Annotated in this window: 110 protein-coding genes and 1 riboswitch (2 of these 111 running past the window's edge); of the genes, 58 read left to right on the top strand and 52 right to left on the bottom strand. The window is 72.4% G+C overall.

Features of this window, described 5'->3' with window-relative positions; genetic code table 11:
* On the top strand, nucleotides 1-711 hold the 3' portion of the coding sequence (locus IE295_RS08410) for a hypothetical protein (protein ID WP_190062876.1). It extends 177 nt beyond the left edge of the window; only the last 711 of its 888 coding nucleotides appear in the window; the start codon falls outside the window, past its left edge; the stop codon is at nucleotides 709-711.
* A gap of 58 nt (nucleotides 712-769) precedes the next feature.
* Here IE295_RS08410 and IE295_RS08405 read toward each other — a convergent pair whose 3' ends face one another.
* Complete coding sequence (locus IE295_RS08405) at nucleotides 770-4,912, bottom strand: tetratricopeptide repeat protein (protein WP_190062875.1); 4,143 nt, start codon at nucleotides 4,910-4,912, stop codon at nucleotides 770-772.
* Nucleotides 4,913-5,067: 155 nt separating this feature from the next.
* On the opposite strand from IE295_RS08405, the gene IE295_RS08400 reads away from it, so the two are divergent.
* The 5 genes from IE295_RS08400 to IE295_RS08380 all read left to right on the top strand — a co-directional run bounded on the left by IE295_RS08400 (nucleotide 5,068) and on the right by IE295_RS08380 (nucleotide 10,224).
* Nucleotides 5,068-5,229, top strand: coding sequence for a hypothetical protein (locus IE295_RS08400; protein ID WP_190062874.1), 162 nt, complete (start codon nucleotides 5,068-5,070; stop codon nucleotides 5,227-5,229).
* Nucleotides 5,226-5,879, top strand: a complete 654-nt coding sequence (locus IE295_RS08395; RefSeq protein ID WP_190062873.1) for a hypothetical protein — start codon at nucleotides 5,226-5,228, stop codon at nucleotides 5,877-5,879. The genes IE295_RS08400 and IE295_RS08395 overlap by 4 nt, the downstream gene beginning before the upstream one ends.
* A 208-nt stretch (nucleotides 5,880-6,087) precedes the next feature.
* Entirely contained in the window at nucleotides 6,088-7,326 is a 1,239-nt protein-coding gene (hemA, locus tag IE295_RS08390; protein WP_190062872.1) for a 5-aminolevulinate synthase, read from the top strand.
* Complete coding sequence (locus IE295_RS08385; RefSeq protein ID WP_190062871.1) at nucleotides 7,323-8,564, top strand: MFS transporter; 1,242 nt, start codon at nucleotides 7,323-7,325, stop codon at nucleotides 8,562-8,564. Before hemA ends, IE295_RS08385 begins: the two co-directional genes overlap by 4 nt.
* 154 nt (nucleotides 8,565-8,718) lie before the next feature.
* Complete coding sequence (locus IE295_RS08380; RefSeq protein ID WP_190062870.1) at nucleotides 8,719-10,224, top strand: flavin-containing monooxygenase; 1,506 nt, start codon at nucleotides 8,719-8,721, stop codon at nucleotides 10,222-10,224.
* A 33-nt stretch (nucleotides 10,225-10,257) separates the two neighbouring features.
* On the opposite strand, the gene IE295_RS08375 is transcribed toward IE295_RS08380, so the two are convergent.
* Both IE295_RS08375 and IE295_RS08370 read right to left on the bottom strand, forming a co-directional pair.
* Nucleotides 10,258-11,049: a maleylpyruvate isomerase family mycothiol-dependent enzyme gene (locus IE295_RS08375; RefSeq protein ID WP_190062869.1), complete on the bottom strand. Its 792-nt coding sequence runs from the start codon at nucleotides 11,047-11,049 to the stop codon at nucleotides 10,258-10,260.
* Nucleotides 11,050-11,156: 107 nt separating this feature from the next.
* A complete protein-coding gene (locus IE295_RS08370; RefSeq protein WP_190062868.1) occupies nucleotides 11,157-12,479 on the bottom strand; it encodes an aldehyde dehydrogenase family protein in 1,323 nt (440 codons plus the stop codon).
* Between the two features lie 277 nt (nucleotides 12,480-12,756).
* Here IE295_RS08370 and IE295_RS08365 point away from each other — a divergent pair, with 277 nt between their 5' ends.
* The 7 genes from IE295_RS08365 to IE295_RS08335 all read left to right on the top strand — a co-directional run bounded on the left by IE295_RS08365 (nucleotide 12,757) and on the right by IE295_RS08335 (nucleotide 19,388).
* Nucleotides 12,757-14,025: an aspartate aminotransferase type Ic gene (locus IE295_RS08365; protein ID WP_190062867.1), complete on the top strand. Its 1,269-nt coding sequence runs from the start codon at nucleotides 12,757-12,759 to the stop codon at nucleotides 14,023-14,025.
* A 209-nt stretch (nucleotides 14,026-14,234) separates the two neighbouring features.
* Nucleotides 14,235-14,666: an ester cyclase gene (locus IE295_RS08360; RefSeq protein WP_190062866.1), complete on the top strand. Its 432-nt coding sequence runs from the start codon at nucleotides 14,235-14,237 to the stop codon at nucleotides 14,664-14,666.
* 34 nt (nucleotides 14,667-14,700) lie between these two features.
* The gene (locus IE295_RS08355) at nucleotides 14,701-15,420 is read left to right on the top strand and encodes a hypothetical protein (protein WP_190062865.1); all 720 of its coding nucleotides are present in this window, start codon (nucleotides 14,701-14,703) and stop codon (nucleotides 15,418-15,420) included.
* A gap of 198 nt (nucleotides 15,421-15,618) precedes the next feature.
* Nucleotides 15,619-16,401, top strand: a complete 783-nt coding sequence (locus tag IE295_RS08350) for an ATP nucleotide 3'-pyrophosphokinase (protein WP_372479936.1) — start codon at nucleotides 15,619-15,621, stop codon at nucleotides 16,399-16,401.
* Between the two features lie 157 nt (nucleotides 16,402-16,558).
* Nucleotides 16,559-16,768, top strand: coding sequence for a ferredoxin (locus tag IE295_RS08345; RefSeq protein ID WP_190062864.1), 210 nt, complete (start codon nucleotides 16,559-16,561; stop codon nucleotides 16,766-16,768).
* Nucleotides 16,758-18,128: an NAD(P)/FAD-dependent oxidoreductase gene (locus tag IE295_RS08340; RefSeq protein WP_190062863.1), complete on the top strand. Its 1,371-nt coding sequence runs from the start codon at nucleotides 16,758-16,760 to the stop codon at nucleotides 18,126-18,128. Before IE295_RS08345 ends, IE295_RS08340 begins: the two co-directional genes overlap by 11 nt.
* 45 nt (nucleotides 18,129-18,173) lie before the next feature.
* The gene (locus tag IE295_RS08335) at nucleotides 18,174-19,388 is read left to right on the top strand and encodes a cytochrome P450 (RefSeq protein WP_190062862.1); all 1,215 of its coding nucleotides are present in this window, start codon (nucleotides 18,174-18,176) and stop codon (nucleotides 19,386-19,388) included.
* A 20-nt stretch (nucleotides 19,389-19,408) separates the two neighbouring features.
* On the opposite strand, the gene IE295_RS08330 is transcribed toward IE295_RS08335, so the two are convergent.
* Nucleotides 19,409-20,473 carry a hypothetical protein gene (locus IE295_RS08330; RefSeq protein WP_190062861.1) on the bottom strand — a complete coding sequence of 355 codons (1,065 nt, stop codon included), beginning with the start codon at nucleotides 20,471-20,473 and terminating at the stop codon, nucleotides 19,409-19,411.
* Nucleotides 20,474-20,638: 165 nt separating this feature from the next.
* Between IE295_RS08330 and IE295_RS08325 the strand changes: the two genes are divergently transcribed.
* Nucleotides 20,639-21,310 carry an N-acetylmuramoyl-L-alanine amidase gene (locus IE295_RS08325; RefSeq protein ID WP_224323619.1) on the top strand — a complete coding sequence of 224 codons (672 nt, stop codon included), beginning with the start codon at nucleotides 20,639-20,641 and terminating at the stop codon, nucleotides 21,308-21,310.
* Nucleotides 21,311-21,415: 105 nt separating this feature from the next.
* Here the strand turns inward: IE295_RS08325 and IE295_RS08320 are convergent, their stop codons facing one another.
* Complete coding sequence (locus tag IE295_RS08320; RefSeq protein WP_190062859.1) at nucleotides 21,416-21,868, bottom strand: VOC family protein; 453 nt, start codon at nucleotides 21,866-21,868, stop codon at nucleotides 21,416-21,418.
* Nucleotides 21,869-22,087: 219 nt separating this feature from the next.
* Between IE295_RS08320 and IE295_RS08315 the strand changes: the two genes are divergently transcribed.
* Nucleotides 22,088-22,813 carry a chymotrypsin family serine protease gene (locus tag IE295_RS08315; protein WP_224323620.1) on the top strand — a complete coding sequence of 242 codons (726 nt, stop codon included), beginning with the start codon at nucleotides 22,088-22,090 and terminating at the stop codon, nucleotides 22,811-22,813.
* Nucleotides 22,814-22,851: 38 nt separating this feature from the next.
* On the opposite strand, the gene IE295_RS08310 is transcribed toward IE295_RS08315, so the two are convergent.
* The gene (locus IE295_RS08310; protein WP_190062858.1) at nucleotides 22,852-23,199 is read right to left on the bottom strand and encodes an ArsR/SmtB family transcription factor; all 348 of its coding nucleotides are present in this window, start codon (nucleotides 23,197-23,199) and stop codon (nucleotides 22,852-22,854) included.
* Between the two features lie 145 nt (nucleotides 23,200-23,344).
* Here IE295_RS08310 and IE295_RS08305 point away from each other — a divergent pair, with 145 nt between their 5' ends.
* From IE295_RS08305 to IE295_RS08290, 4 genes are all read left to right on the top strand, one after another.
* A complete protein-coding gene (locus IE295_RS08305) occupies nucleotides 23,345-24,343 on the top strand; it encodes a zinc-dependent alcohol dehydrogenase family protein (protein WP_190062857.1) in 999 nt (332 codons plus the stop codon).
* A 98-nt stretch (nucleotides 24,344-24,441) separates the two neighbouring features.
* Entirely contained in the window at nucleotides 24,442-26,025 is a 1,584-nt protein-coding gene (locus IE295_RS08300; RefSeq protein ID WP_224323621.1) for an MFS transporter, read from the top strand.
* Nucleotides 26,026-26,133: 108 nt separating this feature from the next.
* A complete protein-coding gene (locus IE295_RS08295; RefSeq protein ID WP_190062856.1) occupies nucleotides 26,134-27,222 on the top strand; it encodes a PASTA domain-containing protein in 1,089 nt (362 codons plus the stop codon).
* A gap of 52 nt (nucleotides 27,223-27,274) precedes the next feature.
* Nucleotides 27,275-27,607: a hypothetical protein gene (locus tag IE295_RS08290; protein WP_190062855.1), complete on the top strand. Its 333-nt coding sequence runs from the start codon at nucleotides 27,275-27,277 to the stop codon at nucleotides 27,605-27,607.
* 92 nt (nucleotides 27,608-27,699) lie between these two features.
* Here IE295_RS08290 and IE295_RS08285 read toward each other — a convergent pair whose 3' ends face one another.
* Complete coding sequence (locus IE295_RS08285) at nucleotides 27,700-28,515, bottom strand: hypothetical protein (protein WP_190062854.1); 816 nt, start codon at nucleotides 28,513-28,515, stop codon at nucleotides 27,700-27,702.
* A gap of 197 nt (nucleotides 28,516-28,712) precedes the next feature.
* On the opposite strand from IE295_RS08285, the gene IE295_RS08280 reads away from it, so the two are divergent.
* The 3 genes from IE295_RS08280 to IE295_RS34390 all read left to right on the top strand — a co-directional run bounded on the left by IE295_RS08280 (nucleotide 28,713) and on the right by IE295_RS34390 (nucleotide 30,382).
* A complete protein-coding gene (locus tag IE295_RS08280) occupies nucleotides 28,713-29,279 on the top strand; it encodes a YbaK/EbsC family protein (protein ID WP_190062853.1) in 567 nt (188 codons plus the stop codon).
* 240 nt (nucleotides 29,280-29,519) lie between these two features.
* Nucleotides 29,520-30,062: an RICIN domain-containing protein gene (locus IE295_RS08275; RefSeq protein ID WP_190062852.1), complete on the top strand. Its 543-nt coding sequence runs from the start codon at nucleotides 29,520-29,522 to the stop codon at nucleotides 30,060-30,062.
* A 245-nt stretch (nucleotides 30,063-30,307) separates the two neighbouring features.
* A complete protein-coding gene (locus IE295_RS34390; RefSeq protein ID WP_372460710.1) occupies nucleotides 30,308-30,382 on the top strand; it encodes a 50S ribosomal protein bL37 in 75 nt (24 codons plus the stop codon).
* 44 nt (nucleotides 30,383-30,426) lie between these two features.
* Here IE295_RS34390 and IE295_RS08270 read toward each other — a convergent pair whose 3' ends face one another.
* On the bottom strand, nucleotides 30,427-31,143 hold the full coding sequence (locus tag IE295_RS08270; RefSeq protein ID WP_190062851.1) for a TetR/AcrR family transcriptional regulator: 717 nt from the start codon (nucleotides 31,141-31,143) through the stop codon (nucleotides 30,427-30,429).
* A gap of 111 nt (nucleotides 31,144-31,254) precedes the next feature.
* On the opposite strand from IE295_RS08270, the gene IE295_RS08265 reads away from it, so the two are divergent.
* Entirely contained in the window at nucleotides 31,255-32,937 is a 1,683-nt protein-coding gene (locus IE295_RS08265) for a CocE/NonD family hydrolase (protein ID WP_190062850.1), read from the top strand.
* Here IE295_RS08265 and IE295_RS08260 read toward each other — a convergent pair.
* Complete coding sequence (locus tag IE295_RS08260) at nucleotides 32,922-33,332, bottom strand: DUF3224 domain-containing protein (RefSeq protein ID WP_190062849.1); 411 nt, start codon at nucleotides 33,330-33,332, stop codon at nucleotides 32,922-32,924. The two genes, IE295_RS08265 and IE295_RS08260, sit on opposite strands and share 16 nt — an antisense overlap.
* A 111-nt stretch (nucleotides 33,333-33,443) precedes the next feature.
* Between IE295_RS08260 and IE295_RS08255 the strand changes: the two genes are divergently transcribed.
* The gene (locus IE295_RS08255) at nucleotides 33,444-34,415 is read left to right on the top strand and encodes a helix-turn-helix transcriptional regulator (protein WP_190062848.1); all 972 of its coding nucleotides are present in this window, start codon (nucleotides 33,444-33,446) and stop codon (nucleotides 34,413-34,415) included.
* A 31-nt stretch (nucleotides 34,416-34,446) separates the two neighbouring features.
* Here the strand turns inward: IE295_RS08255 and IE295_RS08250 are convergent, their stop codons facing one another.
* The 4 genes from IE295_RS08250 to IE295_RS08240 form a co-directional block, all read right to left on the bottom strand.
* On the bottom strand, nucleotides 34,447-34,896 hold the full coding sequence (locus tag IE295_RS08250) for a hypothetical protein (protein WP_190062847.1): 450 nt from the start codon (nucleotides 34,894-34,896) through the stop codon (nucleotides 34,447-34,449).
* Between the two features lie 65 nt (nucleotides 34,897-34,961).
* Nucleotides 34,962-35,729, bottom strand: a complete 768-nt coding sequence (locus IE295_RS08245; protein ID WP_190062846.1) for an alpha/beta fold hydrolase — start codon at nucleotides 35,727-35,729, stop codon at nucleotides 34,962-34,964.
* Between the two features lie 24 nt (nucleotides 35,730-35,753).
* The gene (locus IE295_RS33365; protein ID WP_224323622.1) at nucleotides 35,754-36,086 is read right to left on the bottom strand and encodes a hypothetical protein; all 333 of its coding nucleotides are present in this window, start codon (nucleotides 36,084-36,086) and stop codon (nucleotides 35,754-35,756) included.
* A gap of 82 nt (nucleotides 36,087-36,168) precedes the next feature.
* Nucleotides 36,169-37,281: an FAD-dependent monooxygenase gene (locus IE295_RS08240; protein ID WP_190062845.1), complete on the bottom strand. Its 1,113-nt coding sequence runs from the start codon at nucleotides 37,279-37,281 to the stop codon at nucleotides 36,169-36,171.
* Between the two features lie 156 nt (nucleotides 37,282-37,437).
* Between IE295_RS08240 and IE295_RS08235 the strand changes: the two genes are divergently transcribed.
* Entirely contained in the window at nucleotides 37,438-38,388 is a 951-nt protein-coding gene (locus IE295_RS08235) for a TetR/AcrR family transcriptional regulator C-terminal domain-containing protein (RefSeq protein ID WP_190062844.1), read from the top strand.
* A 77-nt stretch (nucleotides 38,389-38,465) separates the two neighbouring features.
* Here IE295_RS08235 and IE295_RS08230 read toward each other — a convergent pair whose 3' ends face one another.
* From IE295_RS08230 to IE295_RS08190, 9 genes are all read right to left on the bottom strand, one after another.
* Nucleotides 38,466-40,187, bottom strand: a complete 1,722-nt coding sequence (locus IE295_RS08230) for an acyl-CoA dehydrogenase family protein (protein WP_190062843.1) — start codon at nucleotides 40,185-40,187, stop codon at nucleotides 38,466-38,468.
* A 52-nt stretch (nucleotides 40,188-40,239) separates the two neighbouring features.
* The gene (locus IE295_RS08225) at nucleotides 40,240-40,800 is read right to left on the bottom strand and encodes a PadR family transcriptional regulator (RefSeq protein WP_190062842.1); all 561 of its coding nucleotides are present in this window, start codon (nucleotides 40,798-40,800) and stop codon (nucleotides 40,240-40,242) included.
* A 110-nt stretch (nucleotides 40,801-40,910) separates the two neighbouring features.
* Nucleotides 40,911-41,288, bottom strand: a complete 378-nt coding sequence (locus IE295_RS08220; RefSeq protein WP_190062841.1) for a hypothetical protein — start codon at nucleotides 41,286-41,288, stop codon at nucleotides 40,911-40,913.
* Nucleotides 41,289-41,434: 146 nt separating this feature from the next.
* Nucleotides 41,435-42,148, bottom strand: coding sequence for a transglycosylase SLT domain-containing protein (locus IE295_RS08215; protein WP_190062840.1), 714 nt, complete (start codon nucleotides 42,146-42,148; stop codon nucleotides 41,435-41,437).
* Between the two features lie 340 nt (nucleotides 42,149-42,488).
* Nucleotides 42,489-43,514, bottom strand: a complete 1,026-nt coding sequence (locus tag IE295_RS08210; RefSeq protein WP_190062839.1) for a lytic polysaccharide monooxygenase — start codon at nucleotides 43,512-43,514, stop codon at nucleotides 42,489-42,491.
* A gap of 120 nt (nucleotides 43,515-43,634) precedes the next feature.
* Complete coding sequence (locus IE295_RS08205) at nucleotides 43,635-45,056, bottom strand: glycoside hydrolase family 18 protein (protein ID WP_190062838.1); 1,422 nt, start codon at nucleotides 45,054-45,056, stop codon at nucleotides 43,635-43,637.
* Between the two features lie 367 nt (nucleotides 45,057-45,423).
* Entirely contained in the window at nucleotides 45,424-45,924 is a 501-nt protein-coding gene (locus IE295_RS08200) for a hypothetical protein (protein WP_190062837.1), read from the bottom strand.
* 150 nt (nucleotides 45,925-46,074) lie between these two features.
* Nucleotides 46,075-47,484, bottom strand: coding sequence for a sensor histidine kinase (locus tag IE295_RS08195; RefSeq protein WP_190062836.1), 1,410 nt, complete (start codon nucleotides 47,482-47,484; stop codon nucleotides 46,075-46,077).
* Entirely contained in the window at nucleotides 47,481-48,221 is a 741-nt protein-coding gene (locus IE295_RS08190) for a response regulator transcription factor (RefSeq protein ID WP_190062835.1), read from the bottom strand. Before IE295_RS08190 ends, IE295_RS08195 begins: the two co-directional genes overlap by 4 nt.
* 33 nt (nucleotides 48,222-48,254) lie before the next feature.
* Here IE295_RS08190 and IE295_RS08185 point away from each other — a divergent pair, with 33 nt between their 5' ends.
* The gene (locus IE295_RS08185; RefSeq protein ID WP_263454052.1) at nucleotides 48,255-48,809 is read left to right on the top strand and encodes a hypothetical protein; all 555 of its coding nucleotides are present in this window, start codon (nucleotides 48,255-48,257) and stop codon (nucleotides 48,807-48,809) included.
* A 61-nt stretch (nucleotides 48,810-48,870) separates the two neighbouring features.
* Here the strand turns inward: IE295_RS08185 and IE295_RS08180 are convergent, their stop codons facing one another.
* Entirely contained in the window at nucleotides 48,871-52,248 is a 3,378-nt protein-coding gene (locus tag IE295_RS08180; RefSeq protein ID WP_190062833.1) for a hypothetical protein, read from the bottom strand.
* A gap of 86 nt (nucleotides 52,249-52,334) precedes the next feature.
* Between IE295_RS08180 and IE295_RS08175 the strand changes: the two genes are divergently transcribed.
* A complete protein-coding gene (locus tag IE295_RS08175) occupies nucleotides 52,335-52,946 on the top strand; it encodes a signal protein (protein ID WP_190062832.1) in 612 nt (203 codons plus the stop codon).
* 57 nt (nucleotides 52,947-53,003) lie between these two features.
* Here IE295_RS08175 and IE295_RS08170 read toward each other — a convergent pair whose 3' ends face one another.
* Entirely contained in the window at nucleotides 53,004-53,219 is a 216-nt protein-coding gene (locus tag IE295_RS08170) for a tautomerase family protein (protein WP_190062831.1), read from the bottom strand.
* A gap of 187 nt (nucleotides 53,220-53,406) precedes the next feature.
* Here IE295_RS08170 and IE295_RS08165 point away from each other — a divergent pair, with 187 nt between their 5' ends.
* From IE295_RS08165 to IE295_RS08105, 13 genes are all read left to right on the top strand, one after another.
* Nucleotides 53,407-54,324, top strand: coding sequence for a helix-turn-helix transcriptional regulator (locus IE295_RS08165; protein WP_190062830.1), 918 nt, complete (start codon nucleotides 53,407-53,409; stop codon nucleotides 54,322-54,324).
* Nucleotides 54,325-54,707: 383 nt separating this feature from the next.
* On the top strand, nucleotides 54,708-55,973 hold the full coding sequence (locus IE295_RS08160; RefSeq protein WP_190062829.1) for a hydroxymethylcytosylglucuronate/cytosylglucuronate synthase: 1,266 nt from the start codon (nucleotides 54,708-54,710) through the stop codon (nucleotides 55,971-55,973).
* A gap of 60 nt (nucleotides 55,974-56,033) precedes the next feature.
* On the top strand, nucleotides 56,034-57,026 hold the full coding sequence (gene blsE / locus IE295_RS08155; RefSeq protein WP_190062828.1) for a cytosylglucuronate decarboxylase: 993 nt from the start codon (nucleotides 56,034-56,036) through the stop codon (nucleotides 57,024-57,026).
* A 59-nt stretch (nucleotides 57,027-57,085) separates the two neighbouring features.
* Complete coding sequence (gene blsF / locus IE295_RS08150) at nucleotides 57,086-57,964, top strand: CGA synthase-related protein (protein ID WP_224323530.1); 879 nt, start codon at nucleotides 57,086-57,088, stop codon at nucleotides 57,962-57,964.
* An 84-nt stretch (nucleotides 57,965-58,048) separates the two neighbouring features.
* Nucleotides 58,049-59,212 (top strand): arginine 2,3-aminomutase, encoded by a 1,164-nt coding sequence (gene blsG / locus IE295_RS08145; RefSeq protein WP_190062827.1) that lies wholly within the window; start codon nucleotides 58,049-58,051, stop codon nucleotides 59,210-59,212.
* Complete coding sequence (locus IE295_RS08140) at nucleotides 59,209-60,387, top strand: DegT/DnrJ/EryC1/StrS family aminotransferase (protein WP_190062826.1); 1,179 nt, start codon at nucleotides 59,209-59,211, stop codon at nucleotides 60,385-60,387. The genes blsG and IE295_RS08140 overlap by 4 nt, the downstream gene beginning before the upstream one ends.
* Nucleotides 60,384-61,637: an ATP-grasp domain-containing protein gene (locus IE295_RS08135; RefSeq protein WP_224323529.1), complete on the top strand. Its 1,254-nt coding sequence runs from the start codon at nucleotides 60,384-60,386 to the stop codon at nucleotides 61,635-61,637. The genes IE295_RS08140 and IE295_RS08135 overlap by 4 nt, the downstream gene beginning before the upstream one ends.
* A 76-nt stretch (nucleotides 61,638-61,713) precedes the next feature.
* Nucleotides 61,714-62,943, top strand: a complete 1,230-nt coding sequence (locus IE295_RS08130; RefSeq protein ID WP_190062825.1) for an MFS transporter — start codon at nucleotides 61,714-61,716, stop codon at nucleotides 62,941-62,943.
* Nucleotides 62,944-63,044: 101 nt separating this feature from the next.
* A complete protein-coding gene (locus IE295_RS08125; protein ID WP_190062824.1) occupies nucleotides 63,045-64,931 on the top strand; it encodes a hypothetical protein in 1,887 nt (628 codons plus the stop codon).
* A gap of 64 nt (nucleotides 64,932-64,995) precedes the next feature.
* Nucleotides 64,996-65,613 carry a class I SAM-dependent methyltransferase gene (locus tag IE295_RS08120; RefSeq protein ID WP_190062823.1) on the top strand — a complete coding sequence of 206 codons (618 nt, stop codon included), beginning with the start codon at nucleotides 64,996-64,998 and terminating at the stop codon, nucleotides 65,611-65,613.
* Nucleotides 65,614-65,636: 23 nt separating this feature from the next.
* Entirely contained in the window at nucleotides 65,637-66,164 is a 528-nt protein-coding gene (locus IE295_RS08115) for a nucleoside 2-deoxyribosyltransferase (protein WP_190062822.1), read from the top strand.
* Nucleotides 66,165-66,267: 103 nt separating this feature from the next.
* A complete protein-coding gene (locus IE295_RS08110) occupies nucleotides 66,268-66,630 on the top strand; it encodes a hypothetical protein (RefSeq protein ID WP_190062821.1) in 363 nt (120 codons plus the stop codon).
* Nucleotides 66,631-66,660: 30 nt separating this feature from the next.
* The gene (locus IE295_RS08105; protein ID WP_190062820.1) at nucleotides 66,661-67,377 is read left to right on the top strand and encodes a ribonuclease H family protein; all 717 of its coding nucleotides are present in this window, start codon (nucleotides 66,661-66,663) and stop codon (nucleotides 67,375-67,377) included.
* 48 nt (nucleotides 67,378-67,425) lie between these two features.
* Here the strand turns inward: IE295_RS08105 and IE295_RS08100 are convergent, their stop codons facing one another.
* Nucleotides 67,426-68,265 carry an SDR family NAD(P)-dependent oxidoreductase gene (locus IE295_RS08100; protein WP_190062819.1) on the bottom strand — a complete coding sequence of 280 codons (840 nt, stop codon included), beginning with the start codon at nucleotides 68,263-68,265 and terminating at the stop codon, nucleotides 67,426-67,428.
* Nucleotides 68,266-68,467: 202 nt separating this feature from the next.
* Here IE295_RS08100 and IE295_RS08095 point away from each other — a divergent pair, with 202 nt between their 5' ends.
* From IE295_RS08095 to IE295_RS08080, 4 genes are all read left to right on the top strand, one after another.
* Entirely contained in the window at nucleotides 68,468-68,824 is a 357-nt protein-coding gene (locus IE295_RS08095) for a zinc ribbon domain-containing protein YjdM (RefSeq protein ID WP_190062818.1), read from the top strand.
* Between the two features lie 85 nt (nucleotides 68,825-68,909).
* Nucleotides 68,910-69,131 carry a hypothetical protein gene (locus IE295_RS08090; protein WP_190062817.1) on the top strand — a complete coding sequence of 74 codons (222 nt, stop codon included), beginning with the start codon at nucleotides 68,910-68,912 and terminating at the stop codon, nucleotides 69,129-69,131.
* Nucleotides 69,132-69,327: 196 nt separating this feature from the next.
* Nucleotides 69,328-69,597 (top strand): DUF6296 family protein, encoded by a 270-nt coding sequence (locus tag IE295_RS08085; protein ID WP_190062816.1) that lies wholly within the window; start codon nucleotides 69,328-69,330, stop codon nucleotides 69,595-69,597.
* A 323-nt stretch (nucleotides 69,598-69,920) separates the two neighbouring features.
* Nucleotides 69,921-71,966, top strand: a complete 2,046-nt coding sequence (locus tag IE295_RS08080) for a hypothetical protein (protein ID WP_190062815.1) — start codon at nucleotides 69,921-69,923, stop codon at nucleotides 71,964-71,966.
* A gap of 105 nt (nucleotides 71,967-72,071) precedes the next feature.
* Here the strand turns inward: IE295_RS08080 and IE295_RS33360 are convergent, their stop codons facing one another.
* Nucleotides 72,072-72,476 (bottom strand): hypothetical protein, encoded by a 405-nt coding sequence (locus IE295_RS33360; protein ID WP_224323528.1) that lies wholly within the window; start codon nucleotides 72,474-72,476, stop codon nucleotides 72,072-72,074.
* 139 nt (nucleotides 72,477-72,615) lie between these two features.
* On the opposite strand from IE295_RS33360, the gene IE295_RS08070 reads away from it, so the two are divergent.
* Nucleotides 72,616-73,110 (top strand): DUF4279 domain-containing protein, encoded by a 495-nt coding sequence (locus tag IE295_RS08070; protein ID WP_190062814.1) that lies wholly within the window; start codon nucleotides 72,616-72,618, stop codon nucleotides 73,108-73,110.
* A 16-nt stretch (nucleotides 73,111-73,126) separates the two neighbouring features.
* Here the strand turns inward: IE295_RS08070 and IE295_RS08065 are convergent, their stop codons facing one another.
* A complete protein-coding gene (locus IE295_RS08065; RefSeq protein WP_372479692.1) occupies nucleotides 73,127-74,386 on the bottom strand; it encodes an MFS transporter in 1,260 nt (419 codons plus the stop codon).
* A 53-nt stretch (nucleotides 74,387-74,439) separates the two neighbouring features.
* Here IE295_RS08065 and IE295_RS08060 point away from each other — a divergent pair, with 53 nt between their 5' ends.
* On the top strand, nucleotides 74,440-75,186 hold the full coding sequence (locus IE295_RS08060) for an AraC family transcriptional regulator (protein WP_190062813.1): 747 nt from the start codon (nucleotides 74,440-74,442) through the stop codon (nucleotides 75,184-75,186).
* A gap of 19 nt (nucleotides 75,187-75,205) precedes the next feature.
* Here IE295_RS08060 and IE295_RS08055 read toward each other — a convergent pair whose 3' ends face one another.
* Together IE295_RS08055 and IE295_RS08050 are read right to left on the bottom strand one after the other, a co-directional pair.
* Nucleotides 75,206-76,294: a glutamate--cysteine ligase gene (locus IE295_RS08055; protein ID WP_190062812.1), complete on the bottom strand. Its 1,089-nt coding sequence runs from the start codon at nucleotides 76,292-76,294 to the stop codon at nucleotides 75,206-75,208.
* A 38-nt stretch (nucleotides 76,295-76,332) separates the two neighbouring features.
* A complete protein-coding gene (locus IE295_RS08050) occupies nucleotides 76,333-77,163 on the bottom strand; it encodes a DUF1206 domain-containing protein (protein ID WP_190062811.1) in 831 nt (276 codons plus the stop codon).
* 260 nt (nucleotides 77,164-77,423) lie between these two features.
* Nucleotides 77,424-77,670, top strand: a riboswitch (cobalamin riboswitch).
* Nucleotides 77,671-77,791: 121 nt separating this feature from the next.
* Between IE295_RS08050 and IE295_RS08045 the strand changes: the two genes are divergently transcribed.
* Together IE295_RS08045 and IE295_RS08040 are read left to right on the top strand one after the other, a co-directional pair.
* Complete coding sequence (locus IE295_RS08045) at nucleotides 77,792-78,250, top strand: acyl-CoA thioesterase (RefSeq protein WP_308013177.1); 459 nt, start codon at nucleotides 77,792-77,794, stop codon at nucleotides 78,248-78,250.
* Between the two features lie 204 nt (nucleotides 78,251-78,454).
* Entirely contained in the window at nucleotides 78,455-79,699 is a 1,245-nt protein-coding gene (locus IE295_RS08040) for an MFS transporter (protein ID WP_190062977.1), read from the top strand.
* 30 nt (nucleotides 79,700-79,729) lie between these two features.
* Here the strand turns inward: IE295_RS08040 and IE295_RS08035 are convergent, their stop codons facing one another.
* Entirely contained in the window at nucleotides 79,730-79,933 is a 204-nt protein-coding gene (locus IE295_RS08035) for a hypothetical protein (RefSeq protein ID WP_190062810.1), read from the bottom strand.
* Between the two features lie 199 nt (nucleotides 79,934-80,132).
* Here IE295_RS08035 and IE295_RS08030 point away from each other — a divergent pair, with 199 nt between their 5' ends.
* Complete coding sequence (locus IE295_RS08030) at nucleotides 80,133-81,068, top strand: SMP-30/gluconolactonase/LRE family protein (RefSeq protein WP_190062809.1); 936 nt, start codon at nucleotides 80,133-80,135, stop codon at nucleotides 81,066-81,068.
* A gap of 99 nt (nucleotides 81,069-81,167) precedes the next feature.
* Here IE295_RS08030 and IE295_RS08025 read toward each other — a convergent pair whose 3' ends face one another.
* Nucleotides 81,168-81,443: a peptidoglycan-binding domain-containing protein gene (locus tag IE295_RS08025; protein ID WP_190062808.1), complete on the bottom strand. Its 276-nt coding sequence runs from the start codon at nucleotides 81,441-81,443 to the stop codon at nucleotides 81,168-81,170.
* Nucleotides 81,444-81,486: 43 nt separating this feature from the next.
* Nucleotides 81,487-81,912 carry a peptidoglycan-binding protein gene (locus IE295_RS08020; RefSeq protein ID WP_190062807.1) on the bottom strand — a complete coding sequence of 142 codons (426 nt, stop codon included), beginning with the start codon at nucleotides 81,910-81,912 and terminating at the stop codon, nucleotides 81,487-81,489.
* A 73-nt stretch (nucleotides 81,913-81,985) separates the two neighbouring features.
* On the opposite strand from IE295_RS08020, the gene IE295_RS08015 reads away from it, so the two are divergent.
* Nucleotides 81,986-82,345, top strand: a complete 360-nt coding sequence (locus IE295_RS08015; protein ID WP_190062806.1) for a hypothetical protein — start codon at nucleotides 81,986-81,988, stop codon at nucleotides 82,343-82,345.
* A gap of 17 nt (nucleotides 82,346-82,362) precedes the next feature.
* Here IE295_RS08015 and IE295_RS08010 read toward each other — a convergent pair whose 3' ends face one another.
* Nucleotides 82,363-84,852 (bottom strand): ABC transporter substrate-binding protein, encoded by a 2,490-nt coding sequence (locus IE295_RS08010; protein ID WP_190062805.1) that lies wholly within the window; start codon nucleotides 84,850-84,852, stop codon nucleotides 82,363-82,365.
* A 154-nt stretch (nucleotides 84,853-85,006) separates the two neighbouring features.
* Complete coding sequence (locus IE295_RS08005) at nucleotides 85,007-85,363, bottom strand: DUF805 domain-containing protein (protein ID WP_190062976.1); 357 nt, start codon at nucleotides 85,361-85,363, stop codon at nucleotides 85,007-85,009.
* Nucleotides 85,364-85,588: 225 nt separating this feature from the next.
* On the opposite strand from IE295_RS08005, the gene IE295_RS08000 reads away from it, so the two are divergent.
* The gene (locus IE295_RS08000; RefSeq protein WP_190062804.1) at nucleotides 85,589-86,533 is read left to right on the top strand and encodes a GNAT family N-acetyltransferase; all 945 of its coding nucleotides are present in this window, start codon (nucleotides 85,589-85,591) and stop codon (nucleotides 86,531-86,533) included.
* A 46-nt stretch (nucleotides 86,534-86,579) separates the two neighbouring features.
* Here the strand turns inward: IE295_RS08000 and IE295_RS07995 are convergent, their stop codons facing one another.
* The gene (locus IE295_RS07995; protein WP_190062803.1) at nucleotides 86,580-87,833 is read right to left on the bottom strand and encodes an alpha/beta hydrolase family protein; all 1,254 of its coding nucleotides are present in this window, start codon (nucleotides 87,831-87,833) and stop codon (nucleotides 86,580-86,582) included.
* 161 nt (nucleotides 87,834-87,994) lie between these two features.
* On the opposite strand from IE295_RS07995, the gene IE295_RS07990 reads away from it, so the two are divergent.
* Nucleotides 87,995-88,231: a hypothetical protein gene (locus IE295_RS07990; RefSeq protein WP_190062802.1), complete on the top strand. Its 237-nt coding sequence runs from the start codon at nucleotides 87,995-87,997 to the stop codon at nucleotides 88,229-88,231.
* A gap of 103 nt (nucleotides 88,232-88,334) precedes the next feature.
* Here IE295_RS07990 and IE295_RS07985 read toward each other — a convergent pair whose 3' ends face one another.
* Nucleotides 88,335-88,748, bottom strand: a complete 414-nt coding sequence (locus IE295_RS07985) for a VOC family protein (protein WP_190062801.1) — start codon at nucleotides 88,746-88,748, stop codon at nucleotides 88,335-88,337.
* Nucleotides 88,749-88,758: 10 nt separating this feature from the next.
* Nucleotides 88,759-89,178: a helix-turn-helix domain-containing protein gene (locus IE295_RS07980; RefSeq protein WP_190062800.1), complete on the bottom strand. Its 420-nt coding sequence runs from the start codon at nucleotides 89,176-89,178 to the stop codon at nucleotides 88,759-88,761.
* A 132-nt stretch (nucleotides 89,179-89,310) separates the two neighbouring features.
* On the opposite strand from IE295_RS07980, the gene IE295_RS07975 reads away from it, so the two are divergent.
* Entirely contained in the window at nucleotides 89,311-89,535 is a 225-nt protein-coding gene (locus IE295_RS07975; RefSeq protein ID WP_224323527.1) for a hypothetical protein, read from the top strand.
* 96 nt (nucleotides 89,536-89,631) lie between these two features.
* On the opposite strand, the gene IE295_RS07970 is transcribed toward IE295_RS07975, so the two are convergent.
* Nucleotides 89,632-89,787: a DUF6131 family protein gene (locus IE295_RS07970; RefSeq protein WP_190062799.1), complete on the bottom strand. Its 156-nt coding sequence runs from the start codon at nucleotides 89,785-89,787 to the stop codon at nucleotides 89,632-89,634.
* 333 nt (nucleotides 89,788-90,120) lie between these two features.
* Here IE295_RS07970 and IE295_RS07965 point away from each other — a divergent pair, with 333 nt between their 5' ends.
* The gene (locus tag IE295_RS07965) at nucleotides 90,121-91,740 is read left to right on the top strand and encodes an alkaline phosphatase D family protein (RefSeq protein ID WP_190062798.1); all 1,620 of its coding nucleotides are present in this window, start codon (nucleotides 90,121-90,123) and stop codon (nucleotides 91,738-91,740) included.
* A 43-nt stretch (nucleotides 91,741-91,783) separates the two neighbouring features.
* Here the strand turns inward: IE295_RS07965 and IE295_RS07960 are convergent, their stop codons facing one another.
* Entirely contained in the window at nucleotides 91,784-92,557 is a 774-nt protein-coding gene (locus IE295_RS07960; protein WP_190062797.1) for an alpha/beta fold hydrolase, read from the bottom strand.
* A 98-nt stretch (nucleotides 92,558-92,655) separates the two neighbouring features.
* On the bottom strand, nucleotides 92,656-93,945 hold the full coding sequence (locus tag IE295_RS07955; protein WP_190062796.1) for a nucleotidyl transferase AbiEii/AbiGii toxin family protein: 1,290 nt from the start codon (nucleotides 93,943-93,945) through the stop codon (nucleotides 92,656-92,658).
* A 158-nt stretch (nucleotides 93,946-94,103) separates the two neighbouring features.
* On the opposite strand from IE295_RS07955, the gene IE295_RS07950 reads away from it, so the two are divergent.
* Nucleotides 94,104-95,555 (top strand): HEAT repeat domain-containing protein, encoded by a 1,452-nt coding sequence (locus IE295_RS07950; RefSeq protein ID WP_190062795.1) that lies wholly within the window; start codon nucleotides 94,104-94,106, stop codon nucleotides 95,553-95,555.
* Nucleotides 95,556-95,582: 27 nt separating this feature from the next.
* Here IE295_RS07950 and IE295_RS07945 read toward each other — a convergent pair whose 3' ends face one another.
* From IE295_RS07945 to IE295_RS07925, 5 genes are all read right to left on the bottom strand, one after another.
* Nucleotides 95,583-96,920 carry a CAP domain-containing protein gene (locus IE295_RS07945; protein ID WP_190062794.1) on the bottom strand — a complete coding sequence of 446 codons (1,338 nt, stop codon included), beginning with the start codon at nucleotides 96,918-96,920 and terminating at the stop codon, nucleotides 95,583-95,585.
* Between the two features lie 495 nt (nucleotides 96,921-97,415).
* The gene (locus IE295_RS07940; RefSeq protein ID WP_190062793.1) at nucleotides 97,416-98,198 is read right to left on the bottom strand and encodes a ferritin-like domain-containing protein; all 783 of its coding nucleotides are present in this window, start codon (nucleotides 98,196-98,198) and stop codon (nucleotides 97,416-97,418) included.
* A 113-nt stretch (nucleotides 98,199-98,311) separates the two neighbouring features.
* Nucleotides 98,312-99,040, bottom strand: a complete 729-nt coding sequence (locus tag IE295_RS07935; RefSeq protein ID WP_190062792.1) for an SDR family oxidoreductase — start codon at nucleotides 99,038-99,040, stop codon at nucleotides 98,312-98,314.
* 168 nt (nucleotides 99,041-99,208) lie between these two features.
* Complete coding sequence (locus IE295_RS07930) at nucleotides 99,209-99,448, bottom strand: hypothetical protein (protein ID WP_190062791.1); 240 nt, start codon at nucleotides 99,446-99,448, stop codon at nucleotides 99,209-99,211.
* A 112-nt stretch (nucleotides 99,449-99,560) separates the two neighbouring features.
* Nucleotides 99,561-100,691 carry an amidase domain-containing protein gene (locus IE295_RS07925; RefSeq protein WP_224323526.1) on the bottom strand — a complete coding sequence of 377 codons (1,131 nt, stop codon included), beginning with the start codon at nucleotides 100,689-100,691 and terminating at the stop codon, nucleotides 99,561-99,563.
* Between the two features lie 258 nt (nucleotides 100,692-100,949).
* Here IE295_RS07925 and IE295_RS07920 point away from each other — a divergent pair, with 258 nt between their 5' ends.
* Nucleotides 100,950-101,408 (top strand): hypothetical protein, encoded by a 459-nt coding sequence (locus IE295_RS07920; protein ID WP_190062790.1) that lies wholly within the window; start codon nucleotides 100,950-100,952, stop codon nucleotides 101,406-101,408.
* Between the two features lie 5 nt (nucleotides 101,409-101,413).
* On the opposite strand, the gene IE295_RS07915 is transcribed toward IE295_RS07920, so the two are convergent.
* Entirely contained in the window at nucleotides 101,414-102,481 is a 1,068-nt protein-coding gene (locus IE295_RS07915) for an ABC transporter permease (protein WP_190062789.1), read from the bottom strand.
* Nucleotides 102,482-102,557: 76 nt separating this feature from the next.
* On the opposite strand from IE295_RS07915, the gene IE295_RS07910 reads away from it, so the two are divergent.
* Nucleotides 102,558-103,004, top strand: a complete 447-nt coding sequence (locus tag IE295_RS07910; protein WP_190062788.1) for a MarR family winged helix-turn-helix transcriptional regulator — start codon at nucleotides 102,558-102,560, stop codon at nucleotides 103,002-103,004.
* 64 nt (nucleotides 103,005-103,068) lie between these two features.
* On the opposite strand, the gene IE295_RS07905 is transcribed toward IE295_RS07910, so the two are convergent.
* Together IE295_RS07905 and IE295_RS07900 are read right to left on the bottom strand one after the other, a co-directional pair.
* Entirely contained in the window at nucleotides 103,069-103,575 is a 507-nt protein-coding gene (locus IE295_RS07905) for an SRPBCC family protein (RefSeq protein ID WP_190062787.1), read from the bottom strand.
* Nucleotides 103,563-104,462, bottom strand: coding sequence for an RNA polymerase sigma-70 factor (locus IE295_RS07900; RefSeq protein ID WP_190062786.1), 900 nt, complete (start codon nucleotides 104,460-104,462; stop codon nucleotides 103,563-103,565). The genes IE295_RS07905 and IE295_RS07900 overlap by 13 nt, the downstream gene beginning before the upstream one ends.
* A 371-nt stretch (nucleotides 104,463-104,833) precedes the next feature.
* On the opposite strand from IE295_RS07900, the gene IE295_RS07895 reads away from it, so the two are divergent.
* On the top strand, nucleotides 104,834-105,709 hold the full coding sequence (locus tag IE295_RS07895; protein WP_190062785.1) for an NmrA family NAD(P)-binding protein: 876 nt from the start codon (nucleotides 104,834-104,836) through the stop codon (nucleotides 105,707-105,709).
* Between the two features lie 26 nt (nucleotides 105,710-105,735).
* On the opposite strand, the gene IE295_RS07890 is transcribed toward IE295_RS07895, so the two are convergent.
* The 4 genes from IE295_RS07890 to IE295_RS07875 form a co-directional block, all read right to left on the bottom strand.
* Nucleotides 105,736-106,794 (bottom strand): hypothetical protein, encoded by a 1,059-nt coding sequence (locus tag IE295_RS07890; RefSeq protein WP_190062784.1) that lies wholly within the window; start codon nucleotides 106,792-106,794, stop codon nucleotides 105,736-105,738.
* 124 nt (nucleotides 106,795-106,918) lie between these two features.
* A complete protein-coding gene (locus tag IE295_RS07885; protein WP_190062783.1) occupies nucleotides 106,919-107,374 on the bottom strand; it encodes an Lrp/AsnC family transcriptional regulator in 456 nt (151 codons plus the stop codon).
* A gap of 55 nt (nucleotides 107,375-107,429) precedes the next feature.
* Entirely contained in the window at nucleotides 107,430-109,280 is a 1,851-nt protein-coding gene (locus IE295_RS07880) for a peroxidase family protein (RefSeq protein ID WP_190062782.1), read from the bottom strand.
* A 26-nt stretch (nucleotides 109,281-109,306) separates the two neighbouring features.
* Nucleotides 109,307-110,530, bottom strand: the 3' portion of a protein-coding gene (locus tag IE295_RS07875; protein WP_190062781.1) for a GMC family oxidoreductase. The gene runs 714 nt beyond the window's last position; 1,224 of the gene's 1,938 nt are visible here — the last part of the coding sequence; its start codon lies off the right edge, out of view; it ends in the stop codon at nucleotides 109,307-109,309.

Here is a 110,530-nt window from a genome sequence, read left to right as displayed (position 1 = left end):
TTCGTCCTCGTGGGGGCGGTCGCGGCCGGCGGAGTCCTCCTCATCCAGGGAAAGGACCGGCGGGAGCCTTCGCGGGCCGCGGAGAACAGCCCGCCCGGGACGGCGGGCCTCGGCGGTCTCAAGGGCGCCGCCGCGCCCGGCGACGGCAAGCGCTACCGGCTCACCGCTCCCGAGACGATCCTGGGCGGCACGTACAAGAAGGACCCCGTCACGAGCCGGGATCCGTTCCACGACGTGGACAAGCAGACCCTCGCGATCGTCGGCATCACCGACGCGCAGAGCGTCGGGGCCGCGTACAAGTCCGGCACCACCGCCACCTCCCCCCTCAAGCTGGCCAACTTCGGCGGCCTGTGGGGCGGGGTGAAGGACCCCGAGGCGACGGTGGACAACATGTTCCGCACCCTGATCCTCGGCATCCAGGCCGATCCCACGGGCAAGCCGGAACTCGAGGGCAGTCCCCGGGCGTTCAAGCCGGACCGGCTGGACGGCAACGCGGTGATGAAGTGCCAGAAGATGAAGACCACCGACCCGTCCCTGGGCCCGCGGACCTTCACGGTGCCCGTGTGCATCTGGGCCGACAACAGCACCGTCGGCGTCGTCTCCTCAGCCGACGCCGAGACGATCCTGCTCCACCTGGACCCTTCACTGGACAAGGCGGCCGACGTCACGGCGAGGATCCGGCAGGACGTGCGCGTGGAGATCGCCAACTGAGGGAGGACGGGCTGCCGCGCATGTGGCCGGGGACCGCCCGGACGGCGGCCCGGCCTCGTCACTCCGGGGGCCGGGGGTCCTGTGCGGTGCGCGGCCGGAGTGCGGTGAGCTCAAGGATCCGCGACGTTCTCTCCTCGTCGAGGCTGTCGCGCAGAATGCGGGTGAAGGCGTCGTCGCCGAGTTTCGCGCGTTCCTTCCGCAGCGCACGGATATTGCGGATGGCATTGTCCGAGGTGATGCGCTCGTTGATGGACAGGGCTTCCACCATCAGCGGGACGGCCAGGTCCGAAAGGCCTTGCTCCGCACGCAGGTTGCCGATTTCGGCGTAGTCGAGCGCTATCCCCTTCCAGTCCCTCTGCTGTTCGTCGATCGCCAGGGATTCCAGGTAGCACCGCTCGGCGAGCGCGTAGTCGCCTCGCCGCTGGGCGATCGTGCCGAGATGGAAGGTGCTGTTGGAGACGCCGGACGGGTTCCCGAGCCGCTTCTTGATGGCGATGGAAGCGCGGAGGTGCTTCTCCGCTTCCGCGTAGTCGTGCCGGCTCTCGTGGACCCGTCCGAGCTGGTGACGGACGATGGCCACGTTCGTGTCGTCGCGCATCCGCTCGTAGATCTCGAGTGCCGCCAGATAGCGTGTCTCGGCCTCGTCCAGGTGCCAGGTCTCCAGGCCCACCAGGCCGAGGTCCTCGTGGCATTTGGCGACACCGCGCCGATATCCCGCCGCCTCGCAGATCGGCAGTGCCCGTACCAGGCACATCCGGGCCGTTCCGTAGTCCCCGTCCTTGAAGGAGTCGATCGCCCGCAGGATGTACGCGCTTCCCAGCGGGGTCGGGCCGTCCGGGACCCGGGACCGGGTCAACCTGACGTACGACTGGGTGAGTTCCAGCACGTCCACGGCCTGCCCGGGATCCATGTGCTGTCCGAGGACATCGCCGAAGGCCTGGGTTCCGAGCGCCATGCACTGGATGGCCAGCCAATCTGTGCAGCCCGACCGGACGGTCTTGCCGAGCCATGCCTCGAGCGTGCACGGCACCGCTTCGGCGACACGCCCCAGGACCGTTCGGACGGCGCCGAGCATGTCGTTGGCCTTGGCGAGGAACACCCGTTCGCCGAGGGCCGTGAAGAGGGTCCGGGCACGGGCGAAACAGGTCTCCGCCCAGGCCAGGTCGCCGAGGTCACGTGAGATCTCGCCGAGTTGCAGGCAGCATTCGGCGATGTGCCGGTTGCTGCCGATGTCCTCGAAGACTTCCAGGGCGGCCCTGATGTGCAGCTGAGCCGTCTCGTGGTTGAAGACGGCGGCCGCGATCCTCGAGAGCAGGATCCTGCCGCTGCCGATCCTGATCCGGTCGTTCAGCCGGGTGTAACCGTCCAGGGCGAGGTTCACGCACTGTTCGGCCTTGGCGTAGTCCTTCGCCCGGAGGGCCAGGAGGGCGATCTGGTGGTGGCTTGCCGAAACGCCCTCCAGATCACCCGCTTCCTCCGCCATGGCCAGCGCGTCGAGATACAGCTTCTCGGCCGCCCGGTCGTCTCCCCGGTCCAGCGCCAGCCCGGCGAGTTCGTGGTAGGCGAAGGACATGGCCCACCGGTCGCCGATCCGCTCCTTGAGCGACAGCGATTGCTTGAACAGCCGTTCCGCATCCGCCGCCTGCCCCCGGTGATCGGCGATGATTCCCAGATTGTGCAGCGCGGCCGCGACATGTTCGTCCGACTCCAGGCTCCGGAAGGTGGCCAGCGCCTTCCGGTACAGCGCTTCCGCCTGCGCGTAGTCTCCCCTGCGCTTCTTCAGCCCGGCCAGGTCCGCGGTGAATTCGGCCGCCTGGAGGGATCCCCGGGGCACCATCGTGAGAGCCTCACGGCGCAGCCGCTCCTCCCTGGACCACTGCCCCGCGGCCTCGAGTTCGCGGCAGGCCAGCCTGGTGCACTCGAGTGCCTCGTCCATACGGCCACCGGCCAGATGGTGGTACCTGGCTTCGATCACCTGCTGGATGTACTCGACGGGCTCGGAGGTCGCGCGGCCGCGCCAACCCCAGTAGTCCCCGGCTCTGCGGTGGACAGCGGTCAGCCGGCTCCGCCCGGCCCGCCGGGCCAAGGACTCCGCCGTCCAGCGATGCACCAAATAGCCGGAGTCGGCGGGTGCCAGCAGCCCGAGGTGCAGCAGCCTGCCCATCGCGTGCTCCATGCCCTCCGGGGCCGGCGGCGGCTGCTCGCGTTCCGCCACGGGTGCCGCCTGCCAGGCCAGTCCGGCGGTGTCCACGGGCAGCCGGTACACCGACGCTCCCAGCAGCAGCTCCCCGGCCAGGGGCACCGTGTCGAGCCGGGCCAGCAGCTGGGGCAGCAGCACGTCCTCGGCGATCAGCGCCCCCGTCTCGGCCAGCACGTCGCCCAACCGGCCGGGCGCGCCGGTCTCGACGGTCGCGACGGACCCGCCGGTGCGCTCCGCCGTGGCCGCTCTCAGGCGGGCGGTGACATCGTCGAAGCGCCCGACGCCGTCGCGCAGCAGCGCGTCGAGGTACTCCAGGGACCGCGGATGGCCGCCGAGGCGGGTCCACACCTGCCGCTTCTCCTGTGGCGTCAGCCGGTCGATGCCGGGCAGCCGCCACATCAGCTTCCGTGTCTCCTGCCAGGACAGCGGGCCGAGGTGGTGGGACTCCAGGCCGGGCACGTCGAAGGGGAACCTGCTGGTGATGATCAGTGCCTGGCGTTCCGCCCAGGCGGCCAGGAAGTCCGCGAGGTCCTCGTCGGCCGAGTGGAAGCCGGTGTCCAGGTTGTCCGTGTCCAGGTTGTCCTCGGCGTTGTCCAGCACGAGCAGGACCGGCAGCGAGGCGTCGCCGACCGGTACGAGACGCTCCCGCCAGTCCCGGGTCTGCTCGGTCAGCACCAGGACCAGCTGCCGCAGCGGGTGGGTCCCGGTGATGTTCCGCGCGGCGCAGTGGGCCACCAGCCGGCGCCGGAGCTCTTCCAGGACCGCCTCGGCGCCCGTCTCACCGCTGACCGTCACCACCAGCCCGCCGGCCGTCTCGTAGCGCCGCGCGAGCTCGGCGGCGAGGCTGGTCTTGCCGATGCCGCCGATGCCGTGCAGCAGCATGCGCGGGGCCACCCGCGACAGGCGGCGCAGCGTGCGTCTGCGGCCGATGAAGTCGCCGGGGCCGCGCGTCACGCGGTCCCGTACGGTCGCCGTCGCGGGCGGGCGGCCGCTGCGGTCCGTGGCGTCGGCGTCGGCGTTGGCGTTGGCGTTGGCGTCTGTGCCGGCGTCGTCCGGTCCGGTCAGCCGCAGTCCGGGATCGCCGAGGAACAGCACCGGTGTCGCCCATTCCGGCAAGGGCCGGGGCGCGTCCTCCATCGCCCGCCGGACCCGGGAGAAGACGGTCAGCAGGTCGGATTCGCGGTCGCGGGCGAGGCCTTCGTAGAGGCGGGCGCACAGGTCGGTGGCGTAGTCGTCGCTGACGGCGCCGTTCATCGCCAGTACGGCCGGCGCTCCGTGCTCGAGCAGGCTTCTGGCCAGCCCGGGGCGCCCGCCGTGCTCGTCCCGGGCCGTGGAGCACCCCGCCAGCACGATCAGCGGCACCGGGCGTCCGGGCGGCAGGACCTCGGCCAGGAAGCGGGCGGCGTCCACCGGGTCCTCGTCGCCCGTGTCGGTCTCCAGCAGCAGGGCGCCGGGGCGGGCGTGGCAGGAGACGTGCAGGATGCCGACGGGTTCCTCGGCGAGTGCCATGCCGATCGCCGAGGTGCTGCCCCATTCCAGGACGCGGACCCCCACGCCGCCGCGGTGGCAGGATTCCACCGCGTCCAGGATCCTTCCCAGTTCCCTTTCGTAGTCGAGCAATTCGCGGCTGCTCCCGTCCGGGCTGCCGATCGCCGCGAGGATGCGCAGCGGGCCGCCGACGGCGTCCGCCCGTGGTGTCGCCCGTGGTGTCGTCCGCGCGGTCCGGTAGAGGTCGACGCCCTCGTCCAGGGCCAAGGGGGTGGGGCGGCCGGGCGGTACGAGCGCTTCCCAGGGCAGGTCGGCCAGGGTGGGGTCGGTCACCTCGATGCCCAGCCGGTGTCGGCCGGGCCGCCGTAACTCCCCCGCCAGCGCCTCGCCGAGGGCACCCCCCAGGAAGCGGTGTCCGAGGGCGACGCCCGCCTCCCGCAGCAGCTCGGCCGACGGCTGCCGTCGCAGCCGCCACAGCAGGTCGGCCGTGCGCTGATCTGCGGCCCTCGGCACATGACCGACCCGATGGCCTCGGATGTCACCGGTTACTCGCGTACTGCCGACAACCAACCGGATCACTTGCGAACCCCCTTTGCTGCCATGATGGGTAGGCGGCCGACGACAGCGCAACGGCCGGGACGAAGGGGCGGGGCGAAGGGCGGGGGAGCATGGCCGGAGAGCCGGAGGAACCCACGGAGATCAACGCGGTGCGCGTCGGCGATTCCGGCGAGCTGGAGTTCTTCGACGGGCAGAAGTGGCTGCCGTACGTCGATCTCCCGGACGACGACCCCGGTCCGCTGGGTGTCGCCTTCCGCGGGGACACCTCGTGAGTGAGGAGCCTCAGGCCGACCGTCCCGGCACCGCGACGCTCGACGCGCTGCCCTCGCCCCTGGACTCCGTCGCCGACAGCCGGGCCACCGCACGCTGGCTCATCGCCTCGACCGGCGCGGTGGGCGCGCTGCTGCTCGGGGGCGGGCCGCTGCTCGCGGTCGGCAGGATCACCGACTGGGAGCACGCGGCGTGGGCGGGCGGCGGCATGCTGGTGGCGCTGTCCGGTGTCGCCTGGGCGATCTGGCAGATCAGTGAGGTCCTGGTGCCGCCCATGACCACGCCGGCCTCCCTCGGCGAACCGGCCGTGCGCGGGCTCCGTGAGCAGCTCGACGCCGCTCCTTGGTACTACTTCGGCTCCGTGGCCACGAGCGTGGAGGACCTGCTGCGGCACCGGCGGATCGCGGCCAACATCGCCCGGCGGCTGGCGTCGGCGGAGCCCGGCGAGCGCGCCGTGCTGAGGCAGGGCCTGCTGACCGCGCACCGCAACATCGCGAGGACCGACCCCTGTCTGCGGTGGCTGCTCGCCACCGCGCACGCGTGGCAGGTGCGGGAGAGGCTGCGCAGGGCCCGTCGGCACACCTTCCTCGGTGGCGTGCTGGTCATCGCCGGTGCCGTCACCTTCCTCTGCTCGACGGCCACCGCACGCTGACCTCTCGCATCGCGGTGCGGCCTCCTCCTCAAGTAGGGCTTCGGGGCGCGTCCGTACTCCCTGGGAGTATGTCCACCAGAGTGCTGAATGCCACGTTTGATGGATCTGCCCCCGTCCTTGTCGGCGATGCGAAGGATATCCCTCTCGCCCCATGCTTACAGTGCGAGGGCGCGGGGGGACGCGCCCCACCACGGGGGGATTTCCACCGATGTTCGATTACTCAGGCTTCTTCGCCGATCGCATGGACACTCTTCGGAAGACCGGGCAGTACCGCACGTTCGTCGAGATCGAACGGCTCGCCGGGCGCTTCCCGCGCGCCCTGCACCACCGGCCCGAGGGGCCCCGGGAGGTCACCGTCTGGTGCAGCAACGACCACCTCGGCATGGGGCAGCACCCCGCCGTCCTGGCCGCGATGCGCGCCACGCTGGACGCCTCGGGCGCCGCGGCCGGCGGGTCGCGCAACATCTCCGGCACCACGCCGCACCACGTCGCGCTGGAACGTGAGATGGCCGACCTGCACGGCAAGGAGAGCGCGCTCACCTTCATCACCGGCTACGCCGCCAACGACGCCGCCCTGTACGTCCTGGGCAGGACGCTGCCGGACTGCGCGTTCTTCTCGGACCGGCTCAACCACGCCTCGATGATCCTGGCGATGCGCGCGAGCGGCGCCGAGCGGCACGTCTTCGCCCACAACGACCCCGCCGACCTCGACCGGCTGCTGAGCGCCGTCCGTCCCGGCCGGCCGAAGGTGGTCGCCTTCGAGTCCGTCTACTCCATGGACGGCGACATGGCCCCCATGGCCGACCTGTGCGCGGTCGCCGAGCGGCACAACGCCCTGGTGTACGTCGACGAGGCGCACACCGTCGGCATGTACGGACCCCAGGGCGCGGGGCTCGCCGCGCAGCTCGGCATCGCCGACGGGGTCACCGTCCTGATGGGCACGTTCGCCAAGGGCTACGGCACGGCGGGCGGTTACCTGGCCGGTCCCGGCCCGGTGGTCGACGCGGTCCGCAGCCTGGCGCCGGCGTTCATCTTCACCCTCTCCATGCCGCCGGCCCTGGCCGCCGGCGCGCTGGCCGGCGTGCGGCACCTGCGGGCCAGTGACACCGAGCGCAAGCAGCTGCACGAGCGCGCCGCGCTGCTGAAGTTCCTGCTGCGTCGTTCGGGAATCCCGCTGGTGAGCGAGCAGAGCCACATCGTGCCGGTTCTGGTGGGCGACGTGGACCGGTGCCGGCGGCTGGCCGGCATCCTGCTGGAGCGCCACGCGCTGTACGCGCAGCCCATCAACTTCCCCAGCGTCGCCCGGGGCAGCGAGCGGCTGCGCATCAACCCCTCGCCCGTCCACCGGCCGGACGACGTCCACCACTTCGCCGACGTCCTGGACCGCACCTGGCACGAGCTCGGCCTGCCCCGCACCCCCGCGCCCGCCTACGCGGAGCCGGTGTGACCGGGCCCGGCCCCCGGCCGCTGGTCGTCCCCCGCCGGGAGGCGGCGGAGGACGACCGGCGGGCCACGCCGTGGGGCCGCTGCGCCGTGCTGTACGCCTTCCTCTTCCTCATGGGGTGCGAGACCTTCCTGGTCTCGCCGCTGCTGCCGACCATCGCCGCGGACCTGGAGGTCGGCACCGGTGCCGCGGCCCAGGTCGTGACGGCCTACGTGCTGACGTACGCCGTCGCCGCTCCCCTGCTCGGCGGCGTCTCCGACCGCTTTCCGCGCCGGGTGTTCGTCGCCGGGGGTGGGCTGCTGTTCCTGTGCGGCAACCTGCTGTGCGCCACGGCCGGCAGCCTGGGCGCGCTGACCGCCGCCCGCGCGCTGACCGGGCTGGGCGGGGCCATGGCCGCACCGGCCATGTGGGCCTACTTCGCCGAGGCCGCGGCGCCGCGCCAACGTGGCCGCGCGGTGGCGGGCGGGGTCGCTTGCTACGCCCTCGGCCAGGTCCTGGGCGTGCCGCTGGGCGGGCTGCTCGCGCAGACCGCCGACTGGTCCTGGGCGTTCGCCGCCCTGGCCGCCGGGCTGGCGCCGGTGGTGATCCTCGTCCTCTGGCTGCTGCGCGGTCCCCATCCGGCCCGCCGCGGTTCGGTGCTGGGCGGGTTCGGGATCTGGCGGGAGAAGCGGCTGGCGCTGCCGCTGCTGTCGACGGGGTTCCTGCAGGCGGGACGGCTGGGGGCGTATACGTTCGTCGGCGCGCTGTTCGCCGAGCGCTACGCGTTCGACGCGGGACGGCTGGGGCTGATCGGGCTGCTGGTGGGCGCGGGATCCCTGGCCGGGTCGGTGCTGGCCGGCCGGGTGATCGACCGGGTGCGCGATCGCGGCCGCGACGAGAACGGGCTGTCGGCCGTCCTGGCCCTGGTGTTCGTGGCAGCGGCCGTCGTCGCCCTGTCCGTCACCCAGCTCGCGGTCACCCTGCCTGCGCTGTTCGTGTGGTTCGCGGCCGGGGGCGCCTTCTACACCACGCAGCAGACCTACCTCGGCAGCGCCAGCCCTCGCCGGCGGGCGAGCGTGGTCTCGTGGAACGGCACGCTGGACCACCTGGGCGTCGCCGTGGGCACCACCGTGCTGAGCCCCTGGCAGCCGGCGGGCCCGGCGTTCGTCGCCGTCACCGCGGGGCTGGGCGTCACGGCGGCCGCCCTGTCGGCCGTGACCGCCCGCTTGAACTCCCGGCCGGGCTCCCGGCCGACGGCATGACCGAGCGGCGGCCGCACCTCCGGTCGTGACGGTCGTGACGGCTCCCGTCCGGTCGCGGAGAGCCCGGCTCACGCCCCCGGCGGTCGCGCCGCGGGGATCACACGCCCGGCGCGCGCCCTGACGGGCGCCGGGCGGGTCCCCCCAGACTGGGCGGATGACCGGAGCACAGGACGCCCGACCGGGCCGAGACGTCCGGGTGGTGGTCGTCGGAGCGGGGTTCTCCGGTATCGGGGCGGCCGTCCGGCTGCGCCAGGAGGGCTTCGACGACCTCGTCGTCCTGGAGAAGGCCCGGGACGTGGGCGGCACCTGGCGGGACAACACCTACCCGGGCTGCGCCTGCGACGTGCCCGCCACCCTGTACAGCTATTCCTTCGCTCCCGGTCCCGGCTGGAGCCGGCTCTTCGCCGGACAGCGGGAGATCCACGGCTATCTCAGGGCGACGGCCGAGCGGTACGGCGTCGGCGAGGTCCTGCGCTGCGGGGTGCGGGTGCTGCGGGCCCGGTGGGACCGGGCCTCCGCCCGCTGGCAGCTGGACACCACCGACGGGCCGTACAGAGCCGCGGTCCTGGTCCTGGCCACCGGACCGTGGCACCGGCCGCGCCTGCCCGACCTGCCCGGGCTCGGGGGGTTCGCCGGGCCGGTCTTCCACACGGCCCGGTGGGACCACGGCGTCGACCTGACCGGGCGCCGTGTCGCCGTCGTGGGCACCGGCGCCTCCGCCGTTCAGGTCGTTCCCGAGATCCAGGAGCGGACGGCGGCTCTCCACATATTTCAGCGCACGGCCCACTGGATACTGCCCAAGCCCGACCTCCCCCTCCCCCGGCCCCTCGACCGCCTGCGCCGCACGCCCGGCGGACACCGCGCCCTGCGCGCCGCGCAGTACGGGCTGCAGGAGGCCTTCGGGTTCGCCTTCCGGCACCCCTGGCTCGTCCGGCCCGTGCAGGCCGGCGCCCGGGCCCACCTGCGGCTGGCCGTCCGCGACCGGGGACTGCGCCGCGCGCTCACCCCGGACTACGCCCTGGGCTGCAGACGGCTGTTGACCTCGAGTACGTACTACGCCGCCCTGGCCCGCCCCCATGTCCACCTGCACCCCACCGCGGTGACCGCCGTGCGCGCGGACCGGCTCGTCGGCGCCGACGGCAGCCAGGTCCGTGCCGACGTCATCGTGCTGGCCACCGGCTTCCACATCGGCGACCTCCCGCTCGCCCGCCAGGTGCGGGGCGCGGACGGCCGTACGCTGCACCAGGTCTGGAACGACGGCCCCGAGGCATACCTCGGTACGAGCGTCAGCGGATTCCCCAACCTCTTCCTGCTACTGGGCCCCAACGTGCACACCGGCAACACTTCCGCGATCACCGTCGTCGAGGCCCAGCTCGCCCACCTCACCGCCGCGCTGACCCATCTGGGCCGCTCCGGCCGTGCCGTCCTCGACGTCCGCCCCGCCGTGCAGGCCGCGTACAACGCGGCGGTGCAGAAGGCGTTGCGGACCACCGTCTACAACTCCGGTGGCTGCTCGAGCTACTACTTCAGCCCCAGCGGCCGCAACGCCTTCATCTGGCCCTGGTCCACCGGGCGGCTCGTGCGCCGGCTGAACCGCTTCGATCCCGCCGCCTACACCTGGTACGGACGTGCCGGCGAACTCCGGGCGCCCGTCAGGTGACACCGCCCGAGGACCGCGTCTGCGGGCCCGCGCTCAGAACGCCGAGTTGGCGAACCAGTGGGCGAGCAGGTCCCGGTCGCCCCGGAGCCGGAAGGCGTCGCTCTCGCGGTCGAGGCGGCCGTAGAGCAGCAGGAGCAGATCCGCTGCCGTGCCCTGGACCGTCGCGTCCGCCGTTCGCGGCTCCGCGTCGCCGGCCACGAGGCCGAAGCCGTCGGGGCGCAGGAGGATCAGCCAGTCGCCGCCACCGTCTCCCTCGCCGCTCCCGTCGCCGTCGCCGTCCGTACAGCTGAAGCGGATGGTCCGGTCGGGGGCGCGCAGTTCGGCCGTCCGGGGCGCGAAGGGGGTGGCGAAGGGCAGGTTGGTCAGGAACTCGTCGATGCCGTCCACCGCCAGTTCGCGGTCGATGTGCGGGGTGAGTCCGAGGGCGCGTTCGGCGTCGGCCCGGTGCACGAGCGTCTCGCAGAGCATGCGGCGGACCCAGAAGCGGGCGTGCTGGTCGACGCCCCAGGCCCACATCGGGGCGTCGAGGTCCGTCGCCGCGAAGACGTCGGCGGCCTCGGCGGCGCTCCCGGCCAGCCAGTCCGGGTAGTCCTCGGGCCGCTCCGGCAGGCGCAGGTCCACATCACGGCTTGCCGGCGGCTGCTGGACGCGCTGTCGCATCAGGGCCGTGAACCAGCGGTGGACGCTGCCGACGTGCCGGGTCAGGTCGGCGAGGGTCCAGCCCGGGCAGGACGGCACCGGGGTGGAGAGGTCGGCGCCCTTGACGAGGGCGACGAACGCCGCCGTCTCCGTCGCGACGGCCGAGGCGTGGGCGTCTGGATTCATGTCCGGTGTCCTTGTCGTAGGCGCCCCCCGGCCGGCTGCGGTGCCGGGCCGGGGAGCGCGGGTGGGGTGGTGTCCGCCGGGGTGCGGGGCGGTGGGGGGCGGGCCGGTCAGCCGAGGGGCTTGTCGAGGACGGCCTTGGTGTGGCTGAACGTGTCGATGGAGTACGGGCCGTGGTAGCGGCCCATGCCGCTCTCGCCGACGCCGCCGAACGGCAGCTCGGGCACGGCCAGGTGGGAGACGGGCAGGCCGAAGGTGAGCGCGCCGGAGGACGTCTCCTCGGCCAGCCGCTGCTTGGTCCGCGGGGAGTCGGTGAAGGCGTACAGGGCGAGCGGCTTGTCGCGCTCGTTGACGAACGCGATCGCCGCGTCCAGGTCGGGCACGCCGATGACCGGCAGGATCGGCCCGAATATCTCCTCGCGCATCACCGGCGCGTCCGGGGAGACGTCGGCGAGCACGGTCGGGGCGAGGTAGCGGGTCGCCCGGTCGTGCTCGCCGCCGGTGACGACGCGCCCCTCGCCCAGAAGGCCGGTGAGCCGGTCGAAGTGCCGGTCGTTGACGATCCGCCCGTACTCCTCGTCGGCCGACGGGTCCTCGCCGTACGTCGCCCGGACGGCGGCGGCCAGGTGCTCCTCGAGCGCGGCGGCGGTGTCGCCGATGGCGAGCACGTAGTCCGGTGCGACGCAGGTCTGGCCGGCGTTGAGGAACTTGCCGCGTACGATCCGCTCCGCCGTGACGGCCAGGTCGGCGCCGGGCTCGACCAGCACGGGGCTCTTGCCGCCGAGCTCCAGCGTGACGGGGGTCAGGTGCCGGGCGGCGGCGGCCATGACGATGCGCGCGACCGTGCCGTTGCCGGTGTAGAAGATGTGGTCGAACCGCTGCTCCAGCAGCGCGGTGGTCTCCGGTACGGCTCCCTCCACGACCGCGACGGCCTGCGGGTCGAGGTAGCGCGGCAGGAGCCGGGCCAGCGCCGCCGACGTGGCCGGTGCCAGCTCGCTGGGCTTGACCACGGCCGCGTTGCCCGCCGCCAGCGCTCCCACCAGCGGGGTCAGGGCGAGCTGGAGCGGGTAGTTCCACGGCGCGATGACCAGCACCACGCCCAGCGGGTCGCGCACCACGCGGGCCTCGGCCGGCCGGAAGGCGTCCGGGACGGTGACCGGCCGCGGGCTCAGCCACTCGGCCAGGTGCGCGACGGTGTGGTCCAGCTCGTTCAGGGTGAAGCCGATCTCGGTGCGGTAGGCCTCCTTCGGCCCCTTGCCCAGGTCGGCGTGCAGGGCGGCCAGGAGCTCCTCGGACCGTTCGGTGAGCAGCGTGCGCAGGGCGCGCAGCTGGCCGAGCCGCCAGTCGAGCGGCTTGGTGCGGCCGGTCGCGAACCCGGCCCGCAGTCGCGCGACGACGGCGGCCGGGGCGGTGTCGGTGGTTTCGGAGGTCATGGCGGTGCTCCAGAGGACGGGCCGGTAGGTGCCGGTGGATGACGGCCGAGAGGCGGCCAGAGGTAGTTAAAGGCTTAGATGATTCATATCCTTAAGCAATAGAGTGAAGGTAAACCTCAATGATTGAGCTAGTCAACTTTCCTCCCGGGCGTTCGCCCGCCCGCGCGCGCAGCCGGCAGGGGCCCTTGCCAGGGCGAGGTCAAGGCCCCCTCGCCCCGCTTTGTATTCTCGGCAGGCGCCACCCCCCGCCGATGCCGCACCCGCGAGAGGACACACCATGACCACCGAGCTGAGCCCCGATGCCCTGACCGGGCTCCTCGAGCGGGCCCGCCAGGACTACCGGGACCTCGCGGCACGCGGGCTCGCGCTCGACCTCACCCGGGGCAAGCCGGCACCGGAGCAGCTCGACCTGTCCGAGGAGCTGCTGAGCCTGCCCGGCGGCCGGCACACCTCCGCCGACGGCACGGACGTGCGCAACTACGGCGGGCTGCAGGGGCTGCCCGAGCTCCGGGAGATCTTCGCCGAGGCGCTCCAGGTGCCGGCCGGCCAGCTGCTCGCGGCCGGGAACTCCAGCCTCGAGCTGATGCACGACTGCCTGGTGCACGCCCTGCTGAGCGTGCTGCCGGGCGCCGGCTCGCGCTGGGTGGAGCAGGAGCGGATCGCGTTCCTGTGCCCGGTGCCCGGCTACGACCGGCACTTCGCGCTCTGCGAGCGGTTCGGCATCGACATGATCCCGGTGCCGATGACCGCCGAGGGCCCCGACATGGAGGTCGTGGAGCGCCTCGTCGCCGAGGACCCGGCGATCAAGGGCATCTGGTGCGTGCCGAAGTACAGCAACCCGGACGGCGCCGTCTACAGCGACGCGACCGTGGCGCGGCTCGCCACGATGAGCACCGCCGCGCCCGACTTCCGGATCTTCTGGGACAACGCCTACGCCGTCCACCACCTCACCGACGAGCCCGTCGGGATCGCCGACCTGCTCGCCGCCTGCGCCGAGGCCGGGAACCCGGACCGGGTGTTCGTGTTCGGCTCCACCTCGAAGATCACCGCGGCGGGCGCGGGCGTCGCCTTCTTCGGCTCCTCTCCCGCGAACGTGCAGTGGCTGCTCGGCAACAACGCCAAGCGGTCGATCGGCCCCGACAAGGTCAACCAGCTGCGGCACGTCCTCTTCCTGCGGGACGCCGACGGCCTGCGGGCCCACATGGAGCGTCAGCGCGCCCTGCTGCAGCCCAAGTTCGAGGCGGTCGCGCGGATCCTGGACGCCGAACTCGGCGGGACCGGGCTCGCGACCTGGACCTCGCCCAAGGGCGGCTACTTCGTGACCCTCGAGGTGCCGGACGGCTGCGCCAAGGAGGTCGTACGCCGAGCCGCCGAGGCGGGCATCGTGCTCACCCCGGCCGGCGCCACGCACCCGTACGGCGACGACCCGCGCGACGCGGTCATCCGGATCGCCCCCAGCTACCCGAAGCTCGCGGAGCTGGAGCAGGCGATCGAGGGACTCGCCGTCTGCGTCCGGCTCGTGGGGTACGAGCAGCAGGCCCGCTAGGACACGCCCTAGGAGCTGCCACGGGCCGTGGGCCCGCGGCGGGGTCGCCCGGCCGGCCGGTGGTCGCGCCGGGCGGGTGATCTCGCCGCCCGCCCGCGCGCGTCGCCGACCGCCGGCCCGCCCACCGGGCAGACTTCGCCTCGTCCCGGCACGTTTCGCAGGTGCCCGGGCGGGTCGCGGAAGCGCGGAGAAGGGTCGGTGTCCTGCCCATGTCCATCGAGGAGAACAAGAAGCTCGTCCGCCGCTTCTACGAGGAGATCGACAAGGGCAACGTGGACGCCCTCGACGAGCTCGTCGCCGAGGACTACCTCGACCACTCCCCGCCGCCGTTCCCGGGCTTCGCGTCCGGCCTCGAGGGCCTGCGGCAGGTCTTCCGGCTCTTCTGGGAGGCGACTCCCGGCACCCACGAGATCCAGGACCAGGTCGCGGAAGGCGACAAGGTGGTCACGAGACTGCTCTGCCGCGGCGTCCACGAGGGCGATCTGCCCGGCATTCCCGCCACGGGACACCAGCTGGAGATGACGGCGACGGTGATCCACCGCATCGAGAACGGCAAGCTCGCGGAGAAGTGGTCCGACAAGGACCTCCTGTCCTTCCTCCAGCAGCTCGACGTCGTCCCGCCGCTCGGACCGGACGCGTAGGGAGACCGCCGGAGCGCGGAGGACGGGTGCGCGCGTGAGCGGTACGAAGGGCCCTCCCCCCTCGACGGGACCGGCCGCGCCCGGCCTCGACGAGATCCAGGCCGCCGTGGGCAAGCGCCTGGACGACGTGGCCAAGATCCTGGCGGGCGCGCTGGTGGCGGTGGCCGGCATCATGACGACCCTGGGCCTCAACAGCAAGTTCGTCTTCGTCGCCCTCAACAACCGCTCGTGGCCCATCTACGTGGCGTCCCTCTGCGCCATCATCGCCATCGTCTGCAGCATCGCCGCCCTGCTCATCCGTCCCACCGGGCGCGGAGTCCTCTGGGAGACCGGCGTCCTCGTCCTCGGGGTGGTCTTCTACATGGCCTCCCTGAGCATCGCCGTGGTCGGGGCCGCCCAGGCCGCGGGAGGGAACGGACGCCCGACGATCACCGATCTCAGGCTCGAGGGTCCTCGCCCCAACCAGCGGCTGCACTTCGAAGTGCACGCCGACGGAGTCCAGAAGTGGTCACACATCGTCGTGTCCGTGACACCGGAGGACGCCCCCTCCGGCAAGAACACGGACCTCTACTGGAGCATCCTCAGGCCTGACGAACAGGGCGAGATCGCTCAGCGGGTCGACATTCCGTTCGCCCCTCCGGCAGGCACCTCGGTGGTCGCCCTGTCGGCCGTCAATCCGGACCAGTCCACTGATCTGAAGTGCGAGATCAAGTCGCAGCACGGCCCGGCGTGCACGGAGCTCCACCTCTCCTGAGGGCCTCGGACCCGGGATGGGGACATCCGGCCATCCACCGATGTGATCCGGACAAAACCCGCCGCCCGAAGACTCCCATGATCACAGAGCCACGTCCTCCTCGTTGGTGGAGTGCGTCGTTGCCGGCAGCCGGCACCGACGGCACCCCGAGACCGCCTTCCGAGAGAGGAACCACGAACGCCCATGAACATCCTCACCATGACGTCCCGCACCGTGGCCGCGGCCGCGCTGGCCGTGGCACTCGGCCTGGGAGCGGCTCCCGGCGTCCAGGCCGCGCCCATGGCCGGCACGACGGCCCAGGCCGCCAGGGCGGGGGACGGGGACGGGGGTGGGTGGCAGGGCGAAGGCGGCCTGACGCTCAACGCCGCGGACAACGCGCGCGTGGACGCGTTCGCCGATCAGGCGAGGAGGGCCGAGCGCTCCATCAGCCCGCGGGTACGGGCCGCGGCGCGGCTGAGCTCGGCGGAGCTGGTCGGCTTCGATCACCGGCTGAAGTCACCGGACTCGCTCAAGCGCAAGGTCGCCACGGCCATGAAGGAACACCCCGGCCAGAACGTGAACGAGGCGCTGGCCGACATCAAGGACTCCGTGCGCTACACCCTGCAATGGCCCGACGCCCGCTACACCGCCGGCGTCACCATCGCCTCGCACCTGCTGTCCGCGTGGGGCGTCGAGAACGCCAAGTGGTCCAACACCTGGGCCCGCGCCAAGGGCTACCGGGCCATCAACTCCGCCTGGCGGGCGCCGGGCAGCGGGCACCTCTTCGAGGTCCAGTTCCACACCCCGGCGAGCAAGAACGCGCAGGAGGTCACGCACAAGCTGTACGAGGAGCAGCGACTGCCGAGCACCACCCCGGAACGGGCCCGGGAGCTCCAGGAGCAGCAGGACGCGATCTTCGCCGCCGTCCCCGTCCCGCAGGGCGCCGACCGCCTCTCCGCCCCGGCCCCCGCGCGCTCCGCCCCGGCCGCCCCGGTCGGATGAGCAGGGCGGCCGGGGCGCGGACACGCGCGTGAAGCGCCCCGGCTCCCCCTCCCGTCACCCCGCCGGAGCAACCCCGCTCGCGCCCTCCCCCGGTACGTCATAGGACGGGGATGACGAGTGGTGCGGGTGGTGCGGAGCGAGGAGCGGACGGGCCGGGATGCAGATCGTTGTCGACCTCAATCGCTGCCAGGGCTACGCCCAGTGCGCGTTCCTCGCCCCCCAGGTGTTCGCGCTGCACGGTGAGGAGGCGCTGGCGTACTCACCGGCCGTTCCCGACGATCAGCTCGACCGTGTCCGCAAGGCCGCGACGGCATGCCCCGTCCAGGCCATCCTCGTCGGCGAGCAGGCAGGCGCCGATGCCGGCTGAACCGCGCTCCGACGGCCGGATCGTCATCGTCGGCGCGTCGCTGGCCGGGCTCCGCGCGGCGGAGACGCTGCGCGACGAGGGGTTCCGCGGCGAGCTGACGCTGGTCGGGGAGGAACCCCACCCTCCGTACGACAGGCCGCCCTTGACCAAGCAGGTGCTCCTGGGCCGGGTACGGGCGGACGACGTCGGGCTGCCGCGGCGGCGGGCCGTGGAGGCGCACTGGAAGCTCGGCGTACGGGCCAGCGGCCTGGACCCGGACGGCAAGAAGGTGCTGCTGGCGAACGGCGAGCACCTGCCGTTCGACCGGCTGCTGATCGCCACCGGGACGCGGGCCCGGCCCTGGCCGGACGCCGATGCGGCGCGCCTGGACGGGGTGTTCACGGTGCGGACGCGCGACGACGCGAGCCGCCTCGCCGAACGGTTCGACGCCGGGCCGCGGCGGGTCCTGGTGATCGGAGCCGGGTTCACCGGCTCGGAGATCGCCTCGGTCTGCCGGGAGCGCGGCATCGAGGTGACCGTCGCCGAGCGCGGTCCGGCACCTCTCGTCGGCGCTCTGGGCGGCGCGCTCGGCACCTTCGCGGCGAGGCTGCAACGGGCCCACGGCGTCGACCTGCGCTGTGGGGTGACGGTCACCGCACTGAAGGGGGACGGCGGCCGGCTCACCGGTGCCGAGTTCTCCGACGGCAGCCGGATCGACGCCGATGTCGCCGTGATCGCACTGGGCGCGGTCCGCAACACCGAGTGGCTGGCGGATTCGGGGCTCGCCGCGGGGCCGCGGGGTGTGGCGTGCGACGCGGGATGCCGGGCCTTCGACATGTACGGGATCGTCACCGACGACATCTTCGTCGCCGGTGACGTGGCCCGTTTCCCGCATCCGCTGTTCGAGTACCAGATGCTGTCCCTGGAGCACTGGGGCAACGCGGTCGCACAGGCCGAGGTGGCGGCCCACAACATGATCAGCGCCGGCCCGCACCGGCGCCCGCACCTGGCGGTGCCCGTCTTCTGGTCCAGCCAGTTCGGCCTCAACATCAAGTCGGTCGGCGTGCCGACCTTCTCCGACCAGGTGGTCCTCGCCCAGGGGTCGCCGGAGGAAGGACGACTGGTCGCGGTCTACGGCTACCGGGGACGCGTCACCGCCGCCGTCAGCGTGAACCGGGCCAAGTGGCTGGAGCACTACCGGCGCATGATCGAGACGGCGGCGCCGTTCCCGCCCGGCCCCGGGGCCGCCGACGGGCCCGAGCCGGCCGCGCCCGTCCCCTCCGACGTACCGGATCCGAAGGTCCTCTCGCACGGCCCCACCGTCGCCCTCACCGGACACCTGCCGGACCGGCGCCTCACCCTGGTGCGCCCGGGCGGCTGACAGCAGCACCACCGACGCAGCACCACCGACGAGGAGCTCGCGCACATGTCCACGGAGACGCTGTTCCGGCGGATCGCCGACTACGCCAGTCGCGCCGACCCCTACCCCCTCTACGCCGAACTGCGCGAACACGGCGCCGTGCGCCAGGACGACGGCAGCTACCTGGTCGGCACGTACGACGAGATCGCCGCGCTGCTCCACGACCCGCGGATCAGCTCGGACCGTCGTCGCCGCACCGTCCCGGACGCCCTGGGCCCCGGGCAGGACGACGTACCGCCGGCGTTCATCGGGCTCGACGACCCCGAACACGACCGGCTGCGCCGGCTGGCGATGCGGCCCTTCGGCCCGCCGCACTCCCCCGGCCGCGTCGACGCCCTGCGGGGCGAGATCACCCGGATCGCCGGTGAACTGGCCGACGGCTTCGCCGACGGGAAGCGGATCGACGTCGTCGACGACTTCGCCTACCCGCTTCCCGTCACCGTCATCTGCCGCCTGCTGGGCGTGCCGTCCGAGGACGAACCACGGTTCCGCACCTGGTCGGACAGCATCGTCGCCGGCTTCGACGCCACACCGGACGAAGACCCCGAGCAGCGCCTGCGCTCCGCGACGGAGGCCCGCCGGGCGATGGCGCTGTACCTGGGAGAACTCGCCGAGAGCAGGCGCGGCCACCCCACCGGCGACATGCTCTCCGCCCTCGTCAACGACGAGGGTCCCGAGGGCTCCCTGAACCCGATCGAGCTGATGACCACGTCGGTTCTCCTGCTCATCGCCGGACACGAGACGACGGTCAACCTCATCACCAACGGCGTCCTCACCCTGCTGCGCCACCCCGACGCGCTCGCCCGGCTGCGCGACGATCCGGCGCTGATGCCCCAGGCCGTCGAGGAACTGCTGCGCTACGAACCACCCGTCCAGATGCTGCCCCAGCGCACCCCACTGGCCGACATCGAGGTCTCCGGCGTGACCATCCCCCAGGGTGCCCCGCTGATCCTCGTCCTCGCCTCCGGCAACCGCGACCCCCTGCGCTTCGCCGAGCCCGACCGCTTCGACATCACCCGCCCCGACAACCAGCACCTGGGCTTCGGCAGCGGCATCCACAGCTGCTTCGGCGCCCCGCTCGCCCGCCTCGAGACACAGATCGCCCTGACCACCCTGCTGCCCCGCCTCGGCGACCTCCGCCTGGTGGAAGACCCGCCCCCGTACCGGACCAACCAGGTACTGCGCGGCCCCCGCCATCTGCTCGTCGAAGCTGCCGGGTGACTCCGGCGCGGGGCCGGGTGCTACGGAATGGAGAGCTCCCACGTAGAGGGCGCGTGGAACTCGCCCGGGCCGTACGTGAGCTCCAGGCGGGACGGTTCGGTCTCCGCCGTGAACACGTACTCCAGGCGCGTCGTGCTGCCTTCCGACACCCGGTCCGGTCCGCCCGAGGAGAGCTCACTGGGGTAACTGGTGAGTCGTTGCACGCCCGGGTTCGCCCCCTCGTAGCTGCCCATGTCGTGGCTGCGCAGTTCCACCGGAGCGCCGCTGCGATTTTTCACCGTGACGGGCACGCGGTAGGCGTGCGCGGGCGGTGTGGCGTCACCCGTCAGTTCCGGGGTCGGGGTGACGGACTGGACGGGGCCGATGGTGACCTGGACGCCGTCGGCGTAGGTGACGGTGCCCTGGCGGCCCGGGTGCTTGCTGTCGGTGGCTCCCGTGCGCTTGCGCGCGGCGACCCGGTCGTCGAGGTCGTAGCGGATGCAGCCGCCGTCGGTCGACAGGGTGGGGCTGCCCGTGTAGCCGTCGATGCCGACGGCGATCGTGACGCCGTGGTCGTCGGTGGTGCGGATGCCCGGCCAGCGCGGGGTCTTGTCGTGGGAGTTGAGGGGCTCGGGCGGCGGCTTGTCGTGGGTCTTCCAGCCGCGGTGCTCCCAGGAGCTGCGGAGCTTGTCCAGGTCCGCCAGGTAGTCGGCCTTGCCGGCGTAGCGGAGCTTCCATTCGTAGCGGGGCTGCTTCCTGGTCACACTGCCGCTGTCGAACCCCAGGTCGTCGACGCAGGAGGTGCTGCCCTCTTCGTGTATCCAGCCGCGGTCGGTGGTGCCCGGCCGCAGGTCGCCGATGGTCTGCCGGCCGGCCTCCCGGGTCCTGATGTCCTGCTTGCGGAAGTCCGCCGCCGACCGTACGGGTCCGCCCCCGAGGTTCTCGAAGAATTCGAACACGACTGAGAACGTCCAGCAGAGGGCTCCGGCCGCGGTCACGCCGATGAGCCAGCGCCGCACGATCGTCTTGCGGCTCGTCGGGGCGGCCGGGGCGTCTTCGGTCTCTGCCGGTACGAGAGTCGACTTCTGGGGCGGGTGTTTCTCCATGAGGTGATTCCACCTCATCAAGCGGGATCGCCGGCAGCGACCAGGTGCTCAATCGGATCTGAGTAGGTGTACTCACGGGTCCTCACCGGCACGGCCGGAACCGTCATGACCACCTCACGCGTTGTCGGTCATGACGCGGGCACACCAGGATCCTGGGGGCATGAGGTGGAGCAGGACCCGGAACGCGAACGGGAACGGGAACGGCAGCGCGGCATCGGCCGGCGCGCGGTGCTGATCGGTGGCGGCGCCGTGGTGGCAGCGGGCGTGGCGGGATACGCGGGACGGGACGGGCTCCTGCGGTGGTGGTGGCGTACGTCCGGGCGGGAGAGACCGCGTACGGACGGCGAGCTCGATCACCCCGGTGCCACATGGGTCGCCGCGTCCTCGGCGAACTGGCGGCGGGCGGACCGGCCGCTCGACTACGCCGTCGACCGGGTGGTCGTCCACGTGGTCCAGGGCAGTTACGGCGATGCCCTCCAGGTCTTCCGCGACCCCCTGCACAAGGCGGCCGCCCATTACGTGGTGCGCAAGGACGGGGTCGTCGCACAGACCGTCCGCGAGCTGGACGTGGCCTTCCACTCCGGGAACCGCGCGTTCAACGAGCGCAGCGTCGGCATCGAGCACGAGGGGTACGTGGACCGGCCCGACGGCTTCACGGACGCGATGTACACGGCCTCGGCCCGGCTCACGGCCGGGATCTGCGCCCGCTACGCGATCCCGGTGGACCGCACCCACATCGTCGCCCATTCCGAGGTGCCGGGCACGGACCACACCGACCCCGGCCCGCACTGGGACTGGAACCGGTACCTCAGGCTCGTACGGGCGGCCGCCGGCTGAGGCCGGCGGCTAGATGGCGGCGGCCAACGGCACGCTCCTGGCCACGGAGACGAGGGCCTGGCGGGCACGGTCGCCCTGCTCGGGGGCGAGTGACGGCGGCCGCGCCTACGCCGCGCAGAATTCGTTGCCCTCCGGGTCCCGCATGACCCACCAGTGCCCGGCAGGTCCCCTGTCGACCTCGCGGACGCGGGTCGCCCCGAGCTCCTCCAGCCGGGCGACCAGCTTGTCGAGGCCGCCGGGCTCGCTGTGCACGTCGAGGTGCAGGCGGTTCTTGCCGGACTTCTGCTCGGGCACGTCCTGGAAGAGCAGCCGTCGGCCGTGGCCGATGCCGCTGGTCTTGTCGAACGGGTCGTCGGGGTGGCGGATCGCGGCGTAGCCGCGGAAGATCCTGCGGCCGCGATGTTCGGTGACCGCCTCCTCGCCGATGTGGCCTGCGGCCAGCAGCTGCTCGATGAGGGCCGTGGGGTCTTCCACCTCGTAGCCCAGGGCCTCGGCCCAGAAGTCCGCGAGGGCGGGTGCGTTCGTGCTGTCGATGACCAGCTTCCAGTGCAATGCCATGCAACCAGTCGTAGTGGTTGCATGGACTCCCCCGCAAGCAAGGGGTGACCGACGCCTCCTGGGGCGCGATTGCCCCTAGTGAGCAGAGAGCGTCTGTGTTCCTATGGTGCGCCAGAGCCGTAGCCCTCATCCGGGTTGCGGCTGCCCCCAGCGCACACAGGAAGTGATCGCGTGTTACGTGTGTTACGCGCCCTTGGCCTCGTCATGCTCCTGGCCGGTATGTCCCTCGTCGCAGCCCCGTCCGCGAGCGCGGAAACGCGCACGGCGGATGCGCGCACGGCCGTCGGCGGCGGGACCGGGATCGTCTTCCGGCTGAGTCCGAGCCCGGAGGCGCCCGCGAGCTACTACATCTGCACCCTCACCGCGGTCGGCCGCGACAGAGCCGGCAATCTGGTGGGCCTGACCAATGCCCACTGCTTCATCGACGACAAGGGAAACAAGCTGGTCGGCGAGAAGGTCTACCGGGACACCTCGCCCGCGGGGACGGCCGCCGCCCCGGCGCCGATCCCCGACAGCCGCCCCGACCTGGCGACCGGCGCCATCGGCACGGTGACGTACGTCAGTACGCCCAACAACCTGCTCAACACCGGGCCCAAGGGCCTGGACTACGCGGTGATCCTCCTGGACGAGACCAGGGTCGCTCCCACCAATACCGTGGACGGAGTGACCATCACGTCGATCGGAGCGCCGCCCGCCAACGGAACCCGCATGTGCAAGCAGGGCCACCGGACCGGCCTCACCTGCGGCATCAAGCTGGGCACCAACGGAATCTGGTTCACCCACCTCATCTGGACCAACGGCGGTGATTCCGGTTCCCCCGTCGTCGTCGGCCAGACCCTGGTCGGCAACGCCTGGGGCGCCCAGCACAGTTCGCCGATCCTGAGCATCATCGACGAGATGAACGCCAACGGCGGAGTCGGCGCGGGCTTCCACATCGCGGCCTGAGCCCCTCGGATCCGCGGCGATGAGCTGCCGCGCGACCGTCACGCGTCGCGTGCGGTGTCCGGCCGGCCCACCAGCGCGCGGAGCAGCCCCGGGAAGGCCTCGTCGACCTCCTCGAGGCGCAGCGCGTTCATGCGGGAGGTGCCGACGTAGTACTGGCGGATGAGGCCGGCCTCGCGCAGCACGTGGAAGTGGTGGGTGGCGGTGGACTTGCTGACCGGCAGGTCGATCGTGCCGCAGGCGAGGTCCTCGCCCGCGGCGTACAACTCGCCGATGATCCGGCGGCGTACGGGGTCGACCAGGGCCTCGAGCACCTGCTGAAGACCGATCGTCCGGATGTCCGGGTGGGGCGGGATGCGTCCCTGCCCCGTTCGTCGTGGTGCTGCCATCGCCTGGTGACCTCCTCGCACATCGTACGACACCTGTCGAAGTATGACACGCATCGAACTTTGACAGCTGTCGTACTTTCCGGTTGAGTGTGGCGCGGCGGCGCGGACTCCGCGCCGCCGTCACCGATCGGTAGGGGGATGAGTGATGGCCAGAACGGTGCGGTTCCACGAATACGGCGGGCCGGACGTGCTGCGGCTGGAGGACGTGGAGGCCGGCGAACCGGGCCCCGGCGAGCTGCTGATCCGGGTGGACGCGATCGGGATCAACCGTGCCGAGGTGCTCTTCCGCGGCGGCCAGTACATCGAGCCGGTCAAGGAGTTCCCCGCCCGGCTCGGCGCCGAGGCCGCGGGAGTGGTCGAGGCCGTCGGCGCGGACGTGACGGGCTTCGAGGCAGGCCAACCGGTCAGCGTGGTGCCGGCGTTCTCGATGAACGACCACGGCGTCTACGCCGAGCGCGCCGTCGTCCCCGCCACCGCGGTGGTCCACCGCCCCGACGGGCTCGACGCGGTAGCGGGCGCGGCGGTGTGGATGCCGTACCTGACGGCCTACGGGGCACTGGTGGAGGTCGGCGGGATGCGGGCCGGTGACACGGTCGTACTGACCGCCGCCTCCAGCAGCGTGGGCCTGGCCGCGATCCAGATCGCCCGGCGCGTCGGCGCCGTGCCCATCGCCACGACGCGCACGCGGGCCAAGAAGGACGCACTGCTCGAGGCGGGTGCCTCCGAAGTGATCGTCACCGGTGAGGAGAACGTCGCCGAACGCGTGCTGGGCCTGACCGGAGGGCGGGGCGCGGAGTTCGTCTTCGACGCCGTCGCCGGCCCGGGTGTGCTGGACCTGGCCAAGGTCGTCGCCCCCGGCGGCACGCTCTTTCTGTACGGCGCGGTGAGCGGCGAGCCGACCCCCTACCCGGGGTTCGAGCTCGGCATGCCCGCGCTGAACATGCGCACCTACACGGTCCACGAGATCACCGGCGATCCGCAGCGGATGCGCCGCGCCGAGGCGTTCGTCTCCTCAGGCCTGCGCTCCGGCGCCTTCCGGCCCACCGTGGACCGCACCTTCGGCCTGGACGAGATCGTCGAAGCGCACCGCTACATGGAGGCGGGCGCCCAGGTAGGCAAGATCGTCGTCACCGTCGACCACTAGACCGCCACCACTGGCCCACTGACGGCCTCACCGGCCCGGGCGCCGGCCCACGTACCGGCCGGCGCCCACTCCGTTTTCCCGGAATCGGCAACAAGGTTTTGCCGCCCTCGCCCGCCGGGTGCACGCTGCTCGCGCATGCCCGCAGTCGGTCGGGCCGGCAGCGTCCGGCTGCCCTGCCCCTGCCCGTCGTCACCTGGCGACAAGGCCTCAGGGGTCACCGGAGAACGGAGTTCACCTTGAAGCCAACCAGCGCGGGACAGGACGAGGCGGCAGCCGGAAGTGCGGAGCGGGCGCCCGCGGTTCGTTGGGCGCTCGCCGGCCTCTCGCTGTCCATGCTGTTGTCCTCTCTCGGCACCAGCATCGCCAATGTCGGCCTGCCGACGTTGGCGCAGGCGTTCACCGCCTCCTTCCAGGAGGTCCAGTGGATCGTCCTGGCCTATCTCCTCGCCATCACCACCCTGATCGTCGGCGTGGGACGACTCGGCGACATCGTCGGCCGCCGACGGCTGCTCCTGGCCGGGATCTCCCTGTTCACCGGCGCCTCGGTCCTGTGCGGTGTCGCGCCCACGCTCTGGCTGCTGATCGCCGCGCGGGCGGCGCAGGGCCTCGGAGCGGCCGTCATGACGGCCCTCACCATGGCGTTCGTCGGTGAGACGGTTCCGAAGGCGAAGACCGGCAGGGCCATGGGGCTGCTCGGAACGATGTCCGCGATCGGCACCGCTCTCGGTCCGTCGCTGGGCGGCGCGCTGATCTCCGGACTCGGCTGGCGGGCGATCTTCCTCGTCAACGCGCCACTGGGCATCCTGACCCTTCTCCTCGCCCGCCGCCATCTGCCCCTCGACCGGCAGGAGTCCAGGGCCGGTCGAGCGCGCTTCGACACGGTGGGCACATCGCTGCTCGCTCTCACGCTCGCCGCTTACGCACTCGCCATGACCCTGGGGCGCGGCAGTTTCGGTGCGCTCAACGTGGCGCTGCTGGTGGCTGCCGCCTTCGGGGTCGCTCTCTTCGTACGCACCCAGGCGAGAGCGGCATCGCCCTTGATCCGGTCGGCCATGTTCCGCGACCCGGTGCTGAGCGCGAGCCTCGCCATGAGCACCCTCGTCTCGACGGTGATGATGGCGACGCTGGTCGTCGGGCCGTTCTATCTCGCCCGTACGCTCGGGCTCGACGAGGCTCTCGTCGGGCTCGTCCTGTCGGTCGGTCCGCTTGTCGCCGCGCTGACCGGTGTGCCGGCCGGCCGCATCGCGGACCGCTTCGGCGCGCAACGCATGACCATCGCCGGGCTCGTCGCGACAGCGGCCGGTTCCTGCCTTCTGTCCCTGCTGCCGACGTCGCTCGGCGTCGTCGGCTACATCGCCCCCATCGTCGTCGTCACCGCCGGCTATGCGGTGTTCCAGACCGCCAACAACACCACCGTCATGGCGGACATACGCCCGGACCAGCGGGGCGTCACGTCCGGCATGCTCAACCTCTCGCGCAATCTCGGCCTTGTCACCGGCACATCCGTCATGGGCGCTGTGTTCGCCCTCGCATCGGCGACGACGGACGTGGCGACGGCGGGCTCCGAGGCCGTTGCCACCGGCATGCGGGTCACGTTCGCGGTCGCGGCGATCCTCATCGTCGTCGCACTCGCCATCGCGGTCGCAGGCCGCGCCCTTTCGCGACGCACCGCGGCCGTGTGACCGCGCGGGCGGAACGGCGATGAAGAGGGGTGGAGGCCGAGCGGGGTGCGGGGAAAAGGGCTGGGTACGATGCGCCCGCACAACCGAACGAACTCGAAGGGTGCCGCCATGCCCGGCCCGCACACCACCCCGGCACCGTCCGAACCGCCCCGCGCCCCGGGCGACATGCCCCGGCGACGCTGGTGGCGGACGAATCGCGCCCGTGTCGGGATTGCCGCCGCCATTCCGGCGCTCGGCCTGCTGGAGCCCCGGCTGGGCGGGCTCGCGCTGATCGCCGCGCTGATCGTGGTGTGGTGGGACACCCCCTGGCCGAAGGCCAAAAAGGTCGCGGCGACGGTCGCCGCCGCGGCCCTGCTGGGCGCGGTCCTGCCCGACCCGCCGAAGGAAGCCGCGCGGGACACCGTGGCGGACGCGAAGGCGGGCGGCACGAAGCGGTCCCGCGGCGTGATGCCCAACGCGTCGGCCGCCCCGTCCGCGTCGGGGACCCCGGAGGCGACGGAACCCGCGGCCCCCGACTACCGCGGCCAGAGCCTGGACGTGGCGTACGGAAGGGCCACGAAGGCCGGTTTCACCGTCACGTACCACGACGCGTCCGAGAAGACCGCGTTCGTCCGGGGCCGCTCACTGTGGACGGTCTGCTTCCAGAAGGCGGGCCGGAAGAACGGCGTGCGGCCGGCACTCGACTTCGCCGTCGGGAAAAAGGGAGCCCCGTGCCCGAAGGAGGACGGTCTGCCCGTCCCGTGGCCCACGATGCCCGAGCTCGTGTGGAAGACGTGGCGGACGGCTCGTACGGAGGTCGTCGCCCTGGGCGTGCGTTCCGACCACGTCCAGGCGCGCGCGGCGTACCGCAACGACACGCTGCCCGACGAGGGCGAGTACGACGACTGGCGGGTCTGCGCGCACGATCCGGCCGAAGGCGCGAAGCTCCCGGGCGACACGAGGGTGACGCTCTATCTGTCGACCCAGGACAACGGCTGCCCGGAACCGGACCGGGCGACCGGCACCTCCGTGAACCTGCCGGACCGGGACGACGACGGCGATCCGGACTACCGCGACCCCTTCCCCGGTGACCGCGACCGCAACACCGCCTTCCCCGACGGGATTCCCCACCTGGGTGATTCCGGCGGCTCCGGCGGCTCATCGGGCGGTTCGCACGGCGGCGGCTGGAGCGTCTGCCGCCACACCCGTTGGTGCTGACAGGCGGAGCCCGGCCACTGCCAAGTCCGGGCCGCTGTCCTACGATCGGCACATGGCCAAGCATTCTTCGGACTCACCGTTGTCCCTCTGGTCCCGGGACTCCGTGCTGTCGATCGGCTCGGTGGGGTCGGTGCTCTCGATCGGCTCGGTCGGATCCGTACTGTCCGTCGGCTCGGTCGGCAGCACCCTGTCGCTCGGCTCGATCGGCTCCGCGCTCTCGGTCATCTCGGCCGGCTCCTGGCTCAGCACCGGTTCGCTGCTGTCCGCCCAGTCGCGGTGGTCCGTACTCTCCTGGCGGTCGACCCGGAGCTTCCTGGCCGCCGGGGCCGTGGCGGCCGTCGCCTGCGCGGCCCTGGCGGGCGAAACCAGGCGCCGGGCCGCATAGGCCGTTCCTCGTAGGCCGTTACGCAGGCCGTTACTCGTAGGTCGTTCCTGCCTCATCCGCCCGGGCAGCTCAACTCACCGTGCCGGGCGTGGTCAGCGGCCCAGTGCCGACCTCATGGTCACGCCGTGCCGGACGCGCAGGCGCCGCATCTCCCACACGGACAGGGCCGTCACCGACAGCGGGCCGCCGAGCAGGAAGGAGTACAGCACCGCGGGCGGGGCCGCCACGTCGGGGTCGTCGAGGAGGCCGAGGACGAACAGTGACCAGACCAGCAGGGGCGAGAGGAGGGCCGGGAGCAGCTCGTGCACGTCGCCCGTGCGGAAGCATGAGTTCAGGCCCTTGATCGCGGCCACCAGGGTGAAGCACACCGCGAGGACCAGGACGACGGCGCAGGCGATGCCGGCCGCGATGAACAGCAGCGCGATGAGCAGGCCGGTGATGATCCTTCCCGCCGCCTCGCCCAGGAACCCGAACAGGAAGTCGTGCGAGCCGACGTCGGCGGTGGAGACGATGTCACCGCTCAGCGCGGCGACCATGAGCCAGCACACCGCCACCCCGAGGAGGATGGCACCCAGCGCGCGCAGCGGGCCGCCGAGACGGCGTGCGTACACGCGGCCCAGCGGGGAGCGTGCCGAGAGGATGAAGGCCGTGACGCCGACGGCCACCGCGACCAGCAGGATGGCGCAGCCCAGCACCAGGTCCTCGAGCTTGCCGAGGACGAATTCCTCCCGCCCCTTCTTCAGGGGATAGACCATGAGCAGCCCCGCGGTGGCCAGCAGGCCGAGCACCGTACGGCCGGCCTGAAGCCGGGAGACGACCGGGTCCTCGATGCGATCGGTCCGGGCCGGGTCGGTGAGAGCCGAGGCGGCGGCGATCGGACTCGGTACGGAACGGATCGACGCGATCAATCCTGGTCGACCTGTGGTCACGTGCGTTTTCCCCCGAGATGGCGTCACTCCCGTGCGCGTACCGCACGGCAACGCCCGACACCCTAACCGATCATGGCCACTTCAATTTTTGATGAGCGCCGTCCCATCGACGGCCACCGCCGGCCGCCTCGCCCCAAGTCGCCGGCCCGTCAGCCGCATTCGACTACCCTGCCCTCGTGATCAACTCTTCGGTTACCTCGCCCTTCGGTCGCTTCGAGGGCTCCTGGCCGGCCGTCGACCGCCCCGACCTCCTCGCCGGGCCCGTGGCCGCGGCCCTGGAGCGGTACAGCGGTACCGAGCCCGTCGAGTCCGTCCTGGTCGTCGACACCGACCCGGAGGTGGCCGACACCGCCGCCTTCAGCGCGGCCTACGACGTTCCCCTGGAGGTCTCCGCGAACTGCGTGGTCATCGCCGCCAAGCGCGGCCAGGACGTCACCTACGCCGCCTGCGTCGCCCTGGCGACGACCCGGGTCGATGTCAACAAGTCGGTGCGCAAGCACCTGGGCGCCCGCAAGGCGTCGTTCGCCCCGATGGAGACCGCGGTGGCGCGGACCGGCATGGAGTACGGCGGGATCTGCCCGGTCGGACTGCCGGACGGGTGGCCCCTCCTGATCGACGAGGCGGTCGCCTCCTCGCCGTACGTCCTCATCGGCAGCGGCAGGCGCCGGGGCAAGCTGATCCTCCCCGGCTCATTCCTGTCACAGCTGCCGAACGCCGAGGTCGTCGCCGGGCTGGCCGGCTGAGGACCTGGCGAGGGCCTGGCGAGCACCGGGGCCGGCAGCATCGCGTCGGCCCCGTGCGCATGCGGTGCCGGCAGCGTCTTCCCGCCAATGTGCGGGGGCTTCAGCCGATGCCTGTCGTTCCGCGACGCCCGCCGATAGCCTGCGGCCTGGCCGGGCCCCACCGCGGGCGCCGGGCCGAGATCCGCACGGCATGTACGACTCATGATCCACGCACTTCCCGTCGTTCGAGGAAGAGGAAACATGAAGTCGCGCTATCGCCTCCCGGGAGTTCTGGCGGCCGCCGCAGCGCTGCTGTTCACCTCCGGCATCGTCGAGGCCTCCGCCACGACCAAGGACAGCAAGCCCGGCCCGAGCGGCGCCTCCGCCTACGGCTGGATCCGCAACGCCAACAGCGCCCACTGCCTGGCCGTGCCCGGTGGCAGCACCGAGAACGGCATCGGGCTCATCCAATGGGGCTGCGGCAGCTGGCGGGACCACTACTGGCAGTTCGAATACGCCTTCAACAGCGGGGGCCGCAACTACTACCGAGTCAGAAACCTCAACAGCCAGCAGTGCCTGGCCGTACCGGGCGCCAGCACCACGCCGGGCACACAGGTCATCCAGTGGCCCTGCGGCACCTGGAAGGACCACTACTGGGGCATCGACTACACCAGCAACGGCAGACGCCTGGTGAACTGGAACAGCGGCCAGTGCCTCGCCATCCCCGGCGCCAGCCGCACGCAGGGCGAGAAGGCCATCCAGTGGCCCTGCGGCACGTGGGCGGACCACTACTGGAACTTCTGAACCGCCCGTACCGACGATCAGCAACGTGCCCGGTGGGTTCCCGACCCGCCGGGCACGTTCATGTCGGCGGAGGCCCCGCAGCGCGACGGGCCGTCGGGGGCGTCGGGGGCGTCGGGGGGGCATCGAGAGCCTTCGGCGAGCTGCCGATTCACCCGATACGACACGATATGAACTACTGCAAACAGGACATTCCGGCTATAGACTCTTCGGGACCGCACGACGCTGCGACCTAGGGAGTCGTCACCATGTCCAAGCGAGGCAACAAGCGACGCGCCCGCAAGAAGAAGGGCGCCAACCACGGCAAGCGGCCCAACACCTGAGCCCGATCCCGGGCGCGGACGCAGGAGCTCCCGGGCCGGGCGGATCAGCTGGTGTCGAGGCCGTCGATCAGGCGGTTGAGGAACCGGGTGAAGGTCGCTTCGGGAGTCAGGGGCCGCCCGGGCGCGGAGAGGGCTTCGGCGAGCTCCGGATGGTGTCCGTCGGCGGCGACAGCGGCGAGGTAGCGGGCTTCGGCAGCGGCCCGGTCGGGTGACTGGGTCGCTGCGGCCTGCGCGATCTCGTGGGCGACGTGCCCCGATACGAACGCCGTCAGCTGGGAGAAGACCTCCAGCTTCGCCGCGCCGTCCAGCCCGGTGGGCCGCAGGGCGGCGAGGGCGTGTTCCAGGAAGGCCAGGACGTTGGGGCCGAGGGGCCGGCGGGCGAACAGGGCGGCGGGCAGCCAGGGGTGCCGGAGCATGAGGGCGCGCTGGAGGTGGCCGATGACCTTGAAGTCGGTGCGCCAGTCGCCGGTGAGGGCGCCGTCGGCCGGCAGTTCGCCGCTGACGTGGTCGATCATCAGGTCCAGCAGCGTGTCCTTGTCGCGGGCGTAGCTGTAGAGCGACATGACGCCGGCTCCGACCTCCGAGGCGACCCGCCGCATGGTGACCGCCTCGAGCCCCTCGGCGTCCGCCAGGGCGACGGCCGCGGCGGTGATCGCCTCGCGACTGAAGGCGGGCTTGCGCCCCCGGCGGGGCCGGGCGCGGCTCAGCCAGAGCTCCTCGGGGTCGGCGCCAAGGGCGCCGGGCCCGCCGTCACGGGTCACGGTCTCCGGACTCCTCTCCTCGCCACCGCGGCTCTCGCACCACGGCCCTTGTGATCGTCATCCAAGCATCCATTATTCTCGTACGCAGTACGAGAATAATGGAGGGGCCCGATGTCATCACCCACGCACGACGCCCTGCGCACGCCCGTCTGGGCGCCGCCCGCCGGGAAACCGCCGCTGCCCTCACGCCTGATGAGGGCGACCTGGCGCAACCTCCCGGCCCGGCGCCACGACGTCGGCCTGGAGGCGGGAACGGTGGTTCCGGCCGCCGACGGCAGCCCGCTGATCACGGATCACTACTTCCCCCGCGCGGCGGGCGACTTCCCCACCCTCGTCGTGCGCTCGCCCTACGGCAGGGGCCTGCCGTGGTCGCCCATGTACGGCGTGCTCTTCGCCGAACAGGGCTTCCACGTGATCCTGCAGAGCTGCCGCGGCACCGGTGGCTCGGGCGGCCGGTTCGGCTCGTGGCGCAACGAGGCCGCCGACGGCCGGGCCACGGTGTCCTGGCTGCGGGAGCAGCCCTGGTTCAACGGGACACTGGGCACGATCGGCCCCAGCTACCTCGGCTATGTGCAGTGGGCGCTCGCCCTGGACCCGCCGCCGGAGCTGAAGGCGATGGTGGTGCAGGTGGGCCTCCACGATCCCCACGCGTTCTTCCACGCGGGCGGTGCGCTCAACCTCGAGAACGCGCTCGTCTCCGGCGTCGGCATGGCGTACCAGCACCAGGGACTGGCCCCCATGCTGAAGGCGACGCTGCGCCTGCAACGCCGCCTGCGCGAGATCACCACCGCGCGGCCGCTGCGCGGCGCCCACGCGGCCGTCTTCGGTGAAGTGCCCTGGCTGGACGACGCGATGACCAGCACGGACGCCGACGATCCGCACTGGCTCGGCACGTCCATGGCCGAGGCGGCCGAGCGGCCGGGCGTGCCCGTCGGCCTGGTCACCGGGTGGCACGACGCGCTGCTCGACCAGACCCTCGAGCAGTACGGGCGGCTGCGTCGGGCCGGCCGCGAGACCGCCCTGCTCGTCGGGCCCTGGACCCACACCTCCGCGTTCCAGCGGGGGTGGCCGGAGGTGTTCGCCGAGAGCCTCGCGTGGCTGCGCGCGCACCTGTGCGACGACCCCTCAGGCCTGCGCCCCACCAGCGTGCGCGTGCACGTCGGCGGCCACGACGCGTGGCGGGACCTCGACGACTGGCCGCTGTCCCCGGCCACCGCGTCATGGTTCCCCGCCCCGGACGGCCATCTCATCCGACAGGCACCCACCGACGCCGCGCCGCTGGCGAGCTTCCGCTACGACCCGGCCGACCCCACCCCGTCCGTCGGCGGCCCCCTCCTCTCCCGGGGCGCCGGCGCCCGCGACAACGGCGCCCTGGAGGCCCGGGAGGACGTCCTGACCTTCACCGGCCCGCCGCTGACCGAGCCCGTGGACGTCCTCGGCCCGGTCTCCGCGCGGCTGAGCGTCTCCACGGACACCGGACACGCCGACGTCTTCGCCCGGCTGTGCGACGTGGACGCCCAGGGCCGCTCCACCAACGTCTGCGACGGGCTGGTGCGGCTACGGACCACCGGCCAGGCGCCCACCCGGGTCACCGTGCCGATGAGCGCCACCGCCCACCGCTTCGCCGCCGGCCACCGCATCCGCTGGCAGATCAGCGGAGGCGCCCATCCGCGCTACGCCCGCAACCCCGGCACCGGCGAGTCGCCGGTCGACGCGACCGACTTCGTACCGGTGCGCATCACGCTCCACGCGGACTCGGAGCTGATGCTTCCCCGGCGTCAGCCCACTTCGTAGTCGAAGGTGTAGGGGACGGACGGTTCGCCGTGCCGGGCGACGAAGCTGCCGGTTCCGCGCAGCCCGGTCAGCTCTCCGGTGCCTGTTCCCGGAACGACCTCGAAGGCGCAGTGCACGGTGCCGTCGTCGTCGAAGGAGCCGCGCTCCTCGACGACGAAGGTGCCGTCGCGCCCGTCGACCCGGCCGGTCAGCACCTGCATGCCCGTGAACGTGCCGGTCTTGTCCGTGGCGTAGGCGATGGTGTACTCGCAGGTGGTGTCGGCGGCCTCGATGCCGCCGGAGAAGGTGTTGACGACGGAGGCGTGGGCGAGCCGCGGGCTCGTCTCCCTCGCTCCGACCGTGCGTTCTTCCCAGGTGGCGAAGGTGAAGTGGCCGGTGGTCGTCCGTACGGGCATGACTGTCCTCTCGATCGGCATGGAGACCGCACGGGCTTTCGCGTGCGGTGTGTGATCAGCCTGGCCCTCGTACCTGACATCTCCTGTCAGGTATGCGGAACAATGGCCGCCATGCGCGCCGACCGGCTTCTGTCCCTGCTGTTGCTGCTCCAGAACCGCGGGCGGATGACCGCTCCCGAGCTCGCCACGGAGCTGGAGGTGTCGGTCCGCACGGTCTACCGCGACATCGAGGCGCTCGGCGCGTCGGGGATCCCGGTCCGCGCCGACCGCGGCCCTGCCGGCGGCTACCGCCTGATGGAGGGCTACCGCACGCGGCTGACCGGCCTCACCGACGCCGAGGCGGGCGCGCTGTTCCTCGCCGGAGCGCCCGGGCCGGCGCGCGACCTGGGCCTGGGGGCGGTGCTGGCGACCGCTCAGCTGAAGCTGCTGGCCGCGCTGCCGGCCGAACTGGCGGAGCGCACGAGCCGCATTCGGGACCGCTTCCACCTGGACGCGCCGGCGTGGTTCCGGGACGCCGACCCGGTCACGCACCTGGCGGCGGTCGCGCGGGCGGTGTGGGAGCAGCGGGTGGTGCGTGCGCATTACCGGCGCTGGAGGGGCGAAGTGCACAGGGAACTGCACCCGCTCGGCATCGTGCTCAAGGCCGACATCTGGTACGTGGTGGCGCTCGCGGACGGGGCCGTGCGGACCTACCGGATATCGCGGCTCGTGACCGCGGAGGTGACGGACGAGACCTTCGAGCGGCCGGCCGGATTCGATGTGGCCGCCTATTGGGAGGAGTCCTCCCGGCGCCTGGAGAGCGCCCTCCATCAGGAGACGGCACGCCTGCGGATCTCGCCCGTGGCGCAGCGGCTGCTGCCCGTACAGTTCGGCACGGCGGGCACACGGGCCCTCGAGAGCGCCGGGCCGCCGGACGACGAGGGATGGGTGCGGGTGGACATGCCGGTCGAGGCCCGGCCCGTCGCGGTCGGCGACCTGCTCAGGCTCGGCGCGGAGGCGGAGGTACTGGGCCCGCCCGAGCTGCGGCAGGCCATGGCCGATGCCGTGGCCGTGCTGGCCCGTCGCTATGCGGCGGCGTCCTGAACCCGGCCATCGCGTGCGCATCGGGAGGGCGTCAGTCGAAGTACGCGACCAGACGGACGCCGTCGCCGCCGAAGCGCCCGGCAAGCGCCCTCATCACGGCGAATACGTGCTCCCACCCGGTCCCCGGCCCCACGGCGTCCCGAACGTCACGCCCGCCCGCCGGAGCGGCGTCCATGTCGAGCCGGTCCAGTTCCGCCCACGTCACCCAGGTCGGGCTGTGCACTGCCGGGTCGATGCCGCGAGCCTTGTCGAACTCTTCCTTCATCTCGGGCGACACATCCGCCGGCAGCCCCCGCCCGGCGGCGAGCGGATCCCAGCCGGCGCTGTTGCGGACACCGAAGAGACAGGCGAACGCCGCGTAGTTCTGGTCGGAGTACAGCGGATACAGATCCATGGCGTGATGCCACGGCGCCCACTCGTACCAGTCCTCGTCGGCGCATGGATTCCGAACCTCGATGCAGCCGTAGATGTCGGTGCTCATGGACGCAGGGTAGGAGGGCGGTCAATGCTCTGACCAGCCAATTCCCTTCCTGCCCTCCTTGCCGCTCAGGCCGCGAGGGCCGCCGCGGTGGCGCGGGCGAAGGCCTGGGGGTTGTCGAGCATGATGTTGTGCCCGCAGTCCGGGACGGGGACGACGGAGACTCCGGCTTCGGTGAGCGCGTCGGCGCCGGGGAGCGGGCCGTCGGCCTCGGGCAGCAGGTAGGTGCGGGGGATCGGCAGGGTCAGCAGGAGTTCGCGCATGGTGGGCACGGTCGCGCGGACGAGGTGGGTCGCGCTGCGGTGCAGGGCCTCCCGGCCGGCCAGGCGCATGGTGGACCACCAGTGGGAGCCGGCCCGGTCGCGGACCTCTTTCCAGCCGCCCTCCAGGAATTCCTGTTCCGAATACGCGGCGATGCCACTGCTGCCGCCCGCGCCGGGCACCCGCGGGAGCGGGTCGAGGTTGGCGTCGACCAGGACCAGGCGGGAGACCAGGTGGGGATGGCGGGCCGCCAGGACGACGGCCACGGAGCCGCCCATGCTGTGCGCGATGAGCTCGGCGCCGGTGACGCCGGCCGAGGCGAGGGCCTCGGCGAGGGCGTCGGCGTGCGATTCCAGGGTGTAGTCGAAGCCCGTCGGCCGGTCGCTGATGCCGTGTCCGAGCAGGTCGATCAGCAGCGAACGGCGGCCGGCCAGCAGGGGGTGCACAGCGGCAGCGGTGAAGTAAGCGGGCGAGGTCGCGCCCAGGCCGTGCACGTAGACACGGGCCGGTTCCTCGCCCGGCAGTTCCACCCAGCGGATCTGGTCACCGTCGGCCGTCACGGTGGCGGTACGCACAGCCTGTTCCCCCTGCGTTCAAGATCAATGGTGAGATGAGAGCGTAGTGGGAGACAGGTCCAGCCCGAAGGGCGGGCCCGGTCGCGTGGGGGTCCATCCCCGGGCGAGCGCGGTACGGATGTGCTGAGCGACGTCGGCGGGCAGGACCGGGGCGGCCGGTCTGCCGAGCCGGTTGCCGGGGTGCGGTCGGTCCGTGGTGACAACAAGCGTCGTCCCGTTCCGGTCGGCGCGCTCGACGGCGTAGGTGCAGGGGGACCAGCACAGCGCCTGGCTGTAGGTCGGCCTCCGGCGGAGTCGCCATCGGTAGGTCACCCCGTCCACGACGATGCGTCGTGAGCCCTTCCTCACCAGCGCCATTGTCTTCCCCCCTCCTCCGGTTCGGTGGGAGGGTAGCGCCCCGGGCAGGCCGGCTGCCGGGGGTTTTCCGCCCGGCGGTGCGTCAGGCGTCGAGTGTGATGCCGTTCTTGGCCTCCTCCAGCGCCTCGTCGGAGGGCATGCCGCCCTGGTTCGCCGTGGCGAGGGCCTGGTTGAGGTCGACGAACGGGCGCATGCGCGCCTCGTAGCGGTCGAAGGCCGCCGTGTGGTCACCGGCCGCCCTGCCGAGTTCGGCGGCCAGGACGTACGCGCCGACCAGGGCCAGGCTCGTTCCCTGGCCGGAGAGCGGCGACGCGCAGTAGCCCGCGTCGCCGGCCAGCGCCACCCTGCCGGTGGACCACCGCTCCATGTGGATCTGGGCCATCGAGTCGAAGTAGAAGTCGGGCGCCTGGCGCATGGCCTCCAGCAGTCGCGGGGTCTCCCAGCCCATGTGGGCCAGTCCGGCGGTCATGAGCGCCTTCTGCTGCTCCGTGTCGCGGCGGTCGTACGCGATCGGCTCGGACCGGAAGCCGAGCGTGGCCCTGAGCTCGCTGTTGTCGCGCACCGGGTAGAGGCAGTAGGTCGCCGAGTCGTCGTTGAGCCAGATCTGCCAGTTGTCGAGCTCGAGGAAGTTGCGGGTGCTGAAGACGGTCACGTAGGCGCCGAGGTGCCGGATGAACCGCTCCTCCGGGCCGAAGGCCAGCCGTCGGACCTTCGAGTGCAGGCCGTCCGCGCCCAGCACGAGGTCGAACGTACGGTCAGGGCCCTGCTCGAAGCCGGCCCGCACGCCGTCGGGCCCCTCGTCGAGGCGGTCGAGGGAGTCGCCGAAGAGGAACTCCACGCCCGCGTCGGATGCCTGGCGGTACAGCAGCATGGCGAGGTCCTCGCGCAGCAGCTCGATGTCCGCGCTCTCCAGCAGGCCGCTGCTGTACGTCATTTCGGTGGAGCGCCACAGCTCCTCGCCCCGGCCGTCGAGCATCGCCATGCCGCGCATCCGCGTGCGGACGCCGCGCGCCTCCTCCAGGACGCCGGTCCGGTCGAGGACGTCGAGGGCGACGCCGCGCACGTCGATGGCCTGGCCGCCGGGGCGCACGGCGGGGGCCCGCTCGACGACGGTGACGGCGAAGCCGTTGCGGCGCAGCCAGTAGGCGAGGGTGAGGCCCGCGACGCTGGCGCCGGACACGAGGACGTTCTGCATGAGGATCTCCTTCTGAGACGCTGTACGCCACTGAATGTACAGCGTACATACAGGCTTGCAAAGCGCCGTTTTAGCAGGCTGTAGCAGTACAGTTGCCGACCTCGAGCATGTTTTCGCTGCTAGTCTCTGTACTAGGACAGCAAGAAGGGACCGGCCGTGACCGAGAAAAACGCTCCGCCGTATCTGCGCATCGCCGCCGAGCTGCGGCGGCGCATCGCCGAGGGCGAGCTCGCTCCGGGTGAGCGCGTGCCGTCCACCCGGCAGATCGCCAAGGAGTGGAACGTCGCGCTCGCCACCGCCACCAAGGTGCTGACCACCCTGCGCCAGGAGGGCCTCGTACGGGCCCAGCCGCGGGTCGGCACGGTGGTCGCGGACGCCCCGGAGCGCGCGCCTCACCCGGCCCGGCCGCCCCGCGCGGCGGCGCCGCCGGCCGCGTCCGACGGCGAGCTGACGCGTGAACGCGTCGTCCGCGCGGCCGTCGGCATCGCCGACGCGGAAGGGCTCGCCGCGCTCTCCATGCGGGGGGTCGCCGCACGGCTGGGCGTCGCCGCCATGTCGCCCTACCGGTATGTGAACAGCAAGGACGACCTGGTCTTCCTCATGGCCGACGCCGTCCTGGCCGAGGCGCACTACCCCGCCGACGCTCCATCACACTGGCGCCCCCGCCTGGAGGCCGGCGCCCGCTCGCTCTGGGCGCTGCACCGCGCCCACCCCTGGCTCGCGCAGGTCACCCCCCTGACCCGCCCGCTGGCCCTGCCGCACCTGATCGCCTACTCCGAGTGGATGCTCGGCGCGCTCGACGGCCACGGCCTGGACCCGGCGACCATGCTCAACCTGAACGTACTGATCTACAGCTACGTCCAGGGCACCGCCGTCCACCTCGAACGGGAGGCCCAGGCGGCCGGCGCCACCGGGATGTCCGAGGACCAGTGGATGGAATCCCAGGCCGCCGCCTTCGACGCCCTCGTGGCCTCCGGCGCGTACCCGACGTTCGCCAAGGTGACCGGATCGTTCGACGACGGCGGCTACGAGCTGCGCCTCGACGAGGTGTTCGAGCTCGGCCTCACCTCGATGCTCGACGGACTGACCGCGCTGATCGACGGGTGAGCCCGTTCCTCGCCGAACAGAAAAGCCCGGGCCGGCCCCCGTCGTTCGCAGGGCCGGCCCGGGTGTCGCGGTGTTGGTTACGGGGCCATCTCGTACGCCCCGGACAGCGCCTCGACGCGCTCCCAGACGCGTGCCGAGCGGGCGTCGTCGACGACCGGGCGGCGGACCGCGCCGAGCGCCCAGCTCTGCTGGGCCTCGGTGGCGGAGTCCTTGCCGTGCAGCTCGACGGCGTGCGCGGAGAAGTCGCGGACGAGGACGGCGAACAGCTCGTCGAGCACGTCCTCCTCGAGGCCGGTCAGGCGCGCCTGCTCCAGGATCAGCTGGCCGTGCACGACGAGCGCGAACAGCTGACCGATGGCGAGGAGGAGGTCGAGGTCGCGGCTCTGCTCCTCGTCGGGGGCGGCGGTGGTGACGAACTCGCACAGCGCGTCGGCCTGCTCGCGGAAGCGGCCGACGTTGGGCACGTGGGCGTACGCGTCGTAGGCGCCGCGCCAGTCGTGGAAGCGGATGGAGCCGAGGCCCCGGGCCGGGCCCTGCCGGAAGAGGAACTCGTCGTCGGCCGCGTCGAGGCGGGTCGGCACGGGCGCGTACTCCGCGGGGTTCAGCAGGTGGTTGCCCATGAACTTGAGGATCAGCGCGAGGTTGACGTGGACCGTGCCCTCCAGCTTCGGCAGGCCGCGGATCTCGGTGGCGGCCTGGGCGAAGTAGGTGTCCTTCTCGAAGCCCTTGGCCGCGATGACGTCCCACATGAGGTCGATGACCTTCTCGCCCTCGGTGGTCACCTTCATCTTCGTCATGGGGTTGAAGAGGAGGTAGCGGCGGTCGTCGGGGCCGGCGGAGCGGAAGTAGTCGACGGCGCGGTCGCTGAAGAGCTTCATGCCGACGAGGCGCACGTACGCGTCGGTCAGCTCGCGGCGCACGTGCGGGAAGGCGGTGACGGGGCGGCCGTAGAGGATGCGGTTGTGCGCGTGGGTGACGGCCTCGTACATCGCGTGCTCGCAGATGCCGATCGCGCCGGTGCAGAGGTTGAACTTGCCGACGTTGACGGTGTTGAGCGCGGCGTCGAACGCGGCGCGGCCGGTGTGCAGGACGTCCTCGGCCGCGACCGGGTAGTTCTCGAGGCGGAACTCGCTGACGTACTTCGACGAGTCGACGACGTTCTTCACGAGGTGGTACGCCTCGTGGCGGCTGTCGGCGGCGAAGAAGACGTAGCCGTCGGGGCCCTCGACGTCGGTGCGGCGGCCGAAGACGGAGACGAGACCGGCGGCGTTGCCGTTGCCGATGTAGTACTTGGAACCGCTCGCCCGGAAGCCGCCGTCGCCGTCCGGCTCCAGCAGCATGTCGGTGGAGTAGATGTCGGCGCCGTGGGCCTTCTCGGACAGGCCGAAGGCGAACACCTCGCCCTGGGCGAGGAGTTCCGCGGCGCGGGCGCGGGCGGCGGCGTTGTCGCTCTGCCAGACCGGGCCGAGGCCGAGGATGGTGACCTGCCACGCGTACCAGTAGTCGAGACCGTAGAAGCCGAAGATCTCGTTGAGGGCGGCTATGCGGGCCGTGTCCCAGCGCTTGTCCTCGTGCCCGTCGGCGGCGGAGGCCGGCGTCAGGAAGGTGGCGAACAGGCCCTCCTTCGCCGAGAAGGCGAGGAAGTCCGCCAGCCAGGCGCGGGAACGGTAGTCCTCGATCAGCTTGCGCTTGCCGCGCTCCTCGAACCAGTCGACGGTGGCGCGCAGCAGCCTGCGGGTCTCGGGGTCGAAGTGCGCGGGGTCGTAGGTGCGGGGGTTGAACAGCAGCGGGTCGGCCATGGGAGTTCGCCTTTCCGGCTTGACGGTCGAAGGTGGCGGTTGACGATGGGGTTCAGCGCTCGGCACGAAGCCGGTGGAGGGTGGCGAGGACGTCATCGAGCCAGGCGAGCGTCATCCGCTCGTACGCGATGCCGCCGCGCAGCACGACGTGCTGGAGCTCCCGCCCGACGTCGTCGGGTAGTGCGGGAGCCTCGGGTCCGGTGAAGTCACGCCGCTCCCCGGCGAGGTAGTGCGCGAGCCGGTCGGTGTGCACCTGGTAGTGCCGCTCGACCTCGCGGATCAGCGCGGCCGGGTCGTCGAAGGCCGCGCCGCGGATCTTCACGGCGAGGTCGTGCCGCACGCTCTCGGGTTCGATCGGCTCGTGCAGCCACTGGGAGAGGGCGGCCCGGCCGAGGGCGGGAACGGAGTATTCCTTCTTGTCCGGCCTGCCCTGCTGCGGGACCTCGCGGACGGTGACCCAGCCGTCGCCCTCCATCCGCTTGAGGACGCGGTAAATCTGCTGGTGGGTGGCGGTCCAGAAGTAGCCGATGGACCGCTCGAAGCGCCGGGCCAGCTCATAGCCGGAGCCCGGCTTCTCCAGCAGAGAGACGAGGATCGCGTGCTCGAGCGCCATGACCCCGGATCTTTCTATGCAACTCGTTGCATAGACAAGAGGCACGGCCCGGGTGAGACACGGCTCACCCGGGCAGGCCTGCCGTGCCGCGGCCTCGAGGACCGGCCGGCCTAGGCCGCGTTCTCCAGGGCGCCGGCCTCCATGACACCGGCCTCGAGGGCGTCGGCCCGCTGACGGAGCTCGGCGGCGATCTCGTCCCAGTCGGGACCGTGCAGGTGAAGGCTGTCCGCCGCCTCGCGCATCAGCGCCGGCTCGTCGGGGCGCTGGAGGAGGAGCAGCCGGTAGGCGAGATTGCGGATCCACACGGGGAGGCGGCCCTCGACCACGTGCGGGCCAAGTCCACGCAGCATGGCGAGGATCGAGTCGGCGTCGGCGAAAGTCAGCTCTTCGACGAAGTTCTGCTCGTGGTGGGCGCGGCCGCAGGGAGGTACCGGCAGATACGCGTCGTCGTAGAGGCACCGGGCGTGCTCGGTCAACGTGATGTGCATGATCGAAAGCCTAAGGTTTCTTGATCCACAAGGCGGAATCCCGGGGCGCCGCTGTGCCTCAGCTCTCACGCCGGGCCATGCGCGAGGGGCGCAGCTCCCGTGCGGGTGCTGCGCCCCTGGCGCGTTCTGTGCGGGTCGCGTCCGGATCAGTACGCGGAGTTGACGTTGTCCATCGAGCCGTACTTGTCGGCCGCGTAGTTACAGGAAGCGGTGATGTTGGCGACCGGGTCGTAGATGTCCCAGGACGTGCCCTCGACGTGATACGCCTTGAACGTCGGGTCGATGATCTGCAGCAGACCCTTCGACGGCACACCGTTCACGGCATTGACGTCCCAGTCATTGATCGCACGCGGGTTACCGGTGGACTCACGCATGATGTTCCGCTTGATGCCCTCGTACGAGGCAGGAATGCCCTTGGCGCGCAGGACGTCCAGCGACTCGCTGATCCAGCCGTCCAGGTTGTCCGCATAGGCCTTCTTCACCGGAGCAGCCGGCTTGGCAGCGGGCTTGGCCGGGGCCGGCTTGGCGGCAGGCTTGAGGGCCTTGCGGGCCTCGGAACGGCTCGCACGCTCGGCGTCCGCCTTGGCCTTCGCCTCCTGCTTCACGGCGGCACCGGCCTTGACCTGCGCCTGCGCGGCAGCAGCATCCACGGCCTTCGCCAGCTCAGCGTCCTGCGTCACACCGAACTCCTGAGCGCTCAGCGCCACCGGCTTCACACCCGCACTGTGAGCATCCGCGGCCGAGGCCTGCGGAACCAGGGCGAACGTCAGAGCGGCGGCACCAGCAGCGGTCACCAGACCGGCAGCGGAGAACTTATGGGCCTTGGACAGAGCGGTATAACCGGAGACGGTGGAACGCATAACGAGCTGAACCCTTCCAATCGCTTACGTCGCAATGGCCGTCAATGGCGCAAAGAAAGAGCGCCGTTTCTCGGTCGACGGCGCCGTGCGACTCCGCAATTGTTAGCGGCGCGAAAACCCGCTGGCAAAGGTGTGACCTACGGCGAAACGCCGTATCCGGCACCCGACAAGCGAGCCGAAATGCCGGAATCAGGCCTGCGCGCCAACTACCCACATTCGTATGTGACCCAGGCCCCATGAGGGGCCTCACATCCGACGCCCTCTTTATTCACCCCGGGTGAGCACTCGTGTACGCGCACGGCTCGTCCTCACCGGGGGCTCGTCACCGGACCGCCAGGCGTCAGCCGCGGTGGCGGGCCGAGCGGCGGCGCATGGCCAGGAACAGGGTGGCGCAGCCGGCTGCCAGGACCCCGGCGCCGCCGATGGCCAGCGCCGTCGTGCGGCTGTCGCCGCCGGTCTCGGCGAGACGCCCGCCCTGGGCGGCCGGGGCATTGGCGGCCTTCACCGCGGAGTGGGGCTCGTGCCCGTCCTTGACGTGGCCGCCCTCACCGTGACCGCCCTCGCCATGTCCGGCCTGGCCGTGGCCGGCCTCACCGTGTCCGCCGTCGTCGGGCCCGTCGCCGCCGTGTCCGCCGTGGTCGACCGTCGACTTCGCGGCGTCCTCCGCGATCTGCTCGTCGCTGGGGGCGGACGCGGCGGGCGCCGGCGCCAGTGCCTTGGTCGCCGGGGTCTTCCCGCCGAAGTCCACGTCGGAGCAGGTGTAGAAGGCCTCGGGGCTGTCGGATCGCTGCCAGATGCTGTAGATCAGGTGTCGGCCGGACTTCTTGGGAACCGTGCCGCCGAAGACGTAGCTACCCGCGTTCAGGGTGGGGTTGGTGACCTTGGCGAACGGCTTGGCCTCCAGGTCCGACCACTTCAGCGGCTTCTTCGGGTCGTAGCCGTCCTTGGTGATGTACAGCTCGAACGTGCCGCGGTGCGGGGCGGTCGCCCGGTAGCGGAAGGTGTGCTTGCCCGAGGCGAGCTTCGACCCCGGCCAGTCGGCGCGCGGCAGGTCCAGGCCCTTGTACTTGGCGCGTCCGGCGCTGCACAGCTTGCCGTCCGGGATGATCTGGCGGTGGCGGCCGGCGGCGTCGCCGATGTTGACCTCGTTCCAGTCGTAGAGCGGCTGGGTGCCGCCGGCGGCGACCATCGCCTTGCAGGCCGCCGAGCGCGGATGCTCGGGCCCTTCGGCGAAACACGCGGACACCCGGCTGACCGGGTCCGTCATCGAGCCGTGGGCCCCGGCCGGTCCGGCGGCCAGCGCGGTGAGCGTGAGCGGGGCGAGGCCGAGCAGAGATATCCGCAGGGCGGTGTGACGCATGCGCATGAGGGGTCTCCTTGTGGGTGAGGGGGATGCCCCGCACGCCGGCCGTTCGGTGGGGGGTGCCGTGCGTGCGGGGCAGTGTGGGGGGGAGGGTGGGGATGGTGAGGGGGAAGGGGCCGCGTGTCAGCTCTGGCGGGCCGCGAACGCCTTGGTGAAGGCGAAGGGGTCCTGCCGGATCGAGCTGCAGGTGGCCGACGCGGAGTTCTGCGGGCCGCCCGGGCACGGCTTGTCGCGCGCCGCCGACCACATCGACAGCCACCCCATCCGCTTGGTCCGGGCGAAGCGCGCCAGCTGCGACGCGTCGTCGACCGTGAAGACCTCGGCGGCCACGTCGTTGACGCCGATCATCGGGGTGACCGCGACGGCCTTCCACGCAGCCGCGTCGCTCAGTCCGAGTACGCCCTTGACCTGCGCCTGCGTGGCGGTGGCCGCGTCGATGGCGTACTGCCCCATGTCGCCGTTGAAGGACGAGCCGTAGTCCATCGCCATGATGTTGACCGTGGAGACGGCGACGCCGTTCTTCTTGGCGTTCCCGACCAGGTCGACGCCGTCCTGGGTGAGCCCGCTGGGCATCACCGGCAGGGTGAAGGAGACGTCGAGGCCGGGGTGGCTCTTCTGGAGGCGGGCGATGGCCTGGGCGCGGCGCGTGTTGGCGGCGGTGTTGGGCAGCGCGGCGCCCTCGATGTCGAAGTCGACCTTGGTGAGCTTGTACGTGTCCACGACCTTGCCGTAGGCGGCGGCGAGTTGGTCGGCGGAGGAGCAGGCCAGGCCCAGTTCGGATCCGGCGGCTCCGCCGAAGGAGACCCGTACGTCGCCGCCCGCCTGGCGCAGCTTCCCGATCTGCTGGGCGACCGCGTCGCTGCCGAGGTCGGTGACGCCGCCCCACTTGGGGGTGCAGCCGCCGCCGGAGGTGATGAAGGCCAGGTTGAAGTGCTTCACGCCGGTCTTCTCGGCGGTGCCCAGCAGGTCGTAGGCGGGGTAGAGGGAGGTGTCGACGTACGGGGCGAAGCCGGCGTCCGCGCCACCGGGGGCCGGGGTGGTCGGGGTCGGGGTCGGCTGCGGCCGTGTCGGGGTGGGCGTGGGCTCGGTGGGCCGCGGCTCGGGGTCCTTGTCCGCGGAGCACTTCGCGCCGTTGATACGGCAGTTGGCCAAGGCGGTGGGCGCACTGCCGCCGGTCGCGACGAAGCCGACGGTCACGGACTTGCCGGGGGCTATGGTCGCGTTCCAGCTCTCCGGCTCGACGGTGACGCTCCGGCCGCTGACGGTGTGCTTGCCGTTCCACAGGGAGGTGATCTTCGTCCCGGCCGGGAGGTCGAACGTCAGCTTCCAGTACGGCAGTTCCTTGTTCGTCGTGTTGGTGAGGACGTACTGCCCGGTGAAGCCGCCCGACCAGGAGCCGGTCGTGGAGAAGGCCGCGCCGACCGAGGCGGCCTGGGCCGTGCCGGTGAGGGTGAACGCGGCGCCCGTCGCGATCGCCGCGGCGACGACGATGCCGGCCGCCTTCGCCTTGCGGCTCGGTCGTCGGCGGTGTGCGGAGGAACCCATGCGCGTGCCTGCCTGTTCTGACTGGGGGGTAGGTACGGGCGGCACGCTAGCGAGAGCGAATGGCGCAAATCGCCGAATCGCGGTTCCGGGGCGGGTTCTTATGGCGGGGTTAAGGAAGAGCTAATCGGGGCCTCAGGTAGGGCGGTTGTGACACCCCTCCTGCCTGGGGTCGGGCGGGTGAGTCATCCGTGGCCGTCCGGGTGCGTCCGCGATGTGACGCCCCGGTTGGCTCCCGGTTTGGCTCCCCGGGAGCCAAGGACGGTCACTTCCTCCGCTGCTTGGCCGGCTTCTCCTTGGCCTTCTTCAGCTCACGCTCAAGCCGCTTGACCTGGCCTGGGCGGTCCACCCGCCCTGACCCATCTCCTGGTCACTGCGACTGTTCCAGACGCACGGCAGTAACAAATTCGCCGATGGCTGACCAATAGTCATGGAGGTCCGTGAAAAAGACGCGGGGGTCTCGCGAGCCTGCTGCGATGGCCCCCAAGGTCTTGTAGATGCGTCCTGACGTCGCGAAGACCCTGTCGCTGGCCTCGATTGTCGCAGCGCTGCGCCCGTCGAGAGCCACGACTTGGTAGCTATGACGAAAGGGCCCGAAGGCCACCCGCAACTGTCCTCGGTGCTCTTCGAGGACGGTCCGGCGCCGCTCACGGTCGTTGATGTTCAGGATGGCCGGCGTCTGCCGGTACTCGACGCCCATCAGGTGAGCTTGCTCGATGAAGGCGAGGTACGAAGACCGTGTCAGTTCATGTCGTCGTGCTTCACGCTGAGCTGCTGCCGCTACCTCTGCCTGCAGTTGTGCAGCTCGCGTGTGCCCACGACTGGTGACCCAGCTTGCGAGTACGGCCGTGGCGCCGGTCAGGGCTGCCACCCACAGTCCGCTGTCCCCCACACTGTTGAAGTGTGGCCTGTTGCCTTCGCGACGGAAAGACCGTCGGCCGCGCCTTCCGGGAGGGATGAGTGCGGCCACGGCCCAAAGACGGTCCAGGCGAGCGAAAACCCGCCCTGACCTGCACAGTTCTTAAGGACGTGCCCGGCCGCGCCGTACCCGGCGGCGGCGCTCGCGGTGACGGGTGCCTCCCCCGTCCGGGGAGAGCCACACCCGTACCTCCGTGCCGCCGAGCACCGACCGCCCGATGCGTACGTCCCCGCCCGTGGACTCCGCGACCCGGCGCACGATGTCCAGGCCGAGGCCGGTTGATCCGGGGCCGCCGTCGCCGTGGCCGCGGCGCAGGGCGGCGTCGGGGTCCGCGATGCCGGGGCCCGCGTCGGAGACGAGCACGATGACGGCGTCCTCGCTGTGGTGCACGTCAACCGCGAAGGCCGTGCCCTCGGGGGTGTGCCGGAAGACGTTGCCGAGCATCGCGTCCAGTGCGGCGACGAGTTCGGGACGGGCGACGGGGACCCGTACGGTCTCCTCGACGCCTGCGAGCCGTACCGTGCGGCCCTCGTCCTCGGCGAGCGCGGACCAGAAGTCCATCCGGTCGCGGATCACTTCGCAGGCGTCGCAGCCGAGCGCGGGCCGCTCGGTGCGCTCGCCCTGTTCGCGGGCGGCGCGGATCAGCTGGTCGACCTCGCGTTCCAGCTGCTCGACGGCGGCGCGGGTCTGGTCGGCGGCGGGGCCCTCGCCGAGGGAGGCGGCGTTGAGGCGGAGGACGGTGAGCGGGGTGCGCAGCCGGTGCGAGAGGTCGGCGGCGAGCTCGCGTTCGTTGGACAGGAGCCGCACGATCTTGTCGGCCATGGAGTTGAACGCGACGGCCGCGGCGCGGAGTTCGGCGGGTCCGTCCTCGCGGACGCGTACGCCCAGCCTTCCCTCCCCGAGCTCGGCGGCGGCCTTGGCGAGCCGCTCGGCCGGGCGTACGAGGCGCAGGCCGAGGCGGTCGGCGGTGGCGAGGGAGCCGGCGATCAGGCCGAGGCCGACGCCGGCGAGGATCACCCAGGAGGTGGTGACGCCGTTGCCGACCGCGCGGTGCGGCACGTAGACCTCGACGACCGCGAACTCGCCGGTGCTCAGGGCCGTCGGCTGGAGCAGGGCGTAGCCGCCGGGCACGGAGGTGATGGCGGACCGGCCGCGGCGGGCGGTCTCCACGTCGCGCGCCCGGGCGCGGCATCGTCCGATGTCGAACGCCTCGTGGGCGTCGTCCGCGTCACGGGCGTCGGCGGGCGTCCCGTGGCGTGTGCCGTCGCTGCCCGGTACGTGGACGGCCATGCGTCCGTCGCCGCCGGCCTGGGAGCTGGCGACGGCCCTCTCCAGCTGGGCGCGGTCGGTGGTGATGGCGAGTGCGGGCCGTATCTGGGCCGCCTGCCGTTCGGCGTCGGCGAAGGCGCGGTCCCGGGCCAGTTCCTTGACCACGAGTCCGAGCGGCACGGCGAAGGCCAGCACCACCATGACCGTCACGGCCAGCGACACCCTGACGAGCGCCCATCTCACGCCTGCTCCATGAGTGCCTCCGGAGGCACCGGGGGCGGCCCCTGCGGCGGCTCGAGCTTCACCCCGACCCCGCGGACGGTGTGCAGGTAGCGCGGGCTGGCGGCGGTTTCGCCGAGCTTGCGGCGTAACCAGGACAGGTGCACGTCGATGGTCTGGTCGTCGCCGTAGGACTGCTGCCAGACCTCGGCGAGGAGTTCCCTGCGGGGTACGACGACGCCCGGGCGGGCGGCCAGGTAGGCGAGCAGGTCGAACTCACGGCGGGTCAGGTCCAGGGTGGTGCCGTCCAGTTCCGCCAGCCGGCGCAGCGGATCGACCGACAGGCCGCCGACGCGCAGCGCGCCGGACGGCGCCGGTTCGCCCGTCGTCGTGCCGCCCCGGCCCGCCCGGCGCATCACGGCGGCCATGCGCGCGGTCAGGTGCGCCACGGAGAACGGCTTGACCAGGTAGTCGTCGGCGCCGTCGGTGAGCAGCCGGATGATCTCCGCTTCGTCGTCCCGTGCGGTGGCCACGATGACCGGTACGTCGGTGATGCCGCGCAGCATCTTCAGCGCCTGCGCGCCGTCGAGGTCCGGCAGTCCCAGGTCGAGGATGACCAGGTCGAAGCCGACCTGCGCCACTTCGCGCAGCGCCTCGAGGGCGGTCCCGACGCTGCGTACCGTGTGCGAGGCCTCGGTCAGCTGACGGATGAGGGCCGAGCGCACGAACGGATCGTCCTCGACTACGAGCAGTCTTGCCATGGGCGGCACCGTACGCCATTCGAGTGAGGCACCATGAGCCAGGTGAGGCGAGGAATCATGCAGGCCCTGGCGTGGGCGCTGGCGACCGCGGCCGCCATGGCGGTGTCCTGGTACGGGGTGCGGACCGTGCTGGCGGGCACGGCCTACGAGCCGCCGCGCGCGCTGCCGATCTCCGGTGGCGCGGCGCCGGAGATCGGCGGGCCGGCCTCCTCGGCCCGTGCCCCGCAACCGCCGTCGCCGCCTCCGTCCGCGTCCCCGTCATCGGGCACCGCGGCGCCGTCCGCGCGGCGCGTGACGCCCACGCCCACGCCGGGGGGCGAGGCCGGGGCGGCGCCCCGCCCCGGCGACGGACCGTCGCCGGGTGCCGGGGAGGTGAAGAGCTATCCGGTCCGGGGCGGGCGGGTGGTCTTCGATCTCGGCGAGAGCTCGGCCACGCTGGTCTCGGCGACCCCGGACGAGGGCTGGCGGATGCGGGTGTGGAAGCAGAGCGCCTGGATCCGGGTGGACTTCGTGGCCGGCCCGCAGACCACCTCGGTTTTCGTCACCTGGAACGGCCATCCGCCGCAGGTCCAGACGGTGGAGGGCTGACGCCCCGCGCGTGCCGTGGGCCGGGGCACGCGCGGGGTCGCCGAGCGTTGTGCGCCGGCCGTTATTCCTCGGCGGTGGCCGGCGCGAGGGCGGCGTCGCGGACGTCCGGGTGCGGGTGGCGGCGCAGCGCGCGCAGCCGCTCGCGCCAGTGCTCCGCCCAGTCGGTGCGGCGGCCGCCGGCGACCGTGAGGCTCACGGCGAACAGCCCGGCGGTGTGGCCGCCTTCCTCGGACAGGACCCGTGCGGCGTGGGCGAACGCGTCGTCGGCGCCGCTGCGCTCGGTCCGCAGCCGCGCGTCGAGCGCTCCGGCGGTACGGACCGCGAGCACGGGCCTGCCCTCGTGGCGGCGGGCCAGGCGCGTCAGCTCCGCCGCCAGCCCGTCCGGGGCGGCGTCCAGGGCGAGGACCCGGGTCGCCAGCTCCACCGCGTCGGCGACGAAGCCGGATGAGGAACCGAGGAGTTCGACGACGTCGTGGGCCACGGGCAGGACGGCACGGTGGCTCCACCGGCCGCTCGCGACCAGGTCGGCGACGACGCACCGGACGCGCCGGCGGGCGGGGCGGTCGCGGTCGGCCTCCGCGTCGGGCGTCCCGCCGCCCTCGTCGGCGGCGATCAGCGCGGCGAGGGCGCGGTTCAGGGGGGCCGCGTCCGGGGTGCCGGACGGGCCGCCCGTGGTGACGACGCGGCACAGCGCGGCGGCCGCGGCCCGCCAGCCGGTGCGGTTGTCCAGGTCGGTGACGACGTCCACAAGGGTGTCGGCCGCCTCGGGCACCCAGCGCGACCACTGCGGGAGCACGCCGTACGCGGCCGCGGCGACCTCGGGGTCGTCGGTGCGGCACAGGGCGTGGATCAACTCGGCGTAGCGCGTGCGGTGCTGCTCCGGCAGCTGGTAGGGCGAGGTCCCGAGCACGGCCTGCCGCAGCTCGCGCCGCCCGGTCACGGCGTCCTCCAGCAGCGTCCAGGCCTCCGCGTGGTCGAGCAATCCTGTGGTGGCGGCCACGCAGGCGGCCCGGACGTCGTGGTGCTGCCCCGGGTGCGTGCAGGCCTCGGCGAGCAGGGCGGCCGCCTCGCGTACCGGCAGCGCGGAGGCGGCGAGGCGGGCCGCTTCCTTGCGGCTGGTCACCTTCACGCCGCTGTCGGCGAGCAGCAGGGCGCGCAGCGCCACGGCCAGGTGGGAGGGGGCGACGAACCGGCTCACGCGGGTCGCGGCGTAGACCGCCACCCTGGCCCGGTCCCCTCCGGCGTGGGCGAGCAGCGTCGGCAGGTGGTCTCCGGGGCGGTCGGCGTGCGCCAGCGCGGCGAGCGCGGCCTCGGCGAGCTGCACTTCCGTGCTGTCGGCGTGGCGTCGCAGGAGTTCGGTGCCGTGCCCGGGGATCCACACGGCCGAGCGGATCGCCGAGAGGCGCCAGTGGACGTGGAGCGAGGTGTCGTCCGCGGCGCGGGCCAGCAGACGTGCCGCGGCGGCCTGCTGGCGCGGCAGCCAGCGCCGCGCGGTGGGGCCGGTGCCCGGCACCCAGTGGCGGTTCTCGGCCAGCAGGCGTCCGTACGGAGGGGTGTCGCCCAGCACGGCGTCCAGCAGGTCCGTGCGGCGGCTCGTGATCGTCTGGGCGACGAGGGGGTGCGTGGCGAACGAGGGGTCCAGGTCGAGGAGTCGGGGCAGGCGGTCGTCACGGGTGGTGACGTCGTCCAGCCACAGCCACACGGCCTGGGTCGTCGTCATCTCGTCGCCGTCCCGGATGGCCCGCCACAGGATGTCCTGCAGCTCGGGCAGGGCGTGGGCGCGGCGGCCGAGCCTGCGGGCGAGGTCGAGCGCGGGGGCGTAGTCGGCCTTGGACACGGCCGCTTCGACGGAGGGGAGCAGCGCGTCGACGATCTCGCGCTCCTGCCCGCGCCGCAGCCCCTCGAAGCGCGGCCGGCTGGAGGCGAAGAGCCGGATGAGCGTGCGCAGCGCCCAGGCCGTCAGTTCCTTCGCTCCGGTGCCGGCGTGTTCGCGCAGGAGTGCCTCGGCCAGCTTGCCCAGGGCGGAGATGCCGTTCCAGGACAGGTCGCGGGCCTCGAGCGCGTCCGTCGCGATGCGCTCGAGGTGGGGTGCGGCCGCGTCGGTGAACAGTGCCGGGTGGATGCGGGCGAGTGTGGCGAGCGCCGGGGAGCGCACCGGGTCCTGTTCGTTGCGCAGCCGGCCCAGGTCTTCGGCGAGGAGCTCGGTGAGGACGGCCGGCTCGCGCGTGCGCGCGGCGTTGCGCAGCAGCAGCGGGTACGCGTACGCCCGGTCCTCGGCCTGGGAACGGCGGGTCGCGGCGAGCAGTTCCGGCCGTGCCTCGGCCACCGGCAGGAAGGAGACGGCGGCGAGGACGCGTTGCCAGGAGCCCCCGTACGTGCGGGCCTGCTCGGCCATGCGGCGTGCCTCGGCCTCGCGCCGCGCGCGGGGCAGCACCTCGAGGAGGTCGTCGGACAGTGCGGAGTGGCCGGTGGAGCGGCCGGTCATGGCGGCGTCGTAGCAGGCGGCGCGGCGGGAGGGGGCCATCGTGCGCAGCAGGCGCGTCAGCTGTCGCTCGTCGGGGGCCAGGGCGCGGGCCAGGTCGGCGAGTTCGGGCGGGTCGAGGCGCACGAGGGTGCGCAGCAGGGAGGTGCCGAGTTGCTGAAGGTGTGCCGTGCCGCGTTCGGGCGCGAGCAGCAGCCGGATGGTGCGGCCCGGGTCCGCGGCCGCGAGCATGCCGATCCGGTGCTGGATCCGCCAGGGCAGTTCCTCGTGGCACAGCCGCTCCAGCAGGTCGAGCACCCGCAGGGGTTCGGCGTGGGCCGCGGCCACCACGCTCGCCTCGTTCGCCTGCCACCAGGCGCGCCGTGCGGTCTCCGGGACCGCGGTGAGCTGGCGTTCGGCCTCCTCGAGGACGGCGGCGGCGTGGCGGCGGGCGAGGCCCGTCCAGCCGGTGACGGCGTGGAAGAGGCCGGGGAGCAGCTCCGCGACGGTGCTGCGGCCGCAGCCGGGCAGCAGCCTGACGGCCTCCGCGTCGCCCCAGCGTGCGCGGACGGGCCTGATGAGGGCGTCGGCGAGGCCGGTGCGCCGGCCGGTGACGACGGCGCGCGTGAGCTCGCGCCGTACGACGGCCGGGGCGTCGTCCATCGCGGCCGTCACGACGGCGTCGGATATGTGTCCCCGCCGGACGGCGGAGACGGCGTGGTGCCGGACGAGGGGGTCGGGGTCGGTCAGGCGGGTCTCCAGCCAGGCGATGTCGTGGCCGGCCTCGGCGGCCAGCGCCGCGAGCCCCCGCCCGTACGCCCCGCGCCCGGCCAGCTCGTCCACGACCGCGCGGAGCTCCCCGCTGCCGCGCAGTTCCCTGGCGCGGACGGCCGTGTGGGTCAGGCGTCGGGAAATCGGCAGCGGTTCGACGGCGGCGAGCAGCTCGTCGACGAGCGCGACCGCGGGCTTCTGGATCATGCGGGGGATTGTCGCCGACGCTTTCGCCTTCTGCCCAATTCTTATCGAATTCCTATCGAACGAGCGCTCCTGCCTATCATTCGCGCATGCAATTCAGACGATCCATAACCATCCTGCTCGGCGCCGGGGCGCTGGTCCTCACCAGCGCGTGCTCGTCGTCCTCGACGGACGCGGGCGGTTCGCCGGCGAAGGAGGCGAAGGCGGCCTCGCCGTCCGCCGGGGCGCGGGGCGGCACCGGTTCGGGCGAGTTGCAGGCCCGCTGGTGGCGCTGGACGGAGGCTGCCCCGGAGAACGCCAACCCCATCGACGACGAGGACGGTCACCTGTGCGGTGACAACCAGGCGTCCGACGTCTGGTTCCTGGCGGGCACTCACGGCGGGGCCGCCCGGCGCACCTGCCGGATGCCCTCCGGGATCCCCGTGGCGTTCCCGCTGGTGAACCGCATCACGTCGCCGAAGAGCGCCTGCGATGCGTTCCTGGCCGGCGCGAAGGGCAGCGCCACCCTCGACGGCAAGCCCGTCACGTCCCAGCGCCTCGACGCCGCGCCGGTGGAGGGCTGGGGCTCCGGTGCCATGGCGTGCGGCCTGTGGGTGCGGCTGGACCCCCTGTCCCCGGGGTCGCACACGCTGAGCTTCCAGGGCTCCTCCGGCGATTTCTCCACGTCCGTGGACTACCGCCTGGACGCCGGCACCCGCTGAGGGCCGCCTCGCCCGGGTGCGGTGGACCGTGCCCGGCGGCCGGGGCCGGTCCGGCCGTCAGGCCTGCGGCATCTCCCAGAGTTTGGCGAGGGTCAGGACGTCGCCGCCGATGCCCCAGCCGCCGTCGGTGACCTCCTCGATCAGCACCATGGTGGTGGCGCGGGCCCGTTCGCCGTAGAGCTCGGCGTACAGATCGGTGGTGCGAGCGACGATCTGCTGCTTCTGCTCCTCGCTGAGGGTGTACGCGGGGACCTTGAAGTTCGCGAACGGCATGCTCGTTCTCCTTGTGCGACGGTGAGTGGGCGACTGCCCGCCGTGAAGCCGTCGGGCAAGGGCGGCAGGGCGGCGTCGCCGTGCCCCGCCCACGATCGTCCGGCGCTCCGCCTCCAGCCAGGGCTGTGTCCACCCAGGGGATGCCACCCCCTGGATCGGCCCTCGCCGCCGGGTGACGATGGGGGGCGTGAACCTTCCCGAACTCGCCGCGTTCCTCAAATCCCGGCGCGCCCGCATCCGGCCGGCCGACGTCGGGCTGCCCACCGGCCCCCGGCGCCGGGTGCCCGGCCTGCGGCGCGAGGAGGTCGCGCAGCTGGCCGCCCTGTCGGCGGACTACTACACCGAGCTGGAACGCGGACGCGGCTCGCAGCCCTCGGAGCACGCCCTGACCGCCCTCGCCCGGGCGCTGCGCCTGGGCGGCGACGAACGCGACCACCTGTTCCACCTCGCCGGCCGCCCCCTGCCCCCGGCGGCGCACGGCCCGGCGGCGCACGTCCAGCCGGCCCTGCTCGGCCTGCTGGACCGGCTCACCACCACCCCCGCCCAGGTCATCACCGACCTGCACGAGACCCTCGTCCAGAACGACCTGGCCGCGGCCCTGGTCGGCCGGCATCCGACGGTACGCGGCCCTGCGGCGAGCTTCGTCTACCGCTGGTTCACCGACCCGGCCGCCCGCGCCCTCTACCCGGGCGACGAGCACCCGCACCACTCCCGGGTCTTCGTCGCCGACCTCCGGGCGGTCGCCGCCCGGCGCGGCTGCGACAGCGAGGTGACCGCCCTGGTGACCGCGCTGCGGCGGCGCAGCGCGGAGTTCACCGCCCTGTGGGAGACCCGCGACGTCGGCCTGCGCCGCGTCGACCGCAAGCGCATCGTCCATCCCTCGCTGGGCGTCATCGAGCTGGACTGCCACAGCCTGTTCAGCGAGGACGGGCACCAGCGCCTGCTGTGGTTCACCGCCCCGCCCGGCACCCGGGCGGCCGCCCAGCTGGAGCTGCTCTCCGTCATCGGCACCCAGGACATGTCGGCGGCCGAGAGCGCCCTCCGCGAGGAGGCGGAGGCACCGTCGTCCCGGAGCGAGGCGCCGGCCAGGAGGGGGCAGGCGTAGTCCACGGCCGCGGGTGTGCCCGGTCTCCGGCTCGTTAAGGCCACGCCGTCGGCTTCCACCGGGCCGCGCGCCTCGGGGCGTACGCCCCCTGCCGGTGCACCGGGCAGCGCCGTGTTCGCCTCAGGGGCCACTGGGGGCGTCCCCGGACGCCTCTTCGGCCCCAGAGACAATAAAAAGAGGATTTAACCTACTTATCGCCTGTCACCTGACTCCTCATCACCTGACCGAATTCAGGCGATGATGCCCTTGTGTCATCGGCGGCCATGCGTGAACGTTGACTCCGGCACCCCTCACCGCGGCGCGACCGCTCCACCGGCGGCCGCCGCTCCTCCCTGCTCGTCCGACGGGCCACGGCCCGCCCGAGGAAGCCGGAAAAGACACTGATGCGTCGAGCTCCCGATGTCCGTCCGCCCCACCTCTCCCCCAGCGCCTCCTCCGGCCCCGCACCGGGCCGGGAGGCCCTCACCGTCGCCCTCTCGGGGGCCGAGTTCGGCTGGGGCAGCTCGGGAAAGCTGAGCGCGGTGCTGTCCGCGCTGCGCGAGAGGTCACCGGTGCCGCTGCGGTTCGTCGGGCTCGCCTCCGGCATCGGCCGCCTCCTGCTGAGCCAGCACCCCGTCGAACGCTGGTACGACCTGCCGGAGTCCGGACCGGCCGTCCAGGACATGCTCGAGGAGCTCGTACGGACCGAAGGGGTCAAGGCGGCCGTGGTCGTGCTGGACGGGCCGGTCGCGGGGGCCCTGGAGGCCGCCGGCGTGCCGACCGTGTTCGTCGACAGCCTGCCGTTCCTGTGGACCGAGGGCGACCGCTCCGCGCTGCCGCTCGACGCGACGGTCTACTGCGCCCAGCGCTCCGTCGAACTCCCGCCCGAGTGCCAGGAGATCCTGGCGTCCATTCCCCGGCTGCGCTGGGTCGAGGCGATCGTCGGCACGCCCCCCGTGCCCCGCGCGGGCGGAGGCGCCGGACGGCCCTGCCGCAAGGTCGTCGTCAGCCTCGGCGGCCTGCGCGCGCCGAAGCTCGCCGACTGGACGAGCTACCCGCGCCTGGTCGTCCCCGCCGTCCTCGAGGCGCTCGCCGCCCACGGCGTGCGCGAGGTCCGGCTGGCGGGCAATCTCCCGGCCGGGCTGCTCGCCGAGTTCGTCGGCCGCGCCCCCCTTCCCCTGCGGGTGACGGCCGGGGCGCTCCCCCACGGCGCGTTCCTCGCCGAACTGGCCGGCTGCGACGCGCTCCTCGCCTCCCCGGGGCTCACCACGCTGCTGGAGGCCGGCAGCCTGGGCGTGCCCACGCTCTGCCTGCCCCCGCAGAACCTCAGCCAGATCTTCAACGGCCGGTTCCACAGCCGCGCGGTCGACGCCGACGTCCGGGTCACCTGGCCCGAGGACGTCCTGCGCGAGGACGAGGCCCTGGCGCTGCGCGCGAAGGGCGAGGACCACGCGCTGGAACTGATCTACGAAGCGATCGGCCAGGCGGCCGCGCGCACGGACGCCGACCGCGTGGTGGCGGCGCTGAGCGACCGCATCCTGGCCGCCCTGCGGCGCACCGCCGCGGCCGCCGACTGGGGGGCGCTCGCCACGGCCGTCGGCACCGGGGGCGCGGCTCAGGTGGCCGACGCCGTGCTGACGGCGGCGGGACAGTCGCCGCCGGACGCCTGAACCCGGGCCCTCGCCCCCCGCCCCCGCCTCCCGACCTCGCCACCGAAAGGCCTCGTCCCGATGCGTGAGCGTCAGCGCTATCTCTTCATCAGGATCCTGGAAGCCTGCAACGCCGACTGCTTCATGTGCGAGTTCGCGCTCTCCCGCGACGCCTACCGCTTCTCCCCCGCCGACTTCGACGACCTGCTGCCCAAGGCCCTCGCCGCCGGAGTGGGGTACGTACGCTTCACCGGCGGCGAGCCCCTGATGCACCAGGACGTCGTGGAACTGGTGCGCGCGGGCACGGCGGCCGGCATGCGGATGTCGCTCATCACCAACGGGATGATGCTGCCCAGGATGGCCGGCCGGCTCGCGGCGGCGGGCCTGGCGCAGGTGATCGTCAGCCTGGACGGCGGCTCGGGCGCGACCCACGACGTCTACCGCCGCTCCCCCGGCATGTTCGACAACGGTCTGCGCGGGCTGCGCGCCGCCGCCGAGCTCGGCGTGCTGACGCGGGTCAACACGGTCGTCGGGCCGCACAACTACACCGAGATGCCCCTGCTGCAGCAAGTCCTCACCGAGGCGGGCGTACGACAGTGGGAGCTGTCCGCGCTGAAGCTGGAACGCGCCATCACCTACCCCGACCCCGCCCACGTCCGCGAGGTGTGCGACCCGGTCTACGAGGCCGACCCGCGCTCGCTGCTGGTTCCGCTGGGCAAACGGTTCTACGGGGACACCGCGGAGGAGCAACAGCGGTACTTCACCCGGTCCCTGACCCCGCGCGCCTCCCTGCCGCTGTGCCACGTGGTGGACGACGTCATCTACGTCGACGGACGGTTCGGGCGGATGTACGCCTGCAGTTGCCTGCCGCACCGCGAGGACGGCGACGGCCCGGCCGGCGGCGCCCCCTTCCGGGAGAACGGCACGGTCCTGCTGGACACGCCCGTCTTCCGGGCGCACGCCGACTTCTTCCGCGAGAACGGCCCCGGCCTGTGCGGGGGCTGCTCCACGACGGCCGCCGGCTACAGCGACGACGTCGCCCGGCTCGGGTCGGTGCCGCCGTGGCGGTACTGAACCCCGGCGGGGGGAACGCGTCCACACGCCACCAGAGTTCACCACCGGGACCCGCCGCCGTGCCGCGCCACCGTGTGCTGCTGGTGTCGCGGGAGGAGGAACTCGACTCGGTGCTGGCGTGCCGGCGCGTCGCCGCGCACCTCGGCGGGCTCGCCACGACGACGGACGCCGACGGCGGCATTCCGCCGGACGCGGCGCTGGTCTGCGACGACCGGGCGGCCGCCCGCCGCCTGCTGGAGCTCGGCGTACCGGTGGTCCTCCTGCGCTCGGGCCATCCCGGGACGACCGCACCGTCTTCGCCGGCCGGGGCGCTGTCGCGGCTGCACCGGCCGGGGTGGCTGCCCGGTCCCTGGCCGCCCTCGGGGGGCGCCCGGCCCACGGGGAGCCTGGCTCCGGCCCGTACCGCCCGGGACCGGGTGCGGGCGGGGGCGATGCTCCTGCTGTCCCTCTGGGGCGTTCCGGACGGCGAGGCCGAGGCGTTCGCGGACGGGCCGCTGCGGGCGCTGGTCCGGACGGCGGCGGACGCCGGCGGGCGGTGCGAGGTGGTCTGCGACACCCGGCTGGGCCTGCTCCGTTCCGCGCTCGAGGGGACCGGGCGGGTGCGGGTGCGCCGCGCCGCCGAGGTGGACGTCGACGCGCTGCACGCCGCCGCCGGGGCCTTCGTGGCCTCGCCGACGCTGGGGGCGCTGGTGCTCGCGCACGCCCGGCGGGCGCCCCTGACCCTGCTGCCCCCGCTGGGGGACGCGCAGCGGGACCTGGCCGGGCGCGTGGCCCGCACGGTCCCCGTCCCCGTGGCCGACGACCCCGACGACCCCGCCCCGTGGGCGCCTTCCGCCGACGCGGTGCCGTGGAGCGCGCTCGATCCGGCCCTGGACGACCTGCGGGGAGCCCAGCGCGTGGCCCGCGACCTTCGCCAGCTCACCCTCGCACCCCCGTGAACACCGCTCAGTGAACACCGCTCCGCGGCGACGCGGGCGCCGCACCTGACGAATCACCGACCGCCCGTCGACACTGGAGCCGCCATGTCCGGCACGCCCGGCGAGCACGACGCGACAGCAGACCCCGGATTCCGGCCCCGCATCCCCGCCGCCGAGTGGGACGACTGGCGCTGGCACATGCGCAAGCGCATCAACACCACCGAGAAGGCGCGGCGGTGGCTGCGCCTGACGCCCGACGAGGAGAAGGCCATCGCCGACTCGGCGGGCACGTACCGCTGGAGCATCACCCCGTACTACGCGTCCCTGATGGACCCCGACGACCCCGCCTGCCCGGTCCGCCTGCAGGCCGTGCCCGCGCCGGGCGAGCTGGAGCGCTTCCCCGGCACGGACGTCGACCCGGTCGGTGACACGTACTACCGCAGGACCAACCGGGTGGTGCACAAGTACCCGGACCGGGTGATCCTGCTGGTCACCGAGGCGTGCCCGGTCTACTGCCGGCACTGCACCCGCAAGTTCCACACCACCGACCTCACCGGCACCTACTTCCGTGACGACGAGGGCGGCTCGTTCGACGAGGACCTGCGCTACATCGCCGACCACCCCGAGATCCGCGACGTGCTGCTGACGGGCGGCGACCCGCTGTCGTACCCGGACGGCAAGCTCGAGGAGATCGTCTCGGGGCTGCGGGCGATCCCCAGCGTGGAGATCATCCGCATCGGCAGCCGGTTCCCGGTGCTGCTGCCGCAGCGCATCACCGACGACCTGTGCGCGATGCTCGGCCGTCACCATCCGGTGTGGCTCAACACCCACTTCAACCACCCCAAGGAGATCACCGAGGAGTCGGCCGCCGCCGTCGACCGGCTGCTGCGCCACGGCGTTCCGGTGGGCAACCAGACCGTCCTGCTGCGCGGGATCAACGACGACGTCGCCACGATGCGCACGCTCATGACGGAGCTGCTGCGCATCCGCGTGCGCCCGTACTACCTCTACCACTGCGACAACGTCACCGGTGTCGCCCACTTCATGACCTCCGTGGAGAAGGGCTGGGAGATCATGGAGGGCCTGCAGGGCCACATCACCGGGTTCGGCGTGCCGCAGTACGTCCTGACCACCAGGATCGGCAAGGTCCCCCTCGCCCGGCCGTACTTCACCCGCACCCCCGACGGACTGAGCCTGCGCAATCACCGGGGCGAGGAGATGGCCGTCGACACCGCCGCGTACCCGATCACGGAGCGTGATGCGCGATGAGCCTCGACAAGCGACTCGGACAGCGTTTCCTGCCCTACGGGGCCAACTACCTCGACTGGTCGGACATGCGGGAGCTGCGCGAGGCGATCGAGCAGGGCGTGCTGTTCCGCTACCAGACAGAGGGCGAGAGCGTCGCCTCCCGCCTGGAGCGCCGCGTCGCCGAACGCCTGGGCGCACGGCACGTCCTGGCCGTGCACAACGGCACCGAGGCCCTGCGGCTGGCCCTGATCTCCACCCGCCCCCGCACCGGCGACCTCGTGCACATGCCGGCGGTCACGTTCGTGGCCGTCGCGGGCGCGGTGCTCTCCAGCGGGCTGATCCCCGTGCTCGTCGACGTCGACGACTCCCTGTCCCTGGACACGACCCTGCTGCCCGAGGGCACCGAGCGGGTGATCGTCGCCCACATGGAGGGCACGGTGGCCCCGCTGCCGCACGGGGTGCCGTACGTCGTCGAGGACTGCGCCCAAGCGCTCGGCGCGGTCTTCCCCGACGGCCGGCACGCCGGAACCGCCGGTTACGCGGGCACGTTCAGCTTCCACCACAACAAGGTGCTCACCTCCGGCGAGGGCGGGCTGGTCGCGACGGGCGACCCCGCCGCGTGGGCGACCATGCGCTGCTACCACGACCACGGCTCGGCCCGGGTGCCCGGCCGCTACCCGACGTGGAACCCCGACGCCCACTACGGCGAGAACTTCGTCACCAGCGAGGGCGTGGCCGCCATCCAGTTCCAGCAGTTCCGTCACCTCGACGAGGTGCTCGCCGGGCTCGAGCGCCACTACGCCATCGCCACGGACGCCCTGCCGGACCGCACGGACCTGCGCGTCCTGCCCCGGGCCACGGGCGATGTGAAGACCAGCCTGCGGTTCCGCTGGGAGAGCAGGGAGTTGCGCGACGCGGCCGTGGCCTCGCTCACCGGGCGCGGCATCGCCAGCTGGACGCTCGACAAGTACCTGCTGCCCGAGCACCCGGTGTTCACCGGCCGGCGGTCCCTCTACGCCGACGGCTTCCCCTGGAGCCTGGCCCCGGACCACCCTCTGCTGCTCAGCCGCGACGGCTTCGCCCGCACCCGCGACCTGCTGGACCGCACCCTGTGCGTGCCGCTGTCGCCGGAACTCTGCGAGCAGGACCACGTCCTCGCCGTCAAGGCCCTGCGCCAGGCCCTGGAGGCGGTGTGAGCGGGGACGGGCCGGTGCTGCTGATGGCGGACGACCGCGCCTGCACCTTCACCCGGTACGCCGCCCGGGCGCTGGCCGGGCGGCTGGTGCTCCTGCGCTTCGCGGAGGTCCGCCGCGACCTGTCGGACGACTACCTGCGCGAGACCGCGCACCTGCCGGCGTTCTGGGTGCGCGAAGGGGTGCCGCTGGAGGAGGAGGTCCGGCGCTACGAGGCGTGGGCCGGCAGTCTGCCCGTACGTCCCTCGCGCTTCTGCAACCCCTCGGAGCCCCGGCAGGCCGTCGCCCAGCGGTTCGCGGCGCTGGCGGGCCTGCCGCATCTGACGGAACGGCAGGTGGCGTGGGTGCGGGACAAGGCCGCCATGAAGGACCGGTTCCGGGAGCTGGGGCTGCGCACGGCGCGGTACGCGCGCGTGGCGCGCGCGGCCGACGCCGAGCGGTTCGCGACGGTGTGCGGCTGGCCGCTGGTGCTCAAGCCCACCGACTCCTTCGCCTGCGTGGACACCTTCCGGCTGACCGGGCCGTCCTCGCTCGCCGGCATCGACTTCGGCGCGCGGCAGTGGATGGTGGAGGAGCATCTCGGCGGCACCGAGTGGGAGGTGTGCGGCCTCGTCCACGACGGGGAGGTCCTGGACGCCTGGCCGAGCGCGATGCCGTGCCGCCCGCTGGACATCGTCGACGGTGCGATGAACGCCAACATCAGCGTCGCCACCGGCGAGGGCCCGCCGGTGGACCTGCGGGCCCTGCTGCAGCGCATCGCCACCGGCATGCACCTCGACCACGGCTACGTCCACATGGAGTTCTTCGCCGTCGACGGGGAGGTCTACGCCGGCGAGATCGGCGTGCGGCTGGCGGGCTGCGAGATCACCGCCAACCACGGCCACGCCTACGGCTTCGACGTCTTCGGCGCCACGCTGGACGTCTACCTCGGCCGGCGCCCCGCGCTGCGCTACGGCGAGCGGCGCTGCGCGGGCGACCTGCTGCTGCCCCTGCCGGGCTCGGGCGTCGTGCGGGCCGTCACTCCCCGGGAGGAGTTGTTGCGCATCCCCGGGGTGGTCGACGCCGTTCTCAGGGTGGCCGTCGGCGACGCGGTGGCGGCACGCCGCGCCTCGCACAACGCGTCGGGGTACGTCCATGTGACAGGCACATCGATCGGCGAGGTGGAGCAGCGCATGCGGGAGGTCCTGGACGTGTTCGCGATCGACGTCGTCCCCGCCGCGCGGACCCGGGAGGCCCCCGCCGCGCACCCCTGATCCCGGCCGGGCCCCGGCCCGTACGCGCCCGCACCGCCCGGCAGCACCGCACGGCCACCGAACGGAGAGCGAGACAGTGACGAACGGCTTGCCCCGCCGATTCCTCGACCTGCTGACGCGCCGCCACGTCGCGGGACCGGCCTGGTGGAGCGTGGTCTCCCGGATGCCCGTGTACCTGATGTCGCTGGCCATGGTGCTGGTGGTCCGGGAGCAGGGCGGCAGTTACGCGCAGGCCGGCATGGTGGCCGCCCTGTACACGGTGGGGATGGCGGCGGGCAGCCCGCTCGTCGCCCGGTACGTCGACCGCAGGGGGCGGCGCCCGGTGCTCGTCGCCACCGGCCTGGTCTATCCGTCCGCGCTCGCCGTGCTGGTGTGGGCCACCCGGCCGGGCGACTGGGCGCAGCCGCTCACGGCGGTCGTCGCCGGGGTGGCCCTGCCGCCCGCCAACGCCTGCATGCGCTCGCTGTGGGCGCGTCTGCCGCTGGGGGACGAGGAGCGGGAGATCGCCTATCTGTGGGAGGCGCTGCTGACGGAGGTGCTGGTGATCGGCGCGCCGCTGATGCTGGCGGCCCTGATGCTCCTGGGGTCCGCCGGGCTCGCGCTGACCACGGTGGCGACGGTCGGGGGCGTGGGCGCGCTGGGGCTCGCCCTGACCCCTCTCCCCGCGGGGACGGAGAGCGGGAAGGCCCGTCCGGACGGCGGTGCGCACAGCCTGCTGGGGCCGCTCAGGGAGCCGGCGCTGCTGGCGCTCACGGGCGTCATGGCCGTGTGCGCGGTGCCCATCGGGCTGATGACGCTGGCGATTCCGGCCTTCGTCGACGCGCACGGGTCGCCGGGCAGCACGGGCGTGGTGTACGCGTGCTGGGGCGTCGGCAGCGCGGTCGGCGCGCTGTGGCTGGGGCGTTCGCAGTCGGAGGTGGCGGTGCACCGGCGCTTCCCGCGCCTGGTGCTCGCGTACGCCGTCGGCACGGCCCTGCCGCTGCTGGCCGTCTCGGAGCTGACGCTGGGGGTGGCCCTGGCGGTGGGCAGCGCTCCCATCGCCCTGGTGTCGGCCTGCGAGATGACGCTGGTCAGCACGGTCGCGGACAGCAGGCTGCTGACGGAGGCGTTCACCTGGGCGTCGTTGGCGACGGTCGTGGGGGACGCCGTGGGCCAGCAGGCCGGCGGGCTGCTGGTGGAACCGGCCGGGCCGCACGGCGTGTTCGCGGTGGCATCGGGCGTGGCTCTGGCGGGGGCGGCCCTGGCGTTCGCCTGCCGGGGACTGCTCGGCCGCCGTACGACCGTGCCCGCGCGGTGCGCCGCGTGAAGGCGCCGGGCCCCTGCCGGCCGCCGCCCGCCCCGCCGCCCCCTTCTTCCAGCGTCCTTTCAGCTCGTCCAGGTCAGCCGAGAAACACGAGGTAACGTCCCATGAACCCTGCCGTCAACGGCCGGCGGCCCGAGCAGCCGTCCAACGCGCCGGACAGCGGCCCCTTCCGTACGGTCGCCCTCGACCGGTTCCCCGCGGCCGTCGGGGAATTCCTGGCGGCTCCCGGCCGGGCGCCCGTGCCCGTACCGGTCGACGGCCGTACCGACCTGGCGCGCGGCGTTGCGGCGGCGAACGGCCTGTACGGCACCGTCCGCACGCCGGCGCCCCAGGACTTCGGCGTGCTGCTCGGGGCCGGCGAACTGCCCTGCGGTGTGGCGGAGCTGGCCCGTCCGCTCGCCCGCGAGTGGCTCGACGAGAAGGAGCTCGACGACGACGGCTTCCACGACCGCCACCCGGGCACGCTGGTGGTGGTCGGCGCCTACGACCGCATGAACCTCTCCCCCGTCCGGGCCCTGCTCCTGGCCACCTACCGGGGGCCCGAGCGCGCGCTGACCCTGCTGAGCGGCCGCGACGGCGCGTCCGTGGCCTGGAACGTGGCCAAGCAGTACGCCCGCCCGGACGCGGACGTCGAGGCACTGGGCCTGTTCACCGACACCGACCGGCCTCCGCACCTGCCGGGCGTGCGGGTCTTCGACGACCGCGACTTCGAGCGGGCCGACATCCAGGCGGAGATCCTCGGCACCCGCTGGCGCCGGGTCGTCTTCCAGGGCCACGGCAAGGACGACAGCGTCAACCTCGGCGAGTTCACCATCTGCGGCCTGAATCCGGCCGTCGCGGCCGTGCCCGGCCTGCTGGGCCCCCGGTGCGCCTACGGACTGCCGTGCTACAAGCCGGAGGACAAGCTCGTCCCCCTCCACCACGTCGAGGCGGTGGAGCTGGTGCTCAGCGCCTGCAACAGCGGCCCGCTCGCGGACCTCGCGCTCTACGACCCCAAGTACCAGCTGCTGCTCAACGCCCTCGACGGCCCCGCCCGCACCGTGGTCTCCGCCGTTTCCGTGCACGACTCGGACCGGCCCGAGAACGTGGCGTGGATGCGCGCCGCGCTCTCCGGCGCGGACTCGGTCGACACCCTCAACGCCAGCCTGGCGGGCTCGCACCCGTACCCGGCGTTCATGCGCTTCGGCATGCCGGGCGAGCCGGACGAAGCGCCCGCCGCCCCGGAGCCCTCCGACCACCGCCCCGACCCCCTGGTCCTCACCGCGGGCCGCCGGCTCACCGCCCTGCTCGCCTCCGACCTGCTGCCGCACAACCACGCCCTGCGCCCCCGGCTGGCCAAGCTCGCCCGCAAGGTGGACCTGTGGGTGGCCCGCCCCACCCACTCCGCCGACCGGTCGCCGGAGGAGATCCGGTCCTCGCTCGCCGCGGACCTGCAGTCGCTCGACCACGCGATCGCCGAGCAGGTCGCCGGGAACCCCGAGAACGAGATCATGAACTACCCGGCGCACTTCGGCGACCGCAGCTCCCTCGACCCGCACGTGCGGGAGGTCACCTGCCACTGCGGGCGCCCCGCCCAGGAGTTCACCCGGCGCGGTCTGCTCCCGCACGTCCTGGACACCACCTGCGCGGTCTGCATGCGCTGCGGCGACGTCACCTTCCGGGTGCCCGACGCGCCCGCACTGCTGGCGTACGCGGACGACGAGGTCGAACAGGGCGGGGTGCTCCAGGTGCGCGCCACGCTCACCGCGTCCCGGCCCGGCCCCGTACGGCTGGGCCTCTTCGTGCCGACGTACCTGCGCGAGGACACCACGGTCGAGCCGGTCACCGTCAAGGTGCGGGGCTCGCACGAGGAGCCCCGGGACGTGCTCTTCCGGGTGCGGTTCGCCGAGGCCACCGCTCCCCAGGCCTACTACTTCACGGTCTTCGCCGTGCAGGACCTCGCCGTCTCCACCGCCCGGCGCCACTTCGGCGTCGTACCGCGCCGCGCGTGAGGCGGCCCGCCGCACCCAGCTGAGCCACCATCGGCCAGCCCCGACGGACGAATGGACGGTTGTCATGGAGAACCAGACCACGCCCGCGATCGAACTCGTCGAACGCGACGGCGAGGTGACCTTGAGCATCGACGGCGAACAGGCCATGCAGGCGTGGGAACGCGACCTCATGTGGGCGAGCGCCGACATGCTGTGCGAGTACGGCCACGACTTCTACGAAGTGGGCCTGGGCCTCGGCCTGTCCGCCCTGCGCATCGCCGGCAACCCCGCCACCCGCAGTCACACCGTCCTCGAGCTCTTCGACGAGGTCGAGGACCTCTTCCGCGCCCGGCACCCGCACCTGCCCGGCAACCTCTCCATCGAGCGCGGCGACTTCTTCCGGCGGGTCTTCGAGCTGCCGTCGGAGAGCGTCGACGGCATGTTCTTCGACCCGGCCCTCGACATGGACGTCTGGACGGACAAGGACCTGTGGGCCCGGACCATGCCGGAGGTCGTCCGCGTCCTGCGCCCCGGCGGGGTGTTCATCCCGTTCTTCAGCACCAGGCCCGAGCTCCGCTGGCAGTACCTGCCGCACTTCCGCACCATCCGGGTCGAGCGCCACCCGTACGTGGCGTACGACACGACCACGTACACCCACGGGACCAGCGGCGACGCCTACATCCAGTGCTTCCGCAAGGACTGACGACGCCCGCCTTGGAGGCTTCGATGACATCCGCGCCCCGCCCCGCCGCCGACGCCGTGACCCACCCCCCGGGCATCCGCTCGGTCTTCCTCGCCGGCCCCTTCCTCCAGCTCCTGGACCCGGCCACCGGAGAGATGCCCGAGAGCGCCCGCTCCCCCTTCGACACCCTGATCAAGCACTTCGAGGCGCAGGGCCTCTCCGTCCACAACGCGCACCGCCGCGAGGCGTGGGGAGCGGACCTGATGCGCCCGGAGGTGTGCACCCGCATCGACCAGGAGGAGATCCGCAAGGCCGACGCCTTCGTCGCCCTCCCGGGCTCCCCCGCCTCTCCCGGCACCCACATCGAGATCGGCTGGGCCAGTGCCTTCGGCAAACCGATCGTCCTGCTCCTGGAGCGGGGCCGGGACTACACCTTCCTCGTCCAGGGCCTGCACACGGTGGCCACGGTCGAGTACGTCCTCCACACCGACGTCGCCGGCGCCCTGACCGCCGTCGACAAGGCCCTGCACCAGGTGGTGGCCCGCCGCCGGGAGGAAAGGGGCGAACGCTGAACGGCCGGCCGCCGCACCCGGGCACCGCGGCGGCCATCGGCCTCTGTACGGTGATCGCGACCGGGGCCGATCACGGCCCCGAGAGCGTGAGGAACACCCGGCGATGCCCCCCGTACCCACCGAGCCCCAGAGGCCCGCGGACCTGCCTCCGCCCTACGGCCCGAACGACAGCGGCGAGCCGGGAGAGCTGGGCTGTCTCCGCATGGTGATCGGCGGGCCGCTGGTCCTCCTGCACCTGCTGTCGGCGTTCCTGGTCGGCTCCGCGTACATGGTCCACCCCGACGGCATCTGGGACGACAACGCCTATACCGGCATCTCGGCGGTCTGCTTCATCGCGCTGCACGTCAGCGGCCTCGCGCTGCTCCTCACCCTCACCCGTTCCGCGCGCCGCACGCTGGGGCCGTGGTGGCTCCTGCCGCCCGTGATCCTGATCCTCCTCGCCGTGCTGCGCGTGAAGACGGTCTGACCGCCCTTGGCGGGCTGGCACCATAGAGGGATGCACGAGAAGATCATCGCCGCGTGTGACGGCGCGTCGAAGGGGAATCCCGGGCCCGCCGCCTGGGCCTGGGTCATCGGGGACGCCACGGGCGAGGTCCGCCGCTGGGAGGCCGGGCCCCTGGGCACCGCGACGAACAACGTCGCCGAACTGACCGCGCTCCAGGAGCTGCTGGAGGCCACCGACCCGGCCGTGCCCCTGGAGGTGCGGATGGACTCCCAGTACGCGATGAAGGCCGTGACGACGTGGCTGCCGGGCTGGAAGCGGAAGGGCTGGAAGACCGCTTCGGGCACCCCGGTGGCCAACCAGCCGCTCGTGATGCGGATCGACGAGCTGCTGGCCGGCCGCACGGTCGACTTCGTCTACGTTCCGGCCCACCAGGTCGACGGCGACCCCCTCAACGCCGTCGCGGACGCGGCCGCCAGCCACACCGCCCGCACGCAGCTCGCCGCCGGCACCTCGCTCGGCTCCCCGCTGCCGGAGCCGGAGGCCGGGGCCATGACCGGTGCCGGTGCCGGTGCCGGCGGTCGTGCCCGTAAGCCGTCGGGCGCCTCGGGGGCGCGGCGGCCGCAGAGCAGCGGACGGACCCGGGGCTCGCTCAAGGCGAAGTTCCCCGGCCGTTGCCGGTGCGGGAAGTCGTACGACAAGGGCGAGACGATCGCGAAGAACCCCGACGGCTGGGGCCACCTCGCCTGCGCCACGGCGACGGCGGGCTGAGGGGTCCCGCTGCCCGCGGGCTCTTCCCGCGGGCCGGCGGTGGTCCGGTCAGGTGCCCGGCGGGGGCAACAGCGTGGGGGCGTCGCCGCTGAGGATCTGCGTCGTCCGGTGCCTGATGTGCTCCGCCCATTCCGGGTGCGTCAGGACGTAGAAGCGCTCCTCGCGCATCGCCTCGATCACCCGCTCGCCGATGGTTCGCGGGCTGGTCCCGAGCTTGAACGCCTTCCGGGCGGCTTCGGTCGACCAGCCGCCCGGAAAGGGGCCCGCATCCGGGAAGCGGGCCGGGCGGTTGCGCTGGGAATGGAAGATGTTCGTGTCGACCAGGCCGGGGCACAGCACGGATACCCGCGGCTTGTGACCGCCGCCGACCAGTTCGAGATGGATCGTCTCCGACAGGGCGACGACGGCCGACTTCGTCGCGCCGTACAGCGAGCCGCCCGTCATCAGACCCGCCACCGACGCGGTGTTGACGATGTGGGCGTCCTCGTCCTGCTCGATCATCGCGGGCAGGAAGGCCTGGATTCCGTGCACGACGCCCATCAGGTTCACCCCGAGGATCCAGGCCCAGTCGTCGGGCGTGCTCTCCCAGCTCGGCTTGCTGCCGGCGTAGACGCCCGCGTTGTTGCACAGCACGTGTACCGCGCCGTATTTCCCGAGCGTGGACGCGGCGAGCGAGGTGACGTCTGCCGCTTTCGACACATCGGTCACGACGGCGTGGACGTCCGCGCCCCTGTCGCGAAGACCGGCCGTCGTGGAAAGAAGCGCGGCCTCTTCCACGTCGCTCAGCACCACGCGCATTCCCGCGTCGACGAACGCCTCGGCCATTCCACGGCCGATACCGCTCGCCGCACCGGTGATGACGGCGACTTTGTTCTCCAGGTCGCGCATGCGTTTCCTCCGCATCGAGCCGGGGCCGCTTCAAAAACAAAGATTAGGGACCCGGCGGTCGCACAGACATCCATCTGCGAGCCGATGCATTCCGGGCCCTCATTCGGCTACGGTGAAAATGGCGGAGGAAGCGGATGCGCCGGCCAGGGGCGGGCCCCGGAGGGTGGGTCTTGCGGCTCCGCGGCTGAAATACACTCTTCGGATGACCGAGAACCTGCCGCCGTGCCCCGAATGCTCCAGTGCGTACACCTATGAGATGGGCGTGCTCCTGATTTGTCCGGAATGCGGACACGAGTGGTCGCCCGCGGGCGCGGAGCCCGCCGAGGGTGCGGGCGAGGACGGAGTGATCAGGGATTCGGTCGGCAACGTCCTCGCCGACGGTGACACCGTCACGGTGGTCAAGAGCCTGAAGGTCAAGGGCCACCCGACCGGAATCAAGGCGGGCACCAAGGTGCGCAACATCCGCCTCGTGCAGGGCGTGGCCGGCCACGACATCGACTGCAAGATCGAAGGTTTCGGCGCCATGCAGCTGAAGTCCAGCGTGGTCAGGAAGGCCTGACCCACGACGCGGGCGCCTGCCCGCGGTCATCGCGGTCACCGCGGGCCCGGGTGCGCGGAGCGCCGGCGGAACGCACTCTGGTGCCATGGCCGCGCCCGTGTCCGTACACAGGCTCGACGCCGGGGGCGGACGTCATGTGGTCGTCCGCCGGCAGGGCGTCGAGCACGCCCTCGGCGTGGCCTACAACGACGCCGACGTCGTGGAATTCCTCCGCCGGGCCGGCCTGCCCGATGCCGAGGAGCTGCTCGACGATCCCGAGGTGGTGGAGTGGGTGGGCGGCCGGCCCCACGAGTGGACGGCCGCCTGAGCGTCCGGGTGGCGCCTTCGGGGCGCGGCACAGCCCGGCGTGATCGAAGCGATCGAAGCGATCGGACACCCGGCTGCGGGATCACCGGGCCGTCACCCGCGCGGCGGACGGGGCGGCGGGGCCTTTCGCCCATTCGGACACGGCCCGGCCCGGTCGCCCCGGCCGTCGCCCCGCCGCGCGGATAGCCTGGCGGACCATGAGCGCCCAACCCGACCGCTACACCGTCGTCCTCAGGCCCCAGCTCACCGACGAGGACAACCGCCCCCGGCACGGTGCCCCGCTGCGTTCCGCGATCGTCGAGGCCACCGGCGAGGTGGGCGTCTCCGGCTCTCCGGTCTACGAGGGGGACGGCGTGCAGGCCGAGATCGATCCCGAGACGCGCGCGGTCGAAAAGGTGACGGTCGACGGGAACGAGCTGCCGTACGGCTGGGTGGCACAGGTCATGGGCCGTGGTCACAACCATTGAGGCCGGCCCGCGCGCGTCACACGACGCAGACACCTTTATTTGTATGACGATAATGGGCACAATCAAGCCAGGCGTCATCACGCCAGGCCGCCCGGAGGTGCGACGGCGGGGACGTCCTTCGGGGGGCGACATTGACGGACCGTGCCATAAACAGTGCCGTATCACTCTGGCCGGACCACGCCGAAGTGTGGGATCGGCTCCAGGAAACATCACTTCTCTACGGCATCGCTCTCAGTGCCCTGTCCCTTTGGTCCGTCGAGTTGTACCGGCGCGCCCAGGGCGTTCGCATATCACCGTTCACCTGGATCCTCAGTGCGGCCCACATGCCGTTGCTCATACAGCTGTGGGCATGGACCGGCCGGTCACGGCCCGACGGCGAGATCATCGCCTACGCACTCCTGGCCGCCCTGATATTCCCCAGATGGCTGCTGTACCGGGCCTCCCGGCGTGACGTCCGCAGGGAGCAGCGGCGGCGGAACGCCCAGGCCCGCCGGCTCACCATGGAGGCCATCCGCTTCCACCGGGCGCCGCGCGGTACGCGCCGGCCGGACGCGCGGCCCCGGTTCGCGGTCTACTTACGGCCGTTCGACACGACCCAACGGCTCATCAGCCAGCCGGCCGAGCCTTCGGAGGGCGGAGGCGGAGTCCCGGTCCACCAGGACCTGGAGACTCTTCTGCACGCCGCACTGCCACGCGATCTGCCGTTGATCGCGGCAGGGCGCGAGGGGGACATACAGATCGGTGCGGGGAGGGTCGTCCTGCGCGGCAGCCATTGGCAGGGGCCGGTCGCCTGCCTCGCCTCGTCGGCCTCGCTGATCGTGCTCATTCCCTCGGCGAACGCGGGAACGCTCTGGGAAATGAAATGGCTCCGCGATCACGGGGCGCTGGACCGCACGGTGTTCATCATGCCGGAATTCCCGATCACGCCGGTCATCCGCTATTCCGCCAGCCCCTATCTCGGCCATCCGCTCGTCAGCAGGTACGACGGCGCCGCTCACTACCGCGACCACGCGGCGGAATGGGACGCGGCGGTGCGCGCGGCGGCCCGGATCGGCCTGCGCCTTCCGCCCTACCGCTACGACGGGGCGCTCTTCACCGTCGACGACGCCGGCGGGCTCCGTTCGCTGAGCCCTCTCGGGCTCATTCCCACCCTCCGGCGGGCGCGCCGGGTCAGAGCGGCACTCCATGAGCTGGGGGTTGTCACGGGCCGGACGCGTCCCGCCCGCCGCCGCTCCTCCCACTCCGGCCACTCCGGTGAACAGCCGCTGGAGCACAGGCCGTCCCCGCGGGTCCGGTGCAGGCGGGCCTTCGAGCGGGCCATCGGCCCGGCCGTCGTGGTGGGCTTCTTCGCCATGGCGAGCGTGCCGCTCCCCTCGCCGTGGCACTGGGTCGCCCTGGGCTTCGCCGCGCTCGCCCTGCCGTTCTGGCTTCTCGCCTTCTGTGTTTCCGCGCTGACCGTGCCGAGCCTGCGGATCGACGAGCACGGCCTGCGCGTCGACACGCTGCTGCGGAGCGAAGGCCCTTGGAGCTGGCCATGGGCCTCCCTCTCCAGGGTGGAGGTCCAGTCGGCTCCCGGCACGAATGGCGCGGCTCTTGTCCTCACGGCCGTTCCGGCCGACGGAAGCGCCCCGGCGGAGGGGACGCACAAGCGGCCCTTCTGGCATCACGACCGCTACATCATCGCGGCACTGAACATGATCGGCGCCGAGGAGAAGGCGGTCACCGCCGCCCTGGACCGCTACGCGGGAGGGCGCTACCGCACGCCGTCGGCCCGCCTGCCCTTCCGCGACGAGCCCCCCGGCCCCCGGGACGGCGGCAAGGAGCGCTACGAGGTGAGCCCGGACCAGCCCTTCCCCGGGGAGGCCGAGGGCTGGGGGCTGGAGAGCGACACGTGGCTGCGGGAGACGCGGGCGGCCCGTGCCGGCCGCTGTCTGTGCTGGCTGGTGTCGGCCGCGGCGACGCTCGTGGGGTGGTACGCGTGGGTCTCGACCACGAGCGGGCCCCTGGAGCTCCTGGCGCTGCCTCTCCTGGCCTTCGGGCTCTACGCCCTCCTCAAGAAGTCCCTGCCCTCGCTGGACGGCAAACGCCTGCGGGTGAGCACGTCCGGCCTGACGTTCCTCGCCACCGACAGCGACGTCCCGGTCCACCTGAAGTGGGCCGACCTGCGATCGCTCCGCATCACGGCGCCTCCGTTCGGCGAACTCGTCGCCATCCCCGCGTACCGCGCGCACGTACCGGAATCCGGCCCGTCGGCCCGGCTGTGGTCGCCCGACGAAGGGGGCTACCGCATCGGGCTGACCGGAATCCCGGAGGACGATCTGATCACCGCGCTCGCCGCGCACTCCCGCATCCCCGTCCGCTTCGGGTAGCCGGCGGCCCGGGCGCGGCAGCCGGATCCCTGGTGTGATGGCGCGCGTCCGGCCCCGCTCCCGTGTCACCGGAGCGGGGCCGTTCACATGCCGATGACTAGCGCGTCACCAGCGGTCGATGCCCATCACCTTCGCCGCGCTGTGGATCGCGTTGTAGTGCGGGATGGACATGCCGGACTTCTTCTGCTTGGCCGGCAGTTTCCGGTCGGTGTGCCGGAACTCGTCCCGGGACGCGGCCAGCAGGCTGGTCCCGTAGCCGACCGGCACGTCGTCCTTCCCGTGAATGGGATGCGACTTGGCCGCCGTCTGGCTCCCGGCGTTGGCCAGGATGCTCCGCGCCTGGTTGTACGCGGCCGGCTTGATCGACTTCGGGTTCGGCACCACCGCGTGCGCACCCGCCGCCGCACGGGCGTCCCCGCCGCCGACGGCGGCGGAAGCCGGTGCGACAGCCACGGCGAGGGCTCCCACGGCGACCGCTGCGGCGATCCCGGTCCGGACGGTGAGCTTCATGACGTCTCTCCTCTTGACGGACGAAAGGATTTCCGATTGCTGCAGGAGCAAGCCTGCCCAGACCGCCACATGGATAACAAAGGGGTTTTAAGCCACAAGAGCGTACGTGCGGCAGAGGACGCTCGGGTAACCTCCACTGATGCCCCTGCAGCAATACGCCTACTTCGCGCTGACCAGCACACGTACCAGCGCGCGGGAGATGACCGCGGAACTGGGCCTCGAGCCCGACGAGACCCGGGTGCGCGGAAGCCGGTTCACCGATCCGGTCATACCGGTCTGCCACAGCTGGAAGGTCGTGTGCCGAGAGCCTGGCCTGCGGGTCGACGAACAGATCGCGCACGTTTTGGACCGGCTCCGGCCTCACACGGACCGCATCGCCGCGCTGGCGCGAAAACTGGACCGGGAAGGGCCGGACCCGTCGGCGGCCCTGCACGTCGTGCGCTGCTTCAACGACGTCGAGGACACGGACGAGGCGTGCGGGCCGGAAGGGCCGAACCTCTTCGGCTGGCATCTGGGCCGCGACGTACTGGACTTCCTCGCGGCGACCGGGGCGGTCGTCGACGTCGACGAGTACGACATGAGCCCGGACGCACCCGAAGGTGACGCCCGGACGCCGGCCACTCCGCGGCGCTGAGATCACTCCGCCCGGGTCACGTCCCCCCGTCCGCCTCCGCTCGTGCCGGGGCCGCGGCATCAGCAGGACCGGCGGGGGGATCTGATGGCGCGACGACGGGTTCGTGCAGGGTGCGCAGGAGGAGCCAGGCGAGGGCGGGCAGGGCGATCAGGGGGGTGAGGGCGGTCTGGAGGGAGGTGGCGTCGGCCATGGCGCCGATGGCGGGACCGGCGAGGCCGCCGACGCTGACGGCCAGGCCCATGGTGACGCCGGAGGCGGTGCCCATGCGCCGGGGCAGGTAGTCCTGGCCGAGGGTGATGTGCAGGGAGAAGGGCACGTACAGGCCGGCGGAGGTGAGCGCGACGAAGAGGTAGAGCGGCGGGCCCGGGACGTGGACGACGCCGGCGACGGCGAGGACGGTCAGGGCGTAGGACCACCGGACGACCCTGATGCGGCCGTAGCGGGTGGCGAGTTTCCCTCCGGCCACGGTGCCCACCGCGCCGCCGAGGTAGAGCACGAACAGGGCGGCCGTGCCGGAGAGGTCGCCGCCGCCGGTGCGCTGGCGGGCGTAGAGCGAGATGAACGTGCTCAGGCCGACGAAGACGATCGAGCGGCACACGATGGCCCCGGACAGCGTGACGAAGGACCGCCAGTCGTCCCTGGCCGCGGCCTCGCCCGCGCCGGCGGCCGCCGTGGCCGTCGCGGCCGGGGCCTTGACGGCCCGTAACGCGGCCATGCTCAGGGCCGCGCCGGCGAGGGCGGGGACGACCAGGAGCGGCGAGGCCCGCAGACCGCCGGTGGCGATGACGGCGGAGACCATCAGGGGGCCGGCGGCGAAGCCGAGGTTCCCGCCGAGCGAGAACCAGCCCATCGCGGTGTGACTGCCGCGGCCGGCGCCACGGGCCACCCGGGCGGCCTCGGGGTGGTAGGCGGCGATGCCGATGCCGGACACGGCGACCACGGTCAGGGTGAGGGCGTACGAGCCGCCGACGCCGCTCAGTGCGACGCCGGCGCCGCCCAGCAGCGTGCTGACCGGCAGCAGCCACGGCATGGACCACTTGTCGGTGAACGCCCCGAACAGCGGCTGCACCACCGACGAGAGCAGGGAGACGGCCAGGACGATGCCGGAGGCCGCGGCGTAGGTGTAGGCCCGCTCGGAGACGAGGTACGGCACCAGCGCGGCCACCGCCCCCTGGTAGATGTCGACGCAGGCATGGCCCAGGGACAGCAGGGTGATGGGCCGGGGCCTGTTCCGTAAGGCGGTTGGGACGGCTGAGGCGGTGCGGTTGGCTGACACCTCTTGATCGTGGCAACGCCGCGCGTGTCGTGCTTTCGATAAACTGCCAATCCGTGTCGACAATCCGCCACATGCCGCAGGCCCCGACGCGCGCCCGGACCCTGGCCGCCGGGGAACACATCGACGCGCACTGCCACGACGACCACCAGATCATCTACGCGGGCTCGGGCGTCCTGTCCGTCACCACCGACGCCGGCACGTGGTTCGCGCCCGGAACGCGCGCCATCTGGGTTCCTGCGGGGACCGTCCACGCCCCCCGCGCCCACGGCCACCTCGAGCTGCACCTGGTCGGGCTGCCCGCCGACGACAACCCGCTCGGCCTGGACGCGCCCACCGTCCTCGCCGTCAGCCCGCTGCTGCGCGAGCTGATCCTCGCCTACACGCGCGCCCCCGACGACACCGGCGCCGAACGCCGGCGCCTGCTCGCCGTGCTCCGCGACCAGTTGCGCGCCTCACCCCGGCAGCCCCTGCGGTTGCCCGCCCCGGCCGACCCCCGCCTGACGGCCGTCTGCGCGATCCTCCGCGACGACCCGGCGGACCCCCGTACCCTCGCCGCCCTGGGCGCCGCGGCGGGAGCCGGCGAGCGCACCCTCAGCCGCCTCTTCCGCTCCGAGCTCGGCATGACCTTTCCCCAGTGGCGCACCCAGGCCCGCCTCTACCACGCCCTGCGCATGCTGGCCGACGACGTGCCCGTCACCGCCGTCGCCCACCGCTGCGGATGGTCCTCCCCCAGCGCCTTCATCGACGTCTTCCGCCGCTCGTTCGGGTACACCCCCGGCGCCCACAACCGGCGTCCCTGAAGGGCCGGGCAGGGGGCGGTCAGGAGACGGTGCGCTCGACGGCCTCCGCGACGACGGACCGCAGCTCACCGGTGCGCTCGAGCGTCTCGCGCTGCCTGCCGGCGCCACCGCCCCGGCTCAGCAGCCGGTCCAGGGATGCGCGTACCAGGGCGAGGTCACCGGCGTCCGACAGCGCGTCATGGACGTGGTCCACCAGCGCGCCCAGCACCTCCGGGGCCGGGGCGGGCGTCCAGCGCAGTGGGTGGACGAGCCGGTCCGACACCCCGGACTTGCCCGCTCGCCAGGTGGCCAGCCGGAGCATGCCCACCGTGGCAGGCGCCGGCGCCTGCCCGGCGCGCCAGGCGCGGGCCGCCGTCTCCACCAGCCCCCTGGCGAGCGCCGCGACCAGCACCGTGTCCTCGGCCTCCAGGCAGACGTCGGCCACCCTGATCTCGACGGTGGGGTAATTGCGGGAGAGCCGGGCGTCGAAATAGATCATTCCCGTGTCGAGGAGGGTGTCCGTCTCCAGCATCGCCCGGACCTGGGCGTGGTATTCCTTGGCCGAACCGAACACCTCCACCGCGCCCGCGGACGGCCATCGGCCCCAGACCTGGCTCCGGTAACTGTTGTAGCCACTGTCCTGCCCCTGCCAGAAAGGGGAATTCGCGCTGAGTGCCAGCAGGGGAGCCAGCCACGGCCGGATCCGGTCCAGGACCGCCACCCCTTCCTCGTCCGAGGCGACGCTCACGTGCACATGGCAGCCACAGGTCAGCTGCTCCTGCGCGGTGAGACCGAATTCCGCGGCCACCCGCCGATAACGCCGCCCGCCGCTCAGGGAAGGATCGACGGGAAGCGGTGAGGTGGCCAGCGCCGCCACCGCGGCCCCGGCGGACCGGGCCTGTTCGGCGGCCGTGCCGCGGCGCTCGCGCACCTCGGCCGCGAGATCCGTCATCGCCGTCGTCGGCCGGGTCGCGATCTCGAGTTGTTCGCGCTGCAATTCCTTCTCCAGGCCCGCCCCGTCCTCGTCCGCCGCTTCCGCCCGGGCGAGAACCGTCCCGGCGACGGCACGCGGATTTCCGGTTTCCGGGTCCACCAGGAGCAGTTCCTCTTCCACGCCGACACTCCGCATGTGCTGCGCCCCTTTCGATGGGGGTCCGTACGACGACGTCATACCTTCCGCCAGCGCGCCATCGCGAAGGAGAACAGCCCGAACAGGATGAGCCCCACGGCCTCCACGGTCAGCAGCCACGGCCCGGCCGGCGTTCCGGCGAAGGTGCGCAGTGTGTCGTCCAGTCCCTTGGCCTGGCCGGGGTCGTAGGCGGCGGCCGCCTGGATGGCGAAGCCGCCCGCCGTGGCGAAGAGCAGCCCCCGGCAGACGCCGCCCGCCACCCCGAGGACGTCCACCGTCCGCTGCGTGCCCTCGGACATCTGCAGCAGGTTCAGCTTCCGGCGGTACGTGCGCATGGCGGCCCGTACCGCGATCCATACGCCGATGCCCGCCAGCACGGCCCCGGCGCAGATCACCAGCGCCTGGCCGGCCGGCCAGCCCAGCACCCGGGCGGTGATGTCCTTGGACTGTTCGTCGGTCGAGCCGGCACCGCTGCCGCGCTCGCCCGCGGCGAAGGCGATCACCGAGCCGGCGACGACGGAGTAGAACACGAAGCGCCCGGCCGACAGCAGCCGCTTGCCGACCTTGCGGCCGTCGGGGCCCGCCGCCCCGAAGACCGCCTCCGACAGCCGCCACAGGGCCATGCCGATCAGCCCGATGCCCACGGCCCACACCAGCGCCTGCCCGAACGGCTTCCCGGCCAGCTCCTGCACGGCTCCCCCGCGGTCGGCCTGCTCACCGCCGCCGCCACCGCTGTGCGCGATGCGCACCGCCAGTACCCCGACGAGGAGGTAGATCACGCCGCGTGCCGTCAGTCCGGCGCGCGCCGCCACCGCCGTCCCCGTGCCACGGGCCGCCCGCGCGCCGCTGCCGTTCGACCATTCACCCATCACGCCGCCTCTCGCGTCGCGCGCTTCGTCCCCGTGCCACGGGGAGGTTCGGCTGCCCCCGGACGCGGGTGCGAAACGGCCCGCGGAGCCCCGGCCAGGCGGCGGCTTTCAGCACACGCCTCCCCGTCCCGGCACGCCGATATCGCGGTGGCCGCACGAACCACCCGGCCAGCCGGACGTGTCCCCTTCGCGGGAGACCTTCGCGGGAGAGCTTCGAGCAAGACCTTCTCGGGGTATGAGGGGCCGCGCGGGCGGGGCCGTTAGGCTGATCACGCAGCTGGTTCGCCCCGTCCGCCAGGCGGGAGGCGTCGCAAGAGGGAACCCGGTGCGATTCCGGGACTGCCCCGCAGCGGTGAGCGGGAACGACCGCCGTCATACGCACTGGACCTCAGCGCCCCCCGGGGCCGCGGGTCAGGGAAGCGACGGCCAGTAGGAGCCCCTTGGTCCGGTCCCGCCGGACGAGGCGTGCCCGCGAGTCCGAAGACCTGCCGCTGCCCGCGTGCGGTGGTCGCACGCGGACCACTCGGTGACCTCGAGGGCGGGTCGACGACACGGGCCGATCGCGCCGTGTCCTTCGCGTCCTGGCGGGCCGCCGAGGCCGATCCTCGACTCGCGAAGGAGAGTTGACGTGACGATCAGCCCCCTGGACACCGACGCCGCCCCGGCCCGCGCGCCCAAGACCCCGGCGGACTCCCGGGTGACGCTCGCCCACATCATGAGCGAACACGACACCAACCTCTACGGCACCATCCACGGCGGGGTGGTCATGAAGCTGATCGACGACGCGGCCGCCGCGGCCGCCGGGCGTCATGCCGACGGCCCGGCCGTGACCGTCTCCGTGGACCGCATGTCCTTCCTCGCCCCGGTCCGCGCCGGCGACCTGCTGAGCGCCCACGCCGAACTGCGCCGGGCCGGCCGCACGTCGATGACCGTCGCGGTCCGCGTCACCGCCGAACGCTGGAACGCCTCCGGCCCCACGGCGGAAGTCGCCAACGCCGGCCTGACCTTCGTCGCCATCGACTCCGAGGGCCGCCCCCGCGCCGTACCGCCCCTGACCGTGCCGGACGGTCCGGCCGGCCGCGACTGACCACGGGCCCGGCCCGCTCCGGTACGCCGGGGCGGGCCCGGCACCCAGCTTCTTCCACGTCGCCGGCCGCACCGGAAATGGCCCACGTGGACGGGTCGTCATTGGACCTGCCGGGGCGGCCACTTGGGACCGTAGCGTGACGGGGCCAGCGAGGAGGACGCGGCCGCCGAGCCGCTCGTACCCAGGAGTGTCGTGCCGATACCGATGATGCCGCGCGCCGGAGCGCCGCGCGTGCTGACCGTCGCCCAGTTGAGCAATTCCGTCGGTGACGGTGCGTACTACACGTGCTCGGCGCTGTACTTCACCCAGGTCGTCGGCCTGTCACCGGCCCGGCTCGGGGTGGGGCTCACGCTGGCGTGGGCCATTGGTTCGCTGGCGGGAGTTCCGCTGGGCCATCTCGCCGACCGCCGCGGTCCTCGCGGCACGGCGGTGCTGCTCGCGCTGGCCACCGCGGTGGCCGTCGCCTCCTTCCTCGTCATCCGTTCCTTCGTGCCGTTCCTGATCGCCGTCTGCCTGTACGCCACCGCCCAGTCGGGACTCGCGGCGGCCCGTCAGGCGCTGCTCGCCGGCCTGATCGCGCCCGCCGAACGCACCGGCGTCCTCGCCCACGCGCAGTCGGCGCTCAACGCGGGACTGGCCGTCGGCGCGGGCCTGGGCGGCCTGGCCCTCGCCCACGGAAGCCGGGCCGGGTACCTCGTCGTCCTCGCCGTCGACGCGCTGAGCTTCGTGGTCTGCGCCGCGATCATGCTGCGGCTGCCCGCGGTGGCACCCGCCGCGCGACGCGTGGACGACGGCCCCACGATGGCGGTCCTGCGGGACCGGCCGTACGCCGTCGTCACGCTCCTCAACGCGGTCCTGCTGCTGCGGATGCCGCTGCTCAGCCTCGTCATTCCGCTGTGGATCGCCCTCCGGGCGCCCCAGCTCACCTGGCTGGCGTCGGCGCTGTTCGTCCTCAACACGCTCGGCGTCGCGTTCTTCCAGGTCCGTACGGCGCGTTCCGTCACCGGCCTGCGCTCCGCCTCGCGCGCCGTGCGCGTCGCCGGCGCCATTCTGCTCGCGTCCTGCGCGGTCTTCGCCCTGTCGGCCGCCGACCTGCCGCTGTGGGTCACGGCGACGGTTCTCGTCGCGGGCGCGACGCTGCAGGTCGTCGGCGAGATGAAGCAGTCCGCCGGCTCCTGGCAGATCGGCTTCGGCCTCGCGCCCGACGAGCGGATGGGCCAGTACCAGGGCTTCTTCGCCACGAGCGTGGCCGCGGCCCGTACCCTCGGGCCGCTGCTGCTCACCACGACGGTCGTGACCTGGGGAGTGCCGGGCTGGCTCCTGCTGGGCGGCGCCTTCCTCGCCGCCGGGCATGCGATGGGCCCGGCCGTACGGTGGGCGCGGAACAACCGCCCCTACGCGCTGCCGGAATCCGGGGCGGTCACGCCTCACGCGGCCGCGTCCGGGTGAGGCCCCGGGGGCGTGCTGGGCAGGGCCGGGTCACCCGGGGAGCGGCTCCTCCACGCGGCGCGGGCTTCCCTGTCCGCAACTCCGCTTCGCTGCCAGCCATTGCACCGTGAGCCGCTGGTACTCGAGGCTCTCGTCGCGGGTGAGCAGGCGCCCCTCGCGCGCGCTCAGGAAGGTACGGATCTTCGCGTTGATCACCTCGGGGCGTGCCTGATCGCAGGTATGGATGACGGACATGTGCAACAGGCTAAGGCCGGGCACTGACAAGGACCCGGCGACTGTGATCAAGTTCGGCAAACGCTCATCGAATCGTCATGAAAGGCGCCCCGCACATGTGAGGGGCACCGCCGGGCCCATCCGGTGCGAAGCGCGGCAGCGGTGACAGTTGGCAAGCGGGTGACTGGTGGGAGTGGTGGTGGGCCGGTACAACGGGGGCATGCGTATTCGATCAATGGCGGTTGTGGGAAGTCTGCTGGCGGCGCTGGCGGTTGGCGTGCCGGGGGTGTCGAGCGCGGCGTCCGGCCGGGCGGCCTCCCCGGCCCTGGATCCGTGCCCGGAGCCCGCGAGCGTGAAGGTGTTCCGCGAGGGCGGCATACCGGTGCTGGACTGGCGGGAGAACCTCGAGTTCGACGGGCGCGGCACGCTCTGGGTCGCGCACATCGTCAAGGGCCGGGTCGAGGGGTACGCCCCCGACGGGACGCTCAGGACCAGCTTTCCGGTGAGCGGGGCGGGTGGCATCCGGCGCGGCCCGGACGGGATGATGTACGTCAACTTCGGCGTGAATCCGCTGGCTACGGACGGCGGCATCATGCGGTTCGACCCGACCGCCGCCCATCCGAAGCCGGAGAAGGTCGTCAGCGGGATATCCGGCATCAACGGCCTCGCCATCGACTCCGAGGGCAACTTCTACCTCAGCCGCGAACTGTCCACCGGCATCGTGAAGATCCGGCCGGACGGCACCAAGGACGAGGAGTGGACGAGGAAGGCGAACGTCTTCGGCGCCAACGGCCTGGAGATCGTCGGCGATCAGCTGTACGCGAGCGTCATCACCGACACCTCGTCCCCGGTCGTACGCGTTCCCCTGAACGATCCGGCGCGGCACACCACGGTCGTCAGGCTCAGCCGGAGCGCGCTGGGCATCAAGCTCCTCGACGACCTCACGTTCTTCGGCGGCGACCTGGTGGTCGCGAGCTTCCGCGACGGGGAACTGATCCGGGTGAACCCGGAGACCGGCCGGTCCTGCGTCCTGGTGAAGGGCCTGCGGATGCCCAGCAGCGTCCGGGTCGCCCGGGCGTTCGGCGACCACGACCCACGGCGCGACCTCTTCGTCGTCGAGGCCTCCGGCCGCATCGTCAAGGTGACGGTCGGCTGATACAGGCTGATGCGAGGCTGGGCCGTGGGCTGGTTCGTGCGCTGGTTCGTGCGCTGATACGGGGCCGGCCGACGATCTCCGGGGCCCCGCGCGGCGCGTTCAGCAGGCGAAGCCCGGGCTGTTGGCGAAGAACGCCAGGTGCGACCAGGTCTGGGCTCCGATGACGCCGTCGATGACGATGTCGGCACAGCCCTGGAAACGCCGTGTCGCGGCCTCCGTGGCGGGGCCGAAGTCTCCGTCCAGGGTGAGGTCGGTGTTCGTCAGCGAATTGTTGAGGTAACACTGGGCCTGCTTGACGGCCGGCCCCTTCGAGCCCCGCTTGACAGTGGGCCGGGTGTTGGTGTGGTTGCAGATTTCCGTGAGTTCCGTGGCCATGGTGGACCTCCGTCTTCCTCCCCCGAGTTCGGATCTGCGGGCGCTACCCGAAGTGCGGGAAGGGAACCTTCAGTTTGTCCCAGGACTTCTCCCCGGGCCAGCCGTCCGCATCGGGCCCCTTGAAGCCGAGCTTCTTCTGCCACAGCGAGTAGGAGCTGCGGTCTTCGTCGTCCCACTGCGTCTGGCCGCCGTTCGGACCGTAGGCGGAGCAGTCCTCCTCGATCAGGCGAATTGCCATCAGACCGATGATGGGGTGGTTGGGCCTTTCCTTGAACCATTCGGGACCGGGGAACGGAACGAATCCGGAAGAGCCTTTCGCGACGAGCAGCCGCTGCCCCACCTCGATGTGATTGGGGTCGGGAATGTTATTCCACGCCTGGAGCTGCTCGACGGTGGTATTGAACCGGGCGGCGATTTCGGAGAGCGTGTCACCCGATACGACGACATAAAAGGTGTTCTGTGCGCTCATAATTATATGCTAGATGTCCTGGCCGAAGTCCGCATGTTCACGTACCGGACGCGGCGACGGCATGGAGGTTCGTATGGGTCGCCCACGGAACGCTTCCGACGTCGAATTGCAGAAAACCCGTGCCTGGGCCGGACTTCTGGTGGTGATCCTGGGCGACGCGGCGATCGCGATCGCCGCGGTCTGGGGCGTCGCCGGCGCCGACGGCGCCCAGTCCGCGGCCATCCTCACGAGCGCCTTCACCGCGGTCAGCACGATGACCACGGCCTACTTCGGCATCCGGGCCGCCACCAACACCGCCCAGGCGCACACGGCCGCCCAGGTCGACGAGGCGGTGGCGCGCGCGGGCGGGGCGGGAGCGGGACAGGACCGCAGGGACCCTCCGGCGGAGCGCCCGGCGGAGGGCCCGGCGGAAAGCGAGCCCTCCGGGCCGTGAGACCCGGCGGCGCGCGCTCAGCCGAGCGGCCTGCCGTCCGCCGCCTGGCAGGACGGGGCGGTGCCGGCCGCATGGGGGACGGTGCACAGGAACAGGGGGCGGGTGGCGAGGGAACGGTCGTCGGCGGGCAGGTGGAAGGGCCGGTCCTGGGCGACGGTGTCCTTCACGTCCACGCCGTTGCGCAGCTGCTGGAAGACGTTGGAGGCGCGCAGGGGGATCTTCGTGCCCGTCCAGGTCCGGTTGATGGCCGCCGCGGCGGCACGGAAGGAGTCGCTTCCGGCGGCGTGGTCGCTGTGGCGGTCGGCCGAGAAGGCGATGTAGGACATCTCGACCGCCGTATAGCGGTCGAGATGGGCGAACTCCGGAAGCTCCGGATACTCGATGAGGGTGTTGACGTCGGAGGCGAGCAGCGGGAACGGCGTCCCCTGCGCGGAGCCGCACTCGGCCTGCACCTCATTGAGGATCTTGGGGAGCTGGCCGCCCCGGGCGGCGAACACGATGATGGATTCGCTGTGTTTCTGGCCGCAGATCCTCTTGGCGAGCTCCGGCAGGGCGCTCGCCACACCGGGCTGTCCGAAGTCCGGCGTGCGCACGATCGCGGGTTCCATGACCTCGATGCCCTGTCCGGTCAGTTCGTCGCGGAGGTCCTCCCGCAGGTTGATGCTGTAGCGGTCCTTGTCGTCGTAGATGATCAGGGCCTTCTTGCGCTGCAGGGCGGTGATGCGCCGGGTCAGGGCCCGGGCGAGGTGACGGTTGGTGGGCTGGGTCTGGAAGTAGGTGTCGGTGTCGGTGGCCATGAAGTCGCCGGTGACCGCCGCCCCGATGACGGGCAGGTCCGGGGAGAGGTGCTGGATCGCCTTGACGGACGCGTCACGGCTCTGGGAGATGCCGATCACGGCGGAGATGCTCGTGCCGTCTCCGGCCAGGACGTTCAGCCGGTCCGCGACGTCCGTCCCCTGGGCGAAGGCGTAGCCGGAGTTGGCGATCAGCAGCCGCAGGTACGGCCGTTCGGCATCGCCCACCGCCTGCTTGTTGAACTCGCGCTGGGCGTCGGCGGCGCCCTCGAGCTGGAGGACGCCGGCGGGAGTGAGCTGTTCGCTCCGGCGCTGGGGGTCGGCGGTCAGCGGCGCGAAGAAGACCACCGTGCGGTACGCGCCGCGCTGGGCGACGTCGTTCTGGGCGCGGATGCGGTCCTGGAGCGTGCGCAGCAGCTGCTGGCTGCCGCCGTCCGTGAAGTAGCAGCCGTGCCGGGCGGTGTCGACGCCGACCCGGACGCCCTGCGCCGGCCAGGTGTCGTGGCAGGGGTCCTGGCGGAGCCAGTTCACCGCCGGCACGGCGCCGGCCAGCAGGACGACGGCGAGAATGCCGCCCAGGTAGGCGGACGGCCACGGCACCGCGAAGGGGCGTACGGCCACGTTGGTGTCCAGCCAGTCGATCACCTCCTGCCGCTCCTCCCCGGCCAGGCGGACGGGCAGTCGCCCCTTCTCGGCCCCGGTCCCGGCGGAGCGGGCGCGCCGCTCGAGCAGCGGCCGCAGGCAGGCGGCGGCCTGGGCCGGTGTGCGGGCGCCGCCGTCGGGTTCCTGTGCGTCATGGGGCGGGGCCGGGGCGGCGGGGGCGGCCAGGACCAGCAGCGGCAGGCCGCGCCGTTGCAGCTTCACCAGGCCGTCCAGCAGCCGCCGGGTGGCCGTGCGCGGGCCGTCGACACGTGGCAGGAGGACGACGAACGGCCAGACGCGGCGGCGTCGCCAGGGCAGGGCCACGCCCCTGCGGCAGGCCCGGAGCAGGTCCACCGCCAGCGCTTCGAGGAGCAGGGACTGGCGCAGTGCCGCGCGGTCGCGCAGCTCGCCGCGGCGGCTCAGCGATACGGCGGCGGGCAGGAAGCGGGTGGCGGCGGCGCCTCCGGCGCTGCTCACCTTGGGGGCGTACCAGCGCAGGCGCCTGGTGTGGTTCAGCCAGGTGCGGTAGCCCCATTCGAGCGGCCAGGCGATCAGAACCGTGGCCAGCGCGCCCAGGCGCGCGCTGATCTGACCCGCGCCGCCGGTGTCGATGAAGGAGCGCAGCGCCTTGAGGCCGGAGGTGTCCTGCTGCCAGGCCACGCAGAGCTTTTCGGCCAGGGTGCGGCGCTGCGCGCGCTCCGCCCCGGCGCCCGCGTCGATGTCCAGGACTCTCCGGCACGTCCAGTAGGTGGGCAGTGCCAGCCCGCCCGCGGATCCGGGCGTGGTGCGCTCCAGCTGCGCGGTGAGGCCGTCGAGCAGGACGACGTCGGGTTCGGCGGACTGCCGGGCCCGGTCGAGGAGGTCGTCGTCGAGGAGTGCGTGGGGGACGAGGGCGGGGCCGCCGATGGCGCGCAGCCGGTCGCGGTAGCCGGTGACGAACGCCGCCCCCTGCCCCTCCTGGCCCTCTAAGACGACTGCGGGGAGCTCCCGTCGGCCCACGGGCCGGCCCACCAGCTCGTCCAGTACGGTCACCAGGTCCTTCACGCCGTCCAGCGGAGGAATCCCGTTCATCCCGCCCCCCTTACGCAGTGTTACTTGAAGGGCAGAACTGTCCCACCCATGTGGGGTACGAACGGGGTCGTCGTCCTCAACTGGCCGCTAATGCCGGAAAACCGCTTGCCCGGGCGCGGCCGACGACCACCGCGTGACCGGAATTGATGTGACGTCAGTAGGCCGGAGCCAACTGGGGCTTCGGGCCGTAGGAATTCTCGCCCTGCGTACCGGGAAGGGCGAAGAACACCAGCAGGACGATGCTGCCCAGGAGCGGGATCAGGGCGAGCAGCAGCCACCAGCCCGACCGGTCGATGTCGTGCAGGCGGCGGACGCCGACGGCGAGGCCCGGGAGGAGCACGGCGAGGCTGTACACCAGGCCGATGACGGGGTCCGTGCCGAGCACGGCGTCGATGACGGCCAGCACGATGCTGATGACGAAACTGATCAGGCTGAACATCCAGAACTCGGGGCGGCCCGCGCGCCCGCTGAATGTCGCGTATTTCTTGAGCACATCCACGTACCAGTGCACCTGCGCCCCCAAGAGCCGCGGCTGGCCCCGTTCTCGTGGACGGGGCCTCATGCCGAACGTAGGTGGCGCGAAGGGGTCGGTCAACGGTCGTCCGGGCTCAGCCGGAGGCGCCCGGACGCGCGCCCGGCCGCCGGCGTGCGCGACCGCTCCCGATTCCGAATTCGGTGGCCGTTCCGGGCGGAGGATGTGATCATCGCGGGGTTGTTCACCAGCCCCGGAGGCCGCATGCTCATCCGTCCCACCACCGTCGCCGATCTCGACCGTGCGGCCGCCTTCGTCGTCGACGATCCGGTGAGCCGGATCACCGAGGACCGCTACCGCGCGGAGCTGGCGGAACGACAGTTCCGCCCCGAGTGGACCTGGGTCGCGGAGCAGGACGGCGAGATCCTGGCCCGCGCCGTGTGGTGGGGCCGAAGCGACAGCGACCATCCGGTGGCCCTGGACTGCCTGCACGTCAGCCGCTCGGCCGGTGACCGCGCCGGGACGGCCGCCGCGCTCCTCGCCGCCGGCCTGCGGGCCTTCCGGGAGGCGGGCGCGACGCGGGACCCGCAGTACAACCTCTCGCTGCCGGCCGGCTGGCGGACGGATCCCGCCGTCGCGGCCGCCGTGGCCTGGCGGAGGGCCGCTGCCGCCTCGGCCGGCCTCGGCGAGGAGATCGAGCGGCTCCGCTACGAATGGACCCCCGCCGCCGGGGTGCCGGCGCGCACCGGGCGGCTGGTCTTCTCCCCGGAGCCGGACGACGAGGCGTTCGTGGCGGTCTTCCGCCGCATCGCCGGCGGAAGTCTCGACATCGTCACGCGGCGGGACGTCGCCGCGCTGGGTGCCGACCGCCAGGCACGCGACGACCTGGACTTCTACCGGAACTGCCCGGGCAGGAGGGAGTGGTGGCGCCTGGCGCACACCCCCGACGGCACCCTGGTCGGCATGGCCCTGCCCTCGCGCACGCCGTACCACCCCAACGTCGGGTACCTGGGAGTGGTGCCGGAATTCCGGGGCCGGGGGTACATCGACGAGGTCCTCGCGGAGATCACGCGCTTCCACGCGGCCGAGGGCGCTCAGCGGATCACGGCCACCACCGACACGGTCAACGTCCCCATGGCGGCCGCCTTCGACCGCGCCGGCTATCAGGTCACCGAGATCCGTCTCGTCTTCGAGGCACCCGCCGGGTGACGACGCGCCGGGCAGCCCGGCCGGACGGGCGACCGGCCGGACCTCCCTAGTCGACGAACGACACGTCCGGGTGGGCGGGCGAAGGGCCGTCGAAGAGGCCGCGGTCCGGGTGGCGGCCGAGGTGGATGTCGAAGAACCCGTTCAGGTAGGCCCGTTGGGCCTGGAGGGAGCGGCGGGGGTCCACGGTGCCGACGAGCCCGGCCGGCTTGTCGGCGGGCATCGCCCCGGCGGCCGCGAGCCTCGGCACCTGCGCCTGGAGGTCGGTGTAGGCGTAGTGGCCCGCCGAGAGCATCTGCAGGTTGCGGTGCCAGCCGCGCAGGTTGCGCCACAGCGTCGCCAGCACGTCGTCCCGGTGGTTGCCGATCACGCTGTTCATCAGCAGGAACGGCCGGTCGAGGCCGTCCTCGACGACCGTCCCCAAGGCCTGTGGCCCGCTGCCGACCGCCCCGTCCAGGTCGGCGGCCGCGAGGATCCGGGAGTCGTCGTGCATCGCCTGGGCGGCCGTGGCGCCCCCGATCGAGTGCCCGAACATGCCGACCGTCGACAGGTCCGCGCATCCGGCGAGGCCGGGCGGCAGCGGCTGCGTCCGCAGGCCCCCGTCCGGGTCGTCCCCACGGTTCAGCGCCTCCAGCCGGTCGAGCACGAACCGCACGTCGGCGACGCGTACGTCCACCAACGCGCGCAGCGTGGCCGTCTCCGTCGCGTCCTTGACGGCCTCGACCCGGCCGTCCGGGAACTCCACGGCGATCGTCTCGTGGGTGTGGTCCACGGCCACCACCAGGTGACCGCGGCTCGCGAGCTCCTCCGCCAGGACGGTTCCGAACCCGCGCGGCATGTTCCTGCCCGGCGAGTACAGGACCACGGGGAGACCGCCGCGCCGCCGCAGGACCGGGGCGCGGGTGACGGCATGCGTCATGGTGGCCGCCCAGTCGGCTGCCCCGGGCCGGACCGAGAACTCCTCCTTCGTCTCCACGAGCCGCTGCCATGCGGCCGCCACGCCGGGCGGCAGCTGAGGGGCCGGCCGCCGTGCCGGTCCCGGCCGCGCGGGGTACCAGAGGGTCACCATGAGCTCCCGCGCGGTCCGGGCGGCGAGCCACGGGTCGGTGCGCGCCCGGTCCACCAGGCGCAGCGGCACGGTGCCGACCGGGTACGGCCCGGTGGGCGCCGGCAGGGTCATGGTCACCGGCCGGGTGCCGCCGCGCGGCGTCGCCCCGGCGGGGGCCGGGCCCGCCGCGGGAGCGAGGAGGGCGAGCCCGAGCGCGCCGGCAAACCGCCGGCGGGAAAGGTGCGTTGGCTTCATGGCCCCGACGCTACGGATCCTGCCTCGCCGGCCACGTCCTCCCGCGGGCGGGACCGCCTCCGCCGGAAGGGGGAGGCGACGGGCGACCTCGGTCTCACGCCGCCCGGGTGACACTGGTGACCAGTGCGCCGGGGCGTCGTTGTCACGGCATGACCAAGCGCATGACTCTCGCCGTGTCCCTCACCGGTGCCGCGCTCGCCCTGAGCGCGGGCATCGCCTCCGCCGCGCCCATGCCGGCGCCCGTCACCGCCCAGTCCGCCGTCGCGCCCCAGCAGGCCCCCGCCCCGGCGCCGGACGGCGAGATGCCGGAGCAGCAGCCGCCCTTCAATCCCCTGGCCCCCGTTCTGAACCTGCTCGCCCCGGTCACCAGCCTCCTGCCCTTCGGCGCTCAGCCGTAGGTCGTGAGGGTGCTGGTGGGGCCGGCGCGGAGACGGCCGCGGCCACCGGTGATCATCGTGTCGTGTGGACGCAGGATGATCACGCGGTGGCCGCGGCCGCTCGTCACGTGCGGGGCTGACTGAAGCGCAGCATGTTGCCGGAGGGGTCGCGGAAGGCGCAGTCGCGGACGCCGTAGGGCTGGTCGACCGGCTCCTGCAGCACCTCGCCACCCGCCGTGCTGATGCGCTCGAACGTCGCGTCGCAGTCGTCGGTCGAGAAGATGACGCCGCGCAGCATGCCCTTCGCCATGAGCTCCGCCATGGCCAGCCTGTCAGCCGGTGAGGCGTTCGGGTCCGCCAGGGGCGGTTCCAGGACGATGTTCACGTCCGGCTGCGACGGCGCACCGACGGTCACCCAGCGCATCCCCTCGAACCCGACGTCGTTGCGCACCTCCAGGCCGAGGACGTCCCGGTAGAAGGCGAGTGCCTTGTCGTGGTCGTCGACGGCGATGAAGCACTGTGAAAGCTTGATGTCCATGCGCTTCACGCTACGGGCCGGGGGCGGGTTTGGCTTCTCCGTTCCTGACCGGTCGCGTGTGGATCTTGGCGATGCAGGCCGGAATGGCGGCGCCGTCGTCATGACTGCGGGCCCGGTACGCGCTCGGGCTCTCGCCGACCAGCTCGGTGAACCGCGAGCTGAACGACCCCAGCGAGGTGGCGCCGACCGCGAAGCACACCTCCGTCACCGTCAGGTCGCCCCGTCGCAGCAGCGCCTTGGCCCGCTCGATCCGGCGCGTCATCAGGTAGCTGTACGGCGTCTCCCCGAAGGCGGCGCGAAAGCTGCGGGAGAAGTGGCCCGGCGACATGAGGGCGAAGCGAGCCAGCGCCGGGACGTCGAGCGGCTTGGCGTAGTCGCGGTCCATCAGGTCACGGGCCCGGCGCAGCCGGACGAGGTCTTCCAGTGTCACGCGACCACCATCCCACGGCGCCGGGCGCCGCCGCGGTGAAGGCCCGGCTGCTCGGATTCCATGGAGCGGAAACGTTTCCCTCATAGGGGTGCGGTAACGCGAAACGAGAACGGACCTTTCGAAGGAGTTCTCGTGGTCTTCGCCGCCCTGTCCGTGCCACCCCTGCTGCTGGGCCTGGTGCTCGCGCTCGCTCAGTACGAGGAACGCCTGCTCATCAGGCCTCACGCGCCCCGCCATGCCGCCGGGAAACGACACGTCCGAGCCGTGCCCGACCCGCCCGACGGCATCCGACGCCTTCCCGCTCACCGACGGTCGCGTACCCGCGACGGCGGTGAACGGGAAAAGCGCGCGGCATGACTCTCACCGGCCGACCGGAATGCACGGCGGCCGCGCCCGGTCACTCGGCACGGCATGACGGGAAACGGGCCCGCAAGGCGCTCTGAAGGCCGTTCCCTACCAATAGTGCTTTCGCCCGCCCACGGCATGCCCGACGGCGCCGAGGATCCAGAGGATCAGCCCGATCACCACGAGCACGATGCCGATGGTCCACAGGATCGAGATTCCGGTCAAGAAACCGATGATGAGCAGGATGACTCCGAGAATGATCACGGTGTCCTCCGATCTCGCTTTCTGAATGCTCAATATCCACTATCTCCCGCGGCGCCGGGTCGGGCAATCGGAACCGTTCCCGCACGTCAGACCGGCTTCGGCGGCGGCGCGGGACGGGTATGCGCGGCGCCACGATTACGCACGGTGAGGCCGCCCGGTGCTCGATGGCACGCGGGAGCCCGCCCCGCGCGCAGGCCATGGGCCGATCAGCGGCACGCCTCCCCCTCCGGAGTGAACTCCCGGTCAGAAAGTCACAGAAACGCCGCTCCCGGGCGGTCGGTTCACGTGGCGTTGTCCTGACGTGTACGGGAGCGCGGAGGGAGCAGAGGTTTCATGGCGAGAAATGCGGGGCCCGGATGGGCCGACCCGGCGGCGGTGTATGTCAGACGCCGGTTCCTCACTCTGACGGCCGCCGCCACGGCGCTGGCCTTCACCCGCACCTCCCCCCGTGCCCGCGCCGAGGAAAGGCGGCTCGGAAGGCTCACGGAGAACCCCTTCACCCTGGGGGTGGCCTCGGGGGACCCGCTGCCGGACGCGGTGGTGCTCTGGACGAGGCTGGCCCCGCGTCCGTATGAACCGGGCGGCGGGCTTCCGCCGTCGTCCGTGGTCCCGGTGAGCTGGGAGATCGCGGACGACGAACGCTTCGCGCGCATCCGGGGCCGCGGGGTGGCGTATGCCCGCGCCGAGCAGGACTACAGCGTCCACGTCGACGTGCGGGGGCTGGAACCGGGCCGGACGTACTGGTACCGCTTCCGGGCGGACCCCTGGCTCAGCCCCGCCGGCCGGACCCGCACCTGCCCCGCTCCCGGCTCGGCCGTCGACCGGGCGCGCCTCGCCGTGGTCTCCTGCCAGCAGTACGACGACGGCTACTACACCGCCCTGGCCCACGTGGCCCGCGAAGAACTCGACGCGGTCTTCTTCCTCGGCGACTACATCTACGAGAACGCCATCGACGCCTACGGCGGCGCCCGCCGGCTTCCCGCCGGCAGCAGGCTCCCGGACGTCTTCCGCCACGAGACGGTGACGCTGACGGATTACCGCCTGCGCTATTCCCTGGGAAAGACCGACCCCGATCTGCAGGCCGCCCACGCCGCCCACCCGTGGTACGTCACCTGGGACGACCACGAGGTCGAGAACAATTACGCGGCGGACGTATCGCAGAACCGCGACCCCACCGGGGAATTCCTGCTGCGCCGTGCCGCGGCCTACCGCGCGTACTGGGAGAACATGCCGCTGCGGGCGCCCTGGAGCCCGGCCGGACCGGAAATGCGCCTCTACCGGCGCTTCCAGCACGGCCGGCTGGCACAGTTCGACATTCTCGACACCCGGCAGTACCGCTCCGACCAGGCGTGCGGCGACGGCTGGCAGTACCCCGGGCCGGAGTCCGAAGACCCCGCCCGCTCGCTCATCGGCGCCGCGCAGGAAAGCTGGCTGCTCGACGGTTTCCGTACGTCCAAGGCCGTCTGGAACGTCATTCCCCAGCAGGTGGCCTTCTGCCGGCGCGGCCTCAATCCCGGCCGGTCCCGTCTGTCGATGGACGCCTGGGACGGCTATCCCGCGTCCCGCGGCCGGATCCTCGGCGGGGCCCGCGCGGCGGGGATCGCCAATCTCGTGGTGCTGTCGGGGGACTCCCACAGCCACCTGGCCATGGACATCAAGAAGGACTTCGACGATCCGCGCTCGCCCACCCTGGGCGTCGAGATCCTGGGGACGTCCGTCTCCAGCGACGCCGACGGCGTCGAGAAGCCCGCCGACCACGAGAGTCTCCTGCGCGCCAACCCGCACATGACCTACTACGCCAAGCGCCGCGGATATGTGATCGTCACGCTCACGCCGACGCACGCGCGGGCCGACTACCGCACCCTGCCCTACGTCACGCGCCCCGGCGCCCCCGTCTCCACGGCCAGCAGCCTGGTCTCGGAGGCGGGCCGCCCGGGGTTCGTCCCGGCATGACGGCGGGAACGGGCACATGGGGTCCGGGGCGGGCTGCCCCGCCTCAGCGGCCGTCCGCGCGCAGGAAGTCCTCCACGACCCGGATGAGCTCCAGGGGGGTCTCGTCCATGGCGTAGTGCCCCGCGGCCGGCAGTTCACGGATGTGGCCGTCCGCGAACCACCGCAGCCACGTGTCACGGGTCAACTCGGCCGTCAGCGCCGGGTCCAGGGCCCCGACGACCGCCAGCGCGGGGACGGACGAGCCCTCGACCTCGGCGTGGAAGTCCTCGCCGGCCCAGGAGTCCAGCCAGGCACGGAACGCCTTGGGATCGCTGCGCTCCAGCGACCGCCGCACCATCCGGTCCAGCCAGCGGGCGGGGCGCTGTCCGCCGGTGGTGAGGTCGATGATGACCCGCCGGTTGTCCGGTTCCCGGTCCGCCGCCGCGAACAGCTCCCACTGTTCCGGCGGCAGGGGCAGCCCCGAGGCGGGGACCGGGGAGACGCCGACGATCCTGCGCACGCGCCGGGGCGCCATGGCCGCCACGCGCTGGACGACGCTGCCGCCCATCGAGTGCCCGACGAGCGAGAACCGCTGCCAGCCCAGCCGGTCGGCGAGCGCCAGCACGTCGGCCGCGCCCTCGGTGGTGGTGTACGCACCGGGCGCGTCCATCGCCTCGCCGTAGCCCCGCAGATCGGCCAGTGCGTACTGGAAGGCGTCCCCGTCGAGGTCCGGCGCGACCGCGTCGTAGGCCGAGCGGTCGGCGAACCACCCGTGCACGGCGACGACCTTGTGCGGGCCGTCACCGATCAGGGCATGAGGCGGTACGAATGAGGCCACTACGACTCCCGACGCGTCATGGTCATCCCGCACGACCCTTGGAAACCGGCGGTACACCTTAGTGGCTCCGCCCGCCGCGGGGCGAGGTCCGGTTCAGGTCACCCCGCCGGAGCGTCGGCGGCACGGAACTCCGCGACGATCGAGGCCGCCCGTTCCATGTCGCACGCCTCGCGGCCGAGCAGTTCGCGGGTGATCACGGCCGCCTCGTCGGCGTGGAAGTAATGGCGGATCAGCAGTGCCTGGAGCCCGGCCATGCCGTCCGTCCTCAAGGCCTCGCGGTAGGCGGACACCGCCGGCGCGAGCCACGCGGCGCGCTGCTGGTAGGCGAGGGGCTCGCCGCTGCCGTCGTCGAGGGCGAAGACCGGGGCGATGGCGGCGGTGAGCCTGTGCACGAGCGCGGCCGGAGGACCGTCGGAGAGGCGGACGGGGGCGCCCGCCAGCTGGGGGTGGTCCTTGGCGAACTCGTACCAGTCCGCGGCGGCCGCACAGGATTCGACGGTCTCGGGGAGGACGGGGCGGCGGTCGTAGAAGCCGTAGTCAACGCCCACGAACACCGCGCGCAGCAGGTCGAAGGGGAGGGTGGTGGAAGGGTCCTCGGCCAGCAGCAGGGCATCGTAGAAGTCCTTGCCCTGGGGGTGCATGTCGGAGAGCAGCCACAGGATCTTCCAGGCGAGGGAGAGTTCGGGCGTGACGGCGAGGAGGGTCAGCGGCTCTCCGGTGCCGTCGGGGCGGGGCAGGCGGGTGGGGGCGGCGGGCACGGGCAGCCGCTCGTTGAAGACGAAGTCCAGTTGAACCGTTCCGCCCGGCAGCCCGTCGGCCGTCCACGGGATCACCAGGCGGCGTCCGGGCACCCGGTCGTACGTCCATATCTCGTCGCTGACGGCGCCGCGCGCGTCGAAGCGGACCGGGCCCTCGCGCAGGGACCGTTCCTCGGCGGCCCGTGCGATGCCGTCGAGCATCCGCCCGGTACGGGCGTCCGTCAGCTGCCACGTCGCGGGCGTGACGACGAAGTCCAGGTCGCCCGGCTCGCGCGCGGCCTGCCCGTACCAGGCGCGCAGCAGGACGCTGCCGCGCAGCACCAGATGGGCGGACCAGTCGCCGTCCGCGACGGCGGCGAGGACGTGGTCGAGGGCGATCCGGCGGGCCGCGTACCAGCGCTCACCGGTCCCGGCGTCCGCGAACCGCGGCTCGCTCGGCCGCAGGGCCCGGGCGTGGTGCTTCATGGAGGGGTCGAAAACGGCGGACTGTGTCACCCCGTCACCCCGGACGGGCGCGAGCGTGCCGGGGAGATCCCTGTTGGCGCGCGTCCTCTCGTCCGGCCTCTCCTGCGGAATGCCCTCGTCCGCATCCCACGGGCCCCAGCGGTACCCCTCCCACGACGACGTCATCGCACGGCCCCTCTCACTGCCTTCGCCGGCGGCCATTGTGCGCCACGACGGTCCAGGGGGTGAACGACCCTCCCCCGCGGGCCCCGACGGGCCCGCACGGCGGGTCGATCTACGATGAGGCGACACGACCGAACCCAGCCCCGGCGGAGACACCCCACGTGAACACGCAGGCCACACCGGCCCCTGCCCTCATCGCCGCCTGTGGTCCCGTGGGCGCGGCGGTCTCGTTGGAGACGGTCGTCGACCCCGACGACGCCCCGGGCTGGATCGCGCTGGACCGTGGCATCCGGGCGGAGTCGTGGGGCTGGTCCTCCGACCTGCCCTCGATGGCCTGGGCGCGCGCCGGCGAGCCGCCCGCGAACGAGGCGTCGCTCGCCGTCGCCCTGTGCCATCCCGACGGCCGCGTGCGGCAGGCCGCCCTCGAGCACAGCGCCGACGTGCCGGCCGTGCTGCCGCTCGTCGTGGTGCGCTGCGCGGACTGGGTTCCTCAAGTACGCGACCGGGCACGGGCGTTGCTGGGCACCGCACTGCCCTCGGCGCCGACGCGGACGGTGGCCGTCCTGGCCGCGGTGATCCTGCGCGTGGCGCGGCGCCGGCACGGCGCGTACGCCCGGGAACTGCTCGTCGGGACGCTGCGCGGTGCCGAAGGCGGGCCGGCCGAGATCCTGCTGGTCAGCCGGGACCGGCTGACGAGGCGCCTCGGCCATCGGATCGCGATCGACCGGGGACGCCTCTCCCCGGCCCGGCTCGCGCACATCGCCGCCACGGACGGGGACGTGGTGGTCCAGGACCTGTGCGCCGACGCGGCCCTCGCCGCGGTCGGAAGCGAGGACGCGGGGTACGCCGAGGTCGTCCGGCCGCTGCTGGGCTCCCGCCACCCGCGCGTACGGGCCGCGGGCGTGACCGCGTTGCACCGGGCCGGGCGGGCGGAGGAGGCCACGGCCCATCTCGCCGACCGTTCGGGGCTCGTCCGCGCCTGCGCGCGATGGGTGGTGCGTCAGCACGGCATCGACCCGCAGGCGCACTACCGGCGGATATGCGCCGGCCCCGCGAAGGAGGTCTCCCGCGGTGCGGCCGCCGGTCTCGGCGAGTGCGGCACGAAGGAGGACGCGGACCTGCTGCGCACACTGGCGGCCCACCCGGACGGGCGGGTCCGGGCGCGCGCCGTCGCCGCCCTGCACGCCCTGGGCGCGGCGGAACCGGAATTCCTGCGCCCGCTGATCGACGATCCGTCGGCGGCCGTCGCGCGCGAGGCGACCACCGCGCTCGTACCGTCCGCCGAACGGCTGCCCGAGGCATGGCTGTGGGAGCGGCTGGCCGCCGACCGGCCCCGGCACGTACGGAGTGCGGCCTGCCGGCTGCTGGCGGCGCATCGCAGCATGGTCCAGCTGCGTTGCCATCTGACGCTGCTGCACGACGCGGAGCCCGCGTTGCGTGACCGCGCCCGCTTCGCCGTGCGCCGGTGGAGCCCGGCCGACGCCGCCTCGTCGTACGCGGCGCTCTCCCCCGCCGACCGCCGGCACCTGGACACCCTGATCGACCGGGCCACGCCCGTCCTGGGCGAACACACCACGGCCACGCTGCGGTGGTACCTGACGTCCGGGGCCTGAACCGGACGCGGGAGCGGCACGACGTCCCTACGGGGCGCCGCCGAAGAGCTGGGTCCAGTACGTGCCGGCGCGGCCGCCGGGCGCGTACCCCACCCCCAGGTGGGTGAAGCCCGGCGTGAGGATGTTGGCGCGGTGGCCGGGGCTGTTCATCCACCCGCGGACGACCTCGGCGGGCGTGCGCTGACCGCAGGCGATGTTCTCCCCGATCGCCCGGTGCGCGGCGCCCGCGGCTCGCGCGCGGTCCCAGGGTTCGCGCCCTTCGGGGGTGGTGTGGGAGTAGAAGTCACGGCGGGCCATGTCCGTGCTGTGGTCCCGGGCCGCGACGGCCAGCCGGGGATCGGCGGCCAGCGGGGGCAGACCGGCGGCGGCCCGTTCGGCGTTGGTGAGGGCGAGCACCTCGCCCGTCGCCCGCTCCAGGCCGGCCGCGGAGTACGGCTGCGCCCACAGCACCGTCCAGTACGTGCGGCCGGTCCCGCCGTCCACCGCGTGACCGGCGCCGATGTGCGTGAACTCCCCGCCGGCGAAGGGGCCGCGGCGCTCGTGCCCCGTCAGGCAGTGGTCGACGAACTCGGCGGCCGTGCGCGGGCCCGAGACCAGGTGTTCGGACAGGACGAGGTAGGCGTAGCCGGCCGCGGTCACTCGCTGGAAGAGCGAATCCCCGCCGGGGCTCTCGGCCGAGAGGCGGCCGTGCGAGGCCATGTCCGCGGCGTGGGCACGAGCGGCCGCGGCGAGCCGGTCGTCCGCCCTCACCGGGGGTACGCCGGCCCGGGACCGCTCGGAGTTGACCAGGGCCAGGAGTCCGCCGGGACCGCCGGAACCGCTGGGACTGTCCCGAAGGGACGTCCGCGTGCTGTCCCCGGGCCGGCCCTCGGCCTCGTCCTCGGTCTCGTCCTCGACGTCGATGCCGAAGTCGCGGGCCACGCCGGCCAGTCCGTCCGCGTAGCCCTGCCCCAGCGCCCGTATCTTCCATCCGCCGTCGCGCGGGTAGAGCTCGGCGAGCAGCAGGACGGTCTCGGTGGCCGGCCGGGGAGGGGTGAACCGGGCCAGCGGCCGGCCGCCGCCTCCCGTGACGGTCATGACGGGCGTGGGCAGCGAGGCCAGCGGTGTCCGGGCGTCGGCGGGGCTGAGGACGACCGTGACCCGGGCGGCGCCGGGGCGCAGCAGGGCCGGGTTCACGGTGACGGTGTCGCCCTCCAGGCGCGCCCCGGGCGCCGAGGGCTGGTTGAAGAACACGAAGTCGCCGTCCCCCGACGTCCTGCCGTCCCTGCCGGTGATGAGCAGGGAGACGTCGAACGGACCGGGTACGCGGATCGTGACCGTCCCCGTGGGCAACGCCCGGTTCCCGCCGGCCGTCAGCTCGTTCATCACCGCTCCCCCGCTCTCCCGCCCGCCCGCGCCGGGCCTTCAGCAGGAGCAACGCGGCGCGGACCGGGGCGGTTCCGGAGGGTGGGGGCGGGAGGGCCGGCGTCCGGTGCCTTCCCCGCCCGTGTACCCCGCGGGCGGGACCGGCGGGGTCTGCTCCCGCTCCAGCATTCCGCGGCGGCGGAACCTGCCGAGCGCGAACCCGTTGCGACGGTGACGTCGTCCCGCAGGTACAGCAAGATGAACCATCAGGTTCACCAGACAGAACCCCGTCACCAGCTGCAGACCTGTTTTTGAGCGCGTTCAATCAAGGATTCTCGGCGACCCCTTGACTTTGGACAAATAAGGAGGAAACTGGCGATTACACCAGACAACCGGTGAGAGCCGCACCGTCGGTGGAGACGTCCATCGGCCCGAGTGACCCCCATCTCGGCAAACTGGCTAGGCCCCCGGAGGGCACGTAGCGATATCGGAGCAGGTCAGCGACGACTGGAAGGCTCACGAGTCGGTACGAGCGCCGGGGGCTGTCGTATGCCCGGTGCTCTCGGGGACCGTAGGGACGTCGAGGGGCCTGGTGGCGTCCAGGACGTCCCTGACTATCGCGCCGGTCGACGCCATGACGTCCGCGACGAAGCGCCCGCGCCCCACTCCCAGCCGCCCCAGGGCCGCGCCGTGGTCCCCCGCCACGAACAGCGCCGCGCCGAACGTCAGCGCCCGCCAGCCCGTCATCGTCAGCGACCGCAGCGGGCGCCCGGGGAGTTCGGCCACGGAAGCACGCAGACGCCGGCAGTGGAACGGGATGTGGCGCTCCTCGTCGGCCAGGATCCGGGCCGCCACCTCGGACGTCAGGGCGTCCCCGGCACCGTCCCGTACCGCGCGGTAATAGCGCACGGCCACGAGTTCCGCGACCATCAGGGTCAGCAGTTCCATGCGCAGGCCGAGCAGGCGGCGCATGCGGACGAAGACCTCGTCGCTCCAGCACGTGTCGATGGTGTCCTGGCCGCCGGCCGCCAGCAGGAGCGCCAGCAGGCGCGCGTGATTGCACTCCTCCGCGACGAACAGCCGGACCGCCTCGGCGTAGTCGGCGTCCCCCGCGAGATCCGCCTTGCCGATGAGGTTCGCCCCGTCCCCGTCCTCGCCGACCTGGAAGCGCCGCAGGCTGCGCCAGACCGGGCCGGGCAGGTCGGCGCCCGCCGCCCAGTCGGGGTCGCCGAGCTCCCTGCGACGCCCCGCCTCTGCGGTGAAGTGCTCGGTCCACTCCGCGAATCCTGCTGCGCCCATGTGGCCGTCCCGCCCCGTTCGTGAAGGTGCTTCAGTGGTTCGGGGACGAGTCAATCAAGCGTTTGTTCCGATGTTGTCTTGAGATCGTCTGGAAGCTGTGGAGCGCGAGCGGTTCAGGAGAGCCAGTCGGCGTAGCGGGTGGGGGCGAGGTGAGCGTCCGTGTCGGTGAGGACGTCGCCCTTGACGACGGCGAACATGCCGGCGGTGGGGTCGGTGACGACGGTACGGTTGTCGCCCTTGTGGGACAGGGTGATCCGGCCCAGTTCGTCCAGGGGGAAGATCTCGGGGCCGGCGATGTTGCGGATGCCGTTCAGGGGGGCGCCCGTGGCGACCTCGGCCACCGCGTTGGCCACGTCCTTGGAGGCGATCGGCTGGATCGGCGTGGCGGGCAACCGGACGCTGTCGCCGTCGGCGGTCCAGGACAGGACGGCGTCCATGAACTCCATGAACTGCGTCGCCCGGACGATTGAGTAGGGGATCGGCCCGGCCGCGAGGATGTCCTCCTGGAGCACCTTGGCCCTGTAGTAGTCCAGCTCCGGCACCTGGTCCGCGCCGACGATCGAGAGGATGACGAAGTGGCCGACGCCGCCCTTCCGGGCCGCGGCCAGAAGGTTGTCCATCGAGGTCCGGAAGAAGGCCGGGGAGGCTTCGTCGAAGGTGGGGGAGTTCGTCAGGTTGACGACGGCGTCGGCTCCCGCCACCGCCTCGTCCAGTCCCTGACCGCTGATGACGTCGATTCCGGTGGACTGCGAGTGCGGTACCGCCTCGTGCCCGCCGGCGTTCAGAATCGCGACGACCTGCGACCCGATCAGCCCGGTACCGCCGATGACTGCGATCTTCATGACGCGCCTTTCGTCGGGAGATGCATCCGCAATATGGCACATGAAGCGGGGAGGGGCCCCGCTCGGGTACACGACGCGGCCGGACAGCACGCCGAGGGGGTACGGGCCGGTCGCCCTACCCGCCGACGGGCATTCAGCCGCGCATTGGACTACTCATTTCGCTACCCATCAGCCCACGTAGGTGATCTGTACGAGCGTGAGGGTGCCGTCGCCGATGAGGATGACGCCCGCCGTACGGCCGTGGGCGATCGTGCGCAGCACGCCGTCGTCGACGCCGTAGGCGGCGGAGTGGGCGAGCGGGTCGGCGAGGGCGTCGAGCAGACAGACGGCGAGGTCGCGCCGCGCCGCGTCGGGCAGGTCCCGGTAGGCCGCGTGGAGGCCCGGATCGATGCGCAGCCTGTAGGTCACGCCGCTGAGACTAGCCAGCCGGCCGGTGGCCGGACGGGCGTTTGCGCCGATGCGTCCCGGTCGCCGGCCCGTGTCGGGGACGCCGCGCGGCGACGCCCCCGACGGCACCGGATCAGGTGCGGTAGGCGTAGTACACCGCGTCCGGGTAGGAGGCGACGATGCTCGCCACCGACTTCCGGTAGGTGTTGGTGGAGTGGTACGTGAGGTACGGCACGCCCATGCGGCTGCGGTAGGTCGTGATCATGGAGTGGTCCTTCGAACCGTCACGGTCGAAGTCCATCTGCAGGATGTCGCCCACCTCGAGCTGGTAGACGTTCGAGAGGGTGGTGACGCGCTTGGAGTTCAGCGCGTACCAGGACCACTCGTTGGCGCCCACCCACGAGTCCGACTGGGTCTTGGAGTCGTACCACCACTTGCGGTAGTCCGAGGCCGGACCGGACTCGTTCTTCCAGCCGCCCGCCTTGAGGGCCTGGCTGATGAAGTTGGTGCAGTCCCCGCCGTCCGCGTTGAACTTGCGGTAGGAGGGGTTGTAGTTCCGCCAGTACTTCTCCGCGTAGGCCGCCATGGCCGCGTAGTCGTAGCCGGAGGTCGTCTGCCTCTTCGGCACCGCGCGGGCCGGCCAGGAGGTGGCGGCGCGCGCCGCGTTCGGCGTGGTGCCGGCCGAGGCGACCGACTTCGCGACCGGCGCGTTGACGGCCCGCAGGCCGTTGTCCGTGGAGCGGATGCCGGTCAGCTCCCACTTCCCGCCCTTGCCGGAGGTGAAGCTGAGCTCGTGACGGGCCTTGAAGCCCGTCGTCGACGGCTCGTCACCCTTGACCCGCTTGTAGGTGAAGGTGGTGGTCTCGGTGACCTCCACCGTCGCGCGGCCGTCCTTGACCTTGGTGTTGTCGACCGCGACCTCGGTCCTGGCCGCGGAGTACGCCTCGCCCAGCTTGGCGAGCAGCTTCTTGCGCGAACGCAGCGAGGACACCGCGGTGTCCTCGCTGCGCGTCAGGCCTGCCGAGACGCGGACGTTCCGGCCCGCCTTCGGGCCGGCTATTCGCTCCGCCGCGCGCGGGTCGTCCACGAGGGCGGCCGTGCGCTCGGACAGCACCGTCTGCGCGATGCGGCCGAACGAGTCCACCGTCGTGTCGTCCACGGTGCGCGCCTGTGACGCACCGGCGGACCAGGAAGGCAGCAGCGCCGCCGACGCGGCCACCGCCAGACCCACCCCCACGGCGGATCTCACTATCGCTTTTCTCACGAAGGGTTCCCTTTCACCCCGGCCCCCACGGGCCAGGGAAACGGAATCCTCGCACACGGATGCGTATCTGTGGACACATTCTCGGAATGCACATCCGAGACCTGGTCAGATGTGCTCACGCCGTGCGCTCTGCATGCGAACTGACAGCGACACGGCCATAACCGGAGGACACTTCCAGGGCCGGTCAGAGGCCACTTCCGGGGCCGGTCGGGGGCCCGGCCGGAGACTCGGCCGGGGGCCCGGTTAGGCTCCCCGCCCATGGATCACCCCAGCTACCCGGCGCCGCCGGGCCCGCCGTTCGCATCCCCACCCGCACCCGCACCGGAGCCCGCGCCCGAGCCCGCGTCCGGGGCGGCGGGCCGGCGGCGCCGTTTCCGGGTCCCCAAGCCCGACTTCGACGGCCTCTTCGAGAACAAGGGCCTGCTGCTCGGCCTGCTCCTCTTCCCCTTGCTGGTCGTCGTCGCGTTCCTCGCGCAGTTCCTCGAGCTCCTCTACTACGCGGGGCTGACGGTCTACGCGATCGTGATGAGCCCGTACTGGTCCGTCCGCGCCCTGTGGCGCGCCTTCGGACCGGCCTCGACGCCCCAGGAGCTGACCCGCCGCGCCGAGGCCCGTGCGACGGTCAAGACCACGTTCGGATGCCTGGGAATCCTCCTGGCCCTCGCCGCGGTCGTGCTGGCCGTCCTGGTGTGGATCGGGCTGAGTCAGGAGGCGTAGGGACGCTACGGGCGCCGCGCGCTCCGGGCGGCACGCGCGTCGCGGAGGTGGAGCAGTCCCGCGCAGGCGATGATCCAGGCGGCCAGGACGGCGATGCCGCGCCCCAGGCCGTCATGGTGGAAGTACGCCAGGCCCTGAATGGCCCGGACTCCCGCGCTGACGGGCAGGACGTCGGAGAGCGGGTGCAGCCAGCCGGGCAGGTAGGGGGCGGGCATGACGCCGCCGCTGGTGGCGTTGCCGAGGGTCAGCAGGACGACGGAGGCCAGGCCCGCGCCCGCCGATCCGGTCCACTTGATGAACACCATGGTCGCGCCGCCGGCCGCCATGGCCATCAGCGCGGTGATGCCGGCGATGCCCACGAACGAGCCGGGCAGCGCGCCGAAACCGGTGCTGCCCGCGAGGAGGGCGATGATGACCCCGCCCAGCACGCCGAAGAGCGCGAGGCTCGCCATCCGCTGCCGCAGACGCAGGGCGGGAGCGGCCTGATAGGTCATCATGCCGAACAGGTAGCCGGCCAGGACCAGGCCGAAGGCCGCGTAGAAGATCGACAGGCCACGGGTGTCCCCGGCGGAGGCCGGGAGGACGTCCTCCTGGGCGAGCCGGTGACCGCTCGCTCCGGCGACGGGGCCGAAGGCGCCGGTGAGGGTGCCGGTGACGGAGGGCCCGTTGGCGCCCGCGAAGAGCAGCTTCGGGGCGTCGTGGCCGCGGCCGGTGAGATAGGCGGCGTAGACGCGGCGGTGCTCGACGGCCTCCCGCGCGGCGCTCTCGCCCGCGTAGGGCCGTACGTCGAAGCCTCCCGGAAGGGCGGACTCCAGGCCCTCCTCGATCCGCTGCGCCTCCTGCTGCGTACCCACGACGGCCACCGGAAGGTCATGCGGCCGGGGGGCGTGGAACGCGGCGAGGTAGACGCTCACGAAGATCGTCCCGATGGCGAGCACGACCGCCACCGGGAGGAGAACGCCCTTCCAGCCGCCCTGCGGGTGCTGCGGCGGCGCGGGATCCGGGACGTCGGCATGCGGGGAGGCAGGCCGGGGGTGTGTGAGGGAGGAAGCGGTGGGGGCAGGAAGTGTCACGGGAACCGTCCAAACTTGTAAGCTGCCTTATAACCGTAGCAGCAAACCATAAGGTGCCTTACAAGTGGTGGTCCCCATGAACGAACAGTCCGTCTCCACCGGCTATCTCGCGTGGCAGTTCTCCCAGGCCATGGGCGCCCGCCTGGAGAAGGAACTCCGCGCGCTGGACCTGACCCTGGCGCAGCACAACGCGCTCCAGCACGCCCTGCGCGAGCCCGGCATCTCCAGCGCCGCGGCCGCCCGCCGTGCCGGCATCACCGCCCAGTCCATGGGAGCCGCGATCAACGGGCTGGTCGACAGGGGACTGATGGAGCGCCGCCCGCACCCGACCAACCGCCGCGTGCTCTGCCTCCACATCACCGACGACGGCCGGCGCGTGGCAGGGCAGGCATCGGTCGTCATCGGCCGGGTGAACGACGACGCCCTGACCGTCCTCTCCCCCGCGGAACGCGCGACCGCGCACAGCCTCCTGCACCGCCTGGTCGCACACCTCAACCCGGACGCGCTGTCCCCTTCCTCCTGATGCCGGCGGCCCCCGTACCCCGCCGCCATTCCCGGCCCGCGAGGTCGACGACCGCGCGGGGGCCTCACCGGGACTCGTTCCCTCCCGTCGGCGCGTGCGCGCCCGGTACGCCCGGGGTCGGCTGGGGGTGTGGGGCCAGCGCGGCGTCGGCGGCGTCGAGGATGTTGAGGAAGGTGCGGGTGATGACGGGCCGCGCGAGGTGCCGGGTGAGCGGGCCGCCGAGCAGCGGGACGGGGATCTCGGCGCGGGTGGTCCAGCGGACCAGGGTCCCGCCGTCGACCTCGGTGAACGTCATGCGGCCGAGTTCGTGCCGGGACGGCGGCAGGCTGCGCTCGACGACGTACTCGGTGGCGTACGGCGGGTCGTAGTGGGTGATGCGTTCCCGGAACCAGCCGATCAGCCAGAGGTGACTGCGCACCGCGCCGACGCCGTAGGGCGCGCTCTCGCCGCGCCGGGTCAGGCGGCAGCGCAGCACCAGGGGCGAACGCGTGTAGTGGGTGGTCGTGGTGAGCCAGGCGAACACGTCGTCGATCGGGGCGTTGATGACGCGTTCGACGGTCATGGTTTCCACGGCTGGTGTTCTCCTCTGTCGAGTGGGCGCACCGTGTCGGCGCGCAGCAGCTTGTCGGGGTTGCGGATGCCGTAGAGGCCGGTGATCCGTCCGTCGTGGATCTCGAACGCGACCAGCCAGTCGAGCTCACCGTCCGTCAGGAACCGTGCGGCGGGCATACCGTTGTAGGTGGTGTGCTCGACGCGGGTCGTCGCGGTGGTGCTGGTGCGGATCACGCCGAGGACGAACCGGGCGACGTCGTCGCGACCGGTGATCGGGCGGCGGGCGGCGACCGCCTTCCCGCCGCCGTCGGAGATCTGTACGACGTCGGGCGCCAGCAGGTCCATCAGCGCCTGGACTTCGCCGGTCGTCGCCGCGAGCAGGAACCGCTGGACGACGGCCCGGGTGGCATCGGAGTCCGGTTCGAAGCGGCGACGCCGCGCGTGGACGTGCCGTCGTGCGCGGTGGGCGGTCTGCCGGACGGTGACCTCGGTCTTGCCGATCGAGGCGGCGATCTCGCCGTGGGTGTAGCCGAACACGTCGTGCAGCACGAACACCGCGCGCTCGGTCGGGTTCAGCGTCTCCAGGACGAGCATCATGGCCATCGACACCGACTCGGCCAGGATCGCGTCCTCGCTCACCTCGGGCGCGGTGCGGATCGGCTCGGGCAGCCACGTGCCGACGTATTCCTCGCGCCGCGCCTTGACCGCGCGCAGGTGGTTGAGTGCCTGCCGGGTCACCACGCGGACCAGGTAGGCGCGCGGATGCTCGACCGCGGCCGGATCGACCGCGCTCCAGCGCAGGTAGCTCTCCTGCAGCACGTCCTCGGCGTCGGCGGCGCTGCCCAGCATCTCGTAGGCGATGGTGAACAGCAGCGGACGGTGCTCGGTGAAGGCGTCCTCAGCCATGACCGATCCCACCCCCTTCCCTGGTGCGGCGGCCGGCGTACGGGCACCGCCGCCCTCCACTGACGGCCCGTCCGACGCGTCGACATTCCGGCACCACGCCCGGCTCCTCTCCTTGGACGCACATCGAGACACCCCGCACCGGCGAACCGTGACAGCCCACCGCTGTGATTCAGGTCACGGTGCGACACCCCGCTCACCGCGTCAGTCGATCAGGTGACCGCTCGGTGGTGTGCGCCGAGGGCCGGGAGCACGTCAACGGGCACCTGGAATCCCGGGGACGGGTCTGCGAGGAGATCCACTTCTGGTGAACGCGGCCACGTGGAACCCTGGACGGCGGGGTATGCCGGTGACGTGGACGAAGGGATCTCTCGATGACCATCGTGGTCACCACACCGACCGGACACGTGGGATCGCGCGTGGTGCGGCTACTGGTCCAGGCCGGTGTCCGTCCCCGCGTTCTGGTCCGTGACCCGGCCCGCCTGGACGAGGCGACCCGGGCGCGGGTCGATGTGCGCCGGGGTGATCTGACGGACGCCGGGTTCGTCCGCGAGGCGGCGGCGGGGGCGCGGACCGTCTTCTGGGTCGATCCCACGCCGCACGCGGCGGCGGATCCGATCGAGGCCTCGCTGCGGACCGCGGCGCCGTTGGTGGAGGCCGCCCGGGTCGGTGATGTGGGGCGGGTGGTGCTGTTGAGCAGCATCGGGGCGGAGAAGCGGCACGGTGTCGGGCACATCGACGCCCTGGCCGGGATCGAGGAACAACTCGACGCCACCGGAGCGGACGTGCTGCACCTGCGGTGCGCGTACTTCTTCACCAACCTGCTGCTCGACCTCGAAGGCCTCTCCCGAGGCGTCCTGACCACGGCGTTCGATCCCGACCGCCCGATGCCCTGGGTCGATCCGCGCGACATCGGAGACGTGGTCGCCGCCCGGCTGCTGAACGACACCTGGCAGGGCCGGGTGGTGCAGGCCGTCCACGGGCCGGAGGACCTCACCTTCCGTCAGGTCGCGCGGATCCTCACCCAGGCGCTCGGGCGCACGATCCGGATCGATCCCGTCGGCGACGACGAGGTGCGGGACGCGCTGCGCGCGGCCGGGATGCCGCCGTCGGCAGTGGAGGGCATCGTCGGGATGACCGCCGGATCGCGCGACCTGGTGCCCGAGCAGCCCCGTGACCTGCTCACCACCACCCCCACCCCGCTCAGCGGGTGGGCCCATGCCCGGCTGCGTCCGCTGCTGGAGAGGTGACGGACACCGGAAGGTCCGGGCGCCACCTAGAACAGGCGAGCGTACGGGCGGCCCGTCACGCGGTCGTAGATCTCGCGCAGCCACGGCTGACGGACGGTTGGGAGCCGTGCCAGCGTGTGGAGGAACACGCGCCGGTCGGGCCGGAACAGCTCCTGTGGGCGCATCGGCGGCGGATCGTCGCGGAGGACGCCGTCGGGCAGTCCGCCTGTCACGGGAACCGGCAGCCGTTCACGGGGGAAGGCCAGATACGTCCATACGCCGGCGTCCAGCGGCACGGGCTCCGTGTGGCCGGGCGGTTGCCACGCCTTCCCCGTCCGCGGATGTCGCGGGACCAGGGTGATGTCGGGGGCGGGGTCGGTGGCGGGCAGGCCCGGGCCGGCCAGGGCCGCTCGCCTGACCGGCGGCCCGGGCGGGAGCAGGGCGTCGAGCGCGCGGCCGAAGATGTTCGCGGCGAGGCCGTCGGGGACGGCCACGGGCGCACCCCCTGAGGCCGCCAGCAGGTGGGCCAGCGCCGCCCCGGCCGCCGCCTCCCACCGGAGGCTCCATGCCCCGGACGGCTCGACCGGCGGCGTGCCCTGCCACTCCTCCGCCGGCGTCTCCCCGTCGTCCGTCCCGTGAGCGGGGCCGTCGGCGGGACGGCGGACCACGGCGTGCGGGGCCAGCCACACCGCCTGCCAGTACGAGCAGTCGTCGATGCGGGTCGCCACCTCCTGGCCGCAGCGCGCGCAAGCCAGGTTCGGTCCGTCCCTTCCGTCCGGGCCCATGCAGTAGCCGTCGCATCGTTCCGGGATCAGGACGGTGCCGCGGGTGTCGCCCGGCGCGACGACGACCGCTCCCGGCGCCCCGAAGGAGAGGGAGGTAACCGGAGCGAACACACCTCGGGCTTCCGCTTCGTCCACGCCGATCTCGCTCCAGGGCCGCCATGGCGGCCCGGAAGGCTCGGGGTCGACGGCGTACGTCCCCGGTTCCATGAGCGCGGGGAGCAGTTCGTGGCCGTACGCCTGGCGGGCGTGGACGGGAAGCGCGATCCGGGAGACGGGTGCGGTCAGCACGGCGCCGCACCCCGCACACGCGAATATGTCCACTGTCCGTCCTCCCCCTCCGCTGAACAGCCTGATTGTTCCGGAGCGGCGATCAACGGCCAACACCTTTTATGCGGACATGAAGACATCTGGGCATGTGGGCATGTGGGCACACGGGCCTGCGGGCTCAGCGGTCGACCGGCAGGCCCCGGGGTTCCTTGATCCGCTTCATGATGATCTGCGAGTTGACCTCGGTGATGCCCGACAGCGTGGTGAGGCGTTCGATCCACAGCCGTTCGTAGGCGGTGATGTCGGCGACCGCGATGCGCAGCAGGCAGCCGGGGCTGCCGAAGAGGCGGTAGGCCTCGATGACGTCGGGGATGTCCTGGAGCGCGGCCTCGAAGGCCTCGACCGCCTCCCGGTCGCGTTTGACCTCGATGGAGACCAGGACCTCGAAGCCGCGCCCGACGGCTTCGGGGTCGATGACCGCCCGGTAGCCCTGGATGACTCCGTCCTGCTCGAGCTGCCGGACCCGGCGCATGCACGGGGAGGAGGTGAGGCCGACCCGCTGGGCCAGCTCCTGGATGGTCAGCCGGCCGTCCTCCTGCAGCTCGCGCAAGATATTCCTGTCGATCTGGTCCATGGCGCAATTATTCACCCCTGCGCCTGCTGTCCCGCGGCCCGCGCGCCGCGCGGGTTCAGGCCGCGCGCGGCGCCTTGTTCCACGGCGCGAACGCGTTGTCCAGGCCCGCCAGGGCCGGGCGCAGTTCCGGGTGGTGGCGCAGCAGGACGGTGAGCATGGTGTTGTCGTCGATCCACGCCATGCCGGCCTTGGAGTACACCGCCGGGGTGTAGTGCTCGGTGAAGAAGCGGTCGCTGTTCAGCCGGCGCGAGGCCATCAGGATGAAGATGCGGAACGCCGTGTCGCTGAAGGCGAATCCGGCCGGCAGCGTCTCGGCGAACATCCCGACGGTGAGGTCGACCTTCTCGACGTCGCCCGCGTAGAGCCGCTTGATCTCCTTGGCCCACGCCGGGTTGTCCGTCAGCTCCTCGAAGGTCTCGGCGGGCTTCATGCGCAGCAGCCGCCGGAACTCGTTGTAGCGGGGGACGCCCATTTCCCGGTTGCGCAGGATGTCGGTCGCGGCGAGGTCCTGCAGGTGCCCGTCCGGGCGCTCGTACTCCTGCAGGAACCGCGGGAAGTTGTGGAGGGTGACCAGGCCCGGGGGGAGCGTGCCGAAGCTGTAGAGCAGGTCGGCCATGTCCACGGTCTGCAGGACCTGGAGCGCCTTGGGCCCGGCGATCTCGCGGAAGGTGCACTCGCGCAGCGTGGCGTTGTCCTCGGCCGAGCGCAGGTGCCAGTCGTCGCGGACGAGCGGGTGCATGCGGTAGACGGCCACGAACTCCTCGGTGAGGGCGTACGGGATGCCGTAGTGGTCGGTCTCGCCGCCGGGGATGCCGCTGATGATCTCACTGTCGCTGAGGCGGCCGAAGAGGTTGTGGACGCGTTCGCCCGCCAGGCCCCACCAGTTGGTCCGCAGCGCCTTGACGGTGGTGGGGTGGCTGATGACCGCCGGGGTCCACTCCGTGGTGTGGATCTTGGCGAGGAGGGCGGCGTTGACGAGGCGGGCCCGCTGGAAGAGCTCCTCGTCGTCCCAGGCCGGGTACGCGGCGTGCAGGTGGTCGCAGATCGCGTTGTGCTCCCGGGTGAAGAGGTCGTGCATCATGACCAGGCCCAGCCAGAAGCCCGGAACGCTCGAGGGGTCGGGGGCGGAGCCCGAGGGCGGCGTCGGGCGCTCGTCGTCCCACCGGTAGAGCTTGCCGAGCTCGCCGGTGCGCAGCCGGCGCTGTTCCTCGTCGTCGACGCCGTAGATCTGGGAGGCGTCCCACCAGTGGGAGAGGACGTTGACGCGGGTGTCGGGCGTGCCGGCGGGCGCGTTCGGGTCCCGGGTCGGGTCGTCCGGGGTGCGCATGATGCGCATGGGGCGCTCCGGCCAGGGGTCGTCGGCCATCAGGGGCACTTCCCAGGGCCGTTCCACCGGGCTGGTGCCGTGGCTGAACCAGTCGCGGATCATGAACTGCAGCCAGGCTGCGACCAGGGAGTTGACCGACTCGGCCGCGACGAGCTCGTGGCGGGTGAGCAGGGCGCGGCTGACCTCGCGCGGGTTGGGGCTCGACAGGATGTCCTCGGCTGCGGCCGGGGCGATCTTCTCCAGCGGGATGTTGCGGCCGAAGCGCGTCCCCGCCATGCCCATGCGCGGTTCGTCGAGGTCGTTGTGGCTGCCGTCCGCGGTACGGCCGACCGTGTGGCCGGCGGAGGGGGGCCCGGGGTCGGGGAGGCCGGTCGAGGGCAGGTGGGTGGTGTCGTGGAGGTTCTCCCGGCGGTATCTGACGCGCAGCCCGAGGATGGTCAGCAGCCCGGGGATGACGGCGAGTTTGTCCCAGCCGACGCGCCGGTCGACATAGCCCGCGAGGCCGGCGAGGAGCCGCCAAAGAAGGCTGGAGCGGTAGCCGGATCCGGATCGCCGGGGCGTGCGTCGTGGCGTGCTCATGGTCGTACTCCTCTGGCTGGGCCCTGTCAGGTCGGGGGTGGTGAGGGGATCCTGTCGGCGCGGGCCGCGTCGGCGAGGATCACGTCGCTCGCCTTCTCGCTGATCATGTAGACCGGCGTGACGATGAAGAACCCGGGGATGCGGGGGAAGACGGAGGCGTCCACGATCCGCAGGCCGGCCACCCCGCGGACCCTGAACCGGCTGTCGACGACGGCCGACGGATCGTCGGCCCGGCCCATCCTGCAGCTGCAGGACGCGTGGTGGCCCCACGCCTCGTCCCGGACGAAGCGGCGGATCTCCTCGCGGTCGCGGACCTGGGGGCCGGGCCACAGCTCCTTCACGATCACGGAGTCGGCCCTGCGGTTCATCCGGCGTACGAACTCCACGGCGTCGGCCATCGCCTCCAGGTCCAGGCCGTCCGTGTCCGTGCCCTCGGTGAAGTAGTGGAAGTCGACGTCGGGGGTGTCGCGGGGGTCGTCGGAGCGCAGCCGCACCCGGCCGCCGGTGTTGTGCGTGCGGCTCTTCAGGACGGCCCAGGTGAAGCGGTCCCGGTGGCGCGTCAGGTCGAGCGAGTAGCCGGGGCGGTAGCCGCGGAAGTCGAAGGGGCCGCCGAAGACGAAGAGGTCCGGGGCGTCGAGGTCCGGGCGGGACTTGCGGGTGATGCCGATGACGGCGCCGTTGGTGGTGTACAGGCCCTCGCCGCGCCGCCAGGCGCGGTAGCAGCGGTCGGGTTCGGCGCCGGGCCGCGGCGCGTGGAAGTCGCAGTCCTTGACGACCGGGAACTCGCGGTCCATCTCGCTGACCACGCCGACCTCGTAGCGGTCCTGCAGATTGGCCCCCACGCCCGGGAGCTCGACGCGTACGGGGATGCCGTGCCGTCGCAGCTCCTCGGCCGGGCCGATGCCCGAGAGCATCAGCAGCTGGGGGGTGTTGAAGGCGCCGGCCGCCAGGATCACCTCCCGGGACGCCAGGACGGTGCGGCGCACCGGCGGCGGCCCGGTGCCGTCCCCGCTGCGGGGGTCGGCCCGGTAGGCGTGCGCGTGGTCCATGTACTCGACGCCGACGGCGGTTCCGTCCTCGTCCAGCACGACCCGGGTGACCAGCGTGTCCGTGCGGACGGTCAGGTGGTCCGGGTGGCGCTCCACGGCCGCCCGGACGCGCTCGCGCGCGGCGCCGCGCCGCCCGTTCGCCGTGGACAGCGGGATCTGCCACAGGCCCTGCAGCGCCTGCGTCTGCACCCGCCAGTCGTT

Source organism: Streptomyces griseocarneus, from assembly GCF_014655595.1.
Classification (GTDB): Bacteria; Actinomycetota; Actinomycetes; order Streptomycetales; family Streptomycetaceae; genus Streptomyces; species Streptomyces griseocarneus.
Note: the sequence above shows the minus strand (reverse complement) of the source record. Positions and strands in the feature narration are given on the sequence as shown.

Excerpts from the sequence above, each read along its gene's own strand:
- IE295_RS08290 (WP_190062855.1), top strand. The coding sequence starts at position 27,275 with ATGGCCAAGCATTCTTCGGACTCACCGTTGTCCCTCTGGTCCCGGGAC.
- IE295_RS08230 (WP_190062843.1), bottom strand. The coding sequence starts at position 40,187 with ATGGCCGACCCGCTGCTGTTCAACCCCCGCACCTACGACCCCGCGCAC.
- IE295_RS07955 (WP_190062796.1), bottom strand. The coding sequence starts at position 93,945 with ATGACGTCGTCGTGGGAGGGGTACCGCTGGGGCCCGTGGGATGCGGAC.
- IE295_RS08020 (WP_190062807.1), bottom strand. The coding sequence starts at position 81,912 with ATGAGCGCACAGAACACCTTTTATGTCGTCGTATCGGGTGACACGCTC.
- IE295_RS08260 (WP_190062849.1), bottom strand. The coding sequence starts at position 33,332 with ATGCCCGTACGGACGACCACCGGCCACTTCACCTTCGCCACCTGGGAA.
- IE295_RS08205 (WP_190062838.1), bottom strand. The coding sequence starts at position 45,056 with ATGGGTTCCTCCGCACACCGCCGACGACCGAGCCGCAAGGCGAAGGCG.
- IE295_RS08265 (WP_190062850.1), top strand. The coding sequence starts at position 31,255 with ATGTCATCACCCACGCACGACGCCCTGCGCACGCCCGTCTGGGCGCCG.
- IE295_RS08125 (WP_190062824.1), top strand. The coding sequence starts at position 63,045 with ATGAACCCTGCCGTCAACGGCCGGCGGCCCGAGCAGCCGTCCAACGCG.
- IE295_RS08190 (WP_190062835.1), bottom strand. The coding sequence starts at position 48,221 with ATGGCAAGACTGCTCGTAGTCGAGGACGATCCGTTCGTGCGCTCGGCC.
- IE295_RS08400 (WP_190062874.1), top strand. The coding sequence starts at position 5,068 with ATGGCCGGAGAGCCGGAGGAACCCACGGAGATCAACGCGGTGCGCGTC.
- IE295_RS33365 (WP_224323622.1), bottom strand. The coding sequence starts at position 36,086 with ATGGCGCTGGTGAGGAAGGGCTCACGACGCATCGTCGTGGACGGGGTG.
- IE295_RS08275 (WP_190062852.1), top strand. The coding sequence starts at position 29,520 with ATGAAGTCGCGCTATCGCCTCCCGGGAGTTCTGGCGGCCGCCGCAGCG.
- IE295_RS08185 (WP_263454052.1), top strand. The coding sequence starts at position 48,255 with ATGAGCCAGGTGAGGCGAGGAATCATGCAGGCCCTGGCGTGGGCGCTG.
- IE295_RS07895 (WP_190062785.1), top strand. The coding sequence starts at position 104,834 with ATGACCATCGTGGTCACCACACCGACCGGACACGTGGGATCGCGCGTG.
- IE295_RS08310 (WP_190062858.1), bottom strand. The coding sequence starts at position 23,199 with ATGGCAGCACCACGACGAACGGGGCAGGGACGCATCCCGCCCCACCCG.
- IE295_RS08175 (WP_190062832.1), top strand. The coding sequence starts at position 52,335 with ATGCAATTCAGACGATCCATAACCATCCTGCTCGGCGCCGGGGCGCTG.
- IE295_RS08050 (WP_190062811.1), bottom strand. The coding sequence starts at position 77,163 with ATGGGTGAATGGTCGAACGGCAGCGGCGCGCGGGCGGCCCGTGGCACG.
- IE295_RS08250 (WP_190062847.1), bottom strand. The coding sequence starts at position 34,896 with ATGAGCACCGACATCTACGGCTGCATCGAGGTTCGGAATCCATGCGCC.
- IE295_RS08035 (WP_190062810.1), bottom strand. The coding sequence starts at position 79,933 with ATGTCCGTCATCCATACCTGCGATCAGGCACGCCCCGAGGTGATCAAC.
- IE295_RS08315 (WP_224323620.1), top strand. The coding sequence starts at position 22,088 with ATGTCCCTCGTCGCAGCCCCGTCCGCGAGCGCGGAAACGCGCACGGCG.
- IE295_RS08255 (WP_190062848.1), top strand. The coding sequence starts at position 33,444 with ATGCGCGCCGACCGGCTTCTGTCCCTGCTGTTGCTGCTCCAGAACCGC.
- IE295_RS08170 (WP_190062831.1), bottom strand. The coding sequence starts at position 53,219 with ATGCCGTTCGCGAACTTCAAGGTCCCCGCGTACACCCTCAGCGAGGAG.
- IE295_RS08140 (WP_190062826.1), top strand. The coding sequence starts at position 59,209 with ATGAGCCTCGACAAGCGACTCGGACAGCGTTTCCTGCCCTACGGGGCC.
- hemA (WP_190062872.1), top strand. The coding sequence starts at position 6,088 with ATGTTCGATTACTCAGGCTTCTTCGCCGATCGCATGGACACTCTTCGG.
- IE295_RS08345 (WP_190062864.1), top strand. The coding sequence starts at position 16,559 with ATGCAGATCGTTGTCGACCTCAATCGCTGCCAGGGCTACGCCCAGTGC.
- IE295_RS08080 (WP_190062815.1), top strand. The coding sequence starts at position 69,921 with ATGCCGTTGCTCATACAGCTGTGGGCATGGACCGGCCGGTCACGGCCC.
- IE295_RS07965 (WP_190062798.1), top strand. The coding sequence starts at position 90,121 with ATGGCGAGAAATGCGGGGCCCGGATGGGCCGACCCGGCGGCGGTGTAT.
- IE295_RS08110 (WP_190062821.1), top strand. The coding sequence starts at position 66,268 with ATGCCCCCCGTACCCACCGAGCCCCAGAGGCCCGCGGACCTGCCTCCG.
- IE295_RS33360 (WP_224323528.1), bottom strand. The coding sequence starts at position 72,476 with ATGAAGCTCACCGTCCGGACCGGGATCGCCGCAGCGGTCGCCGTGGGA.
- IE295_RS08100 (WP_190062819.1), bottom strand. The coding sequence starts at position 68,265 with ATGCGCGACCTGGAGAACAAAGTCGCCGTCATCACCGGTGCGGCGAGC.
- IE295_RS07900 (WP_190062786.1), bottom strand. The coding sequence starts at position 104,462 with ATGGCTGAGGACGCCTTCACCGAGCACCGTCCGCTGCTGTTCACCATC.
- IE295_RS08120 (WP_190062823.1), top strand. The coding sequence starts at position 64,996 with ATGGAGAACCAGACCACGCCCGCGATCGAACTCGTCGAACGCGACGGC.
- IE295_RS07995 (WP_190062803.1), bottom strand. The coding sequence starts at position 87,833 with ATGAAGCCAACGCACCTTTCCCGCCGGCGGTTTGCCGGCGCGCTCGGG.
- IE295_RS08015 (WP_190062806.1), top strand. The coding sequence starts at position 81,986 with ATGGGTCGCCCACGGAACGCTTCCGACGTCGAATTGCAGAAAACCCGT.
- IE295_RS08010 (WP_190062805.1), bottom strand. The coding sequence starts at position 84,852 with ATGAACGGGATTCCTCCGCTGGACGGCGTGAAGGACCTGGTGACCGTA.
- IE295_RS08025 (WP_190062808.1), bottom strand. The coding sequence starts at position 81,443 with ATGGCCACGGAACTCACGGAAATCTGCAACCACACCAACACCCGGCCC.
- IE295_RS08055 (WP_190062812.1), bottom strand. The coding sequence starts at position 76,294 with ATGCGGAGTGTCGGCGTGGAAGAGGAACTGCTCCTGGTGGACCCGGAA.
- IE295_RS08375 (WP_190062869.1), bottom strand. The coding sequence starts at position 11,049 with ATGAATCCAGACGCCCACGCCTCGGCCGTCGCGACGGAGACGGCGGCG.
- IE295_RS08350 (WP_372479936.1), top strand. The coding sequence starts at position 15,619 with ATGACGTCCCGCACCGTGGCCGCGGCCGCGCTGGCCGTGGCACTCGGC.
- IE295_RS08085 (WP_190062816.1), top strand. The coding sequence starts at position 69,328 with ATGAGCGCCCAACCCGACCGCTACACCGTCGTCCTCAGGCCCCAGCTC.
- IE295_RS07885 (WP_190062783.1), bottom strand. The coding sequence starts at position 107,374 with ATGGACCAGATCGACAGGAATATCTTGCGCGAGCTGCAGGAGGACGGC.
- IE295_RS08105 (WP_190062820.1), top strand. The coding sequence starts at position 66,661 with ATGCACGAGAAGATCATCGCCGCGTGTGACGGCGCGTCGAAGGGGAAT.
- IE295_RS08070 (WP_190062814.1), top strand. The coding sequence starts at position 72,616 with ATGCCCCTGCAGCAATACGCCTACTTCGCGCTGACCAGCACACGTACC.
- IE295_RS07910 (WP_190062788.1), top strand. The coding sequence starts at position 102,558 with ATGAACGAACAGTCCGTCTCCACCGGCTATCTCGCGTGGCAGTTCTCC.
- IE295_RS08360 (WP_190062866.1), top strand. The coding sequence starts at position 14,235 with ATGTCCATCGAGGAGAACAAGAAGCTCGTCCGCCGCTTCTACGAGGAG.
- IE295_RS08210 (WP_190062839.1), bottom strand. The coding sequence starts at position 43,514 with ATGCGCATGCGTCACACCGCCCTGCGGATATCTCTGCTCGGCCTCGCC.
- blsG (WP_190062827.1), top strand. The coding sequence starts at position 58,049 with ATGTCCGGCACGCCCGGCGAGCACGACGCGACAGCAGACCCCGGATTC.
- IE295_RS08225 (WP_190062842.1), bottom strand. The coding sequence starts at position 40,800 with ATGGCGCTCGAGCACGCGATCCTCGTCTCTCTGCTGGAGAAGCCGGGC.
- IE295_RS08295 (WP_190062856.1), top strand. The coding sequence starts at position 26,134 with ATGCCCGGCCCGCACACCACCCCGGCACCGTCCGAACCGCCCCGCGCC.
- IE295_RS08180 (WP_190062833.1), bottom strand. The coding sequence starts at position 52,248 with ATGATCCAGAAGCCCGCGGTCGCGCTCGTCGACGAGCTGCTCGCCGCC.
- IE295_RS08095 (WP_190062818.1), top strand. The coding sequence starts at position 68,468 with ATGACCGAGAACCTGCCGCCGTGCCCCGAATGCTCCAGTGCGTACACC.
- IE295_RS08305 (WP_190062857.1), top strand. The coding sequence starts at position 23,345 with ATGGCCAGAACGGTGCGGTTCCACGAATACGGCGGGCCGGACGTGCTG.
- IE295_RS08040 (WP_190062977.1), top strand. The coding sequence starts at position 78,455 with ATGATGCCGCGCGCCGGAGCGCCGCGCGTGCTGACCGTCGCCCAGTTG.
- IE295_RS07985 (WP_190062801.1), bottom strand. The coding sequence starts at position 88,748 with ATGGACATCAAGCTTTCACAGTGCTTCATCGCCGTCGACGACCACGAC.
- IE295_RS08320 (WP_190062859.1), bottom strand. The coding sequence starts at position 21,868 with ATGGCATTGCACTGGAAGCTGGTCATCGACAGCACGAACGCACCCGCC.
- IE295_RS08215 (WP_190062840.1), bottom strand. The coding sequence starts at position 42,148 with ATGCGTTCCACCGTCTCCGGTTATACCGCTCTGTCCAAGGCCCATAAG.
- IE295_RS07940 (WP_190062793.1), bottom strand. The coding sequence starts at position 98,198 with ATGGGCGCAGCAGGATTCGCGGAGTGGACCGAGCACTTCACCGCAGAG.
- IE295_RS07935 (WP_190062792.1), bottom strand. The coding sequence starts at position 99,040 with ATGAAGATCGCAGTCATCGGCGGTACCGGGCTGATCGGGTCGCAGGTC.
- IE295_RS08340 (WP_190062863.1), top strand. The coding sequence starts at position 16,758 with ATGCCGGCTGAACCGCGCTCCGACGGCCGGATCGTCATCGTCGGCGCG.
- IE295_RS08160 (WP_190062829.1), top strand. The coding sequence starts at position 54,708 with ATGCGTCGAGCTCCCGATGTCCGTCCGCCCCACCTCTCCCCCAGCGCC.
- IE295_RS08370 (WP_190062868.1), bottom strand. The coding sequence starts at position 12,479 with ATGACCTCCGAAACCACCGACACCGCCCCGGCCGCCGTCGTCGCGCGA.
- IE295_RS07920 (WP_190062790.1), top strand. The coding sequence starts at position 100,950 with ATGGATCACCCCAGCTACCCGGCGCCGCCGGGCCCGCCGTTCGCATCC.
- IE295_RS08000 (WP_190062804.1), top strand. The coding sequence starts at position 85,589 with ATGCTCATCCGTCCCACCACCGTCGCCGATCTCGACCGTGCGGCCGCC.
- IE295_RS07990 (WP_190062802.1), top strand. The coding sequence starts at position 87,995 with ATGACTCTCGCCGTGTCCCTCACCGGTGCCGCGCTCGCCCTGAGCGCG.
- IE295_RS08335 (WP_190062862.1), top strand. The coding sequence starts at position 18,174 with ATGTCCACGGAGACGCTGTTCCGGCGGATCGCCGACTACGCCAGTCGC.
- IE295_RS07880 (WP_190062782.1), bottom strand. The coding sequence starts at position 109,280 with ATGAGCACGCCACGACGCACGCCCCGGCGATCCGGATCCGGCTACCGC.
- IE295_RS07945 (WP_190062794.1), bottom strand. The coding sequence starts at position 96,920 with ATGAACGAGCTGACGGCCGGCGGGAACCGGGCGTTGCCCACGGGGACG.
- IE295_RS08220 (WP_190062841.1), bottom strand. The coding sequence starts at position 41,288 with ATGCACATCACGTTGACCGAGCACGCCCGGTGCCTCTACGACGACGCG.
- IE295_RS08330 (WP_190062861.1), bottom strand. The coding sequence starts at position 20,473 with ATGGAGAAACACCCGCCCCAGAAGTCGACTCTCGTACCGGCAGAGACC.
- IE295_RS08090 (WP_190062817.1), top strand. The coding sequence starts at position 68,910 with ATGGCCGCGCCCGTGTCCGTACACAGGCTCGACGCCGGGGGCGGACGT.
- IE295_RS08380 (WP_190062870.1), top strand. The coding sequence starts at position 8,719 with ATGACCGGAGCACAGGACGCCCGACCGGGCCGAGACGTCCGGGTGGTG.
- IE295_RS08030 (WP_190062809.1), top strand. The coding sequence starts at position 80,133 with ATGCGTATTCGATCAATGGCGGTTGTGGGAAGTCTGCTGGCGGCGCTG.
- IE295_RS08365 (WP_190062867.1), top strand. The coding sequence starts at position 12,757 with ATGACCACCGAGCTGAGCCCCGATGCCCTGACCGGGCTCCTCGAGCGG.
- IE295_RS08115 (WP_190062822.1), top strand. The coding sequence starts at position 65,637 with ATGACATCCGCGCCCCGCCCCGCCGCCGACGCCGTGACCCACCCCCCG.
- blsE (WP_190062828.1), top strand. The coding sequence starts at position 56,034 with ATGCGTGAGCGTCAGCGCTATCTCTTCATCAGGATCCTGGAAGCCTGC.
- IE295_RS08240 (WP_190062845.1), bottom strand. The coding sequence starts at position 37,281 with ATGCAGAACGTCCTCGTGTCCGGCGCCAGCGTCGCGGGCCTCACCCTC.